This window comes from Sphingomonas sp. M1-B02, from assembly GCF_026167525.1.
Classification (GTDB): Bacteria; Pseudomonadota; Alphaproteobacteria; order Sphingomonadales; family Sphingomonadaceae; genus Sphingomonas.
The window spans coordinates 2,916,338-3,028,565 of record NZ_CP110679.1 but is presented as its reverse complement, the minus strand read 5'-3'; the positions used below and the strand labels follow the sequence as shown (position 1 = coordinate 3,028,565).

The following is a 112,228-nucleotide window of genomic DNA, read 5'->3' as shown; positions in this document are numbered from 1 at the left end:
CGCCGTCATTGTCGCCGTCTCCGGCCATTTCGATAAGGATGTGGGGTTGGGCCATATGCGTCTGAAAATATGGGCTCGCCGCCGGTGAGGCAAGGCCGCGCGACATGCCCCCGCTACGAAAGCCGCCGCAAGACGCGAAAGGGCGGCCACCCAGATAGGTAGCCGCCCTTCTTACGCGGTACTGGAAGCCTGAAATCAGGCTACGGTCTTCACCTTCTCGGCGGCAAGCGCCAGGCGGTTGGACAGCGGCTGCGCGGCGTCGCCGGCGAGCTTGAGCATCGCTTCGGTGTTCTTCGACGCTTCGGCGACATAGGAGTCGAACGAGGTGCGGACGAAGTCGCTCTGCAGCTTGAAGAAATCGGTCGGCGACTTGACGGTCGCGAGCGTCTTCATGACGGCAGTGGCGTTCTCGAACGACTTGCGGCCATATTCGGCGGCTTCCTGGCCCATCGTCTCGAAGCCCTTGGCTGCGATGCGGCTCGATTCGACGACGGCTTCAAGGTTGCCCTTGGCAAAGTCGTTGGCTTCTTCGACCATCTTGGTCGATTTCTCGACGGCCAGCTTGGTGCGGTCGTTGAAATCGGTGAAGACGGCCTGGGCCTTGGCGGTGCTGTTTTCGATCGTGGCTTGCATGGTGATGGTTTCCTTGATGAGGGTTTCCCGCGCCGCTTCCCCCGCGGCTGCGGTTGCATCGACGGTTTCCGCGACGGCGGCCTGGGCCTGCTCTGCCACGGGTTCGAGGATCTTGGTTTCGACCGCCTCGACGGCTTTTTCTGCTTCCTGCGAAACCGCCGCGACCGGGACCGGCTCGGGCTTCGCGACCGGAGCGACGGGCTCGGGAGCGATCACCGGCGCGGGCTTCTCAGCCTTGGCGGGAGCAGCCTTCACCGCGGGCGCAGCCGGCGTCTTGGCGCGCACCACGGGCTTCGGAGCGGCGGGCTTAGCCGTCGTCTTCGGTCCCTTGCTGGCCATATCCATCGTCCCTTGGCTGATTGCTGCACTGCAGTATCTACGGGACCGTTGCACGCATTGCAAGAGGAAAATGTTGCACTGCACCAAAATGGGTTTACGCTAGGGAAACCTGGCCTTCAGCGGGTCCGAACATAGCTTCCGGGGGCGTCCTCGAGCGGCTTGAGCTTGCCCTTTCCGGGAACACGTGCAGCTTTTGCACGCACCTTCCCGGGATCCACCGCCTCGATCCACTTCGCCCAATCGGGCCACCAGCTGCCCTTGGTTTCAGTGGCGCCGGCGACGAAATCGTCGAGCGTTTCCACCTGCGCATCGTTGGTCCAATATTGATATTTGCCGGCAGCCGGCGGGTTCACCACCCCGGCGATGTGCCCCGATCCGGCGAGCACGAATTTGAGCGGGCCCTGGAAATAGTGGGTGAGCTTCCACACGCTGGGCGCCGGTGCGATGTGATCCTCACGCCCGGCCTGGACGTAGACGGGGGTCTTCACGGTGGTCAGGTCGATCGGGGTCTCGCCGATCTTCAGCGTGCCGGCGACGAGCTTGTTGTCGCGATAGAGATCGGTCAGGTAGCTCAGATGCCAGGCCGACGGCAGATTGGTGACGTCCGAATTCCAGTGGAGCAGGTCGAACGGCGCATAATCCTGCCCCATCAGATAATTGTTGGTGACATAGTTCCAGATCAGGTCGCGCCCGCGCAGCAGGTTGAAGGTCGTCGCCATATAGCGCCCGTCGAGGAATCCCTCGGTCCCCAGGCTCTTGATCATCGCGAGCTGGTCGTCGTTGACGAACACCGAAAGCTCGCCGGCTTCCGAGAAATCGACCTGCGCGGTGAAGAAGGTCGCGCTCCTGACCTTCTCCGCCTCGCCGCGCGCAGCAAGCACCGCCAGCGTCGCCGCCAGCGTCGTGCCCGCCACGCAATAGCCGATCGTGTGGACTCCCTCGACGCCGAGCAGATCGCGCACCGTGTCGATCGCGTCGATCTGCCCGCGCTCGACATAATCGTCCCACATCACGTCCTTCATCGACGCGTCGGCGGACTTCCACGAGACGACGAACACGGTCAGCCCCTGCGCCACCGCCCAGGCGATGAAGCTTTTCTCGGGGGTGAGATCGAGGATGTAGAAGCGATTGATCCAGGGCGGGAAGATCAGCAGCGGGGTCGCGTAGACGTCTTCGGTCGCCGGCGAATATTGGATCAGCTCGTAGAGCGGGGTGCGCTTGACGACCTTGCCCGGAGTCATCGCCAGATTGCGGCCGAGCTCGAACGCGCCCTCGGCGGTCTGCGTCATCTGCCCCTTCTGGAGGTCGCTCATCATATGCTGGAGCCCCTTGAGCAGGCTCTCGCCTTTGGTCTCCACCATCCGCTCGATCACCTGGGGGTTGGTCGCGGGGAAATTGCTGGGGCTCAGCGCGTCGATGAAGCCCTTGGTCGCGAAGCGAATCTGCTCCTTCTGCTTCTCGTCGACGCCTTCGATCGCGTCGACGCCCTTCAACATATTGTCCGCGATGACGAAATAGCTCTGGCGCAGGAAATCGAACAGCGGCTCCTCGCGCCATTGCGGCGCCTTGAAGCGCTTGTCGCGCGCCTGCTCGGGCGTCTCCTCGAAGGGCTGGGCGTGCACCGGATCGAGGAAGCGCTGCCACAATTGCATCGTATCGGCCCAGAAGCCCGCGGTCGCGCGCACCGCCACGGTGGGATCGAGCAAGGCGCTGAACGCAGGCGTGGCCGGGGTCGCCTTCACGGCGTCGAGCCCGTTCTCCAGCATCATCTGCTGCGCGCGTCCCAGCACCCAGGTCCAGTGCTGCAGCTCCTCCAGGCTGGGAAGCGATTGATTGCTCTCTTTGGTTTCGGCCATCGCCGTCTCTCCAGTTAATGCGCTTTCTGCGCGCTTCTGCAGTCCCTGGGTTTCGCGCGCGGGACGACAAGGCTAGGACAACGCCTGGAGGTCCGACCATGTCCGAAGAGTTCTACCGCATCAAGCGCCTGCCCCCTTATGTCATCGCCGAAGTGAACGCGATGCGGGCCGCGGCGCGCGCGGGCGGCGAGGACATCATCGACCTGGGGATGGGCAACCCCGATCTGCCGCCCCCGGCGCATGTGATCGACAAGCTGTGCGAAGTCGCGCGCAAGCCCGACGCCCACGGCTATTCGCAGTCGAAGGGCATTCCCGGGCTCCGCAAGGCACAGGCAAATTATTACGGCCGCCGCTTCGGGGTGGACATCGATCCCGAGACCGAAGTCGTCGTGACGATGGGATCGAAGGAGGGGCTGGCCAGCCTCGCCACCGCGATCACCGCGCCCGGCGACGTCGTGCTCGCGCCGAACCCGAGCTACCCGATCCACACCTTCGGCTTCATCATCGCAGGCGCGACGATCCGGGCGGTGCCGACGACCCCCGACGAGGCCTATTTCGAGAGCCTCGAGCGGGCGATGAACTTCACCGTGCCGCGGCCTTCGATCCTGGTGGTCAATTATCCGTCGAATCCGACCGCGGAGGCGGTGGACCTCGCTTTCTACGAGCGGCTGGTTGCCTGGGCGAAGGAGAATCAGGTCTGGATCATCTCCGACCTGGCTTATTCGGAGCTTTACTTTGATGGGAAGCCGACGCCCTCGATCCTGCAGGTGAAGGGCGCCAAGGACGTAGCGGTCGAGTTTACGTCGCTATCGAAAACCTATTCGATGGCGGGCTGGCGGATCGGCTTCGCAGTAGGCAACCGTAAGCTGATCGGCGCGATGACGCGGGTGAAATCCTATCTCGACTATGGCGCCTTCACGCCCGTCCAGGCCGCCGCCTGCGCCGCGCTCAACGGGCCGCAGGACATCGTCGAGAAGAACCGCATGCTCTATCACAAGCGCCGCGACGTGATGGTCGAGAGCTTCGCCCGCGCCGGCTGGGACATTCCCAGCCCTGCCGCGAGCATGTTTGCCTGGGCGCCCCTGCCGCCGGCGCTGGCGCATCTGGGTTCGCTCGAGTTCTCGAAGCAACTGCTCAGCCACGCCAAGGTCGCGGTGGCGCCGGGCGTCGGGTACGGCGAGAATGGCGAGGGTTTCGTCCGGATCGCGATGGTCGAAAACGAGCAGCGCCTGCGCCAGGCGGCGCGCAACGTGCGGAAATATCTGCAGTCGATGGGGGTCAATACGCCGAGCGTGAAGGCGGGCTGAGACGCGACCCTATGGACCGTCAATCCACCTAGAATCGCCATCCCGCCTTTTACCCGTCATCCCCGCGAAGGCGGGGATCCAGGGTGACTCTGCCCGTCCAGTCCTGCTTGGCTCTGGATCCCCGCCTTCGCGGGGATGACGACAGTGGGTGCGGCCCCCGCGGGGGCTTGGGCCGGCGCTTCAGGCCAGTTCGCGGTCCAGCAATTCGCGCACGTCGAGCCCGAGCAGCGCGATATGTTCGCGCACCCGCGGCCAATGTCCGGTCAGGAAGCGTTCGCGCTCGGCCACACGTAGCCGCTCGACCGCGCCCGGAAGCACGAACATGCCGACGCCGCGGCGGACCTCGACATAATCGTCGTCCTGGAAGCTCTGATAGGCCTTCGCCACGGTCAGCGGATTGGCGCCATGCTCCGCCGCAAGCGCGCGCACCGACGGAAGCTGGTCCCCTGCCTTATACTCCCCGCGCAGGATCGCCGCGGAGATCGTGGCGCGAAGCTTGAGGTATACGGGTGAGTCGTCATGCTCTAAAGCTGTCATGCTGCCTTAATACACCAATTATGCGCGGGGTCCAGTGGCGGGGTCCCAAATCCTTGCGATCTCGGACAATTGCCCACGCGGCCGTTCCTCCAGATCGCGCCCCGGCGTGCCGATGAAGACGAAGCCGGCGATCCGCTGCGGCGCCGCGCCGAACAGATCGCGCACCTTGTCCGAATAGGCCGCCCAGCCGGTCAGCCACGAGCCGACGAAGCGCATCGCATGCGCGGCGTGGAGCAAATTCATGCACGCCGCGCCCGCCGAAAGCTCCTGTTCCCACAGCGGGATCTTGTGCCCGACGATCGGCGCCGAGAGCACCACGACCAGCGCAGGCGCCTGCAGCACGAACTGCTCGACCGACTCCAGGTCGCGCGATGTCGCGTCGGGCCGCTCCTCGGCGAAGATCTGCTGCATGCGCTCCGACAGCGCCACACGCGCCGCCTCGGGCACGGTCACGAAGCGCCACGGGGCCAGCTTACCATGATCGGGCGTCCGCGCGGCGATCGCCACCATCGCGCGCAGTTGCTCGGGGCTCGGACCCGGTGCGATCATGTCGCGCGGCTTGCCCGAGCGGCGGGTCTGGAGCAGCGAGAGCGGAGTCGAGCGGTCGTTGAAGGCCATGCCCGACCGCCTAGCAACTGGGTGCCGCGGCAACAACCGGGCTTCACAGCCGCCGTTTCGCCGCTAGTCTGTGCCGCCATATCCCCTTTTGGGGAAAGGCAAATTTCAAAGGGACCTGAGCACGCATGGCGACAGCTGCGGCCAGCGGGGGCGTACCCGCGACGGCAAAGACTTTTCTGGGGCACCCGCGCGGGCTCTACATGCTGTTTTTCGCCGAGATGTGGGAGCGTTTCTCTTATTACGGCATGCGCGCCATCCTGATCTTCTACCTGACCAAGCACTTCCTGTTCGACACTGATCCGGCCTACGCAGTCTACGGCGCCTACACCTCGATGGTGTATATCACCCCGGTGATCGGCGGCTATCTCGCCGATCGCTACCTGGGTGCCAGGAAGGCGGTGCTGGCGGGCGGCGTCTTCATCGCGATCGGCCATCTGCTGATCGCTTTGGTCGAAGGGCCGCAGGGGCAACAGGGCTTCTATCTCAACGGCTTCTATCTGGGCCTCGCCTTCATCATCGTCGGCACCGGATTCCTCAAGGCCAATATCTCGGTGCTGGTGGGCCAGCTTTACCCGCGCGAGGATGTCCGCCGCGACGGCGCCTTCTCGATCTTCTACATGGGCATTAATCTCGGCGCCTTCACCGGGCCGATCCTGGTCGGCTATCTCGGCGAGCGCGTCGGCTGGGGCTATGGCTTCGGCGCGGCGGGGATCGGCATGCTGCTCGGGCTCGTCGTCTTCGTGCTGTTCCGCAAGGAGCTCTACCATGCCGGCGCGCCGACCGATCCCGCCTTGCTGGCAACGCGCACCCCGATCGGCGTCTCGCGTGAATGGCTGATCTATCTGGGCGCCGTCGCCGCGGTCGGCGTGTCTTTCCTGTTGCTGCGCGATCGCGACATCGTCGGCGGCTTGCTCAGCATCTTCTGGCTGCTTGTTGTCGGCTTCATCCTCTATCGCGCGGTGTTCACCCTGCCGAAGCGCGAACGCGACCGGATCTTCGCGGCACTCTATCTGATCGCGCTCTGCCCGCTCTTCTGGGCCTTGTTCGAGCAGGCCGGTTCGTCGCTCAACGTCTTCACCGACGAGCGAGTCGATCGCCATCTGTTCGGCTGGGAAATGCCGGCCTCCTGGTTCCAGTCGGTCAACAGCTTCTGGATCATCACCCTCGCCCCGGTGTTCGCGGTGCTATGGACCTGGCTCGGCAAGCGCGGGCTTGAGCCGAGCGCCCCGCTCAAATTCGCGTTCGGCTTCATCCAGATCGGGCTGGGCTTCCTGATCCTCGTCGCCGGCGCGGGCACCGACGGCGCGATGACCCCGATGATCTTCGTGATCCTGCTCTATCTGCTCCACTCGATGGCCGAGCTCTGCTTCTCGCCGGTCGGCCTCTCCAGCATGACCCGGCTGTCGGTCGGCTCGATGGTCGGGCTGATGATGGGCACCTGGTTCCTGTCGACCGCGGCGGGCAATTTCCTCGCTGCCAAGATCGCCCAGGCGACCGGCGGCGAAGGCGCAGGTCCCGATCGCGTGCTCGAAGTCTATTGGTCGATCGGCTGGTACATCATCATCATCGGCGTGATCGCGATTCCGGTCAGCTGGCTGATCAAGAAGCTCATGCATCTCGATACGCTGGGCGAGGACGGCGCTGGCCACGGCCTGGCGGGCGAATCGCAACTTGCCGAGCCGGCCGCGGCGGGGACCCGTCCCGACGGCGAGGCGCGCTGAAGATGTCGTCAGTACGATCGTAGAATTTCGCTCCGATCCCACAGGCTGGAGGCTGGCACCGCGAGAATAGCTGCGTTAGCATCAGTGCGGGGGGAAGAGGATGATGGACTGGGGCTCGGTTCCGGACTGGATAGTTGCAATCACCGCGGTCGTCGGCGTGGTTGCCGGATTGTGGCAATTGAATCTGATCCGCCGCGAAGAACATCGCAGCGCCCAGTTCGAGCGCGGCAAGCTGTTGCTTGAAATAGATCGTGAATTTGAATCTTCCGAGGTCTCCCAGTCGCGTCAGAAGATGGGCGCTTTACGCAACCGGTTTGAAAGCGAAGTGGAGAAACGGGAGCCGCCGGTGACCAAGGAGGAGAAAGACCGTATCGTCGCGGAGAAAATCTCCAAATATGCCGACGAAGTGTGGACAAGATCCCGGACCTATGACGGCGATCCGTCGGCAGACAAGGATTCTGCATCTGACGAATACAAGCTGCTGATGCGGGTAGCGTTGTGGTGTGAGACTGTCGGTCACCTGTGCGAGCGCAATCTGCTGCCCGAGGATGACGTACTCGATCTTTACGACCAACTCGTGATCAATGTCATCGGCAATTTGCAAGCTCATATCGCGCTGCGTGCGGAACGCGGAGCCAATAGCCGCTATTTGGAAAACGCGCTTGCGCTTTGCTCAAAGGCTACCGGCTACAAGGCCATGCGCGAAGAGAAGCTGCCACGTCGACCGGCCCGTTCGCTGGTCGATTGGAAGCGCTAATCGATTTCCTTGTTACGCAACGCGTCCTCCATGCCCCCCCGGCGGTCGGTCGCCAGAGGTAAGTATGCATTTAACGGTCGTCAACCCGGGACCGGTCCCCCCTTTACAGCATCCCGGTTAACAGGGACCAAAGCCACGCCGCCTTTGCATTCCCGATCGGCGCGTGCACCGGCGCACCGCTTGGGCGGGGGCGTAACACGGTGATCGATGACGGAAAGCGATCGAGGCCTGCTGCGATGCAGCAATCTCCGCCATGTCCAGGCGAAATCCAGGAAGGTGAGGCTCAAACGATCCGGTTCGCCACCAGATCGTCTACCACCGCCGGATCCGCGAGCGTGCTCGTATCTCCGAGCGAAGAGACATCCCCTTCGGCGATCTTGCGCAAAATGCGGCGCATGATCTTGCCCGAGCGCGTCTTGGGCAGGCCGGGTGCGAACTGGATCGCGTCGGGCGCGGCGATCGGGCCGATTTCCTTGCGTACCCAGTCGCGCAGTTCGGAGCGCAATTCCTCGCTCGGCTCGCAGCCCGAATTCAGCGTGACATAGGCATAGATGCCCTGCCCCTTGATCTCGTGCGGCATGCCGACGACCGCGGCCTCCGCCACCCGACGATGCAGCACCAGCGCGCTCTCGACCTCGGCGGTGCCCATCCGGTGGCCCGACACGTTGATGACGTCGTCCACCCGCCCGGTGATCCAGTAATAGCCGTCCTCGTCGCGGCGGCAGCCGTCGCCCGTGAAATATTTGCCCGGATAGGTGGTGAAATAGGTCTGGAAGAAGCGCGCATGATCGCCCCACACGGTGCGCATCTGCCCCGGCCAGCTGCGCGCGATCACCAGATTGCCCTCGGTCGCGCCGTGCAGCACCTGCCCCTCCGCATCGACCAGCTGGGGATCGACGCCCGGCAGCGCCAGCGTCGCCGATCCGGGCTTGAGCGCCGTCGCGCCCGGCAGCGGCGAGATCATCTGCCCGCCGGTCTCGGTCTGCCACCAGGTATCGACGATCGGGCAGCGCCCCTCGCCGACCACGTCATGATACCAGCGCCATGCCTCGGGATTGATCGGTTCCCCGACGGTGCCGAGCAGCTTGAGCGAGGCGCGCGACGTTGCCTGGACGAAGCCGTCCCCCTCGCGCATCAACGCGCGCAGCGCGGTGGGGGCGGTGTAGAGAATCTCGACCTTGTGGCGGTCCACCACCTGCCAGATGCGCGACGCGTCGGGCCAGTTGGGCACGCCTTCGAACATCAGGGTCGTGCCGCCGTTCGCCAGCGGGCCATAGACGATATAGCTGTGCCCGGTGACCCAGCCGATATCGGCGGCGCACCAATAGATTTGGCCAGGGCGATAATCGAACACCAGCTCGTGGGTGTAGCTCGCCCAGAGCAGATAGCCCGCCGAGCTGTGCAGCACCCCCTTGGGCTTGCCGGTCGATCCCGACGTGTAGAGGATGAAGAGCGGATCTTCGGCGTCCATCGGCTCGGACGGGCAGTCGACTGACACCAGGGCCGCCGCCTCATGATACCAGACGTCGCGGCCCGGCTGCATGCTAACCTCACCGCCGGTCGCGCGGACGACGATGACCTTTTCCAGCGCGCTTGCATGCGCCGCCGCGGCATCGACATTGGCCTTGAGCGGGATCTTCTTGCCGCCGCGCCGGCCCTCGTCGGCGGTGATCACCACCGCGCTGTCGCAATCGGTGATCCGCCCGGCCAATGCTTCGGGGGAGAAGCCGCCGAACACCACCGAATGCACCGCGCCGATCCGCGCGCAGGCGAGCAGGGCGAACGCCGCCTCGGGGATCATCGGCATATAGAGGGTCACGCGGTCACCCTTGCGGACGCCCTGCGCCTTCAGCACGTTGGCGAAGCGGCAGACTTCCTGGTGCAGCTCGCGATAGGTGTAGCGCCGCGGCGCCTCGGATGGCTCGTCGGGCTCCCAGAGAATCGCGACCGCGTCGCCGCGCTTTGCCAGATGCCGGTCGACACAATTTGCCGCGACGTTCAGCTTGCCGTCGGCGAACCAGCGGATGTGGAAATCATCCTCGTCGAACGACCAGTCGCCCGCAAGTTCGGGCCGCTTGATCCAGTCGAGCCGCCTCGCCGTCTCGAGCCAGAAGCTGCCCGGATCGGCGATGCTGCGGCCATGGAGCTTCTCATATCCGGCGGCGTCGACGCGTGCACGACGCGCCCAGTCTTCGGGGACGGGATACAGGCTGTCGCTCATTACGGGGTCCGCTCCACGATCTGCATTTGGTCCTCCTTGTGGCGAAGCGGCATCGCTGCGCAAGTCGCAGATCTTGTTGCGGCAGCGCTCCAAAGCGCGGTTTTCCGCCACTTGCGACAAACTGCGACAATATTTCGGTAGAATATCGCAGGCCCGCCAGCCATCTAGCGGCGATGGTTCAACGCCGCCTTGCCTTGACGATCGCCTTTGCGCTGCCGCTCGCGGCCTGCGCGACCGGCCCCGATTATCGCCCCCGCACCGCCCCCGAACTCGGCGTTCCCGATGCCTATTCGGTGCCGGTCGACCAGCAGTCGCGCGAGGATCTGCAGCGCTGGTGGGGCAAGTTCGACGATCCGACGCTGGGCTCGCTGGTCGAGCGCGCCCGCACTTCGAATCTCGACATCGCGCTGGCCGTGACGCGGCTGCGCCAGGCGCGCGAATCGCTGGTACAGCAGCGCGCCTCCTTGTTCCCGACGCTTGGCGCATCGGGCGGGGCTTCGCGCAGCGAATCGCTTCGCGGCGGCACGACCACGACGACCCTTCCCGACGGCACCGTCACATCCTTCTCGCAGGGCGGCGGCACGAGCTTCTCGCTCGGGGCCGACGCCAGCTATCAGGTCGACCTGTTCGGCGGCGTGCGCCGCGGGGTCGAATCGGCGCGCGCAAGCTATGAGGCGGCGGGATTCGACTATGCGACCGTGCTGATCTCGATCCAGGCCGAGACCGCGCGCAACTATGTCCTCGCCCGCGCCGCGCAGGCGCAGCTCGCCAACGCCCGCAACTCGCTCGCGCTGCAGGAGGACAATCTCCAGATCGCGCAGTGGCGGGTCCAGGCGGGGCTGGTCTCGACGATCGACCAGGAGCAGGCACGTGCGCAGCGCGCCCAGACCGCGGCGACGATCCCCAGCCTGGAGGCGAACTATAACAGTTTCGTCTCGCGGATCGGCGTGCTTACCGGCCAGGCGCCCGGCGCGCTCAAGGCGGAGCTGGAGGCGGCGCGCCCCATTCCCCGCGGCCCGGCCGAGGTCGCCGCCGGCATTCCCGCCGAGGCGCTGCGCCAACGTCCCGACATCCGCGCCGCCGAGCGCAATCTCGCCGCCGCCACCGCGCAGATCGGCGTCGCCCAGGCGCAGCTCTATCCCTCCCTCGCGATCGGCGGCAGCATCGACGGCGGGAGCAGCGCGATCACCTCGATCTTCGACGTGATCACCGGGCGCCTGTTCGCCAATATCGCCCAGACGATCTTCGACGCCGGCCGCGGGCGAAGCCAGGTACGCGCGACCCAGGCCGCGGCCGACGGCGCCTTTCTTTCGTACAAGCAGACCGTGCTGACCTCGCTCGAGGATATCGAGAATGCCGCGGTCGCACTCCAGTCGGCGCAGCGCCGCGAAGTCGAGTTCCGCATCGCCGAGGAGGCCGCGAGCAACCAGGCGCTGCTGGCGCGGCTCCAATATCGCTCGGGGTTGAGCGACTTCACCACACTCAACCAGGCCGAAAGCCAACTGCTTTCGGCACGCAACGGGCTGGTCACCGCCCAATCCGATCAGGCGACGGCTCTCATCGCACTCTATCTCGCACTGGGCGGCGGATGGGACAGCACCACCACCCCCCAGGCACCCGAACAGGCACGCACCGATGGCAACTGACACCAAGCAGCTCGACGAATTCCTCGGCACGCCGGCGGTGCCCTGGTGGCGGCGCTATCTCAAATGGATCGCGATCGCGGTCGGCATGCTGCTGCTCCTCTTGCTCGTCTGGCGGATCTTCGGCGGCTCGGACGAAGTCAATTATGCGACCGCCCCGGTCGAGCGCGGCAACCTCACGGTCACCGTGTCGGCGACCGGTAAGCTCGCGCCGAACAATCAGGTCACGGTCGGCTCCGAATTGTCGGGCCTGGTCACCAGCGTGACCGCCGACGTCAACGATCGCGTCACCAAGGGCCAGGCGATCGCATTGATCGACACCGAACGGCTCGACGACGCGATCGCCCAGAGCGTCGCCACGCTCAACGCCAACATCGCCCAGGTTTCGCAGGCGGCGGCGACCGTGAGCGAATCGCAGGCGCAACTCCAACGGCTGGAGGAAGTCAGCCGGCTCTCGGGCGGGCGGGTTCCCGCCAAGGTCGAGCTTGACCAGGCCCGCGCCGCGGTCCAGCGCGCCGTCGCCACCCGCCGCGCCGCCGAGGCGAATGTCGCCGCAGCCCGCGCCTCGCTGTCATCGAACCAGACCCAGCGCTCGCGCGCCGTCATCCGCTCGCCGGTCAACGGCGTCGTCCTCGCCCGCCAGATCGAGCCGGGGCAGACGGTCGCCGCGTCCTTCACGGCGCCCGTCCTGTTCGTCATCGCCGAGGACCTCTCGACGATGGAGCTGCAGGTCTCGATCGACGAGGCCGATGTCGGTTCGGTCCAGCAGGGCCAGACCGCGAGCTTCACGGTAGACGCCTTCCCGGGCAAGACCTTCCCGGCGACGATCACGCGAGTCGATCTCGGTTCCAATCTGACCGCAAGCGAGGCGGCGTCGACCACCAGCACCACCACCGCCGCGCAGGTCGTCTCCTATGCCGCGACGCTCAGCGTCTCGAACCCCGATCTCCAGCTGCGACCCGGCATGACCGCGACGGCGGAGATCGTCACCAAGGCGCGTCCCAACGTGTTGCTCGCGCCGAATGCGGCGCTGCGCTTCACGCCCACCGCCGCGCCCGCTGCCGGCGGTTCGGGGGGCGGGATCACCGGTGCGCTGGTGCCAAGCCGTCCGCGGCGCGGCAACGCCGCCGAGAAGACCGCTACCGTCACGCGCGGCGCGACCCAGACCGTCTATATCCAGGGCGCCGACGGCAAGCCCCAGGCGGTCCAGGTCACCACCGGCGACACCAACGGCACCGTCACCGAAATCACCAGCGGCGGTCTCAAGCCCGGCGATGTGGTCATCACCGGCCAGCTCTCCTCGAGCGGCGCGCAGCGCAAGGGCTCGGGCCAGCGGCGCCAGGGCGGCGGATCGGGCGGCGGCGCGCAGGGCGGAGGCCAGCGTGCCCAGTGACGCCCCGCTCATCCAGCTGCGCGGCGTCACCAAAGTCTATGGCGAAGGCGCGACCCAGTTCCAGGCGCTGAAGGGCATCGACCTCGACATCGAAGCCGGCGATTTCGTCGCGGTGATGGGCCCGTCGGGCTCGGGCAAGTCGACGACGATGAACATCCTCGGCTGCCTCGACGTGCCGAGTGCGGGCCAGTTCCTGTTCGAGGGCTTCCATGTCGAGCAACTGGGCCGCGATCAGCGCGCGCTGATGCGCCGCAAATATCTCGGCTTCGTCTTCCAGGGCTTTAACCTGCTCGCGCGCACCTCGGCGCTCGAGAATGTGGAGTTGCCCCTGGTCTATCGCGGCGACGAGAAGAAGGTCCGGCGCGAGACGGCGATGGCCGCTCTCGAAAAGGTCGGTCTCGACCGATGGTGGGACCATACCCCCGCCGAGCTGTCCGGCGGCCAGCAGCAGCGCGTCGCCATCGCCCGCGCGATCGTCACCAGCCCCGCCGTCCTGCTTGCCGACGAGCCGACCGGCAATCTCGATTCCGAGCGTTCGGTCGAGATTATGGAGCTGCTGACCGATCTCAATCAGAATAGCGGCATCACGGTGCTGATGGTGACGCACGAGCCCGACATGGCCGCCTTCGCGCGGACCTTGGTGCATTTCAAGGACGGGCTGATCGAGCGCATCGAGAAGAATGCGAAGGTCCACGCCTGATGTTCGGCACCACCCTTACCCTCGCGATCCGATCGATCCTGCGCCACAAGCTCCGCTCGATCCTCACCGCGCTCGGCATCATCATCGGCGTCGCCGCGGTCGTGACGATGGTCACGCTCGGCAAGGCGACCACCGCCGCGGTCCAGCAGCAGATCTCGTCGCTCGGCACCAACATCCTCCAGATCCGCCCCGGCCAGGGCTTCGGCCGCGGCGGCGGCGGGCCGCGTCCACCCGATTTCGAGGAAGAGGACGTCCAGGCGATCCGCAGCCAGGTCGCCGGCATCCTCGCCGTCGCGCCCCAGGCGAGCACCACTGCGACCGCAGTCTATGAAGGCTCGAACTGGTCGACCACGATTAACGGCACCACCGCCGATTTCTTCAAGGTCCAGCCCTGGCCGCTGGTCGAGGGCCGCATCTGGAACAATGCCGAGGAGCAGGCCGGCAAGGGCGTCTGCATCATCGGCAACACGATCCGCACCAACCTGTTCCGCGGCGGCAGCGCCGTCGGCGAGCGGCTGCGGCTCAACGGCGTCTCGTGCGACATCATCGGCGTGCTCTCGGCGCGCGGCCAGGCCGGGTTCGGCGGCGATCAGGACGATGTCGTGATCATGCCGATCAAGCAGGTCCAGCGCCGCTTCACCGGCAACCGCGACATCAGGCTGATGCTGGTCGGCACCGATCCCGATTACGAGACCGCGCAGGTCCAGGCCGGGATCAGCGATCTTTTGCGCGAGCGCCGCGCGATCACCGGGGGCAAGCAGGACGATTTCAACATCTTCGACACGGCGCAAATCAGCGCGACGCTGACCGGCACGACGACCCTGCTAACCCAGATCGTCGCGGCGGTGGCGGGAATCAGCCTGATCGTCGGCGGGATCGGCATCATGAACATCATGCTGGTATCGGTCACCGAACGAACGCGCGAGATCGGCATCCGGCTGGCGATCGGCGCGGTTGCCAGCGAAGTGCTGATGCAGTTCCTGGTCGAAGCGGTGGTATTGTCGATGCTCGGCGGGGTGATCGGGCTGGTGCTGGCGCAGCTGGCGGTGGGGCTGATGTCCTATCTCGGCAGCCTTCCCTTCCTGTTCGACGTGCAGATCAACGTCATCGCCTTTGCGATTTCGGCGATCATCGGCGTCGTCTTCGGCTATTTCCCGGCCAGGCGCGCGGCAAGCCTCAACCCGATCGACGCGCTCCGGCACGAGTGATTCACTTCCCGTCGGTCGGCAGTCCATAGAGCGCGCGCAGTTCCTCGAGATCCTCGCGCGTGTCGATATCCACCAGCTCGGCGGGGGTCGTCACGACATGGTGGCCGCGCTTGATCAGTTCGCGGCCGCCCTCGTCGCCGCGCAGCGCAAGCAACGCATCGAACTGGTCGCGACCAAACAAGGCGGGCGGCAGCGGCCGCACACCGTCGCTCGAGGCGACGATCGTGGCGGGGCCATCGGCGGCATCGAGCAGGCGATGGATATGCGTCGCGGTCACCCGCGGCATATCGGCCAGCGCGACCAGCACCGCCTCTGCCCCCGCCTCGCGTGCAGCCAATATTCCTTGCGACAGCGAACGAGCCTGGCCGAGCGCTGGATCGGGGTTCATCGCCACCCGATAGCCGCGCGCGGCAAAATCGAGGCTGGTGCCCGAGACGACCGCAATCCGGGTCATGAACGGCACATTCTCGAGCGCCGTCACGACATGATAAGCGAGCGGCTTGTCGAGAAAGGGTTCGGCCAGCTTGTCGGCGTCGGTGAAACGATGCGACCGGCCCGCGGCCAGCAAAATCAGGGCAACCTGCTCAGGCTTCAACATGAAAACTCCGTACCATCGCCGCAGCGATCGAAAGTGCGATTTCGGAGGGCCCGATCGCGCGGATGTCGATTCCCGCAGGCCCCTCGATCCGCGCCAGATCGTGCGGCGAAACGCCCGCCGCCGCCAACCGCGCGAGCCGCGCGGCCTGGCTCTTGCGAGAGCCCAGCGCCGCGACGTAGCGCGTCGGATGCGCGAGCGCCGCGATCAGCGCGTCGTCGTCGATCTTGGGATCGTGGCTCAGCGTTACCACCGCCGTGGCGCGATCGGGCTTGAGAGCGGTGACCGCCTCGTCGGGCCAGCGATCGTCGAGCATCACGCCGGGGAAGCGTTCCTCGGTGAGGAAGCGCCCGCGCGGATCGATCACGAAGGTGCGGATGCCGAGTTCGCGCGCGAGCCCGGCCAGCGACTGCGCGATCTGCACCGCGCCGACGATCAGCAGCCGGCGCGGCGGATCGTAGCGATTGACGAAATCCCCCACGGAACCGGGCGCGCTACGTCCGCTGGCGAGGTCGGTCGCCACGTCGAAGCCCGTGCCGTCAACCTGCGCCGCGCCGATCGCATCGAACAATCCGGGGTCAAAGCCATCGGGGGAGACCGGCTGGACCAGCACCGCAATCTCGCCCCCGCACGGCAGTCCGACTTCCCACGCCGCAGCGTCCGCCACGCCATAGGACTTCACCACCGGCGGTGCCCCCGCGATCACTTCCGCCGCAGTCGCCAAGATGTCGGTTTCGACGCAGCCGCCCGAGACCGACCCCTCGAAGCGCCCGTCGGCATGGACCAGCATATGGCTGCCGCGGGGCCGCGGCGCCGAGCCCCAGGTCGAGACCACCGTGGCGAGCGCCATCGGGCTACCCCTCCACGCCCGCGCCGCCGCCATCACCGAATCGTTTTCCGCCACGCTTCGCCTCGTTACCGTCACATCCGCTGCCTAACGCGTAGCCAATGGAAAGTTTCGTGGCGAGATCGATACTGTTGGCCGCACTACTGCTGGCGCAGGGGTGCGCGGCGGTGCAGGATCGCGGGGTGACCGCCCAGCCGATCCTCATCGCCCATCGCGGCGCCAGCGGCGAGCGCCCCGAACATACGTTGCTCGCCTATGAGCTTGCGATCGAACAGGGCGCGGACTTTATCGAGCCCGATCTGGTTCCGACCAAAGACGGTGCGCTGGTCGCGCGGCACGAGAATGAGATTTCCGGCACGACCGACGTCGCCGCGCATCCCGAATTTGCGGATCGCAAGACGAGCAAGACGATCGACGGCATCGCCACGACCGGCTGGTTCACCGAGGATTTCACCCTAGCCGAGCTGAAGACCCTGCGCGCCAAGGAGCGGCTGCCGCAGTTCCGCCCGGGCAACATGCGCTATGACGGCCAGGCAGAGATTCCGACGTTGGAGGAGATCATCGCGCTCGCCAAGCGCGCGTCGCAGGAAACCGGCCGCACGATCGGCATCTATCCCGAGACCAAGCATCCCACCTATTTCGCCACGATCGGCCTGCCGCTTGAAGCGCGCCTCGTCGCCGCGCTCAAGACTGCGGGCTGGGACCGCGCCGACGCGCCGGTCTTTATCCAGTCGTTCGAAGTCGCCAATCTGAAGCAGCTCCACTCCATGACGCGCGTACCGCTCATCCAATTGCTCAGCGCGAGCGGCGGCCCGGCCGACGGCGCGACGCCGACCTATGCCGCCATGGCAACGCCCGAAGGACTGAAGGCGATCGCCACCTACGCAGCGGGCATCGGCCCCGAACGGGCGATGATCCTGCCCGCATCGGGCAGTGCAACCCCGCTCGTGGCCGATGCGCATGCCGCCGGGCTGAAGGTCCACCCCTGGACCTTCCGCGCCGAGAATTTCTTTCTGACCCCCGCCTTTCGCAGCGCCGGCAGCCTCGCCGATCATGGCCGGATCGCCGACGAGATCGGCTTCTTCCTCGCCCTCGGCGTCGACGGATTTTTCACCGATTTCCCCCATATCGGGGCGACCGCGCGCGCTTCGACTTCGGCCCGGCCCGCACCATGAAGAGGTTTCCCATGCGTAGATTGTTGATCCTCGCCGCCGCAGGGCTGCCTCTGCTCTCGGGCGGCTGCATCGCCAAGACGATCGTCGATGTCGCCACCTTGCCGGTGCGGGCGACGGGGCAGGTCGTCGACTGGTCGACCACCAGCCAGGAAGAATCGGACCGCAATTACGGCCGCAAGATGCGCGAGCGGGAAGCGCGCGAGGGCAAGGAGCGCAAGAAGCGCGACAAGGAATGCCGCAAGAACCCCCATAAATGCGAAGCCTATGACGGCTATCGCGCCGGCCCCGACGGCGACTGACCCGCCAGGACGCACGCTACCGCCCGCAGCACTTCGGGCTTCATCTGCACGAACAGATGGCTGCTGCTGACTTCAATCGCGCGCGCCTGCGGGCCGTCTTCCTCGCGGCAGATGAGGCCGTTGACCAGCCCGTCGCTTCGGCTCCAGATCGCCGTGGCCGGCACCGGCAACGGTCGGGCCGCTTCCTCCAGCCGCGCGACCACCGCCGGATCGCCTATCTTCTCGCCGGTCAGCCATTCGAACTGCCGCCAGACGTTGGTCGCGGTCGGCGGCCCGGCAAAGGGCGCGCTGACGGTAATGACTTCGCGCACCATCTCGGGATGCCGGTGCGCCGCCAGCCGCGCCATGATCCCGCCGAGGGAAACGCCGATCAGCGTCACCTTTTCGCCCGTCTCGGCATGAATCGCCGCCACGCGCGCGAACAGCCGCTCGGCCTCGACGCCGACCGTGCGTGCGCCGAAATTGCGCCCCAGCTCCCATCCGAACGCGCGATAGCCGAGCCGGATCAGCAATGCCCGCATCGCCAGGTTCGATCGGTCGCTGTTGAACAGCCCGGGCAGCAGCAGCACCGGTCGCCCGTCGCCGCGCGGCAACTTCTGGAGATCGCTCCAGCCCAGACCCAGCCGCGCCAGCGTCCAGAAGGCCCGTGGCCACTCGCGCGCCACTGCCAGCCTGGGCGGCGGCTCCGCGCGTCCCCGCGGGACTAATGCCATTGCAGCGCTCCAAACCGTGAGCGGATAAGTAGCCAGACTATCCGACGCCGAACAATCGGTCTCATTTGTTACGGGCCTGCGGCATGCTATGCTCTCGGACATGGCAGAAGATACGCATGTGCTGGATCGCCCGCCCGAGGGCGCGTCGGCCGACTGGACGATACCGCAGAATTGGGACGCCTACACGCCCGAGGAGCATGCCACCTGGGACCGGCTGTTCGCGCGGCAGGCGAAGCTCCTGCCCGGGCGCGCGTCGGAGGCCTATCTCAAGGGGCTCGACGCGCTGCGCCTGTCCGACGGCGGCATCCCCCATTTCGAGGAATTGTCCGAGCGGCTGATGAAGCTGACCGGCTGGCAGGTGATCGCGGTCCCCGGGCTCGTCCCCGACGACGTCTTCTTCGATCATATGGCCAATCGCCGCTTCGTCGCGGGCAATTTCATCCGTCGCCCCGATCAGCTCGATTACATCCAGGAGCCCGACGTCTTCCACGACGTGTTCGGCCATGTGCCGATGCTCGCCGATCCGGTCTTCGCCGACTATCTCGAAGCCTATGGCCGCGGCGGCAATCGCGCGCTCGAACTGGGCGCTCTCAAGCAGTTCGGGCGGCTTTACTGGTACACCGTCGAATTCGGGCTGGTCGAGGAAGCGGGCAATCTGCGCATCTATGGCTCGGGCATCGTCTCCAGCTTCGCCGAAACGCGCTTCGCGCTGGAGGATCCGAGTCCGAACCGGATCCGCTTCGATCTCGAGCGGGTGATGCGCACCGAGTATCGGATCGACGATTTCCAGCAGAATTATTTCGTGATCCCCAGCTTCGACGAGTTGTTGCGGCTGACGCTGGAGACGGATTTCGCGCCGCTCTACGGCACGCTCCTCGCGCAGCCGGACGTGCCGGTTGGGACGATCTTGCCCGAGGATGTGATGATCACGCGCGGCACGCAGGAATATGCCGAGGCGAAGGTTTGACGGACCGTTAGATATCCAGCGCCCAACCGTCGCGGCCCTTGGGATCGGGCGGCGACGCGGGCACGAAGCGCTCGGCGCCTGCAGCGAGCCGCAGGATCGTCCAGTCGCCGCGCCGGTCCATCGTCTCCAGCGTGCAGCCGCATGCCGCAAAGGCCGTGACGACCTGTTCGCGCTGGGTCTCGAGCAAGCCGGCGAGCAGGATGGTGGCTTCGCGATCCGCGATCGCCGCGATCTCCGGCGCCATCGATACCAGCGGCCCGGCCAGGATATTGGCGATCAGCAGGTCATAGGGCGCGCGGGCGGTAATCCCGGCCTCGAGCGCACCGTCCGCGACGATCAGCGCGATGCCCTCGACCCCGTTCAGCGCGGCATTTTCGCGCGTGACTTCCACCGCCATCGCGTCGATGTCGGTCGCCATCACCGCTGCGTCCGGCCACAGATGGGCCGCGGCGAAGGCCAGCACGCCGGTGCCCGTGCCGATATCGATGATATTCGCAAAATCGCGCACGGCCATCCCGTCCAGCATCGCCAGGCAGCCCGAGGTCGTGGCATGATGCCCGGTGCCGAAGGCGCGGCCCGCGTCGATCAGGAAGGCGCGCTTCCCCGCCTCGGCCGCCACCGGATGCGCGCTGGTGTGCACCACGAAGCGCCCCTCCCGGATCGGCTCGAGCCCCTGCTGGCTCATCGTAACCCAATCCTCAGGGCTCAGCGGCTCGATCAGCGGCTCGATCGCGGCAGCGCTCGGCACCAGGGTTCGCAGCACCGCGATCATCGCCGCGTCGGGCTCGTCCTCGCTATAGGCGTCGAGCCGCCAATGCTCGACATCGTCCTCGACTTCCTCTGTCGTCATCAGCACCGCGTCGATCGCCAACTCGCTTGCGTCGATCGCCTCGGCCTCGGCGCGCGTGCAGGGGAAACTCGTCTTCCAGCTGTCGACCGCTTTCTCGTTGGTCGCGCCGCCGGACGCTGGCGCTGGCGGACGCTCAGCGGACATAGCTCGCCCCGTTGATGTCGAGCACTGCGCCCGTCATCGACGCCGGCGCCTCGAGCGCGCAGAAGCGCGCGAGCACCGCGACTTCCTCCGGATCGGCGACGCGCCCCAGCGGAATATCCGCGAGCAACTTGTCGCCGCCACGGCTCGCCAGATAATCCTCGGCCATGCCCGTCATCGTGAAACCGGGGCAGATCGCGAAGGCGAGGATGCCCTGGCTGGCATAGGCACGCGCGATCGTCTTGGTCATGGCCACCATCCCCGCCTTGGACGCGGCATAATGCCAGTGCGCGGGAGAATCGCCGCGATAGGCGGCGCGGCTCGCGACGTTGACGATCCGGCCCGGCCGTCCCTCGGCCTGCCAGTGGCGCACCGCCAGCCGGCACAACTCGGCCGAGGCGGTGAGGTTGATCCGCATGGTCCGCTCCCAGCCCGCGACCCAATCGTCATGATCGAGATCGAGGGGCGTCGCTTCGAACACCCCGGCATTGTTGACCAGCACGTCGATGCGCCCGTCGAGCGCGTCCAGCGCCTGCGTCCACAACGCTTGCGGTGCGGCCGGATCGGCGAAGTCGGAGGCGATCCCGCTGCGCGTGCCTTGCCCCACGAGCCGTAGGCCTTCGCCGGTTAGACTGGTCGCGATCGCGGCGCCGATGCCCCGGCTGCTGCCGGTGAGAAGAATGTTGGTCATCCCTCGCCCCTAGCCCGAACCCCGGAGAGGCGGAAGCGTCAGGCGGCGGCGGAGTGGGAGAAAGTCTCTGCGGCGTCGCGCAACTGGTGGAGCCGATCGTCGACTTCGGCGACATCGCGCTGGAGCGTGTCGATCTCGCTCGTCACGGTCTTGGTATCCTCGCGGATCGCACCGATCGTCGCCGACATCGAATCGGCCGCAAGCGCGGTCTCGTCCACCGCGGCGGTGATCGCGGTCACCGTCTGCGCCTGGATCTCCATTGCGCTGCGGATGCGCTGCGCCGATTCCTGAACCTCGTCCACCGTCGAGCGGATCGAGGCGTTGGTGTCGACCGTACTGCGCGTCGCCGACTGGATCGCGGCGATCTTGGCGGCGATATCGTCGGTCGCCCGCGCGGTCTGGTTGGCGAGGCTCTTCACTTCCTGCGCGACGACGGCGAAGCCACGCCCCGCGTCGCCGGCGCGCGCCGCCTCGATCGTCGCGTTGAGCGCGAGCAGGTTCGTCTGCCCGGCAATGTCGCGGATCAGCCCCAGGATCGATTCGATCGACTTGGCATGGTCGGACAGCGTCTCGGACATGCCGACCGCCGCGCCCGCCTGCCCCGAAGCACGCGTGGCGATGTCAGCGGCAGCCTCGACTTCGGTGCGGGCATCCTCGATCGCCCGGATCAGCCCCGCCGCGGTCTGCGCCGCCTCGCGCATCGCCACTGCGGACTGTTCGGCCGCCGCCGCGACTTCGCTGGCCTTGCCCAACATCCCCCGCGCCGAGCTCGATGCCCCCTGCGCCTGGACTCGGATGCGGTTCCCTGCCTCGGTCGCGCTGGTAATCGATTGCGAGATCGTCTCGCGGAACGCGTCCGACCGTTCCTTGCGCTTGGTCATGCCACGCTCGGCGCTCTTCGAGCCGATATGCCGGGCCATCAGGTCGGTCTCGACCAGCCCGATACGGTTGACCACGTCGCACAGGCACCGCAGCCGATCGGTGTCGCCAGGCATTTTCTCGGCCAATATTTCCATCACGACGCTCTGCGTCGCGGCAAAGCCCGAGATCAGAGCAGTCCCCGGCACGCGCATCCGGAACGCATAGTCGGCGTGGAAAACCGCCATCTGGATCCACTCGTCGCTGAACGGCTTTTCGTAGCGGATCTGGCTATAGCGCGCACTCATCCCCTGGACGGCGGCGATACGCTCCTCGTCGAAATTGGGGCGCAGCTTCTCCATCGCCGGCAGGCCCAGGAAGTGCGTCCAGAACGCGCCCGAAATGCGGGGATGCTCGGCGGCGAGCAGTTCGGCGATCTCAGAACAGTGGCGCGCAATCGCGCCGTCCCAGTCATAATGGGAAAGATCCCCGACGAGTGCGCGCGGATCGGCGGCGATGCGTGTCATTTCCTCCAAGGCATCTCTCCTACGCCGCGACTTTCGCAATGAAGTCGCTGGCACTGCCCTTCAAGTTATCAAGCTGGCTTTCCAGCGCGGTGAAGCCCTGGCCCACCCGATCGATTTCCGATGCCACCGCCTCGGTATCCTCGCGGATCGTGCCGATCGTCGCCGACATCGAATCGGCAGCGAGCGCGGTCTCGTCCACCGCGGCGGTGATCGCCGTCACCGTCTGCGCCTGGATCTCCATTGCGCTGCGGATGCGGTTCGCGCTTTCCTGGACCTCGCTGACGGTCGAGCGGATCGAGGCATTGGTCTCGACCGTGGATTTGGTCGCCGACTGGATCGCGGCGATCTTGGCGGCGATATCGTCGGTCGCCCGCGCGGTCTGGTTGGCAAGGCTCTTCACTTCCTGCGCGACGACGGCGAAGCCACGCCCCGCGTCGCCGGCGCGCGCCGCCTCGATCGTCGCGTTGAGCGCGAGGAGGTTCGTCTGCCCGGCAATGTCGCGGATCAGCCCCAGGATCGATTCGATCGACTTGGCGTGGTCGGACAGCGTCTCGGACATGCCGACCGCCGCGCCCGCCTGCCCCGAAGCACGCGTGGCGATGTCCGCCGCGGCCTCGACTTCGGTGCGGGCATCCTCGATCGCCCGGATCAGCCCCGCCGCGGTCTGCGCCGCCTCGCGCATCGCCACTGCGGACTGTTCGGCCGCCGCCGCGACTTCGCTCGCCTTGCCCAACATCCCCCGCGCCGAAGCTGAGGTGCGGACTGCCTGGACGCGCAGCTGGTCGCCTTCGCGCGACGCCCGCTCGACGGTGGCCCCGATCGAATCGCGGAAATCGGTCGCGAGCCGGTCGCGCGCAGTCTGCGAGCTATGCTCGCGATACATGTTGTAGATTTCGACCGTGATGTCGCTCTCGAGCGCCGACAGCCGCATCAGCGTGTCGATCTGGCCGGGAAGGCGCGAACCGTCGGCGCCCATGCGCCGCATCAGCACTTCGAGCGCAACCCGATCGCTCGCGCTGATCATCGACAGGAGCGCCATCGGCGGCACGTCGCGCGCATAAGCGGCGGCGACCGAGCGCTCGATCGATTCGATCCAGGCACTGCCTGCAGTGTCGAGAAAGCGATTGCGCAGGAAGACCACGCCCAGCGCGATCATCTTGCCGGTATCCTCCGGTTCGCCCCGCTCTTCGGCGAAACAGCGCTGCCATTGCTGCCAATAGGCTTCGGAGACCGCATCGATCTCGGGCTCGAGCGCTTCCCACACTTCGCGTCCAGAGCGGATCAGCGATCCTTCGAAATCGAAGATGCGCAGCCGCGCGCGCACGTCGATCCGCGCGCTCATCTGGCCGGTAGGCTGATCGTTGCTCGATACCACAGTCACGCTTGTCCCCTTGAGCGGCAGGATAGGGAGCAGGCCGCTCGTGCCGGCAGCTATGCGCGCAACTGGTTAAGGCGGGGTTAGCCAAGGGTCGCGCGGGTGTTCCGGCTTGCATCCACCGGACGCCGGACTAAGGAGACGGCTCGACCCGAAAGGAACGTCCTTGGCCAACCCCCGCAACGAAGCGCGACCCTTGTCGCCCCATCTGTCGATCTGGAAATGGGGGCCGCATATGCTTGTCTCGATCGTCCATCGCGCGACGGGCAGCGGGATGGCCACGGTCGGCATGTTCCTGTTCGTCTGGTGGCTCGCGGCACTGGCTGCCGGCCCCTCGGCTTATGCCGGCTTCGTCGACCTGTTCACGCTGGAATCGGGCGCGCTCAACATCGCCGGCTACATCCTCGGCATCGGCCTGAGCCTGTCCTTCTTCCAGCATATGGCATCGGGCGTGCGCCACTTCTTCATGGACGCCGGCGCCAATTTCGAGCTGGGCGCCAACAAGCGCAGCGCGCTGGCGACCTTCGTCTTTTCGGTCCTCGCCACCGCGGCCTTCTGGGTCGTCCTGCTGGAGAAGAGCAATGGGTAATGGCACCGAAATCGGCCGAGTACGCGGGCTGGGCTCCGCCAAGGAAGGCGCCGAAGGCTGGTGGCACCACAAGCTCAGCGCCGGATCGAACCTGATCCTGGTCCTGTGGCTGATCCTCTCGATCGCTTTGCTTCCGGCCTATGACCATGAGACGGTGACGCTGTGGCTTGCCCAGCCCTGGGCGGCGGTGCCGATGATCCTGCTGGTGGTCAGCGTCTGCTATCATTTCCATCACGGCCTGACCGTGGTGATCGAGGATTATCAGCATGATCACACGCGCTTCGTGCTGCTGATCCTGCTCAAATATTTCACCATCTCGGTCGCCACACTCGCGATCTTCTCGATCCTCAAGGTCGCCTTCACCACGGGAACCATCGCCTGATGCCCGCCGCCTACAAGATCATCGATCACACCTATGACGCCGTGGTCGTCGGCGCCGGCGGCGCCGGCCTGCGCGCGACGATGGGTATCGCCGAGAGCGGCCTCAAGACCGCCTGCATCACCAAGGTGTTCCCGACCCGCAGCCACACCGTCGCGGCGCAGGGCGGCATCGCCGCGAGTCTCGGCAATATGGGCGCGGACCATTGGACCTGGCACATGTACGACACCGTCAAGGGGTCGGACTGGTTGGGCGATCAGGACGCGATCGAATATCTGACGCGCGAGGCCCCCGCCGCGGTCTATGAGCTCGAACATGCCGGCATGCCGTTCAGCCGCACCGAAGAGGGCAAGATCTACCAGCGCCCGTTCGGCGGCATGATGCAGAATATGGGCGAAGGCCCGCCCGCGCAGCGCACCTGCGCCGCCGCCGACCGCACCGGCCATGCGATGCTCCACACGCTCTATCAGCAGAGCCTGAAATATGACGCGGACTTCTTCGTCGAATATTTCGCGCTCGATCTGATCATGGAAGACGGCCCCAACGGGCCCGAATGCCGCGGCGTCATCGCCTTGTGCATGGACGATGGCAGCATCCACCGCTTCCGCAGCCACACCACCGTGCTGGCGACCGGCGGCTATGGCCGCGTCTACCAGTCCGCCACCTCGGCGCACACCTGCACCGGTGACGGTAACGCGATGGTGCTGCGCGCCGGCCTCCCGCTGCAGGACATGGAGTTCGTCCAGTTCCACCCGACCGGCATCTACGGCGCCGGCGTGCTGATCACCGAGGGCGCGCGCGGCGAAGGCGGCTACCTGACCAACTCCGAGGGCGAGCGCTTCATGGAGCGCTATGCGCCCAGCGCGAAGGACCTCGCCAGCCGCGACGTGGTGTCACGCTCGATGGCGATGGAAATCCGCGAGGGCCGCGGCGTCGGCAAGGAGAAGGATCATATCTTCCTCCACCTCAACCATATCGATCCCAAGATCCTCCACGAGCGCCTGCCCGGCATCACCGAGACCGGCAAGGTCTTCGCGGGCGTCGACCTGACCCGCCAGCCGCTGCCGGTGGTGCCGACCGTCCATTATAATATGGGCGGCATCCCGACCAATTATCATGGCGAAGTCGTCACCCTCGGCGCCGACGGCCCCGACACGGTCGTCCCCGGCCTGTTCGCGGTCGGCGAGGCGGCCTGCGTCTCGGTCCATGGCGCGAACCGCCTGGGCTCGAACTCGCTGATCGACCTGGTCGTGTTCGGCCGCGCCACCGGCCTGCGCATCAAGGAAATCCTGAAGCCCGGCACCCCGCACAAGCCGCTGCCCGCCAATTCCGAAGCGATGGCGCTCGGCCGGCTCGACCATTTCCGCAACGCCGCCGGCAGCACCGGCACCGCGACGATCCGCCGCGAGATGCAGAAGACCATGCAGCGCCACTGCGCGGTGTTCCGCACCGACGAGCTGATGCGCGAAGGCATCGCGCTGATGGACGGCGTCTATGCCTCGATGCAGGACGTATCGGTCAGCGATCGCTCGCTGATCTGGAACACCGATCTGATCGAGACGCTCGAGCTCGACAATCTGCTGAGCCAGGCGCAGGTGACGATCCGCTCGGCGGTGAACCGCAAGGAAAGCCGCGGCGCGCACATGCACGAGGATTTCCCCGATCGCCACGACGACGAGTGGATGAAGCATACCGTCACCTGGTTCGACGGCTGGGGCGGCAAGGATGGCGCGAGCCGCATCGATTACCGCCCGGTCCACGACTACACGCTCACCGACGACATCGACTATATCAAGCCGAAGAAGCGGGTATATTGATCCGCATCGCCGGGGCTTCGGCCCCGGCAACGTCCGGCTGGCTCAGCCCGCGGCTTCCAGCCGGTCCGCCAGCCACATCTTGATCAGCGCCTGGCGCGTGACGCCGCGCTTCTTGGCATGCTCGTCCAGGTTGCGGATCATCCAGTCCGGAAAATCGACGTTCACGCGACGGACCTCCAGACCAGGGCGGCGAGCCGAGCTCAGATCGAAATATTGCAAGACCTCCTCGCCGTCATCGAAGCGGCGGTCCAGTTCCTCGGAGCTGATCTTCTCAATTTCCATAAAGCGCCATCTCTTCCTTGCGTGCCCGCCGCACCGAGATGATGGGCACTCTGTCGCCTCGATGCGTCACGATTGCCGTCCAGCCAACATCCTGGATCATTCCGATCACCAGCCAACGCGTTTCCTCGCCCGGTCGCTCGGACTTCGGCGTCTGCCGCCGATCGTCGAGCCAAAGCGCGCGGGCAGCCTCGAAGTCGATCCCATGCTTGGCCAGATTGGCCGCGCTCTTCGCCGGATCGAATTCGAACATGCGCGCAATATAGGGTAGTTTAGATATAAAATATACGCTTCACGCTTATGCATGTGTGGCCCATCATCCGAGACGCTTGACTCCCACTCGGGCGAAGCGAGACTGCCCCAACCAGAGGCCGGGGTTTCGTATTCGATGCGTATCGCTTTTTTCGCTGCCCTCGCCGCGGCGATGCTCGCCGCTCCCAGTGCCACCGCCCAGATCCGCCATACCAAGGAATGGCCGCAGATCCTCTCCGGCGCGAACCCGTCCGACATCGCCGAATCGCTCGCCACGGGCCCGCAGCTCGAACGCGGGCGCTCGGCCAAATGGCTACTCGCCGATCGCCGCAAGCTGCTCCGCATGCTCGAGGCGCTCCAGCCGCAGCGCAAGAATCTGGTCGACGCCTATGTCGTGTCGATCGCGCTCGACAGCGATCCGGTGTTCGGCCGCGAGGCGCGCGAGGCAGGCAAGGTCCTGTCGCGCCGCTACGACGCCGCGGGTCGGACCCTGGTGCTGGCCAGCACCACCGGCAACGCCCCCGGCGACCTGGCCAGCGGCAGCATCGAATCGCTGACCCTCGCGCTCGCCCGCGTCGCCGAGCTGATGGACAAGGAGCGCGACGTGCTCATCCTGTTCAGCACCAGCCACGGCGCCAAGGTCGGGCTCGCTTATCACGACGGCGACGAAGGCTATGGCCTCCTCGGCCCGGTGCGGCTCGCCGCGATCCTCGACGAGCTTGGCATCAAGAACCGGATGTTGCTGCTCTCCGCCTGCTATTCGGGCATCTTCGTGCCGCTGCTCGCCAACGAGACGACCGCGCTCATCACCGCCGCTTCGTCCGAGCGGACCTCGTTCGGCTGCCAGGCGGAGAATGACTGGACCTTCTTCGGCGACGCGCTGGTCAACCATGCGCTGCGCAAGCCCCAGCCGCTCGATACCGCGATCGTCGAGGCGCGCGACACGATCGGCCGGTGGGAATCGACCCACAACCTGCAGCCTTCCGATCCGCAGGTGGCGATCGGCGACGGCGTGGCGGCGTGGCTCGCGCCGCTCGAAGCGCGCATGCCGAAGGGCGCCACTGCGCCCGTCGGCGCGCCGGCGACGGATGCCCTCAAGCCCTGACCCCGGCGACGGCAGTGGAACCACAGTCCGGAAAGGAAGTTGGCAGGCCATGACCGAACCAACCCAGACCGCCACACCGCAGGACGATAGCGCCGAAAGCCGCGCCCAGCGCTACCCGTTGCTCAGCGAGCCCCATGTCGTGCTCCACGGCACCGTCGATCACAGCATGTACGCCAATTTCCGCACCCAGCTCGCCGCCGCGCCCGAAACCGGCCCGATCGTCGTCGCCATCTCCACGCTGGGCGGCGATCCCGAAGTCGCGCGGCTGATGGGCGAAGAGCTCCGCCTGCTGCGGGAATATACCAGCCGCGAAACGCTCTTCCTCGGCAAGGTGGCGGTCTATTCGGCAGGCGCCACCTTCATGGCGAGCTTCCCGGTCGACAAGCGCTTCCTGACCCGCGGCACTCGGATCATGGTGCATGAGCGGATCCTCACTAAGACGATCAACCTCTCGGGCCCGCTCAAGTCGGTGATCGCCGGGCTCCAGGCCAATCTCCATGAGATCGAGCATTCGATACGGATCGAGGAAGAGGGCTTCCGCGCCTTGGTCAGGGGCTCGAAAATCCCCTTCGAAGACGTCCAGCAGCGCGCGCCCGCAAACTGGTATATCGAGGCGGACGAAGCCCGCGACCTCGGCCTCGTCCTCGACGTGATCTGAGCGGGCGGCGACAAAGGCCGCGCTTTGGCGTGCCTGCGGGGTTGCGCTGCGATTGCGAAAGGCATAGCTCGCCCCTCACTATCTGTGCCGCGCAAGGACTCTACCCGAATGGCCGACTTTCTCCTGCCCAAGAACAGCAAGATCAGCAAAGGCAAGGAGCACAAGGCTGATCCGAGCGCGGTCCGGGTCAAGAAGTTCAAAATCTATCGCTACGATCCCGATAGCGGCGAGAATCCGCGCTACGACCAGTTCGAGGTCGATCTCGACGAATGCGGTCCGATGGTTCTCGACGCGCTCATCAAGATCAAGGCCGAGGACGATTCCTCGCTCACCTTCCGCCGCTCGTGCCGCGAGGGCATCTGCGGCTCCTGCTCGATGAACATGGACGGTCGCAACGGCCTGGCCTGCACCACCGCGATCGAGGATATCAAGGGCGAGATTCGCATCACGCCGCTGCCGCACATGGATGTGATCAAGGACCTCGTCCCCGATTTCACCCATTTCTATGCGCAGTACAGCTCGATCAAGCCCTGGCTGCAGACGGTGACTCCGCCCCCCTCGGGCAAGGAAAGGCTGCAGACTCCGGAGGATCGCGAGAAGCTCGACGGCCTCTACGAGTGCATCCTGTGCGCCTGCTGCTCGACCGCCTGCCCGAGCTATTGGTGGAACAGCGACAAGTTCCTGGGCCCCGCGATCCTGCTTCAGGCCTATCGGTGGCTGGCGGACAGCCGCGACGAAAATACCGGCGAGCGGCTCGACGAGCTCGAGGATCCGTTCCGCCTCTATCGCTGCCACACGATCATGAACTGCGCGAACGTCTGCCCCAAGGGGCTGAACCCCGCCAAGGCGATCGCCGAGGTCAAGAAGATGGAAGCCGAGCGCACGCTTTGAGCGCATTCGCCGACGCGCATTTCCGCTACGACGACGATCCGGACCTGCCGGGCTGGAAGCGCTGGGAGATGCTCGAGGAAGGGCGGTTCAACGCCTTCATCGGCGCGCTGTCGGTCAGGCAAGAGGGCAAGGTCGCGCGCGTCCGCACGACCTTCGGCCGTCAGCACTCCAATCTGCGCGATCATATCCACGGCGGCGCGCTGACCGGCTTCATCGATATGGCGCTGTTCGCCGCCGGGCGCGGCTTCGGCGTGCTCAGCGGCCCGGCCTCGACGCTCGACCTGTCGGTCCAGTTCATCAGCGGCGGCGCGATCGATGTGCCGACCGAGGCGCATGTCGAGCTGCTGCGCGAGACCGGGCGCCTGCTCTTTCTGCGCGGCACGGTGGTGCAGGAGGACGTGATGGTCGCCAGCTTCCTCGGCACGGTGCGGAAACCGTCGATCAAGTGAGCCACGTCCTCACCCGCTACCGCGAGCTCATCGCCGCCGGCGAATTGCGCCCCGACCCCGAACAGGCCGCCGCCGCCGAACGGCTCGATCAGCTCGCCGAGCAACTCGAAGCCGTCCCCAAGAAAGGCAGCATCCTCTGGCGCGCGCTCGGCCGCCGGCCCGAGCCGCCGCGCGGCGTCTATCTGTGGGGCGGAGTCGGCCGCGGCAAATCGATGCTGATGGACTTGCTGTTCGAGCATGTCGCGATCCGCCGCAAGCGCCGCGTCCATTTCCACGAATTCATGATGGAGGTGCATCAGCGCCTCAACGTCGAGCGCCAGAAGGAGACCGAGGACCCGATCGTCGCGGTCGCCGAGGCGCTGGTCGAGGATGTCCGGCTGCTCGCGTTCGACGAGATGGTGATCAACAACCCCGCCGATGCGATGATCCTCTCGCGGCTGTTCACCGAGATGATGACGCACGGGCTCACCGTCGTCGCCACCTCGAACCGCCCGCCGCGCGACCTCTACAAGGATGGGCTCAACCGCGCGCTGTTCTTGCCCTTCATCGACCTGATCGAAGCCCGGCTCGACGTGCGCCCCCTCAACGGGCCGGTCGACTATCGGCTCGATCGGCTCGGCAGCATGCAGACCTGGCTCGTCCCCAACGGCCCCGAAGCCACCGCCGAGCTTTCCGCCGCCTTCTTCCGCCTCACCGACTATCCGGTCGAAGATCGCGCGCGTGTCCCCGCCTGCGACCTTGCCGTGCCCGGCGGCAGATCGATCCACGTCCCCAAATGCGTGAAGGGTGTCGCGGTCTTCTCGTTCAAGCGGCTGTGCGGCGAGGCGCGCGGCGCCGCGGACTATCTCGCGATCGCGCGGCGCTTCCACACGATCATCCTCGTCGGCATCCCCCGCCTGGGCCCCGACAACCGCAACGAAGCGGCGCGCTTCGTCACGCTGATCGACGCGCTCTACGAGAATCGCGTCAAGCTGCTCGCCGCCGCGGATGCCACGCCCGATGAACTATATGTCACGGGCGACGGCGCTTTCGAATTCGAGCGCACCGCATCGCGCCTCCACGAAATGGCGTCCGACGAATATCTGGCCGAGGGCCATGGCGAGCGATGACAGGGCGCACAACCCTTATTGCACTTGCGAAACAGTCGCAAAGATAATCCTGCCCGCCACGGAATCCCGGGTTGCGGCTCAGGGCGTATCGTCCTAAGCCGCCGACGCTTTTGAGGCGCGCGCTCGCTGCGCCCGCCTTGCCTGGACAGCAAGGAGATTCCATGGCTCGCAAGAAGATCGCGCTCATCGGCGCCGGCAATATCGGCGGCACGCTCGCCCATCTCGCAGCACTCAAGGGCCTCGGCGACATCGTCCTGTTCGACGTGGTCGAGGGCGTTCCCCAGGGCAAGGCGCTCGATCTCTCGCAGTGCGGCCCGGTCGAAGGCTTCGACGCGAAGATCACCGGTTCGAACGATTATGCCGACATCGCCGGCGCCGACGTCATCATCGTCACCGCCGGGGTCGCCCGCAAGCCGGGCATGAGCCGCGACGATCTGCTCGGCATCAATCTGAAGGTGATGAAGGCGGTCGGCGAAGGCATCGCCGCCAACGCGCCGGACGCTTTCGTGATCTGCATCACCAACCCGCTCGACGCGATGGTCTGGGCGCTGCGCGAATTTTCGGGGCTCCCCCACACCAAGGTCGTCGGCATGGCCGGCGTGCTGGACAGCTCGCGCTTCAGCCATTTCCTCGCCGAGGAATTCAAGGTTTCGGTCAAGGACGTCACCAGCTTCGTGCTCGGCGGCCATGGCGACACGATGGTCCCGGTGATCGAATATTCGACCGTCAGCGGCATCCCCGTCCCCGACCTCATCGAAATGGGCTTCTCGACTCAGGAGCGCATCGACGCAATCGTCCAGCGCACCCGCTCGGGCGGCGGCGAGATCGTCGGCCTGCTCAAGACCGGCTCGGCCTTCTACGCCCCCGCCACCAGCGGCATCGCGATGGCAGAGGCCTATCTCTACGACCAGAAGCGCGTCCTTCCCGCCGCGGCGCATCTCACCGGCCAGTATGGCGTGGATGACTTGTATGTCGGCGTGCCCGTGATCATCGGCGCCGGCGGCGTCGAGAAGATCGTCGAGATCAAGCTCGACGACGAAGCCAAGGCCAACCTTTCGGTCTCGGTCGACGCGGTCAAGGAACTGCTGGTGGCGTGCAAGGCGATCGATAGCTCGCTGAATTGATCGAAGAGGAATTGAACCACCCCGGCGAAGGCCGGGGCCCAGTTGCGGAGCATCTGCGATGGAAGACAAGGGCTATGTCTACATCATGGCGAGCGAGCGGAACGGAACGCTATATCTCGGCTCGGCATTCGATCTGGCAAAACGAGTCTGGGAACATCGCGAAGGCGTCGTCGAAGGGTTCACTAGGAAATACGGTTGCAAGTTGCTGGTCTGGTACGAACCGCACGGCAGCTTGGAATCGGCGCGGCAGCGCGAGCGGCAGATGAAGGAATGGAAGCGGGTCTGGAAGATCAGGGAAATCGAAGGCCTGAATCCCGAGTGGAATGATTTGTACGACGCGATCGCGCACCCCTGAGTGCATCGCAACTGGGCCCCGGCCTTCGCCGGGGTGGGATAAGGAAACGGTCAAGCCAATGAGCATCCTCGTCGACAAGAATACCAAGGTCATCACCCAGGGCATGACCGGCAAGACGGGGGAATTCCACACCCTCGCCGCGCTCGAATATGGCTCGCAGATGGTCGGCGGCGTCACCCCCGGCAAGGGCGGGACCGAGCATATCGGCCTGCCGGTGTTCGACACCGTCGAGGAAGCCGTGGCCCGCACCGGCGCGACTGCCAGCGTGATCTACGTCCCGCCCCCCTTCGCGGCGGATTCGATCCTCGAGGCGATCGACGCCGAAGTGCCGCTGATCGTCTGCATCACGGAGGGCATTCCGGTGCTCGACATGGTCAAGGTCAAGCGCGCGCTGTCGGGCAGCAAATCGCGGCTGATCGGCCCCAATTGTCCCGGCGTGCTCACCCCCGGCGAGTGCAAGATCGGCATCATGCCCGGCAGCATCTTCTCCAAGGGTTCGGTCGGCGTCGTCTCGCGCTCGGGCACGCTCACTTATGAGGCGGTGTTCCAGACCACGAATGCCGGCCTCGGCCAGACCACCGCGGTCGGCATCGGCGGCGATCCGGTCAACGGCACCAATTTCATCGACGTGCTCGAACTGTTCCTCGCCGACGACGCCACCCAGTCGATCATCATGATCGGTGAGATCGGCGGCGACGCCGAGGAGCAGGCGGCGCAGTTCCTGATGGACGAAGCCAAGCGCGGCCGCTCGAAGCCGATGGCGGGCTTCATCGCCGGCCGCACCGCGCCTCCGGGCCGTCGCATGGGCCATGCCGGGGCGATCGTATCGGGCGGCAAGGGCGATGCCGAGAGCAAGATCGCGGCGATGGAAGCCGCCGGGATCAAGGTCGCGGCCAGCCCCTCCGAGCTCGGCTCGACGCTGGTCGAACGCCTCAAGGGCTGATTTGCAACGATTGCGCTCTATATTGGGGTATATGTGAGCGCTACCATGAACGGAACTGACCATGGGCTATGAGGGCCTCGACTTCGACGACATCGCCGGCGGCGTGAGCCCCGCCTTCGTCGAAACGCTGTACCGCCGCTTCAAGGCGGACCCCGACAGCATCGAACCCGGCTGGCGCCAGTGGTTCGAGGGGCTGGAAAATGGCGCGCAGGGCCCGAGCTGGGCCAATCCGCGCTGGCCGCTGACCGAGACCGATGCGCTCACCGCGGCGCTCGATCCTACCCAGATGGAGCCCGCCGCCAAGCCCGCCAAGGCGGCTCCCGCCGCCGCCCCGGCCCCTGCCCCCGCGCCTTCGCAGGATGCGATCGCCAAGGCGGCCGGCGATTCGATCCGCGCGATGCTGCTGATCCGCACCTATCGGGTGCGCGGCCACCTTGCCGCCAATCTCGATCCGCTGGGGCTCGCCCGCCAGCATCTGCCCGAGGATCTCAAGACCGAATATCACGGCTTCACCGACGATCAGATCGATACGCCGATCTATCTTGGCGGCGTGCTCGGCCTGCAATGGGCTACCGTGCGCGAGATCGTCGACATATTGCGCGCCAATTATTGCGGGCCGGTCGGCCTCGAATATATGCACATCGCCGATGTCGAGGAGCGCCGCTTCCTCCAGGAGCGGATGGAAGGCAAGGACAAGGCGATCACCTTCACGCCCGACGGCAAGAAGGCGATCCTCTCCAAGGTGATCCAGGCCGAGCAGTGGGAGAAGTTCCTCGGCCGCAAATATGTCGGCACCAAGCGCTTCGGCCTCGACGGCGGCGAAGCGATGATTCCGGCGATGGAATCGATCATCAAATATGGCGGCGCGATGGGCGTGCGCGAGATCGTCTACGGCATGGCGCATCGCGGCCGGCTCAACATGCTCGCCAACGTGATGTCGAAGCCGTTCCGGGTGATCTTCCACGAATTCGGCGGCGGCTCGGCCAACCCCGAGGATGTCGGCGGTTCGGGCGACGTCAAATATCATCTCGGCACCAGCACCGATCGCGAGTTCGACGGCGTCAGCGTCCATATGTCGCTGGTCGCGAACCCCTCGCATCTCGAAGCCGTCGACCCGGTCGTCCTGGGCAAGGTCCGCGCGCTGCAGACGGTGCGCGCCGATCTTGGCGAGCATGATCAGGTCCTGCCCGTCCTGATCCACGGCGACGCCGCGATGGCGGGCCAGGGCATCGTCTGGGAGTGCCTCGGCTTCTCGGGCATCCGCGGCTATAATACCGGCGGCTGCATCCATTTCGTCATCAACAACCAGATCGGCTTCACGACGAGCCCGCAATTCGCGCGTTCCTCGCCTTATCCGAGCGACGTGGCGAAGGGCGTGATGGCGCCGATCCTCCACGTCAACGGCGACGATCCCGAAGCGGTCACCTTCGCCTGCAAGATCGCGATCGAATATCGCCAGAAGTTCAAGCGCGACGTCGTCATCGACATGTGGTGCTATCGCCGCTTCGGCCATAACGAAGGCGACGAGCCGAGCTTCACCCAGCCGCTGATGTACGCGAAGATCAAGCAGCATCCGCCGGTGAGCGAAGTCTATGCCAAGCGGCTCGCGGCCGAAGGCGTGGTCGATCAGGGCTTCATCGACCAGCAGGTCCACCAGTTCACGACCCTGCTCGAAGGCGAGTTCGAGGCGGGCAAATCCTATCTGCCCAACCGCGCCGATTGGTTCGCGGGCCGCTGGTCGGGCCTCGGCGCGCCCGTCGATGCCGAAAATGCGCGGCGCAGCGTCGATACCGGCATCGAGAAGAAATTGTTCGACAGCCTCGGCCGCACGCTGACCGAGGTTCCCGAGGGCGTCGAGATCCACAAGACGCTCGGCCGCGTGCTCGAGGCGAAGCGCGAGATGTTCCGATCGGGCGCCAATTTCGATTGGGCCACCGGCGAGGCGCTGGCGTTCGGCTCGCTGCTTTCCGAAGGCTTCGGGGTTCGTCTCTCGGGCCAGGATTCGGGTCGTGGCACCTTCAGCCAGCGCCATGCGGTCTGGGTCGATCAGAAGACCGAGTCCAAATATGTGCCGCTGCAGACGATCCCGCACGGCAATTTCGAAGTGCTCGATTCGCCGCTCTCCGAATATGGCGTGCTCGGCTTCGAATATGGCTATGCCTCGGCCGATCCGCGCACCCTGGTGCTGTGGGAGGCGCAGTTCGGCGATTTCGCCAACGGTGCGCAGATCATGATCGATCAGTTCATCGCCAGCGGCGAAGCCAAATGGCTGCGCGCCAACGGCCTCGTGATGCTGCTGCCGCACGGCTATGAAGGCCAGGGCCCCGAGCATAGTTCGGCGCGCCCCGAGCGCTTCCTCCAGCTCTGCGCGCAGGACAATATGCAGGTGGTCAACATCACGACCCCGGCCAATTATTTCCACCTGCTGCGCCGCCAGATGCACCGCAATTTCCGCAAGCCGCTGGTGCAGATGACCCCCAAGTCGCTCCTGCGCCACAAGCTGGCGGTCTCGAGCGCCGAGGAATTCCAGGGCAATACGCATTTCATGCGCATCCTCTCGGACCCCTCGGCGCCGGCAGACGCCGACGTGAAGCGCGTCGTGCTCTGCTCGGGCAAGGTCGCCTATGATCTGATCGAGGCGCGCGATGCCGCGGGCGATCGCAACACCGCGATCATCCGCATCGAGCAGCTCTATCCCTTCCCCGGCGAGCCGCTCACCGCGCGTCTCAAGCGCATGCCCAAACTCGAGGAAGTGGTCTGGGCGCAGGAAGAACCGAAGAATAACGGCTATTGGAGCTTCGTCGAACCGTTCGTCGAATGCGCGATGGTCGATGCCGGCATCGCCCCGAAGCGTCCGCGCTATGCCGGCCGCGCCGCCGCCGCTTCGCCCGCCACCGGGCTGATGAAGCGCCACCAGATGGAACAGGCCGCGCTCGTCGCCGACGCGCTCGGCCATAGTGTCCGCGAAGAAATCCGCCGTACCCGGAAGGCCTGACATGACCGAAGTAAAAGTACCCGTATTGGGCGAATCGATCACCGAAGCGACGCTGGGCGAGTGGCTCAAGAATCCCGGTGACCCGGTGCAGGCCGACGAGCCCATTGCCAGCCTCGAGACCGACAAGGTCTCGGTCGAGGTTCCCTCGCCGGTCGCCGGCGTGATGGGCGATCAGTTGGTCAAGGTCGGCGACACCGTCCAGGTCGGCGGCGTGATCGCGAACATCGGCGAGGGCGGTGCCGCCGCCGCCGCGCCTGCTGCGTCGCCGGCTCCGGCGCCAGAAGCGGCACCCGCCGTCGCCCCCGAAGCCGCTCCCGTCGAAAAGCGCGACGCAGACGCCGCCGCCGCGCTTTCGCCGTCGGTCCGCCGCGCCGTGCTCGAACATGGCGTCGATCCTTCCACGGTGCAGGGCACCGGCCGCGACGGCCGCCTGACCAAGGACGATGTCGTCGCCGCCGCAAGCAGCAAGCCGGCGGCCGCTGCGCCCGCGCCCACCGCTACGCCTGCCCCCGCTCCGGCCGCCGCCCCCGGCGAGCGCCGCGAAGAGCGCGTCCGCATGACCCGCCTGCGCCAGACCGTCGCCAAGCGGCTCAAGGAAGCGCAGAACACCGCCGCGATCCTCACCACCTTCAACGATGTCGACATGACCGAAGTCATGGCTGCGCGCGCGAAGTATAAGGACCTGTTCGAGAAGAAGCATGGCGTCCGGCTCGGCTTCATGGGCTTCTTCGTGAAGGCCGCGGTCCAGGCGCTGCGCGACATCCCGTCGGTCAACGCCTCGATCGAGGGCGAGGAGATCGTCTATCGCGACTATGCCGACATCTCGGTCGCGGTCAGCGCGCCCCAGGGCCTCGTCGTCCCCGTGATCCGCGATGCGCAGGACCTGTCGGTCGCCGGCATCGAAAAGACGATCGGCGACTTCGGCAAGCGCGCCAAGGACGGCACGCTCAAGATGGAAGAGATGAAGGGCGGCACCTTTACCATCTCCAACGGCGGCGTGTTCGGTTCGCTGATGTCGACTCCGATCATCAACCCGCCGCAGAGCGCGGTCCTGGGCCTCCACCGCATTGAGGACCGCGCCGTGGTCCGCGACGGCCAGATCGTCATCCGCCCGATGATGTATCTCGCGCTCAGCTACGACCACCGCCTGATCGACGGCCGCGAAGCCGTGACGTTCCTGGTGGCGCTGAAAAATGCTATCGAGGACCCGACGAGGCTGCTGATCGACCTGTGAGGGGCGGAAGATGGACTGGCGCGAGCATATCGAGGTCAACCCCGACATCATGGGCGGAAAGCCCGTGATCAAGGGCACCCGTATCACCGTCGAGATCATTCTCGATTGGCTCGCCGCCGGCTGGTCCGAAGCCGAATTGTTCGAGAACTATCCGCGTCTGACACCCGACAATCTCAAAGCCGTGTTCGCAATGTCGCGCGAAATTGTCGGGCGGCAGCATTATGATCTGGTGCCGCGGGCTGCCTGAGAGTGCGTTTTCTGATCGACGAGAATGTGCCCTTGCTGGTGGCAACGGCACTCAGGTCGCTTGGCCATTACTGTTTCGTCGTAGCGGAGTCCAGTCCGAGCGCGCTCGAGCCGGACATCATGGCGCAAGCGCGCCGCGAGGACCGGGTGCTGGTGACGTTCGATAGCGACTTCAGCCGCCAGATCTTCGGAGCGCTAAGTCCGCCGCCCTTGGGCGTCGTTTATATGCGCAGTCGTCCGGAACATGCCCGGATCGTCGCTGAATCTTTCCTCGATCTGTTCCGCGAGGGGCTGATCGATCCTATGTCGCACTTTATCACTATCGAAACGGGAGGCATCGTCCGCTCGATGCCGCTGGAGCACCAACAACATGGCTGACTATGATTTCGACGTCCTGATCATCGGCTCCGGCCCCGGCGGCTATGTCGCCGCGATCCGCGCCGCGCAGCTCGGGCTGCGCACCGCATGCGTCGAAAGCCGCGAGACGCTGGGCGGGACCTGCCTCAATGTCGGCTGCATCCCCTCCAAGACGCTACTCAACGCCTCGGAGAAATTCCACGAGGCGGCCTCGGGCTCGCTCGCCAAGCATGGCGTCAAGCTCGGCTCGGTCGAGCTCGATCTGCCGGCGATGATGGCCGACAAGGCCAAGGCCGTCAGCGGCCTCACCGGCGGCATCGAATTCCTGTTCAAGAAGAACAAGATCGAGTGGATCAAGGGCCTCGGCAGCTTCGTCGATGCCCATACCGTGCAGGTTGGTGAGCGCACCGTAACCGCCAAGGACATCGTCATCGCCACCGGCTCGTCGGTAACCCCGCTCCCCGGCGTAGAGATCGACCAGAAAGTGGTCGTCGACTCCACCGGCGCGATCGCACTGGAGAAGGTCCCCGCCCATATGGTCGTGATCGGCGGCGGCGTGATCGGCCTCGAGCTGGGCTCGGTCTGGATGCGGCTGGGCGCCAAGGTCACCGTCGTCGAATATCTCGATCAATTGCTCCCCGGCATGGACGGCGAAGTCCGTAAGGAAGCCGCCAAGATCTTCAAGAAGCAGGGCATGGAGCTCAAGCTCAGCACCAAGGTCACCGGGGTTACGGTCAACGGCGACAAGGCGACCGTCACCGTCGAGCCCGCCGCCGGCGGCGCCGGCGAGACGATCGAAGCCGATGCCGTGCTCGTTTCGATCGGGCGCCGTCCCAATACCGAAGGCCTCGGCCTCGACAAGATCGGCCTCGCCACCAACCAGCGCGGCCAGATCGAGACCGACCACAGCTTCCGCACCGCGGTCGCCGGCGTCTGGGCGATCGGCGACGTCATCCCCGGCCCGATGCTCGCGCACAAGGCCGAGGATGAAGGCATTGCCGTCGCCGAGAATATCGCCGGCCTCACCGGCATCGTGAACCACGATGTCATCCCGAGCGTGGTCTACACCCACCCCGAAATCGCCGGCGTCGGCCTGACCGAGGAGCAGGCGCGCGAGAAGGGCGAGGTGAAGGTCGGCAAATTTCCGATGGCGGGCAACAGCCGCGCCAAGGCGATCGACGACACCACCGGCTGGGTGAAGGTCATCGCCGACGCCAAGACCGATCGCGTGCTCGGCGCTTGGATCATCACCGCGCCTGCCGGCACGATGATCGCCCAGGTCGCCCAGGCGATGGAATTCGGCGCGACGTCCGAAGACATCGCCTACACCTGCCATGCGCATCCCACGCACAGCGAAGCGATCAAGGAAGCGGCGATGGCCGTGCTGGGTAAGCCGATCCACGTCTGAGCTACGTTGGTCACCCCCGCGAAAGCGGGGGCCCGTCTCCTTCGGCCGCGCATCTCACGGCAGCTTCAGCACAAATCTTGTGAGGGAGATGGGTCCCCGCTTTCGCGGGGATGACGGTTTCAAGCGGCGCGCCGTCCCAGCCGCGCCAGCGCCACGGTCAGCGCAGTCGATACGGCTCCCGCCAGCCACAACGCATCCCAACCCCAGCGCAACTGGCTCGCGGCGCCGAACACCACCCCCGCGGCAAAGCCCAGCCACAAGGCCAGATACGGCACCCAATCCCAGCGATCGGCATCGCCCATCAGCGCGTTGCCCAGTTTCTGCCCCATCCGCACCAGCGATCCGGTCATATAGGTCAGCCCGATCGAGACTTCGCCGTCGCGGTTGAACACGCCATTCTCGACACCCATCGCCGATGCCAGAAGCAGCAACACGATCGGTCCGGGCGCCACCGCCGCAACGATCGCGGCGAGGAACAGCAGCAGCGTCACCACCGTCATCACGGCCGCGGGATAGCGCCGGCCCGCCATGCGCGCGACGACACTCGCCAGGATCACTCCGCTGACGAAGCTAAGGATCAGCGCGCCCGCGGTCATCGCCACGCCGCCATTGCCCGTGCCGAGCCCGACGCCGAGCCGGGTGGTATTGCCGCTCATGAACGAAGCGAAGAAGCCGCCCAGGCTGGTGAAGGCCAGCGCGTCGACAAAGCCCGCCAGCCCGGCGAGGCAGACGGCGATCACGATCATCGGCGGTTCGGTGCGGTGCATGCGCCCCTAATGCCGCAGGCCAGCCGCGCTCGCCACCCCATGTTTGACCTGACCGCCTGGACGAGGGAGAGAGGGCAATGCCCATCCCCGCCACAGCCCAGATCGGCACCTTCCTGCCCTGGCTCGATCTCTTCGGCATCGCCGTGTTCGCGGCGACCGGCGCGCTTTCCGCCACTCGACGCTCGCAGACCTTCGTCACCGCCGCTTTCTTCGCGCTGATCACCGGGGTGGGCGGCGGCACGGTTCGCGATCTGCTGATCGGAGCGCCGGTCTTCTGGGTCCAGGGTTCGGCGGTAGGGGCGATCTGCCTCTTCGTCGCCGCTGCTATCTGGCTCACGCCCCAGCGCTGGTGGAGCGACGCGACCTTCGCCTGGCTCGACGCGCTCGGCCTCGCCGCTTATGCCGCGTTCGGCGCGGCCAAGGCGATGAACTTTGGCATCCCGCCCGTGCCCGCCGCGATCATGGGCGTGGTCACTGCCTGTGTCGGGGGAATCATCCGCGACGTGCTCGCCAACGAGCCGTCGATCCTGATGCGCCCAGAGCTCTATGTCACCGCAGCCGCGCTCGCATCGTCGGTCTATGTCGGGCTGAGCCTCGCGGGACTCGCGCCGCTACCCGCGGGGCTGCTCGCCGCCAGCGCCGGCTTCGGGTTGCGCGCCGCGGCGATCGTCTGGAAGCTGGGGCTGCCCGCCTATCGCGGGGGGCGCTGAAGCCTCAGTCGAGCAGCCATTCTATCGCCTGGGCCCGGTTCTCGAAGATGCCGATATCTTCGCGCGCCTCGCGCAGGCGCTGGACCTGCAGCCGGGTCAGCGCCGAAGGCGTGACGAACGCCACCTTGCGCGCCCACATCGTACGCACCGTCGGGTTGGTGAAGGTTCGCTGCAGCGCCTCCACGGTCGCCGCTGGCGCCACCTGGATCTCGCTCACGTCATAGAGTGTGACATGCTTGCCGACATCGTCGCCCAGCGTGCGGATCGCGGCGCGGACCTCTTCGCCCGTCCATGCCACGTCCTCGGGTGACAGGAAGCCCGTGAGTCGGACGTCGACCAGCTTCCTCGCCCTGTCCACATTGATGGTCTGCAATGCTCACGCTCCACGGCCGCTTGCCGGAAGGTAAAACGCCCGGCGCGAAAGGAGTTCCCGCACGCTAGACGCGCACGACTCCTACATCGCTGAACTTCCGCGGTTCGACCGGCGGCACCCGCGGCTCGTTGAGCTGGCATTGCCAGATGCCGACGTCGATCCACTGGCCATGCTTGTAGCCGACTTCGCGGTAGACCCCCGCCCGGCGGAAGCCGACCGATTCGTGCACGCGGATCGACGCCTCGTTGGGAAGCGCGATCCGGCCGACCGCATGGACGAAGCCCTGCTCGCGCAACGTGTCGATCAACGCCTCGTACAGCAGCCGCCCCATGCCCGAACGCTGCGCGACATCGGCCATGTAGATCGTCGTCTCGACCACATAGCGATAGGCCGGCCGCTCGCGGAACTGGGTGGCATAGGCATAGCCGATCACCCCGCCGCCGCCCTCGGCGCTATGCTCGCCATTGGTGGCGACAAGCCAGGGATAGAGCCCTTCGCTCGCCGCCATGCGCGAACGCATCATCCGCGTGTCGGGCGGCTCGATCTCGAACGACGCGGTGCCGCTCAGCACGTGCGGCGCATAGATCGCCGCGATCGCCGCCGCGTCTGCGGCGGCAGCGCCCCGGATCGCGATCACAGCCCCAGCCTCGCGAGCAGCAGGTCGAACAGGCTCTGGTCCCCGGTCCGCGCCACCGCCGGCCCCAGACCCATGCATTCGAGGCAGCGCGCCTGCACCGATCCACCGCTGGCGAGCCGCCGCGCATCACCCAGCGCCTGCGCCACCAGCGCCCGCTGCTCCATCGCGATGCGGCCATAGAGATCGGCGCCCGCGGGCTGATCGGCCCACTCCTCCTCGTCGTCGCCACCGGCAAAGCCGTTGAGGAAGCTCACCCAGGCGCCGGGTTCCTTTTCCAGATAGAGCGGATGCACCTTCGCCGGATCGAGCTTCGCCCGCCGCGCCGCCTCGTCGATCGCCGCCTGCAGCCCGCCGAAGCGATCGACCAGCTTGAGCTGGTGCGCCACGCCGCCGATCCAGACCCGGCCCTGGCCGATCTCGTCCACCCGCTGGGGAGTCAGCTTGCGCGATGTCGCCACCAGATTGACGAAACGCATATAGCCGCTCTCGATCGCCGATTGCAGGATGCGGTCGGTCACCGGGTTGATCCCGCCCAAAACGTCGGGCTGGCCCGAGAGCGGCGTTGTCTGCACCCCGTCGGTGGTGACGCCGATCTTGGCCAGGCTGTTCTCGAACGAAGGCAGCACGCCGAAAATGCCGATCGATCCCGTGATCGTGTTGGGCTCGGCGAAGATCGTGTCGCCCGCGGTCGCCACCCAATAGCCGCCACTCGCGGCCAGGCTGCCCATCGAGACGACCACCGGCAGGCCCTGTGCCTTTGCCTGCAGCACCGCCTGGCGGATCTGCTCGGACGCCATCGCCGATCCGCCCGGCGAATCGATCCGTACCACCAGCGCCTTGAGCTTGTTCCGGGCGAGGCCCTTCAGCAGCAACCCGCTCACCGTATCGCCGGCCGCCGATCCCGCCCCGGCCTTGCCGTCGACGATCTCGCCCGCGACGGTGATCACCCCGATCTCATCGCCGCCGGTCGGCAACGGGTGCGCCGCGATCCAGTCGGCCAGCTTGATCGCCTTGAACGTGCCAGCCGGCCTGCCGCCCGGCGCGCCGGCAATCTCGGCGACTCGCTTGCCGAACGCGAGCCGATCGCCGACCTTGTCGACCAGCCCGTAGCGAAGGTTCGACGCCGCGATATCGCCCTGTGCCGCTGCGATCACTTCGTCGGGCTTGGTCAGATAATCGGCGATCCGCGCCTTGGGCCGTGCCTTCGCGACGGCCTGGCGCCATTGCTCGAAGATCGCGCCATACAGCGCTTGGCTCGCCTCGCGCGCCTCGGGCGACATGTCCGCGCGCATATAGGGCTCGACCGCCGACTTGAACTTGCCGACCTTGTAGATGTGCGCATTGACGCCGAGCTTGTCGAGCAAGCCCTTATAATAGATTTGCGTGCCACCCGGCCCGGCGAACAGCGTGCCGCCCTGTGGATTGACCCAGACTTCGCTGGCATTGGCGGCGAGCGCATAACTGTCGTCGGTATAGCCGGTGGCATAAGCCAGCACGGGCTTGCCACTTGCCCGCACCCGGCCGACGGCCTCCGCCACTTCGCTGATCGCGGCGGGATAGCCCCCCATGAAGCGATCGAGATCGAGCACCACCGCCTTCACCCGCGCATCGCTCCGCGCCGTGTCGAGCGAGCGCACCACGTCGCGCAGCCGATGCTGACGCAGCGCGCGGCTGCCGCTCAGCTCGGCGAACGGATCGGCATCCTCGGGCTGCTCCGCCAGCGTGCCGTCCAGCGCCACCACCAGCGCGCCGTCATGCACTGCCGCGGCGTTGGGCTTGTAGGAAAGCACTGCAAACAAGGCCGCGAAGAACAGCAGCATGAAGACCAGGACCAGAAAATCCTTGATCCCGACGAGTAATTTCCAGGCGCCCCGAACCAGCTTCAACTGCCTGCTCCATCCAATTGCGCGCCCCTGCTACCGGATCGGCCCCGGCGAGTAAACGCTGTGCTAGGAAACCAATACAGTAGCGAAACATCTTTGCGCTTGCCCGTTGACGAATCTGCCCGGGCTGCGCATATCCGGGTCGTTAGCACTCGATCAGATTGAGTGCTAAGACCATTCAACCATAAGAGGATCCACCGCAATGAACTTTCGTCCGTTGCATGACCGCGTGCTCGTCCGCCGTGTCGAGGCCGAGGAAAAGACCGCAGGCGGGATCATCATCCCCGACACCGCCAAGGAAAAGCCGCAGGAAGGCGAAGTCGTCGCCATCGGCACCGGCACCCGCGCCGAGAACGGCACGATCACCCCGCTCGACGTAAAGGCCGGCGACAAGATCCTGTTCGGCAAGTGGTCGGGCACCGAGGTCAAGGTCGATGGTGAGGATCTGCTCATCATGAAGGAATCCGACATCCTTGGGATCGTTGGCTGAGCAATTTTCGACCCCGTGCGCGCAACTTATATGCGCGATTCGCGGGAAAAGTGAGAAGCTAAGGCGTAATCGCCTGCAATTGGAAAGGGTAGCCCAACATGGCAGCCAAAGACGTAAAGTTCAGCCGCGACGCGCGTGAGCGCATTCTGCGCGGCGTCGACATCCTCGCCGACGCGGTCAAGGTGACCCTGGGGCCCAAGGGCCGCAACGTCGTCATCGACAAGAGCTTCGGCGCTCCCCGCATCACCAAGGACGGCGTCACCGTCGCCAAGGAAATCGAGCTCAAGGACAAGTTCGAGAATATGGGTGCGCAGATGCTGCGCGAAGTGGCCTCGAAGACCAACGACGTCGCCGGCGACGGCACCACCACCGCGACCGTCCTGGCGCAGGCCATCGTTCGCGAGGGCATGAAGTCGGTCGCGGCCGGCATGAACCCGATGGACCTCAAGCGCGGCATCGATCTCGCCGTTATCAAGGTCGTCGAGGATCTCAAGGCACGTTCCAAGCCCGTCTCGGGCACCAAGGAAATCGCCCAGGTCGGCATCATCTCGGCAAACGGCGATACCGTCGTCGGTGAGAAGATCGCCGAAGCGATGGAGCGCGTCGGCAAGGAAGGCGTGATCACCGTCGAGGAAGCCAAGGGTCTCGATTTCGAGCTCGACGTCGTCGAAGGCATGCAGTTCGATCGCGGCTATCTCTCGCCTTACTTCATCACGAACCCCGAGAAGATGTCGGTCGAGCTCGCCGATCCGTACATCCTGATCCACGAGAAGAAGCTGTCGAACCTGCAGGCGATGCTTCCGATCCTGGAAACCGTCGTCCAGTCGGGCCGTCCGCTGCTGATCATCGCCGAGGACATCGAGGGTGAGGCTCTCGCCACGCTCGTCGTCAACAAGCTGCGCGGCGGCCTCAAGGTCGCAGCCGTCAAGGCGCCCGGCTTCGGCGATCGTCGCAAGGCGATGCTCGAAGACATCGCCGTCCTCACCAAGGGCGAAGTCGTCTCCGAGGATCTCGGCATCAAGCTCGAGAGCGTCACGCTCGCGATGCTCGGCACCGCCAAGCGCGTCACGATCGACAAGGACAACACCACCATCGTCGATGGCGCCGGTGAAGCCGATTCGATCAAGGGCCGCGTCGAGGCGATCCGTCAGCAGATCGAGAACACCACCAGCGACTATGACAAGGAGAAGCTCCAGGAGCGTCTTGCCAAGCTCGCCGGCGGCGTTGCCGTGATCAAGGTCGGCGGTTCGACCGAAGTCGAGGTCAAGGAGCGCAAGGATCGCGTCGACGACGCGCTTCATGCAACCCGCGCAGCAGTCGAAGAGGGCATCGTCCCCGGCGGCGGCACCGCGCTCCTCTACGCCACCAAGGCGCTCGAGGGCATGAAGGGTGCGAATGACGATCAGACCCGCGGCATCGATATCATCCGCAAGGCGCTCTACGCGCCGGTCCGCCAGATCGCGTCCAACGCCGGTCATGACGGTGCGGTGATCTCGGGCAAGCTGCTCGACGGTGCCGATCAGAACCAGGGCTTCAACGCCCAGACCGACGTCTACGAGAATCTCGTCGAAGCCGGCGTGATCGATCCGACCAAGGTCGTCCGCACCGCGCTGCAGGACGCAGCCTCGGTCTCGGGCCTGCTCATCACCACCGAAGCGGCGGTGAGCGAGCTTCCCGAAGACAAGCCGGCAATGCCCATGGGCGGCGGCGGCATGGGCGGCATGGGCGGTATGGATTTCTAAGTAGAAATCTCTTCGTCACAATGAGATGAAAGGGTCAGGAGGAAGCTCCTGGCCCTTTTTCGTGAAACGGGCTGGTGGCGCTGAAGGAGAGGATAGTCCCATGCCGATCAAGCGCGGAACTGGCGGAAACGACACACTGTACGGCGGCGGGCCCGATACCCTTATCGGTGGCCAGGGCGAAGACACCTATATTGTCTACACCAACGACGATCGCGTAGTGGAGGAGGAAGTCGGCGGCGGCGGGCTTGCGGACACGGTCTACACCTTCGGCTCGTACGATCTCGGCGCCCGCAATTCGGTCAACACGCTCTCCGCCGCGGTGCATGCGAGCACCGATCCGCTGGTGTTGATCGGCAACGAGCTCACCCAGACGATCATCGGCAATTACGGCAACAACACGATCCGCAGCAACGGCGGCCGCGACATACTGATCGGGCTCGCAGGCGACGACATCTATGTCTCGAAGGGCGGCGGCGATAATATCATCGAACAGACGGGCCACGGCAATGACATCGTCTATGCCGATGGGAATGCTACTATCGTACTTGCGGCTGGATCGGCAGTCGAAACGATCAGCGCACTCGAGCATGTTAGCACGTATGAGCAGAGCCTGATCGGCAACGAGCTCAACCAGCTCATCATCGGCAATATGGGCACCAACACGCTGATCGGCTTCGGGGGCGACGACACGCTGATCGGCCTGGGCGGCGCCGACACCTATCGCGTGATGAACGGCCGCGAGGTGGTGATCGAAGCGGGCGGTGGCGGGACCGACACCATCCTGACCGATGTCAGCTACGCCCTCGTCGCCGGCAACGCGATCGAGCTTCTTGTCAGCTTCAACGAAGGTAGCGCCGACCCGCTCAACCTGATGGGTAACGAGTTCAACCAGCGTATCAGCGGCACGTTCGGCAACAACATCCTGAACGGCGGCGGCGGCGGGGCCGACACGCTGGTCGGACTTACCGGCGATGACATCTACCGTGTTTACAGCGTGAATGACGTCGTGATCGAATATGGCGAAAGCGGCAACGACTCCATCTACACGAGCGCAAGCTACACGCTGGGCGCCGGCAATTCGATCGAGACGCTTTCGACCGCCGAGCACGGCGCGACCACCGCGATCAACCTCGCCGGCAACAACCTCGCCAACCGGCTGATCGGCAATTACGGCGACAACGTCCTCGACGGCGGCGCCGGCAACGATACGCTGACCGGGCTCGTCGGCGCGGACAGCTTCCGCTTCTCCTCGCCGCTCGGCGCCGGCGTCGATACGATCACCGATTTCGGGAACGGCGCCGATGTGATCGTGCTCGATTCGGCGATTTTCGCGGGCCTGGCCGGCGGGACGCTCGCGCCCGGCGCGATCGCCTATGGCGCTGCGGCGGCGGATGCCGACGATCGCATCGTATACAACGCCGCAAACGGCGCGCTGCTGTTCGACGCCGACGGCAATGGCGCGGGCGCCGCCGTCCAGTTCGCCCAGCTCTCGGCCGGGATTGCGCAGTCGGCGATCCAGGTTCGCGTCGAATCGGGCTACACCGCCACGGTGACGGGGGCACAGGGCGCGGAGGGCAATGCCGGCACCACGCCGCTCGCCTTCACCGTTACGCTCGATCGCGCCGCCAGCACCGACATACTGCTCAATTTCACCACACTGACCACCGGCACCGCCGCGAGCGACGACTTTGCCGCGGCCACCGGCACGGTTTCCATCGCCGCGGGCCAGCGAACCGGCACCTTCAACGTCGCGATGAACGGCGACGCATTCTACGAATTCGCCGAGACCGTGCAGGTCCAGGTCAGCGGTGCGCAGCTTCAGACGCCCGCTACGGGCACCGGTACCATCCTCAACGATGATGGCACGCTCTATCTCAACATCGGTGGGACCGTCCTGATCGGGAGCGCGACCGGCCCCGGCACGCCGCTCGAATCGACCTATCCGGGCGTGACGACGGTCTACTTTGCGCAACGAAGCTTCAGCGAACCCTATAACGGGGCACAGACGCTCGTCTTCGGCCCCAATAGCGGGTCGGCAAGCCAGCCGGAAGTCCGAGTGAATCCAAACGAGCCATACCTTGCCGGCGCGCTTGATTTCTCGCAGCTTGGCATCGGCGTGCGGATGGTATCCGGCTCGGATGTAGTGACGGCGGACGGGCATCTGCTCGCTCGATACGCACCCGCCACCGCATCCGGCGTTCCGTGGACGACAGTGACCGGTACGTCGTTCGATGACCATATCGACCGGAGGGGCGATTCGAACTACGCCGGTATCGTCGTTGGCTCTTTGGTGACGGTAAACGGCGGCGCCGGGAACGACACGATTCTCGGTGCGGGTGTAGCGCACGGGGGAGCAGGCAACGATCGATTGGTCGCCGGGCTTGGCAGCAGGCTGTATGGCGATGCCGGCGCGGACATCTTCGTGCTGCCCACCTTCGTGCGCACGCCCTTCACCAATCCGCGGATCACGCCCAACTTTGTCATGGACTTCGATCCCACGATCGACCGGATCGAGCTGGTGCTGAACCGGATTCCGACCGATCTCGCTCCCGGAGCGCTTGCGCCATCAGCATTTTCGGAGGGCGCTACGCCGGCTTCGTCGTCGACGCGGATCTATTATGATCCGGCCACCGGCAATCTCTCGTACAACGATCCTGTCAACGGTCCATTCGGGACGCCGGCGCTGTTTGCGACGCTGCCGACCGGGCTCCATTTGACCGCGGACAACTTCACTCTGGTCGCGGTCTGATGCGGTGCGGGGGAGCCATCCCGGCGCTCCCCGCCGTGTTAGCCCGCTAACACATTCCGCTTCCCTTTTCCGCCGGCGCGCGACACATTGGCGGCCCAAATCACGCGCTGACCGCCTGCCGGCGCCTCTTCGGGGGACCCTACAATGACCGAACTCTCCCGCCGCCAGGCGCTCGCTGCCGCCGCGCTCACCACGCTCGCCACGGCCATGCCCGCCTGGGCACAGGATCCCGCCGCTGCTGCCGGCGTGGCCGCCTGGGACCTCACCGAAATCTACCCCACCGATGCCGCCTGGGACGAGGCCCGCAAAGCTGCGCTCGCGGCGATCCCAGCACTAGCCAAATATAAGGGCCGCCTCGGCAGCAGCGCCGACACGCTCGCCGAAGCGCTGGTGCTCCAGTCCGATCTCGTGAAGACCGTCTCGCGCGTTTATGTCTATGTCGCGCTCAAGGGCGACGAGGATGTGCGCGTCGCCAACTATCAGGAAAAGCAGGCCCAGGCCTCGGACCTCTACACTGCCTTGAGCGAAGCGACCGCCTGGTTCGCGCCCGAGATCCTGACGATCGGCAAGGCCAAGATCGACGGCTATGTCGCCGCCAACAAGACGCTGAAAACCCGCTTCGACTTCTACCTCGTCGACACCGTCCGCCAGGCCGAGCACACCCTCTCGCCCGAGAGCGAGGCGATCCTTGCCAGCGCCGGCTCGCCGCTCAGCGGTCCCAGCGAGATCAGCGGGCAGCTGCGCTCGTCGGACATTCCCTGGCCGACGATCACCCTCTCCGACGGCAAGCAGGTCCGGCTCGACAGTCAGGGCTATACGCTCCACCGCGACGCCCCCAACCGCGCCGATCGCAAGGCGGTGTTCGACGCCTTCTGGACCGCGCACGGCAAGTTCCAGAACAGCTTCGGCGCGACCTACAATGCCAAGGTCAAGAGCGACATCTTCTACGCCAAGTCGCGCAAATATCCCACTTCGCTCGCCCGCGCGCTATCGGGCAACAACGTCCCCGAAGCAGTCTATCGCACGCTGGTGGCGGAGGCGAACAAGGGGCTGCCGGAGCTCCACCGCTATTTCGAGCTGCGACGGCGGATGCTCAAGCTGCCCGACATCGCCTATTACGACATCTATCCGCCGCTCGTGTCGCTGGACCGCACCTTCACGCTCGATCAGATGCGCACGCTGACGCTGGAGGCGGTGAAGCCGCTCGGCCCCGATTATCAGAGCCGCCTCGCCAAGGCCTCCGCAGCGAAGTGGATGGATCCGTGGCCGCGCCCGGGCAAGCGCCCCGGCGCCTATATGCAGCCCGGCGCCTACGACGTGCACCCCTATCTGCTGCTCAACCTGTCCGAGAAATATGACGGGCTCAGCACCTACGCCCATGAATGGGGCCATGCCCTCCACTCGCTGATCGCCAACGCGTCGCAGCCCTATGAGAAGGCCGATTACCCGATCTTCCTCGCCGAGATCGCCTCGACGATCAACGAGCAGCTCCTCGTCGCGCACATGCTCAAGCAGGCAAAATCGAAGGAGGAGAAGCTCTTCTACCTCGGCCAGCAGATGGAGAATTTCCGCGGCACCTTCTACCGCCAGACGATGTTCGCCGAGTTCGAGCTCAAGGCGCACGACATGGCGGAGGCCGGCGAAGGCCTGTCGGGCAAGAAGTTCACCGACGTCTATTTCGACCTTCTCAGGCGCTATCACGGGCCGAAGATGGGCCTCGATCCGGCCTACGGGAACGAATGGGCCTTCATCCCGCATTTCTACAACAGCTTCTACGTCTACCAATATGCCACCTGCATCGCCGCCGCGACCTACTTCGCCCAGCAGATCCTGAAGGGCGGTGCCAGGGAGCGCGACAATTTCCTGTCGGTGATGCAGGCCGGGGGCTCCGACTATCCGGTCGAGATTCTCAAGCGCGCCGGGCTCGATATGACCACGCCAGCCCCCTATCAGGCGCTGGTCGCGACGATGAAGGATACGCTCGATCAGGCCGAGGCACTGCTGGCATGATCAGCCGGCTGGCCCCGCAAGCAGCGCGGCCAGCCAGCCATTCACCAGTGCGTCGATGACCAGATGGATGCGGTCGCTCTCCCCCCGGTTCGCGGCGCTGTGGGTCTCGGACAGGCGCAGATACCATGCCTCGCCAGGCGCCATCGCCACTGGCGTGCCGTCGAGGATGAATTCGACGCCCGGATTGCTGACGATCGGGACGCGGATCCGGGCCAGGCCGCATTCGGCCTCGAGATCGAAGTCGCTATGCGGCTTGATCGACGCGCCGGGTGCCAGCCGCATCAGCCGCACGCAGCGCAACGGGCATTCGAACGCAGCCACCGCCGCGGCGATGGCGGGAAGCTCGCTCAGCAACGGCGCATCCTCGAACTCGGTCGCAGCCGGGTCCGGCGCGATCATCAGGATCGGATGGATCGCCCCGCGCTTGGCCCGCAACGGCAGGGCACTCCACTCGCCCTCATAATGTTGCGGCACGAAATGCGGCGTCCATTCGCGCCCGGCCAGCCGTGCAAGATCCGCCCTGAGCGGCGCCGGGTCAAAGGCGATCGGCAGCCGCACGCGATCGGCGATGCGTACTTCAATTGGCTGTCTGACGCTTGCGATGCCGGGTCCCCCGCAGCGGTCGGGCGAGCCTATCGGATCACGGCGTCATTGCAAATGCAGCCGTCTGCATGAGCCTCGACGCGTTCCGTACCGCGGTAATGGCGGACCCCGATGCCCAGCATGCGCTCGCCGCCATCGTCGATCCCGCCTCGTTCGTCGAACAGGCCAGGCTATGGGCCACGGCGAACGGGATCGCCCTATCAAGCGCCGCACTGGAGGCCGCCACCCGGCCCGATCCGGCCGGGATCGACCGCTTCGCACCCGCGCCCGTCCAGTCGCACGAATGGCCCGGCGAGGGATGGCTTCCGGTGGCGGTCGTGCAGCATGGCGCGCCTGGCGTGGACTGGCAGCATTTCGCGGGCGAACCACTTACCCAATCCTTCTTCGAGGATTCGCGGCGCCGCATCGCCGCCCGGCCGTTCAACCGGATGTTCCGTTATCACACGCCTTGGCCGGATTTCCTCCGCGGCGCGCCCGCCGCGCCGCCTGCGCCGGACGGGCTGATCTTCCACATGTCGCGCTGCGGATCGACGCTCGTGGCGCAGATGCTCGCAGCCATCCCGGAGCATCGCGTCCTGTCCGAAGCCGCACCCATCGATACGATCCTGCAGCTCCCCGACATCGATTCCGGAACCCGCATTGCAGCGCTGCGCGCTATGGTCGCGGCCTATAGCCGCGGCGCACCGCGCTGTTTCATCAAGCTCGACAGCTGGCACAGCCGCGCACTGCCGCTGCTGCGCCGCGCCTTTCCCGCCACGCCTTGGCTGTTCCTATACCGCGAGCCCGTCGAGGTGATGGCTTCGCAGATGCGCCAGCGCGGCATGCAGACCGTGCCCGGCATGGTCCCTTTTCCGTTTCTCGGCCTGTCGCCCGACGATGCAGCCCTGCCGGCCGAGACGTTCATCGCCCGCGTGCTGGAGCGCAGCTGCCAGGCAGCGATCGATCATCGGCATCTCGGGGGCGGCCTGTTGGTCAATTATAGCCAGCTGCCCGACGCCCTGTTCGCCGACATTCTCCCGCATTTCGCCATGGTCCCGACAGCGCCCGAGAGGAAGGCAATGCAAGCCGCGTCCCGCCGCGACGCAAAGGCTGCGCATGAGGCGTTCAGCCCCGATGGGGAAACGAAGAAGCGCGAAGCTTCGCCCGAGGTCCGCGATGCGGCAGCCCGCTATCTCGCGCCCGTACATGATCGCCTGGAGGCGCTCCGCACGATCAGCGGTTGAGCGCCTCGACCACTTTCTTGACGTCCTGGCTTCGCCCGCGCGGCATCACCAAGATATCGTCGCCCGAGGCGACGACGATCAGATCGCGTACCCCGACCAGCGCCACGCGCTTGCCGGCATCGGCGCGCACCAGGCAATGGCTCGTGTCGAGCAGAGTGACGTCGCCGCGCGCGACATTGCCGTCGTCATCGCGGTCGCTGATCAGGTGCAACGCATCCCAGCTGCCGACATCGTTCCAGCCCATCGATACCGGCACCACGGCAACACGCGGCGCCTTCTCCATCACGGCATAGTCGATCGAGTCCGATGGGCAGGCAGCGAAGGCGTCCGCGTCGGGCCAGATCCGGGTGCCTTCGCGCCGCGCCAGCTCCATCGCACGCTGTGCCGCGACCAGCATGTCGGGCGCATAGACGCTGAGCGCGCCCAGATACATGTCGGCGCGGAACAGGAAGATGCCGCCGTTCCAGGCATGATCGCCCGATTCGAGCATCGCCGCCGCCTTGTCGCGCGGGGGCTTCTCGACGAATCGCTCGACGCGGTGGATCCCCGCGGCCAGGCTTTCGCCCACCTTGATCCAGCCATAGCCGGTCTCGGGGGCATCCGGCGCGATGCCGAAGGTGATCAGCCAGCCCTCCTCGACCAGCGGCATCGCCGCGTGGATCGCGGCATGGAATGCCTCGACATCGGCGATGACATGGTCGGAGGGCATCACCAGCAGCGGCTCGCTGCCGCCACCGGCCGCGATCGCCGCTACCGCGATCGCCGGCGCGGTGTTGCGCCCGATCGGCTCGAGGATCAGCGCTTGTGCCGATGCGCCCACCGTCGCGAGTTGCTCGTCGACCAGATCGGCGTGAAAGGCGTTGGCGACCACGATCGGGCTGGCGAAGCGCTCGCCGGCCGCGCGACGCGCGGTGAGCTGGAGCATCGTCTCATCGGCGGTCAGCGCCAGCAGCTGTTTGGGCATTTCCGGACGCGACATCGGCCACAAGCGCGTACCCGACCCTCCCGACAGGATAACGGGAATGATCGGCTTCGTTGTCGGCATGAAGAATCGCTCCCTGTTCGCTCGAATATAGGTGTTCGCCCCGCGCATTAAACGGTGCGCAGCCGGAACGGTTTCGGCTCCTTCCGCCAAATTTTCGAACGGCTCGAAGGCGTGTCGGGTTTGTTTACACTTCTCTTCTAAGTCTCCACCGTCATGATACGCCTGTTCAAGCATTATGTGCCCAACGCGGTGCTGCTTCTCGGTCTGCTGGACGTCGTCCTGTTGCTGGTCGCGGGCGAGCTCGGCTGGCTGTTTCGCGCGCATCAGCTCGATATGGGGCCCTCGCCGATGGTATCGCGGCTTCCGCAGCTGGTAAGCTACGCGATCTTCATCCACGTCGCGATGATCTCGGTCGGGGTGTACGGGGCGGATTCGCTGCAATCGCTACGCTATGCGACGGCGCGGCTGATCGTGGCGATTTCGCTCGGCGTGATCGGCCTCAGCGTGCTCTATTTCATGATCCCCGAAATCAGTTTCTGGCGATCGAACCTGCTCTACGCGATGACCGCGTCGATCCTCCTGCTGATCTTCCTGCGCATCCTGCTCGGCAAGACGCTGGGCAGCCAGGCGTTCAAGCGGCGGATCGTCGTGCTGGGCGCGGGCCCGCGCGCGGCGCGGCTCAAGCTGCTTGCCAAGACGCCGGGCGCCGGTTTCGCGGTCGTCGGCTATGTCTCGATGAGCGAGGCCAACCGCGTGATCCCCGAAGCGATCGCGCGCGACGCGATCTACAATCTTGCCGACCATGTCGTATTGCTCAACGCCAGCGAAGTGGTGCTGGCGCTCGAGGAACGGCGCAACGCGCTGCCACTCAAGGACCTGCTGCGGGTCAAGACGACCGGCGTGCATGTCAACGAAATCTCGACCTTTCTCGAGCGCGAGACCGGCCGCGTCGATCTCGACAGCGTCAATCCCAGCTGGCTGATCTTCTCCGACGGCTTCTCGTCCGGCCGGATGGTCTCCAGCGCGTTCAAGCGGCTGTTCGACATCAGCGCCAGCCTGCTGCTTCTCGTCCTGATGCTGCCGGTGATCCTGGTCACCGCGGTCTTGATCCGGCTCGAGAGCAAGGGCCCGGCTTTCTATCGCCAGCGACGCGTCGGCCTGTTCGGGCAGGGGTTCGACGTCATCAAGCTGCGCTCTATGCGCCAGGATGCGGAAATCGGCGGCAAGGCGGTCTGGGCGGAGAAAGACGATCCGCGCATCACCCGCGTCGGCCGGATCATCCGCAAGACCCGGATCGACGAACTGCCGCAATGCTGGAGCGTGCTCAAGGGCGAGATGAGTTTCGTCGGCCCGCGTCCCGAGCGGCCGCAGTTCGTCGAGGACCTCGAGCAAAAGCTGCCTTATTATGCCGAGCGCCACATGGTGAAGCCCGGCATCACCGGCTGGGCGCAGATCAACTATCCCTATGGCGCCTCGATCGAGGATTCGCGCCAGAAGCTCGAATATGACCTGTTCTACGCGAAGAATTATTCGCCCTTCCTCGATATATTGATCCTGCTGCAGACGATCCGCGTCGTGCTGTTCCCCGAAGGCGCGCGTTGATGACTGCGCTGATCCTGTGGAGTCATGCGCTCGCGGCCTTGCTGTTCGGGGCGCTGGCGCTGTGGGCGTGGCGGTCGACCGAGAGCAGCCTGCCGCGTCGCCCGCTCGTCAGTGCGCTGGGAATGACTGCGCTCTGGGCGCTGGCGGTCGCGGGGATCGGGGCGGGCGAGATCGTCACCCACATCGCCGAGACGCTGCGCAATCTCGCCTGGCTCGGCTTCATGATCGTGCTGCATCGGCGCGACGGCAATGTCCGGCCGCCTTTGGCGCTGGGCACCGTCTATGGCGTCGTCGCGCTCGTCGCGATCGCATCGCTCACCGCCCACTTTATCGGCAGCACCGGCACCCCCGATGTGGCCGTGCAGGTCGGCAATGCCCTGCCCTTGCTGCGCATGCTGGTCGCCGTCGCGGCGCTCGTGCTCGTCCAGGCGCTCTATTCGGCGCTCAACCCGGCAGCCGGCGGTTCGCTGCGCTGGATCGTGGTCGCGCTCGCCGGGCTTTGGCTCACCGATTTCCTCCTCTTCGGCACCGCCTATCTGACTGCGCAATGGCGGCTAGAGCCGCTGGTGTTGCGCGGCCTCGCGATGATCGTCGTCGGCTCGGCGTTCGGCATCGCGCTGCAGCGCAAGGAGGAATGGAACGTCCGGGTGTCGCGCACGGTGACCTATCAGTCGCTGTCGCTCGTCGCGATCGGAGCCTATTTCGCTTTCCTGGCGCTTGCCACCAGCGCGATCGCAACCGTTGGCGGGAGCAACGCCCGCATTCTGCAGACCGCCTTCGTGCTCGGCTCGACCGCAGCCATCCTCACTCTGGTCTCCAACAGCTGGCTGCGCGGGTGGATCAAGGTCAAGCTCGCCAAGCACTTCTTCCGCCACCGCTACGATTATCGCGCCGAATGGATGCGTTTCACCGAGACGCTGGGCGCGCCCGAGGGCGCCGCGCCGCTCGAGCAGCGCATCGTGCGGGCGATGGCCGATCTGATGGTATCGCCGGCGGGCGTCCTCCTGGTGCCCGACGGCGCCGGACTGTGCCCGAGTGCGCAGTGGAACTGGGATCCCGGCACACTGCCCGTCGCCGCCGATCCAGCCCTGTCCACGCATCTGGCCGCGACCGGGCGGATCATCGATCTCGACATGGTCCGCCGCGACGAGCCGTACAGTCCCGATACACACGCCATCCCGCAATGGATGCTCGACGCGCCCGAGGCATGGCTGCTCGTGCCGCTGCCGCATCTCGGCAAATTGGCCGGCGCGATCCTGCTCGCACGGCCGCCGGCCAGCCGCCCGCTCGACTGGGAGGATTTCGATCTGCTCAAGGTCGCAGGGCGGCAGGTAGCCTCCTATCTCTGCGAGGCGCGGGCGCAGGAGGCCCTGGCCGATGCGCAGCGGTTCGACGAATTCAACCGCCGGTTCGCGTTCATTCTGCATGATATCAAAAACCTGGTCAGCCAGCTCACGCTGACCGCGCGCAATGCCGAGCGGCATGCCGACAAGCCCGAATTCCGGGCCGATATGGTCGCGACGCTCCACGATTCGGCCGAGCGGATGAATGGACTGCTCGCCCGCCTCTCCCAGCATCATCGCAGCCGCACAGAGGCGCCGCACGCGGTGGAACTGGTGCCGCTGGTCGAGCGGATCGCCGCCGCGCGCCGCACCCAGCATCCGGTGACGAGCAGCGGCGCGCGCAACGCCATCGCGCTCGCCGATCCCGCCGCGCTCGAGCAATTGCTCGGCCACCTCGTCCAGAATGCGATCGAAGCCAGCCCGCCGAACGAGCCGGTGACGATCGCCATCAGCCCGATCGGGGCCGACATCGCGATCGACGTCATCGATCAGGGCTGCGGCATGTCGCCCGGCTTCGTGCGCGACAAATTGTTCAAGCCCTTCGTCTCGTCGAAGCCCGGCGGCTTCGGCATCGGCGCGTTCGAGGCGCGCCAGCTTGCCGATGCGATGCAGGGCCGAATCGAAGTCGTCTCGCGCGAAGGCCAGGGCACCCGCTTCCGCCTGATCCTGAAGAGCGCGCACGCCGTGGGCACCGCGGTGGAGCGCGCGGCATGAACGACATGAGCAGACTGAGCCCAAAGCTCCTGATCGTCGAGGACGATCCCGGCCTCCAGCGCCAGTTGCGCTGGGCCTATGAAGGCTATGCCATCAGCTGCGCCGCCAATCGCGAGGAAGCCATCGCGCTGATCCGCGCCGAGGAGCCGCCGGTGGTGACGCTCGATCTGGGGCTGCCGCCCGATCCGGACGGCACCAGCGAAGGCTTCGCCACGCTCGAGGAAATCCTGCGGCTGCGCCCGGACACCAAGGTGATTGTCGCATCGGGCCATGGCGCGCGCGAATCGATGCTCAAGGCGATCGCCGCGGGCGCCTGGGACTTCTACCAGAAGCCGATCGACATCGATGCGCTGGGGCTGATCGTCGCACGCGCCTTCCACGTCCATGCGCTGGAGACCGAGAATCGCCGGCTGGCCGAACGCGCCGAGGCGGGCGCGGTGCTGGGCCGGATGATCACCGGATCGCCCGAAATGCTCAAGGTCACCCGCACGATCGAGCGGGTGGCCGGCGCCGACGTATCGGTGATGCTGCTCGGCGCGAGCGGCACCGGCAAGGAATTGCTCGCGCGCGGCCTGCACGATGCCAGCCGCCGCAAGGGCAATTTCATCGCGATCAACTGCGCCGCGATCCCCGAGACCCTGCTCGAAAGCGAATTGTTCGGCCACGAAAAGGGCGCCTTCACCGGCGCGGTGAAGACCACCGAGGGCAAGATCGAGCAGGCGCATGGTGGCACCCTGTTCCTCGACGAGATCGGCGATGTGCCGCTCCCGCTGCAGGTCAAGCTGCTGCGCTTCCTGCAGGAGCGGGTGATCGAGCGGGTCGGCGGGCGCAAGGCGATCCCGGTCGACACCCGCATCGTCTGCGCAACGCACCAGAATGTCGACGCGATGGTCGCCGCGGGAAGCTTCCGCGAGGACCTTTATTACCGGCTCGCCGAGATCGTCATCCGCATCCCCTCGCTGGCCGAGCGGCCGGGCGATGCGGGGTTGCTCGCGCGGCACTTCCTCAAGAAGTTCGCGGCGACGATGCACGGCAGCGCCCGCAACTTCGCGCCCGACGCGCTCGCCGCGATCGACGCCTGGGGCTGGCCCGGCAATGTCCGCGAGCTCGAGAATCGCGTGAAGCGCGCCGCCTTGATGGCCGACGGCAAGAGCGTCACCGCCGCCGATCTCGACCTGGAGGCCACCACCGACGCGATGCCGATCAACCTCAAGGCAGCGCGCGAGATGGCCGATCGCAAGACGATCCGCCACGCGCTCGCGCGCGCCGAAGGTAATATCTCCGGCACCGCGCGCCTGCTCGGGATCAGCCGTCCTACCCTCTATGATCTGATGAAGGCCTATGACCTCCAGCCGTAGCACCCCCCGCCCACGCGTCTTTCGCAAGGTCCTGGTGATCGCGCTTTGCGTGCTTGCCTTTGCGGTCGCCCTGATCGCCTGGTTCACCCTCTCTCCGGTGCGCCAGGATCCCGAGAGCGCGCGCCAGGCGACCCAGCGCAGCCTCGCCTTGCTCAAGGCCGACAATGCCACCGCCGCGCGGGACGAAGCGCTCGCCGCGGTGCGCAGCGATCCCGGCAGCCCCGAGCCGCATATCGCGCTGACGCTGGCGATGCTCGCGCTCGACGACGGTGTCGGCGCCGAGGCCGAGGTGCAGCGCGCGGTCGAGGCCGGCTACGACGCCAAGCTGGTCCCGCATCTGCGCGCGCACGCGCAGTTGCTGCAGGGCGAGGAAGAGAAAGCGCTCGCCGAGCTCGACAAGGCCGATCCGCGCTTCCGCACCTATGCGCTGCGCATCCGCGCGCGCGCGCTCACCGGGCTCGGCAATCTGCCCGGGGCGCTCGCCGCGCTCAACGCGGCGATGCAGATCGCCCCGCAGGATTCCGAAGTCTGGACCGATATGGGGCGCTTCAAATATGCCGCCGGCGACCTGCTCGGCGCGATCGCCGCGTCCGAACAGGCGGTCAAGCTCGCGCCCGGCAATATCGACGCGCTGCAGCTGCGCGGCGAGCTGGTCCGCGGCCAATATGGCCTGGTCGCGTCGCTGCCCTGGTTCGAATCCGCGCTCAAACGCGATCCCGCGCGCCACGATATATTGATCGAATATGCCGCCACGCTGGGCGATGTCGGCCGCACCGTCGATGCGCTCGCGGTCACCCGCCGCGCGCTGGAGGTACGCCCCGGCAGTCCCGAGGCGCTCTATCTCCAGGCGGTGATCGCCGCCCGCGCCGGCAAATTCGATCTCGCCCGCAGCCTGATGGAGAAGACACGGGGCGGCGTCGCGTCGCTGCCGGGCGCGATGCTGCTGGGCAGCACGCTCGACATCCAGGCCGGCGACTATCAGCAGGCGATCGAGAAATTGCGGACCCTCGTCAACAACCAGCCGATGAACATCACTGCGCGCAAGCTGCTCGCGGTGGCGCTGCTCCGCACCGATTCGGCGCGCAACGCGATCGACATGCTGCGCCCGGTGGTCGCCCGCAACGATGCCGACAGCTATGCGCTCACTTTGGTCGCACGCGGTTTCGAGCGGATCGGTGATCGCGCCAATGCCGCGCGTTTCCTGGATCGTGCGGCTTACCCCGCGATCGGCGAGCCCGGTGCGTTCAGCGCCGACGATTCGGTGGCGGTACTCGCCGGCGACGCCGCGCTGCGCCCCGGCGACCCGGGCGCGACGGTGCCGCTGATCCGCGCGCTGATCGATCAGGGAAATCTGCCCGGCGCGCTCGCCAAGGCGCAGGAGATCGCCGCCGGCAATCGGGGCGCGCCCGCCGCGCATATCCTGGTCGGCGACACGCTGATGCTGCTCGATCGCTACGGCGATGCTGCGACTGCCTATCGCACTGCGGCCGATCTCCGCTTCGACGAGCCGACGATGCTCCGCCTGGTCGAATCGCTCGAACGCGCCGGCCGCCGCGGCGACGCCGCCAATGTCCTGGCGCTGTTCCTCTCGCAAAACCCGGTCAACACCGCCGCACTCCGCCTCTCCGCGCACTGGCAGCTCGTCGCCGGCGACTATGACGCCGCGATCGACTCGCTCGAGACACTGCGCGCGCGGATCGGCGACGGCGACGCGGCGCTAAACACCGATCTCGCCGCGGCCTATACCGGCGCGGGTGAGACCGCGACCGCGATCGAGTTCGGCGAAGCGGCCTATGGCCTCGCCCCGGCCAACCCCGCGGTAGCCGACGCCTTCGGCTGGGCGCTCTATCGCAGCGGCGATCTGCCCGGCGCGCTGGAACTGCTGCAGAAAGCCGTCGTCCTCGCGCCACGCCACCCCGGCCTGCGCTGGCATCTGGCGCAGGTCTATGCCGACCTCAACCGCAAGGCCGAGGCGCGCACGCAGGCACAGGCGGCGCTGGCGGATCCGGGCTTTACCGAGCGGGCGGCGGCGACGGCGCTGGTGGCGGGGACTGGCTGATTTGGGGCAGCAGGTGGCGCTATGCGGACATTTACTTACCGGCCAATGGCGTAAAGCTGCCGCAACATCAAAGACACGTCCTTATCCCGGTCGGTGTCTTCGGCTAGCCCCATCCGATCCCGAACGACGCTTGTGAGATAGTCGCTGATCCGCTCGTCCGGTGCATCGGCCTCCAGCAATTCAAGCACTCGGGTCGCGTACATATCGTATTCGTCGGCAGCCTCTTTGATGCCTCTCACGCCAATCGGATCCCAAGCCCAGTGCAGGACGATTTGGACTGTTCGCAAGGCGGTGTCGTCACTCATCAAGCCATCCTACCCGCTGCATCAAACGTCCGAAAGTAGGCCGATGCTGAAACTCCTTCTCCCCTTGTGGGAGAAGGAAGGGGGCCGCTCGCGAAGCGAGTGGGAAGGATGAGGGGGACGTATGGTGAGACACACTCCCCCTCACCCTTCCGCCGATTTCATCGGCTCCCTCCCTCTCCCACAAGGGGAGAGGGAAGAGGGCGAATCGCCTGAATCCTCCCCACACGCCTCCAAAAATATCTATACCCCCCCCATGACCGACCCCCTCGCCCGCATCGCCGACGCGCTCGATCGCCTCGCGCCGCCGCCAGCATCGCCCGCCGATCTGCGCGCGCATCCCGCTTATGTGTGGCGGGGCAACAGCCTGGCCGCCGCTCGCGCCTTTGCGCCGCTGCCGCTCGCGATGCTCCACGGGGTCGACGCCCAGCGCGACGCGTTGGTCGCCAATCTCGATCGGCTGGCGCACGGCCATGCAGCGCAGGACGTGTTGCTGTGGGGCGCGCGCGGCACCGGCAAGTCGGCGCTGGTGAAGAGTTCGGTCGCCGCGGTGCAGGCACGCGGCGGCGATCTTGCCTTGGTCGAGGCGGTAACGCAGCATCTCGAGACTCTGCCCCAATTGTTCGCCGCGCTGGCGAAGGTCGATCGTCCGTTCGCGATCTTCCTCGACGATCTCGGCTTCGACGCCGCCGGCGACGCCCGTGCGCTGCGCTCGCTACTCGAAGGCGGGGCCGAGGCGCGGCCAGCCAATGCCCGGCTGATCGTGACCTCGAACCGCCGCCACCTCGTACCCCGCGACATTGCCGAACAGGCCAGCGCCATCAATCCGCGCGATTCGGTCGACGACTCGCTGGCGCTTGCCGATCGCTTCGGGCTCAGCCTGGGCTTCCACGCGATCGACCAGGATATCTATGTCGAGATCGTTCGTGGCTATGCCGACGCGCACGGTTTGGCCTTCGATCCCGCCGAAGCGATCAACTGGGCAACCCGGCGCGGCAGCCGCTCGGGGCGGGTGGCCTGGCAATATGTCGTGGACCTTGCGGGGCGCGCGGGTAAGTCTTTGTAAGAAAACGTGTTGATCGAAGTTAGTCGTCTAAAGCCTTCGCTTGACAGGCGTTCAGTAACGCGCGCCTCATTCGATGGTAATGGGGCGAATTGGGGAACTTGATCTGCCCGAACGGCTGGCGCCCTATGCGCCGGCCTGGGTGACGCAGATACTGCTGGCATTCCTCGTCACGGGGGGCGCAGCGATCATCCGTGTCGGCATCGATATCATCGCGCCGACCGCCGCGCCGTTCGCGCTCACCTTTCCCGCAGTGTTGATCGCCACATTGTTCGGACGCTGGCCGGCCGGGATCATGACCGCATCGCTCTGCATCCTCTATTTCTGGTACTTCGCGCTGACCCCGATGGGCGGCTTTCGACTCGGCACGTCGAAGGACGGCGCGGCGATCGCGGTGGCGCTGGGCTGTGCGCTGACCATCGTCCTGATTGCCGAGCTGTTCCGCCGCGCGGTGCGCCAGGCGGCGGCCGAGCGCGACGTGGAAATTGCCGAGCGCGACCTGTTTCTCGAGGAATTCGACCATCGGGTGAAGAATAATTTCACGCTGGTCGCGTCGCTGCTCGAAATGCAGCGGCGCCGCGCGGGCAATGGCGAGACCGCCGATGCGCTGGCCGGCGCGCTCGCCCGGGTCGAGAGCATCGCGCGCGCGCATCGCCATCTCTATCGCGGGGCGGCGGCGCCGGGCACGGTCGACATGGCGGCTTATCTCCACGAATTGTGCACGGCGCTTTCGGAGGCGCTGTTCCTGCGCGGGGCGATCACGCTGGAGTGCGAGTCCGAGCCGGCGGCGCTCCCGCGCGACCGGGCGGTCTCGGTGGGGCTCATCATCAACGAGCTGGTGACCAACGCCGCGAAGCACGCCTTCGCGGGGCGCGATCATGGGGCTATTCACGTCCGCCTCGAGGCCCATGCGCCGGGATGGCGGCTGACGGTGCGCGACGACGGCTGCGGCACGCCGGCACCCGCGCAGACCAAGGGTCGCGAGGGCGGATTGGGACGGCGCCTGATCGACGGCTTCGCTCGCCAGGCCCGCGGCAAGGTCACCACCAAGAGCGGCCCCGGCGGCACCACCGTGGTCGTCGATCTCGAAGCTTAGCCCAGCGCCTCGACCTGTTCCGCCAGCTCGAGCCAGCGCAATTCGGCGGCATCCTTCTCGGCGCGCAACGCGGTGATCCCGTCGCTCAGGCTCGCAAACTTCGCGGGATCGCGCGTGTAGAGCGCCGGATCGGCCAGCGTCGCCTCGTCGCGGACGATCTGGGCGTCGATCTCCTCGATCCGCTTGGGCAGCAGATCATAGTCGCGCTGATCCTTGTAGCTGAGCTTGGCCGCCTTGGGCTTGGGCGCGGCCACGGCAGCGGGCGCGGGCTTGGCCTTGCGCGCCGCGGACCGGGGCTGGCGCTGGCGCTCCCAATCGGCATAGCCGCCCGCGACGACATCGACCTTTCCCGAACCGTCGAGCCCCAGCGTAACCGTGACCGTCCGATCGAGAAAGTCGCGATCGTGGCTGACGATCAGCACGGTGCCTTCATAATCGGCGATGACTTCCTGGAGCAGATCGAGCGTCTCGAGATCCAGATCGTTGGTCGGCTCGTCGAGCACCAGCAGGTTCGACGGCCGGGCGAATTCGCGCGCGAGCAGCAGCCGCGAACGCTCGCCGCCGGAAAGCGTACCGATCTTGGCGTCGGCGAGGCCCGGCTCGAACAGGAACTCCTTGAGATAGCCGTGGATATGCTTCTTGGCGCCGAGCACGTCGATCCACTCGCCGCCCTGGGTCAGCACGTCGCGGACGGTCTTGGCAGGGTCCATCAGGCTGCGCTGCTGGTCGATGAAGATCTTGTCGAGCGTCTTGGCGAGGCGGATGCCGCCCGCGTCGGGTTCCAACTCGCCGGTGAGCAGCTTGAGCAGGGTCGTCTTGCCCGCGCCGTTCGCGCCGACGATGCCGACGCGGTCGCCCTTGGTTACCCGCAGCGTGAGGTTGTCGATGATCGTGCGCGCAGTCTCTCCGGCCCCGAAGCGCTTGGTCACGCCCTTCACGTCGATCACGACCTTGGTCTGCGCGCCGTCGGATCCGATCGCGAGCTTGGCCGCACCCGCCGGGCCGAGCATCGACGCGCGTTCGGCGCGCATCTCGTGCAGCTTGGTCAGCCGGCCCTGGTTGCGCTTGCGCCGCCCGGTCACGCCGCGGAGCAGCCAATGCTCCTCCAGCTTGAGCTTGGCGTCGAGCTTCTGCGCGTTGCGCTCCTCCTCGGCATAGACGGTCTCCGTCCACGCCTCGAACCCGCCAAAGCCGATCTCGGCACGGCGGATCGCGCCGCGATCGAGCCACAAAGTCTGCTTGGTCAGCCGGGTGAGGAAGGTGCGGTCATGGCTGATCGCGACGAAGGCGCCGGTGTAGCGGCCCAGCCAGCTTTCGAGCCAGTCGATCGCGGCGATGTCGAGATGGTTGGTCGGCTCGTCCATCAGCAGCACGTCGGGATTCTGCGCCAGCGCGCGCGCGATCGCCGCGCGCCGCCGCTCGCCGCCCGAGGCGGTCGCCGCCTCGCGCTCGAGGTCGATGCCGAGCTGGCCCGCGATCGCCTCCACTTCGTGCCGCACGGGCGCATCGTCCCCCGCGAGCGCAAAATCGAGCAGGGTATCGAAACCGGTGACCTGCGGATCCTGTTCAAGCAGCACGACATGCGTGCCCGGCACGATCGTCCGGCGGCCTTCGTCCGAGTCGATCCGCCCGGCGATCAGCCGCAGCAGAGTCGACTTGCCGGCACCATTGCGCCCGATCAGCGCCAGCCGGTCGCGCGCGCCGATATAGAGATCGAGCCCGCGGAACAGCCAGCCGGAGCCCTGGACCAATCCGAGGCCCTCATATGCAAGTACAGGTGCAGCCATGCCGCGCACCTAGGCGGAGCGAGTGTTGCCTGCAAGTTACGCAGGCCTGACAAGCGCGTTCAGGGGCTATTCAATGCACCGCCCCTATGCGAGACCGATGAGAATGCTGGTGAAAACGGTTCTGTCTGCGTGCCTGGCAGCCACGACGCTTGCCGGCGGCGTCGCGGCGGAGCCTGCGCGCGACGGCCAGGACCATGGCCAGGACGCCGCCAGCCAGCGCCGCCAGCAGGGCCAGAATCTCCCCGTGCGCGAGATTGAGCGCCGGGTGGTCCCGCGCGTGCCGGGCTCGCAATATCTCGGATTCGATTTCGATCCCGCGACGGACATTTACACGCTCAAATTCCTGCGCAATGGATCGGTCATCTGGGTGGAGGTAGACGGTCGCACCGGCCGCATCGTCCGCCGGACCGGCGATTGAGCGCCGAAACGACGCAGGACGGGGACAGGAAATCATGCGACTTTTGATCGTCGAGGACGAGCCCAATCTGGGCCAGCAGCTGCGCAACGCGCTGGAAGGCGCGGGCTATGCCGTCGATCTGGCGGTCGATGGCGAGGAAGGCCATTTCCTGGGGAGCACCGAGGAATATGACGCGATCATCCTCGATCTCGGCCTGCCCGAGATTGACGGGCTGACCGTGCTCGATCGCTGGCGCAAGGAAGGCAAGACCACCCCGGTACTGGTGCTGACCGCGCGCGACAGCTGGTCCGACAAGGTTGCCGGGCTCGATGCGGGCGCCGACGATTATGTCGCCAAGCCGTTCCAGACCGAGGAGCTGATCGCCCGCCTGCGCGCGCTGATCCGCCGCGCGTCGGGCAATGCGTCCGCGGAGCTTATTGCGGGCGACATCCGCCTCGATACGCGCAGCGGCAAGGTCACCAAGGCCGGCGAGCCGGTGAAGCTCACCGCACAGGAATATAAGCTCCTGAGCTACCTGCTCCACCACAAGGGCAAGGTCGTCAGCCGCACCGAGTTGATCGAGCATATCTACGACCAGGATTTCGATCGCGATTCCAACACGATCGAAGTTTTCGTCACGCGCATTCGCAAGAAATTGGGCGCCGACGTCATCACCACGATCCGCGGGCTGGGCTACAGCCTCGAGGAACCCGCGGGAACCAGCTGAGCCCCGTCGAGGCCGATCGGAGACTGATTGCGTGGCCGATCCCGTGCCGCAACCCGAAATCCCACCGCTAGAGCCCCAGCCGCGCCGCTATGTGCGCGCCACGGGGTCGGTGAGCCGGCGGATGATCTTCATCGCGGCGGCATGGATCCTGATTCTGCTTGTCGGCGGCGGCTATGCGCTCGATCGCGTGCTGAGCACGGCGATCACCCGCAGTTTCGACGAGCAGCTGGATTATCTGCTGACCTCGATGATCGTCTCGGCCGAGTTGGGGCCGAATGGCGAAGTGGTGCTCAATCGAGAACTGGCCGACCAGCGCTTCCTCGAGCCCAATTCGGGCGCCTACTGGCAGATCAGCGGCAAGGGTTTCGAGCCCTTTCCGTCGCGCTCGCTTTGGGACCGAAAGCTGCGCGTCGACCAGGTCCATGACGACCGCGACTTGCACATCTACAATAGCGACGAGTTCGTCGACACGGGTCCGCGCACGCTGGAGCGCGATCCGAACGATCCGGGCAACCAGCGGCTGCGCATCGCGGAGCGCGATCTGCGGCTGCCCGGCTCGCCGATCCGCTGGAAATTCCAGGTGGCACAGAGCCGCGAGACGCTCGACGCGCAGATCGACGCGCTCCGCCGCACGCTGGTGCGCAGCTTCGCACTGCTTGGGCTGGGGCTGATCATCATGGTCGGACTGCAGACCTGGTATGGCCTGTTGCCGCTGCGAAAGGTGCGCTCGGAGATCGCCCGGCTGCGCGCCGGCAAGTCGAAGCGGATCGAGGACCGGATGCCCGCCGAGATCGCGCCGATGGTCGAGGAACTCAACGCCCTGGTCGAGCATAACGACCGCCAGGCCGAGGAAGCGCGCCGCCACGCCGGCAATCTGGCCCACGCGCTCAAGACCCCGCTCACCGTGATCATGAACGCCGCCTCGGCCGGGTCCGACGATCTCGCCACGACGGTGGTGCGCGAGGCGCGGACGATGCGCCGCCAGGTCGATCATCATCTCGCCCGCGCCCGCGCCGTCGGCCGCCGCGGCAGCGCGCACAGCCGCGCGCCGGTCTGGCCCTCGATCGAGGCCGTCGAGCGCGCAGTCGCGCGGCTCTATCCGCATGTCCGGATCGACGTAGACGGCGAGAAGAATCTGATCGCGCATATCGAGCGGCAGGATCTCGACGAAATTCTCGGCAATCTGGTCGAGAATGCCGCAAAATATGGCGGCGGCAGCGTGTTCATCACGGTGGGTGCGCAGGCCGGCTTCGTCGAGATACTGGTCGAGGATGACGGCCGCGGCATCCCCGAAGCCGACCGTATCCGCATCTTCGACCGCGGCGTGCGGCTCGATACCGGCAAGCCCGGCACCGGGCTCGGCCTGGCGATCGTCCGCGACGTTGCGGAGATTTACGACGGCACGGTGAGCCTCGAGGAGAGCGAGGATCTTGGGGGCTTGATGGTGCGGCTAAGGCTGCCGGCGGCGAACTAATATTGTGCAATCTCCGCAATCGATTATCTTACTGGTAGGAGATCGTGATGGACATCTCGTTGGACCCGCATTGGCAAGATTTCGTCGATACGCTGGTGCAGGCCGGTCGCTACGAAACGAGCGGCGACGTCGTCAACGCTGGCCTACGCCTTGTTGAGGAACGGGAGGCGAAGCTGGCGGGGCTGCGGGATACGATCAACGCATCGATCGAGCGGGATGAGTGGCGTACCGACGAGGAGGTCGGCGCACGGGTGCGGGCAACGATCGATCGCTGGAAGCAGGCGAACGGCGGATAATGCGGCGGCTGCGTTATGCCGCAAGCGCCGAAGACGATCTTGATTCCATAGCCTCGCACATCCTTGAACGAACCTCTGACGCCGAAGCAGCGATTGCGTTCGACGAGAAGCTGCGGGATCGATGCCGTACGTTGGCGGGCATTCCGGGAACGCTAGGAACTGCACGACCTGAGCTTCGGCAGGACCTTCGCAGCACCCCTTTCGGAAACTACGTGATCTTCTTTCGCTACAACGGCGATGCGATCGAAATCATTAGCGTTCTGGTTGGCGCGCGCGACCTTGATGCGCGTTTTGGCGGCCGCAACTAAAGCCCCCGCATCGCCTCCGCCGCGATCGTCAGGCTCTTCTTGCGCGCATCATGATCGAACATCGCGCTGGTGAGCATCAGCTCGTCCGCCCCCGTCCGCTCGATGAACGCCGCGAGCTGGCGCGATACCGTCTCCGGGCTGCCGATCGCCGAGGCCGACAACACCTGCCCCAGCATTGCCTCGCCCTGCGCGCCGAGGCGTTCGCGATAGCCGCGGACGGGCGGCGGCAGCTTGATGCCGCGCCCGGTGCGGATCGCGACGAAGGCCTGCTGCTGCGAGGTGGCGAGATACTCCGCTTCCTCGTCGCTGTCGGCGGCGAAGACATTGAAGCCGAGCATCAGATGCGGCTTGTCGAGCACCGCCGAGGGCCGAAAGCCGCGGCGATAGGTGTCGGCCGCCTCGTCCATCAGCCCGGGCGCGAAGTGCGAGGCGAAGGCGTAAGGCAGCCCCAGCATCGCCGCGAGCTGCGCGCCGAACAGGCTGGAGCCGAGGATCCACAGCTTGACGTGGGCACCGGCGCCCGGCGTTGCGACGATGCCGGTCTTGCCGTCATCCGCGAAATAGCTTTGCAGCTCGAGCACGTCCTGCGGGAAGGCGTTGGAATCGCTCTCCAGGCTACGGCGGATCGCATGCGCGACGCGCTGGTCCGAACCCGGCGCGCGGCCCAGCCCCAGGTCGATCCGACCGGGGAAGAGCGCATCGAGCGTGCCGAACTGCTCGGCGACCTGGAGAGGCGAATGGTTGGGCAGCATGATCCCGCCCGCGCCGACCCGGATCGTCGAGGTCGCAGCGCCGACATGCGCGATCACCACCGCAGTGGCGGCGCTGGCGATCCCCTCCATGCCGTGATGCTCGGCCACCCAGTAGCGCGAGAAGCCGAATTGCTCGGCGTGGCGCGCGAGATCGGCGGCGTTGGCGAGTGCCTGGGAGACAGTGCCGCCTTGGACGACGGGGACGAGATCGAGCAGTGCATATGCGGTCATGGACTATCAGATGGTGGCCCCGCGCCGCCCTTGCCACCCCCGATGACGCAGCTTAACGCCGCCGCATGAAAGCCGAGCTATCGCATATCGACAACTGGATCTTCGATCTCGACAACACCCTGTATCCGGCCAGCGGCGACCTGTGGACGCAGATCGACGCGAAGATCGGCGCCTATGTCCAGACGCTGCTCGATTGCGGCCCGGAGGAAGCGCATCGCATCCAGAAGGGCTATTTCCACAGCCACGGCACGACGCTGCACGGCCTGATGTCGGAGCATGACGTGGATCCGCATCACTATCTCGATGCGGTCCACGACGTCGATCTGAGCGGGATCGAGGCCAATCTCGCGCTTGCCGAGGCGCTGGTCCGGCTGCCCGGCCGCAAGCTCGTCTTCACCAACGCCAACGCGCCTTATGCCGTGAAGGTGCTCGAACGGCTGGGGCTCCACGACCTGTTCGAGGCCGTCCACGACATCCACTCGACCGAATATCGCCCCAAGCCCGATCCCCTCGCTTATGCCGGCCTGTGCACGGCGTTCGACATCGATCCGACGGCGAGCCTGTTCGTCGAGGATATGGCGCGCAACCTCAAGCCCGCCAAGGCGATCGGAATGACCACCGTCTGGATCGACAACGGCTCCGAACAGAGCGACGATAACGATCGCAGCTTCATCGATTATAGCATCACCGACCTGGGAGCCTGGCTCCACGATATCCTGGAGAACCGCGCGTGACTCTCGAATCGACCATCGACGCCGCCTGGGAAGCCCGTGCCGAGCTCAACCTCGCCACCCAGGGCGAAGTCCGCGAGGCGGTCACGCAAGCGCTAAACCTGCTCGACAGCGGCCAGGCCCGCGTTGCCGAGCCGGTGGGCGAAGGCTGGCAAGTCAATCAGTGGCTCAAGAAGGCCGTGCTCCTGTCCTTCCGCCTCAACGACAATGCCGTCATGCCCAGTCCAGCGGGAGGTGCCGGCTTTGACAAGGTCCCGCTCAAGACCGCCGGCTGGGACGACGCCCGCTTCCGCGCCGCCGGCTTCCGCCAGGTCCCCGGCAGCATCGTCCGCCACGGCGCCTTCATCTCGAAGGGCGTCGTGCTGATGCCCAGCTTCGTCAATATCGGCGCTTTTGTCGGCGAAGGATCGATGGTCGATGGCTGGGCGACGGTCGGCAGCTGCGCGCAGATCGGGCGCAACGTCCATCTCTCGGGCGGCGTCGGCATCGGCGGCGTGCTCGAGCCGCTCCAGGCGGATCCGGTGATCATCGGCGACGGCGCCTTCATCGGCGCCCGCGCCGAAGTGGCCGAGGGCGTGCGCGTCGGCGAAGGCGCGGTGCTTTCGATGGGGGTCTATCTGGGCGCATCGACCAAGATCGTCGATCGCGCGAGCGGCGAAGTGCATCGTGGCGTCGTCCCGCCTTATTCGGTGGTGGTGCCGGGCACGCTGCCCGGCAAGAATGGCGGCCCGGGCCTCTACTGCGCGGTGATCGTCAAGACCGTCGATGCGCAGACGCGCAGCAAGACCGGGATCAACGAACTGCTGCGGGATTGAGCCGCCGGGCTGGTAAAATAGGATTTCCTCTGAGATCATGGCCCTGCTCTTTCTCAACCTGAAGATTCGACGACGCACCGGCGCGCGCACCGGCCGCAACGAAGTAACAACGGCGCGCAACGGAATTTCACGAAACACGCGAAAAGTGCGAAGCTAAGCCATGACCGAGCCCATGACCTACGGCCGCTATCTCGGGCTCGACCAGCTCCTGAGCGCCCAGCACCCGATCTCGGATCGCGACGACGAACTGCTCTTCATCGTCATCCACCAGACCAAGGAGCTCTGGCTCAAGCAGACGATCGCCGAGGTGCGCCACGCGATCGCGCTGGTCCGGGCCGACAAGCCGGTCGAAGCCTATAAGTCGCTCGCCCGGGTCAGCCGGATCCAGGCGGTGATGACGCTCAGCTGGGACGTCCTCGCGACGATGACGCCCAGCGACTATACCCGCTTCCGCGAAGTGCTCGGCACCAGCTCGGGCTTCCAGTCGGACCAGTTCCGCGCGGTCGAGACGATGCTGGGCGTCCGCGGCGGCGGCGTCCCCGGACCGCTCACCGATGCCGCGGGCAAGGAGCCGAGCCTGTGGGACGAAGCCAATGCCGCGCTCGCCCGCGCAGGCTTCGCCGTTCCGCAAGAAGCGCTCCAACGCGACTGGGCCCAGCCCTATGTGCCCAGCAAAGCGGTCGAGGACGCCTGGGCCAACGTCTATCGCGACACGAGCGGCCAGTGGGAGCTCTACCAGCTCGCCGAGAAACTGGTCGATATCGACGATGCGCTCGCCACCTGGCGGCACAAGCATGTCCTCACCGTCAGCCGCGTCATCGGCATGAAGCGCGGAACCGGCGGCACCGCGGGCGTGCCCTATCTCGAATCCACGTTGGTCAAGCGCGCCTTTCCAGAATTGTGGTCGCTGCGGACGCAATTATGAGCTGGAAGCACCTCTTCCAGCGCGCCTTCGCGGCGGCGCCCGAGCGGCTCCATTTCGCCGCGCACAGCCACCATCTCTGGCCCGACGCCTCCTTTGTCGGCCAGCTTGCCGCCTGGCAGGATGCGGTGCGCCTCGCCGATCGCAAATGGGATCGGGTGCTGAGCGAGATCTGGCCCGCCGCGCAACGCTATGTCGCCGCCGAGCTCAGCCTGCCCGATCCGGCGACGATCGTCTTCGCGCCCAACACGCATGATCTGCTGCTGCGGATCGTGTCCGCGCTTCCCCGCCGACCGCTGAAAATCCTGGCGAGCGACGGCGAATTCCACAGCTTCCGCCGCCAGAGCCTGCGCTGGGAAGAAGCGGGCAGCGTCACGGTCGATCGCGTGCCGATGGAGCAGCTGCTTGAGGCCGCGCAACGGGGCGGGCACGACCTGATCTTCGCCAGCCATGTCCAGTTCGGCACCGGGCTTGTGTTCGAGGGGCTCGAAGCTTTGGCCGCTCTCGCTAGCCCCGAGGGCCCGTGGGTGGTGATCGACGGCTATCACGGCTTCATGAGCGTCGAGACCGATATGTCGGCCATCGCCGACCGGACCTTCTATCTCGCCGGCGGCTACAAATATGCGATGGCGGGCGAAGGCGCCGCCTTCCTCCACGCCCCGCCCGGCTATGGCGCGCGGCCCGAAATCACCGGCTGGTATGCCGAGTTCGACGACCTCTCGCTGCCGCCCGGCATCGTCGGTTACGCCCCGGACGCGCAGCGCTTCATGGGCTCGACCTTCGATCCCTCGGGCATTTACCGCTTCGTCGCGGTCCGCGACATGCTGCGCCACGAAGGCCTGACGACCGCGGCGATCTCCGCGCATGTCGACGGGCTCCGCGCGAAGCTGCTGGCCGAGCTGCCGATCGAGGCCGCGCTGGTCAATCCCGGCTCCCCTGCCCGCTTCGTGGCGCTGCGCAGCCCGAAGGCGGCGGCGTGGCAGGCAATGCTGGCCGAAGAGGAGATCATCACCGACGTGCGCGGCGACGTGCTGCGGATCGGCTTCGGCCTCTATCAGGACGCGCCCGACGTCGATCGCCTGATCGAGGCGCTCGGTTATTGCGCGCGGCGGGGATGAGCATGGGCGCAGGACCGGTCCATAGCTTCGGCGACTTCCGGCTCGACGAGCGCGAGAAGCAGCTCTGGCGCGGCGACGAGCGCGTGGCGGTCAACCCACGCTATTTCGACGCGCTCGTGCTGCTCGTGCGCAATGCCGGCGGGCTGGTCGACAAGGATCGCTTCTTCGACGAGGTGTGGCGCGGCATGACTGTGGGCGACGAGGCGCTGACCCAGTGCATCAAGAGCCTGCGCAAGGCGCTCGGCGACCTGCACAGCGACCCGCTCTATATCGAGACCGTCCCCAAGCGCGGCTATCGCTTCATCGCCGAGGTAAGCCCGCGCGCGCCGGCGCCGGTTACGACGACCCCGCCCCGGCAACTGGCCACCCCCTTGCAGCTGGCCACCGCGGGCACGCTGGGCGGCGCCTTCGCCGGCGCGGTCGGCGGGGTGATCTATGGCCTCGCAGCAGTGGGTAGCGACGGCAGCGCGCTTTCGATCCTGTTCGTGCTGATCGTGCTAACCCTGATCGTCGGGCTGCTCGGCGGGCTGGGGGTGAGCTTCGGCATGGCCGCGGCAAGCCTCGTCGCGCGGCGCGACTGGCTGTTCAGCCTGCTCGGCGCAGGCGTGGGCGGGCTGGTGGTCGGCGGCGCGTTCAACATGCTGGGGAATGACAGCCTGCACCTGCTGTTCGGCCGCGCGCCGAGCCAGATCACCGGCGGGCTGGAGGGCGCGATCCTGGGGGTAGCGCTTGCCGCAGGCGCGCGGCTGGGCGGCGGGCTCGACGCGCCGGGCTGGCGCGCGGCGATCGGCGCGGGCGTCGGCTGCGGCGCCGGCGGCGTGCTCGCCTGCCTGGGCGGTGGCCGGCTGATGGGCGGCAGCCTCAGCGCGGTGGCCGCCTTGTTCGATCAATCGCGGCTGCGGCTCGACTCGATCGGGCGCATGCTGGGGGAGGCCAGCTTCGGCCCGGTCGCCCAGACGATCACCGCGGGCACCGAGGGCTTCCTGTTCGGGCTGTGCGTCGTCGGCGCGATCCTATTCTGGCGCAGGCACCGGCGCGACGCCTAGCCGCGGAATGTCGATCGCCGGGCAGCGATCCATCACCACCTTGAGCCCCGCCGCCTCGGCGCGCGCGGCGGCTTCTTCGTTGATCACCCCGATCTGCAGCCACACCGATTTGGCGCCCGCGGCGATCGCGGCATCCACCGCATCGCCTGCCGCCCCAGAGCGGCGGAAGATATCGACCATGTCGATCGGCTCGCCGATTTGGGCAAGCTCGCGAAACACGAACTCGCCATGGACATGCTCGCCGGTGATCTGCGGGTTGACCGGGATGACCCGGTAGCCGTGCCGCTGCAGCGCGGCCATCACGCCATAGCTCGGCCGGTCAGGGCGATCCGATGCGCCCACCAGTGCGATCGTGCGGGTCTCCTCGAGCAGCGCCTTGATATCTTCGTCGCATGTCAGCGGCATCGCTTCAGCCTCCGTGCGCGACGAGCCATTGATCCAGCCGCGCCGCCAGAGCGGCGAACGTTTCCGCCGCCGGGCCGTTCCCCGCCGCGGGGGGCTCGCCCGCGTCCGACGCTTCGCGGATCGCCATCTGCAGCGGGATGCGTCCCAGGAAGGGGATGTCCATCTTCGCGCCTTCGGCCTCTGCCCCGCCGCTGCCGAAGGGATGCGAGATTTCGCCGCAATGCGGGCAGGCGTAGCCCGACATATTCTCGATCAGCCCGATCACCGGCACATCGACCTTGCCGAACAGGTCGATTGCGCGCGCCGCGTCGATCAACGCCAGATCCTGCGGCGTCGAGACGATGATCGCGCCGGCGGGCTTGTGCTTCTGGACCATCGTCAGCTGGAGATCGCCGGTGCCCGGAGGCAGATCGAGGATCAGTATCTCCGCCTCGCCCCAATCGCCGTCGATCAGCTGGCCGAGCGCCTGCCCCGCCATCGATCCGCGCCAGGCGATCGCCTGCCCCTCGGCGACCAGCCCGCCCATTGAGAGCAAGGGCACGCCGAACCTGGTCTCGACCGGGATCAGCGTCTTCTCGCGCGCCTGCGGGCGGATGCCCTCGACCGCCATCAGCTTGGTCTGCGAGGGGCCATAGATGTCGGCGTCGACCAGCCCTACTTTCCGCCCGCGGCGCGCCAGGGCGATGGCGAGATTGGCGGCAACGGTCGACTTGCCGACCCCGCCCTTGCCGCTGGCGATGGCGATCAGCCGGCGCCCGCGCCGCTCGCTGGTGAGCAGCACGCGCACCTCGGAGACGCCGGGCACCAGCGAAGCGGCGGCGCGGACATCGCCTTCGATCTCGTCGCGCGCGGCCTGGCCGAGTCCGGTTACGTCGAGCAGGATGCTGGCACGATTCCCCTCGGCCCGGGCGGTGGCGCGACCGGCGGCGATAGGAGCGAGCGCGGCCTTTAGTTGTTCGGCATCGATCATTGTCGGCGCACATAGGGACACAATCGGCGCGTGCCACTGTAAATCCGCAGACTCGCGCTTATAAAGGACCCTATGGCAAAGCTGATTGGCTGGCGTTCACTCGCCGGCATCTTCAAGAATGAACCCCCGAAAAGCCCCTGGGGCAATGGCGGCGGAAGCGGTGGCGGCTCCGGCGGCGGCGATGGCGGGGGCAGCGGCCCGCGCAATCCCTGGTCCTTCCCGCCCGATGGCCGGCGGCCCCGCCCCGGCGCGGCGACCACGCTCGACGAATTGTTGAAACGCGCCCGCAGCGGCGGCGGCGGCGGGGGAATCCCCGGCTTGCCGGCGGGCAACCGGCTGTGGCTGATCCTTGTCGGGGCGCTGCTTCTGGTCTGGATCCTCTTCACCAGCATTCATCCGATCGGCCCACGCGAGCGCGGCGTCGTGACCACGCTCGGCAGCTATGCCGGAACGCTCGAGCCCGGCTTCCGGATGACGCTCCCCGCCCCGTTCCAGTCGGTCCAGAAAGTCGACGTCGCGAACATCCGCACCGAGAATTTCCCGGTGAGCGGCGAGAATCTGATGCTGACCGGCGACCAGAATATCGTCGATCTCGCTTATTCGGTGCGCTGGGACATCCGCAGCGCACCCGATTATGTCTTCCAGATCGCACGCCCGACCGACACCGTGCGCGCAACGGCCGAGAGCGCGATGCGCGCCGTCGTCGCCACCACGTCGCTCAACGAAGCGATCGGCAACGGTCGCGCGCGGATGGAGGGCCAGGTCCAGGCGTCGATGCAGGAAATCCTCGACCAATATAATTCAGGCATCCGCATCCAGGGCGTCGCGATCCAGAAGGCCGCTGCACCCCAGGCCGTCGACGAGGACTTCAAGCAGGTCACCGCTGCGCAACAGGAGGCGCAGGCCAACAAGAACAACGCCAACGCCTATGCCCAGCAGGTGCTGGCCGCCGCGCAGGGCGAGGCCGCCGAGTTCGACAAGATCTACGAGCAGTATCGCCTCGCCCCCGAGGTCACCCGCCGCCGTCTCTATTATGAGACCATGGAGGCCGTGCTCGCGCGGACCGACAAGACCATCGTCGAGGCGCCTGGCGTCACGCCCTATCTGCCGATCCCGGGATTGCAGCGCCGTGCCGAACCGGCACCGGCTGCTGCGCCCAGCCCGGCGCCGACGGCTCCCGCCCAGCCCCGTACGCAGGGAGGAGCCACGCAATGATCCGCGAACAGCTCCGCAACCCGATCGTCCTCGCGGTCCTCGCCGTCTTCCTGCTGTTCGTCTTGCTCAGCACGGTCGCGATCGTGCCCGAGACCAAGCAGGCCGTGATCCTGCGGCTCGAAAAGCCCTATGCGACGGTCAACGCCTATCAGACCGGCGAGCAATATGGCCGCACGCAGGCGGGCCCGATCCTGCGCATTCCCTTCGTCGATCGGATCGTCTGGGTCGACAAGCGCGTGCTCGACATCGACCTGCCCAACCAGCCGGTCCTCTCGACCGACCAGCTTCGGCTCGAGATCGACGCCTATGCCCGCTTCCGGGTCGTCGATCCGCTGCGGATGGTCGTGACCGTCGGCTCCGAAGAGCGCGTCCGCGATCAGCTCCAGCCCCTGTTCGGCTCGTCGCTGCGCAACGAACTGGGCCGCCGTCCCTCGGCGATCCTGCTGAGCCCGGAACGCGGCCAGGTGATGGAGAATATCCAGGCCGCGCTGCAGAAGCTCGCCAGCCAATATGGCGTCGAGATCGTTGACGTGCGGATCAAACAGACCGAGCTGCCAACCGGCTCACCGCTGACCAGCGCACTCGACCGGATGGCCACCGCGCGCCGCCAGGAAGCCGCGACGATCCGCGCCCAGGGGCTGAAGGAAGCGCAGATCATCCGCGCGACTGCGTCCGCGCAGGCCGCGCAAGTCTATGCCCAGGCGTTCAACAAGGATCCGGCTTTCTACGATTTCTATCGGGCCATGCAGTCCTATCGGACGACCTTCCTCGCCCAGGGCGAAGGAAAGGGTCAGACCTCGATCATCCTTTCCCCCGAAAACAGCTATTTGCGCGAATTCATGGGGCAACGATGACGCTTTCACTTCGTTCATATTCAATTGCGGTTCAGCAAGCCGGCGCAATTACCCTGTTCGATCGCTACTTCATCCTTTGAGAGGATTCGCACCCGTGCGTTACGTTTACGCTCTTACCACTGCCATTGCCCTTGGCGGCGCTGCCACCGCCATGACCCTCAACATGCCCGCCGGCGCGCAGACCGCGCAGAACGAGCCGGGCGCCATCCAGGCAAGCGTGCCGCGCCCCGGCGCGCCGATGAGCTTCGCCGACATGGTCTCGAAGCTGCAGCCCGCAGTGGTCAACATCTCGACCACCCAGCGCGTCCAGGTGAATGCCAATCCGCTCGCGGGCACGCCGTTCGAGATGTTCGGGCAGCAGCAGGGCGGACGCCCTTCCACCCAGCGGGCCGAATCGCTCGGCTCGGGCTTCATCATCTCGGCCGACGGCTATGTCGTGACCAACAATCACGTCATTTCGGCCGGGCAGCGCGGCGCAGTGGTCGAATCGATCACCGTGACCCTCGCCGATCGCAAGGAATATAAGGCCAAGCTGATCGGCCGCGACGTGCCGTCCGATCTGGCGGTGCTCAAGATCGAGGGGACCAACCTGCCCTTCGTGCGCTTCGGCGATTCGCGGCAGACTCGCGTCGGCGACTGGGTCGTGGCGATCGGCAATCCGTTCGGGCTCGGCGGCTCGGTGACCGCGGGCATCGTCTCGGCGACGCATCGCGTGACCGGCCAAGGCGGCGCCTATGACCGCTTCCTCCAGACCGACGCCTCGATCAATCGCGGCAATTCGGGCGGCCCGATGTTCGATCTGGCCGGCAACGTGATCGGCATCAATTCGCAGATCCTGTCGCCCACCGGCGGCAATGTCGGCATCGGCTTTGCGATTCCCGCCGAGCAGGCCAAGCCCGTCATCGATACGCTGATGACCGGCAAGGCGCTGCAGCGCGGCTATCTGGGCGTCGGCCCCCAGCCAATAACCGAGGATATCGCCGAGGCGCTCGGCGTGCCCAAGGGCCGCGGCGAGTTGATCCGCAGCGTCGAGCCGGGCGAACCTGCTGCCAAGGCGGGCATCCGTCAGGGTGACGTCATCGTCGCGCTGGGCGGCAAGGAAGTCACGCCCGACCAGACGCTGTCATATCTCTCGGCCAATCTGGCACCGGGCGCGCGCGTGCCTGTAGAGCTGATCCGCGACGGCAAGCGCCAGACGGTGACGATCGTGATGGGCACCCGCCCGCCCGAGGAGCAGCTCGCCCAGTTCGATCCCGAGGATGACGCGACCGGCCCCGGCCCGAGCGGGAGCCAGGGCCCCGGTGCGGCTTCGCTCGGCGTCGCGGTCACCCCCCTCACCGCGCAGATTGCCCGCAGCATCGGCGTCGATCCGACCACGAAGGGCGTGGTCGTGCTCCAGGTCGATCCGGGCAGCGACGCAGCCGGAAAGGGCCTGCGCCGCGGCGACGTGATCGCATCGATCAATCGCACGCCGGTCACGACCCCGGCGGATCTTGGCCGTATGGTCGCAGAGGCGAAGGCCGCCGGACGCAGCCAGGTGCTGCTCTATGTCCAGCGTCGTGCCGGCGGCGTGTTCGTGCCGGTCGAAATCGGCGACTGACTTGGCTTCCAAGGGCTGACCAATGCCCGTTTCTCCTTTATCGCAAGCTTCCAGCAGGGAGCGCGCGATGACGGGAGAGACGGGCATTTTCATTGGCGCGGGAGCCGCGGGCACGCTGCCGCAGGAACTCATCCTGCGCCGCGCCAACCGCCACGGGCTGATCGCCGGCGCCACCGGCACCGGCAAGACCGTGACGCTGCAGGGCCTGGCAGAAGGCTTCTCCGCCGCGGGCGTTCCAGTCTTTCTCTCGGACGTGAAAGGCGATCTCGGCGGGATCGGCATGGCCGGATCGCCGACGTCCAAGACGCATGCGATCTTCGCCGCGCGGGCACAGGAGATTGGGGATTCCGGCTGGCACTATGGCGAATCGCCGGTCCAGCTGTGGGACCTGTTCGGCGAGCAGGGCCATCCGATCCGTGCGACGATCTCCGAGATGGGCCCGCTGCTGCTCGCGCGGCTGATGGGGCTCAACGAGACGCAGGAAGGCGTGCTAACCATCGCCTTCCACGTCGCCGACAAAGAAGGGCTTCTCCTTCTCGACCTCGACGATCTCCAGGCGATGCTCGCGCATTGCGCCGAGCGGGCAGGCGAGCTCTCCACCCAATTCGGCAACATCACCAAGGCCAGCGTCGGCACGATCCAGCGCCAACTGCTCCAGCTGCGCACCCAGGGCGGCAACCATTTCTTCGGCGAGCCCGCGCTCGACATCGCCGAGTTCATCCGCGTGGACGAGAATGGCCGCGGCGTGGTCAACATCCTCGCCGCCGACAAGTTGATGGCAAGCCCACGCCTCTACGCCAGCTTTCTGCTGTGGATGCTGTCGGAACTGTTCGAGACGCTGCCCGAAGTCGGCGACCCCGAGAAACCGGTGCTCGTCTTCTTCTTCGACGAGGCGCATCTGCTGTTCGACGATGCGCCCAAGGCGCTGCTCGACAAGATCGAGCAGGTCGTCCGGCTGATCCGATCGAAAGGCGTCGGCGTCTATTTCGTCACGCAAAACCCGATCGACATTCCCGAGGATGTCGCCGGCCAGCTCGGCAACCGCGTCCAGCACGCGCTGCGCGCCTTCACCCCCAAGGACCAGAAAGCCGTCCGCTCCGCCGCCGAGACCTTCCGCCCCAATCCGGACGTCGATGTCGCCGAGGCGATTACCGAGCTCAAGGTTGGTGAGGCCTTGGTCTCGCTGCTCCAGCCCGACGGCTCCCCTTCCCCCGTCCAGCGCACGCTGATCCGCGCCCCCCGCTCGCGCGTCGGCCCGCTCGCCGCGGAGGAACGCGCGCTGCTGATCGAGACCGACGCGATCGGCGCCAAATATGACGTGCTGATCGACCGCCACTCGGCCGACGAAATGCTCGCCGCCAAGGCCGACGAGGCGCTGGCCGCCGCCGCCGAAGCCGAAGCCCAGGACGATTATGCCCGCGACGCCGCCGCGCACGCCAAGGAGCGCGCGCGCATCGCCAAGGAAGCCGAACGCACCCGCTTGGCCACCGAACGGGCACAGGCAACCTCGCCCTGGGGCAAGATGGCGGAGTCTGCGGGGCGTGCCGCGGCCACCTCGGTCGGCCGGCAGGTCGCCAACGAGATCGGCCGCGAGATGTTCGGCGGGCGCGGGCGGCGGTCTAGCAGCCTGGGGGCGAAGCTGGTGCGGGGGGTGCTGGGGGGGTTGTTCAGGGGGTGAGTACGGTCAGGCGTAGCCGCGGATAATCACAGCGACAATAGTTTAAGTTGCCGCAAATCGAGGGCCACTGGCATGACAGATCATGGGTGTTTCCACCTCTCCCGCGAAGAAGTCATTCGACAGGAAATTGAAACTGCGATCGACTTGTTCTGGAGCGGCGGTTCGCTTGTGACAGCGAATCTGATAGCTTGGGCCGCAATCGATCTTTGTAATGATATTGCGTCACACCGGGGAGATAAGACGCTTAGTCAAATTATCAATGATACAAAGGATACCGTTCAAAAGAGGTCCTGGTTTGGACAGTTAAAAAAAGGTTACAATCAGTCAAAGCATGGAGATAAAGATCCAACTGATCATGTTTTTCTGTCCACAGAAGTTGTTAGGCTAGCGATTTTCCAGGCGGCCGAGGATTATCGCATGTGCTTCGATAAACTTCATACGCCGATGATGTTCTTCCAATCTTGGATGTATGCAAGCGACCCTGCCATCGTGAAGCCAGAACGGGCAGATCTTGTGACGGGAGCCATCACCCTCTTTGGTAAGGAACCCGGAATGGATCGCGCCCGCGGCGTATGGGCAGCGTACAAAAGCAATCGCATCGAATTCGATCGACTGATGCAGCAGCGGCTCAACCGATTATCCGATGGTAGCCGCGCCTCGTGACAGCAATTCTCAGTAATGCCATACCTATCTCAAGGGCTGGCCGCTCCCACCAACTCAAAATTCGCTACCAATGTAGGATTTCCGGTGCCACGCTCCCCTGATGGGGAAGTGCCTGATCCGATCCGCTGAAACGCGTCCTACGCGGCCAGGCCCCGGCCCCAATTTGCCCAAGCCCCGCAACTACACCCCCTCCTAACCCCCGGAGCCCCCACCTGATGGCCACCGCAGCCGGCCGCACGCCGCTCGAACTCACGCTCCGTGGCATCATCCTCGGCGGACTGATCACCGTCCTGTTCACCGCGGCCAACGTGTACGCAGGCCTCAAGGTCGGGCTCACCTTCGCGACGTCGATCCCGGCGGCGGTGGTGTCGATGGCGATCCTGCGCTTCTTCCGCAATTCGAACATCCTCGAGAATAACATCGTCCAGACGATCGCCTCGGCCGCGGGGACGCTGGCGGCGATCGTGTTCGTGCTGCCCGGGCTCATCATGATCGGTTGGTGGAGCGGCTTTCCTTATTGGACGACCGTCGCGGTCTGCGTCTCGGGCGGGGTGCTGGGGGTGATGTTCTCGGTGCCGCTGCGCCGCGCGCTCGTCACCGGCTCGACCCTGCCCTATCCGGAGGGCGTCGCCGCCGCCGAAGTGCTCAAGGTCGGCAGCAATTCGGCCGCGGGGGATGTCGAGAATGCGCGCGGGCTGCGCGTCATCATCGTCGGCGCATTGATCTCGGCGGGCTATGGCCTGCTCGCGTCGATGAAGCTGGTCGCGGGCGAGGCGGCAAAGAATTTTCAGGTCGGCGCCAGCGCCACCGGCGTCTCGACCAGTTACTCGATGCTGCTGATCGGCGTCGGCCATCTCGTCGGGCTGTCGGTCGGCGCGGCGATGTTCCTCGGCATGCTGATCGCCTGGGGGGTGCTGGTGCCCTGGTTCACCGCGGGCGATCCGTTCGTCGACACGGTCGATGCCGTGGTCGGCGGGGCGTTTCGCGGCGAAGTGCGCTTCGTCGGCGCGGGGGCAATCGGCGTCGCCGCGCTCTGGTCGCTACTGCGGATCATCGGGCCGATCGTCACCGGGCTACGCTCGGCAATGGCGTCGTCGAAGGCGCGCGCGTCGGGATCGGTGCTCGATTTGACCGAGCGCGATCTGCCGATCGGCATCGTCGCCGGCGTCGCGCTGCTGGTAATGATCCCGATCGCCTGGCTGCTGTGGAGCTTCTCCGCCGGCGGTCCGGTGCACGACTATCCGCTCGCGGTGATCGGCGGGACGCTGGCCTATATCTTCGTCGTCGGCATCCTGATCGCGGCGATCTGCGGCTATATGGCCGGGCTGATCGGCGCGTCCAATTCACCGGTCTCGGGCGTGGGCATCCTCGCAGTGCTCGGCGCATCGCTGCTGCTGGTCGCGATCTTCGGCAACAGCGCGGACCCTGTGCAGACCAACGCGCTGATCGCCTATGCGCTTTTCACCACCGCGATCATCTTCTCGATCGCGACGATCTCGAACGACAATCTCCAGGACCTCAAGACCGGGCAGTTGGTCGGCGCGACGCCGTGGAAGCAGCAGGTCGCGCTGATCATGGGGGTCTGCTTCGGCAGCCTGGTGATCCCGCTGGTGCTCGACTTGCTCAAGAACACGCTCGGCTTCGTCGGCATGCCGGGCGCCGGCCCCAACGCCCTCTCCGCCCCGCAGGCGGCGTTGATCTCGTCGATCGCCAAGGGCGTGCTCGGCGGTGATCTCAACTGGAACCTCATCGCGCTCGGCGCGGGCATCGGCGCGGTCGTGATCGCCATCGACGAAGCGCTGCTGCGCGCGGGCAAGATGCGGCTGCCGCCGCTGGCGGTGGGCATGGGCATCTATCTGCCGATGGCGCTGACCCTGCTCATCCCGCTCGGCGCGCTGATCGGCCATTTCTACGAACGTTGGGCCAAACGGACCAGAAGCCCCGATTTCGCCCAGCGGATGGGCGTGCTCGCCGCGACCGGGCTGATCGTGGGCGAGAGCCTGTTCGGGGTGACCTTCGCCGGCATCCTCGCCTGGGCAAACCGCAACTCGCCGATTCCGCCCAACGACGCGCCGCTGGCGCTGGTCGGCGAGGGCTTCGAGGGCATCGCGCTGTGGATCGCGCCCTTGCTGTTCTTCGGGATGGTGGCGTTGCTCTACAAGCTGACCCGCGCGATGGTCCGCTCGGCACCGGCGCCGGTGACGGACGAGCCCGAGATCGAGAGCCCCGCCAACTTCCGTTGACGCCCAATGTCGTCATCCCGGCGAAGGCCGGGATCCAGGGCCAAGCAGGGCCGTCGGACAGAGTGATCCTGGATCCCGGCCTTCGCCGGGATGACGGTTGTAAGGTGGTCAGTCGGCCTCTCGCCTGTTGCGCCGGAACGCCCGTCCTCAGGCCATCCGCGCCAGCAGCGTGCTGATCGGCACGAAGGCAAAGGCCACCGAACTGTCGGCCACGCCGTAGGGGATGAACAGCGAATCGCCATGGCGGATCGCGCCGCAGGTATAGACGACGTTGGGAACATAGCCCTCGCGGTCCTGGTCCGCGGCCATCAGCAGCGCCTCCGAGGTGCGGCCGAGCACCTTCGACGGATCGTCCTTGTCGAGCAGCGCCGCGCCGATCGAATATTTGCGCATCGCGCCGACGCCGTGGGTGAGCACCAGCCAGCCCTCGTCGAGTTCGATCGGAGGGCCGCAATTGCCCATCTGCACGAGCTCCCAGGGGAAGGTCGGCTTGAGGAGGACCTCGCCGCCCTCCCAATGGGTGATGTCGTCGGACGCGTGAAGGAAGATATTCTCGCCATCCTGCCGGCCGAGCATCATGTAGCGCCCGCCGACTTTGCGCGGAAACAGCGCCATGCCCTTGTTGCGCGCCGCGCTGCCGGTCATCGGCACTAGATCGAAGCTGCGCCAGTCGCGGGTGCGCAGCAGCTCGGACTGGATCACCGATCCGTTATAGGCGGTATAGGTGCCGATCCATTCCTCGCTGCCATCGTCGTGGCGGAAATGGCAGATGCGCAGATCCTCGAGGCCGTTGGACTGTGCCTTGGTGATCGGGAAGATGACGGTACCCGACAGCGTCGAGTCGCGGTGGCGATAGACCGTCACCGGCCCCTCGGGCATATGCTCCTCGTCCGCCTCGCGCGCATCGGCGGCGGTGGCGAAGGGCGGCTCGGGGGCAAGCGTCAGCTCGTTGCGATCGGTGATGATGCCTTCGCGGAACGACACCGACGATATATGCCCCTCGCCCACTGCGCGAAGCGACATCAGCATGCGCAGCGATCCCGGCGGCATGCCCGATTGGTCGTAATGCGGAACCGCGCTCGGGTTCATCAGCGCGGCGGCGGCATAGCTATATTCGTGGCAGAAATAGGCCCCCAGCAATTGGCGCTTCTCGTCGCCAATCTCGCTGCCGTCGAGCTTGAGCATCGCCTCGATCTCGTCGTAGCGAGTCATGAAGACGCGGCGCGTCTGCCAGTGCCGCGCCTCGAAATCCTTCAGCACGATCTCGAGCTGCGCGCGCGCCGCGCCGGGCGACATGGCCAGCACCTCGGCGACGATCCGCTCGGTACGGCTCGGCGCCTGTCCGTTCGACGCCCAGGCGATATGGAACGGGCGAACCACCACGCGCGACGGATCGGCACGAAGCCGCAGCGAGTGGATGAACAAGTCCTGCATTCGCCCCCAAACCCTCTCTTCGCGCAGCGCGAAGGACTACGCGACAGCAGCTCGGCGGTTTGTTGACACTTTTTCGACGGGCTTTGAAAGAGCGGAAATCGCACAATTGGCGAGTTGGAGTGCCAGAATCGACTCCGCGCCCTGATTCCGGTTGAGCCCGCTGGGCATCAGGCCGTCGAAACAGCCGCCATCCTGCGCCGTCGCCAGCGGCAGATCGAGGTCGTTCGCGCCCAGATACCAGCGATATGCTTTCAGCGCTTCCTCGGTCCAGCGATCGTCGCCGGTCGCCTCGTACGCGGCGACGCAAGCATCGACCGTCGCCTGCGCTTCCAGCGGCTGCTGATCGAACTGGAGCGGCTCTGCATAAGGCCGACCGAAGCTCTCGCTGCCGACCGCGCGGAAGCGGCCCTCGGGCGAGGTCTGGCGGCCGACGATCCAGTCGAGCGTCGACAGGCCGACCTCGATAAAGTCGGCGCGGCCCAGCGCCTTGCCCGCGCGCAGCAGCGCCTCGGGCAAGCGGGCATTGTCATAGGCCAGGACGATCTCGAACCACTGCCATTCGGGGCGGCGGGCGGCATCGAGCAAGGCGATCAGCTCCTCGCCGAAGCGGGTGAGGATCGTCCGCGACAATTCGTGGCCCGGATGCGCCTCGATCATCGCCGCGGCACCGAGCATCGCGAAGGCATGCGCGCGCGGGCTGCCCAGTTCGAGCGCGATGGAAGCGGTGGTATCGAACATCATCGACGCCCAGTCGCGGTGCTTCTGCGCGCGGGCATCGCGCGCGGTGACGCCCAGCGCCCAGATCGCGCGGCCATTCGAATCCTCGGAGCCGACATCCTCGCACCAGGTGCGATCGAAGTTCATGAAGTTGCGGAAGCGCCGCGCGTCGGCATTCCAGGCATATTGGACGAACGAGGCGTAGACGCTCGTCCACTTGTCGCGAACGACCTCGTCGACATCATCCATCTTCGACATCAGGATCAGCGCACGGGCATTGTCGTCGATGCAATAGCCGTGGCGGCGATCGGGCACCGAATAGATCGAATGCTGGAGCATGCCGGTGGCATCGCTCATCCGCTCGACCGCGGCGAGATCGGGCTTGAGCGGAGTCAGCTGGATATTCGCCTTGGAAAATCGACGCGGCTTGGCAGCCACCATCGTCTGCAGTTCGGACATTGCGTTCTCCACCAGCCGCGGCCAGGTCATGGTGCGGCCACGGGCATAGGCACGCCGGGAAAGGGCAAGGCGCGCCGCCTTGTCGGAAAGAAGCCGCTCGATCTCGCGCGCGAACGCCGCGACGTCGCCGAAATCGACGATCACGCCATGGTCGTCGGCCAGGATTTCGGTCGCATGGACATAAGGCGTGGAAATAACTGCCTTGCCGACGCCCACGGCGTAAGACAGCGTGCCGGAGGTGATCTGGGCGGGATTGGTGTAGGGGGTCGCGTAGATGTCGGCACCCTGCAGGTAGTCGATCAGCTCGTCATACTCGACGAAGGCATCGACGAAACGGACATGGTCGGCCACGCCCTTTTCGGCCGCCAGCGCCTTCAGGCGATCGCGATAAAGTTCGCCCTCGTGCGCGACGAGATTGGGATGCGTCGCGCCGAGCACGACATAAAGCGCTTCCGGGTGTGCGGCGACGACGCTCGGCATAGCCGAGATAATCGTCTCGATCCCCTTGTTCGGCGCGAGCAGGCCGAAAGTCAGCACGACGTCACGCCCTTCCCAGCCGAACGCCGTCTTGAAGTCGTCCGGATCGGCGAAGGCGCGATCAGGCACGCCGTGCGGGATCATCGCAACCTTGCGGCTATCGGCGCCATGGACGCGCTTGAGGATGTCGCGGCCGCGCTCGGCCATTACGATCACGCGCGCCGAGCGGCGCAGCAATGCGTCCATCACCCGGCGCTCGTCGGCGCTGGGCTTTTCGAGCACGGTGTGGAGCGTGGTGATAACCGGGATCGACAGCCGATCGAGCAGCGCGATCAGGAATTCGCCGGCCGGGCCGCCATAGATGCCATATTCATGCTGGACCCACATCGCCTGCGCGCCGCTCGCCTCGATCGCACGCGCCGCGTCGACATAGGCCGAGCGATCGTCCTGCGGGATCGCGCGGGTGACTTCGGCGGGATAGGCGTAGCGGCCGGGATGATCGTCCATGGCGTAGACGTCGACCTGGACGGCCGGATAGCGCTGCTTGAGCGCGCTGTACGTGTCGGTGGTATAGGTTGCGATGCCGCACTTGCGGGGCAGGAAATTGCCGAGCAGCGCGATGTGCGTGATATCCGGATTGATCGTCGCCTGTGCCATCCCGGTTCCTTCGCTACCGCAAACAAAAAGAGTCACGTATCGACTCGATCCTGTCTCCCAACTCTCACAATTCAATATGGTTGCTTCTTTGCTGCAATGCAACATGCACAGTTGCGATGAAGCGTGCCGTAAATCTGAGGTTCAGCCTCGGCCGCGGTAGCCGGGCACGTCCTGCGTGGGAATCCAGACGCCCGCGGGGGGCTCGCCGGACTGCCAGAAGACGTCGATCGGGATACCGCCGCGCGGATACCAATAGCCACCGATTCGCAGCCATTCGGGCTTCATCTCATCGAACAGCCGCGCGCCGATGCCGACGGTGCAATCCTCGTGGAAGGCGCCATGGTTGCGGAACGCGCCGAGGAAAAGCTTGAGCGACTTGGATTCGACGATCGTCGCGCCCGGCACATAATCGATCACCAGATGCGCGAAATCGGGCTGACCGGTGATCGGACAGAGCGAGGTGAATTCGGGCACCGCGAAGCGCACCAGATAGCGCGTGCCGGGGCGCGGATTGGCGACATAATCGAGCTCCGCCGCGTCTGGCGAAGTGGGCAGCGTCGATTGCTGGCCGAGATGCTTGGCTTCCATCCCCGCCATGTAGGATGCGCGCGGGCTCGACGCCACTCCCCGCCCCTCCTAAAGCCATGACCATGGAAAGCCTTGTCACGACCGAATGGCTGGCCGACGCGCTCGCCGCGCCCGACCTGCTGCTGCTCGACGCCAGCTATACGTCGACGCTGCCGGGAAGCCCGACGCGCGATCCGCGCGCCGAATATGAGGCCGCGCATATCCCGGGCGCGCGCTTTCTCGATCTCGATACGCTGGTCGATACGGCCAGCCCGCTGCCCTCGATGCTGCCGACCCGGGACGCCTTTGCGGCGCGGATGCGCGAGCTGGGGGTAACGGCGGACACCCGCATCGTGCTGTACGACGGTGGGCCGCACCACACGTCGTGCCGGGCCTGGTGGGTGCTGCGCATGTTCGGCGTGGACGCCAGCCTGCTCGACGGCGGCATCGACAAATGGCGCGCCGAGCAACGCGCGATGCAATCGGGCTTCACCCCTGTCTCGGTGAGCGACTTCACCCCCGGCCCTGCGCGCGGCCAGGTGCGCACGTTGGCGGAGATGCGGGCCAATCTGGAGAGCGGCGCCGAACAGGTCGCCGACGCCCGCTCGGCGGCGCGCTTCACCGGCGACGAGCCCGATCCTCGGCCAAGCTGCGGATCGGGGCATATCCCGGGCGCCCGCAACATCCCCTACGGCCTGTTCTTCGAAGCCGACGGCACGTGGAAGCAGCCGGACGAGATCGCCCGCATCTTCGCCGACGCCGGGATCGATCCGGCCAAGCCTCTGGCGGCGACCTGCGGATCGGGGATCACCGCCGCGGTGATCGTCTTCGCGGCGCACCTGCTCGGCCACGACGCCGCGCTCTACGACGGCAGCTGGTCCGAATGGGGCGCGGACCCGAGCGCACCGAAAGCAATGGGACCGGCATGAGCGACAAGAAGGACGCGACCAAGGTCGTCGAGGCCGGCCGCCGCCCCGAATGGACCCAGGGCATCGTCAGCCCGCCGGTATGGCGCGCCTCGACAGTGCTCTACGATAGCGTGGCGGATCTGCGCGCAGGCGGCGGCGCCGACACCCATCACCGCTTGTTCTACGGCCGGCGCGGCACGCCGACGCAATGGTCGCTGGCAGATGCGCTGACCGAGCTCGAGCCCGGCGCGGAGGCGACCCTGCTCTATCCGTCGGGGGTCGCCGCGGTGGCTTCGGCGTTGCTCGCGGTGCTTTCGCCGGGCGACGAACTGCTGATTCCCGACAGCGCCTATGATCCGACCCGCAATCTCGCGAACGGGATGCTCAAGCGGCTCGGCATCCACACGACCTTCTACGATCCGTTGATCGGCGCGGGCATCGCCGCGCTCTGCACCGAACGCACTCGCGCGATCTTCATGGAGAGCCCAGGCAGCCTGACCTTCGAAGTGCAGGACGTGCCGGCGATCGTCGCGGTAGCGAAGGAACGCGGCATCACCACGATGCTCGACAACACCTGGGCAACCCCGCTGCTGCTGCCGGTGATCGGGATGGGCGTGGATTATTCGATCCTAGCCTGCACCAAATATGTCGTTGGCCACTCCGACGTGATGCTCGGCTCGGTCACCGCGGCGCAGGGTCACTATGACCGGCTGCGCAATGCCACCTACCAGCTCGGCCAGACCGCGAGCCCCGACGATGCCTGGCTGGGATCGCGCGGGCTGCGGACGATGGCGGTTCGGCTGCGCCAGCATGGCGAGGCGGCGCTCCGGATCGCGATGTGGCTCAAGACCCGGCCGGAAGTGGCGCGCGTGCTTCACCCGGCACTCCCGGATTGCCCTGGGCACGCGCTGTTCCTGCGCGACTTCAAGGGCGCGTCCGGACTCTTCTCCTTCGTGCTGAACGGCGGCACGGACGCGGCACGGTCGGCGCTGATCGACGGGCTCGCGCATTTCGGGATCGGCTATAGCTGGGGCGGCTTCGAAAGCTTGGCGATCCCGGTCGATCCCGCGCATTACCGCACTGCGACCAAATGGCGGGCCGAGGGGCCGCTGGTCCGGCTGCAGATCGGGCTCGAGGATCCCGACGATCTGATCGCCGATCTCGATGCCGGCCTGGCGCGGTTCGCCACGGTGCGCGGCTGATGGAGCCGCTTCGCATCTGGCTGGCGGGGCGTGATCTGCCCACCCCACCCGAGCTGACGGAGGCGGCCATCGCCGGCGGGCTGGTGATCGCCGCGCTGGCAATCGGCTGGCTGGCTGGGCGTCACCTGGGCAGTCGCATCTCCGACCTGTGGGAGGAGAAGTTCAACGGCGGCCCCCAGGGCCTCGGCCCGCGGATGCGGCTGATCCTGCAGCATGGCATTGCCGCGATCCTGCTCGCGATCATCGCCGCCGCATGGCCCTGGCCGCCGCTCGCGGCGCTGGGGATCGGCGTGGCCGAGGGCGCGGCGGTGGCAATGCTCGCCGTGTCGGTGCTGCGCGGGCTCAGCATTCCGCGCTGGGCCGCATGGAGCCTCGCGGCAATCGCCTTCACGGCGATCCTCTCCAGCTCGATCGGCGGGTTCGCGGTAGTCGAGACGATCCTCGACCGGGTCGGCTTCCAGGTCGGCAAGCGGCGGCTGACGCTGCTGTCGGCGATCACCTTCGGGATCACCGTGCTGCTTCTGTTCGCGGCGGTGCGGCTGGCGAACCGCTTGCTGTCGCACACGATTGCGACGGCGCGCGGGTTCGACGCGACCCAGCGGCTGCTGTTCCAGAAGCTCGCCAGCATCGCGGTGATCCTGCTGGCCTTCTTCATCGGCGTCGATCTGCTCCAGGTCGATCTCACCGCCTTTGCGGTCTTCTCGGGCGCGTTCGGGCTGGCGGTGGGCTTCGGCATGCAGAAGACGATCGGCAATCTGATCGCCGGGATCATCCTGCTGATGGATCGGTCGATCAAGCCTGGCGACGTGATCGTGGTGGGCGACAGTTTCGGCTGGGTGAACAAGATCGGCGTGCGCGCGGTCTCGGTCATCACCCGCGACGGCAAGGAGCATCTGATTCCCAACGAGAATCTGATGACGCAGGAAGTGGAGAACTGGTCCTACACCGATCGCAACGTCCGGGTCCGCATCCCGGTGCGCGTGGCCTATGGCTGCGATCTGGCGAAGGCGCAGGCGCTGATGGCACAGGCCGCTGCCGATAGTCCCCGCGTGCTCGACAATCCCAAGCCCAACGTCTGGCTGATGGCGTTCGGCGAGAATGGGGTCGAGCATGAGATCCTCGCCTGGATCAGCGATCCCGAGAGCGGCGTCGGAAACGTCCGCAGCGACGTGCTCAACCGGCTGTGGCTGCTGTTCCAGGAGGCCGGGATTGAAATCCCCTATCCAGTGCGCGACTTGCGCGTCCGCGAATGGCCGCCGGCGAAGGATGGCTAGATAGCGCCGCTGTCACCGCGGCCACGGCTTCCTATATCATGGATCATGGAGGGCCATATGGACCGAATGATCCCGTCGAATATCGTCGAACAATGGATGACGCACCTACGCCTGCAGCGCACCCGCGCGCGCGACATGATCTGGCTGATCGAGAAAGGCGCGACCTTTCACGACGGCCGCGAGGGTCAGCCGACTACCGACGCGACCGCGCGCTGGCTGTGCGAACAGCAGAAAGTGATCGAGGAAGTCGATCGGCTGGTGGCGCTGTACGATGCGCTGAACGCGGAATCGGCGCTATAACCCCCGCTGCCATTGTCGTGGCGCGGGGCAGCCCTACCTAGCGCAGGTGCCCGCTTCGCCCGTCACCGCCCGCATCGCCCACGGCGTCGCCTCGATACCGGCGGCCGCATGGGACGCCTGTGCAGGAACTGCCAACCCTTTCGTCAGCCACGCCTTTCTGTCGGCGCTGGAAGAGTCCGGATCGGTGGACGCCCGGAGCGGATGGCAGCCGCTGCCGATCGTGATCGACGGCGCCGACGGAACGCCTGCGGCCATCGCTCCGGCCTATGCCAAGAGCCACAGCCAAGGCGAATATGTGTTCGACCATGGCTGGGCCGATGCCTGGGAGCGCGCCGGCGGGGAATATTATCCCAAGCTCCAAGTGGCGGTGCCGTTCACCCCGGTGCCCGGGCCCCGGCTGCTGCTGCGCGATCCCGAAATGGCGCCCGCGCTGATCGCCGCGATCGAGGCGGTGACCGACCAGAACGGCCTGTCCTCGGCGCATGTCACCTTCCTCGAAGAGAATCAGCGCGCGGCCTTCGAAGCGGCGGGCTGGGTGATGCGCAGCGGCACCCAGTTTCACTGGCAGAATGACGGCTATGCGAGCTTCGACGATTTTCTAGCCGCGCTTTCAAGCCGGAAGCGCAAGGCGATTCGCAAGGAGCGCGCCGCGGCGCTGCAAGGGCTGACGGTGCGCCATTTGACCGGCGCGGAAATCGACGAAACCCATTGGGACGCCTTCTGGCATTTCTACCAGGACACCGGATCGCGCAAATGGGGCCGGCCTTATCTGACCCGGAGCTTCTTCTCGATGCTGGGCGCGGCGATGGGCGATCGGCTGCTGCTGATGCTCGCCGAGCACGATGGGGTGCCGATCGCGGGCGCGCTCAATCTTATCGGCGCCGACGCGCTTTTCGGCCGCTATTGGGGTTGCAGTCAAGACGTGCCCTTCCTCCATTTCGAGCTTTGCTATTATCAGGCGATCGAGGCGGCCATCGCGCGCGGACTGGCGCGGGTCGAGGCCGGGGCGCAGGGCGAGCATAAATTGGCGCGAGGCTATGCGCCGGTCACCACCTGGTCGGCGCATTATATCCCCGATCCGGGCTTCCGCCGCGCGGTGGCGGAATTCGTCGAACGCGAGCAGGCGGCGGTGGCGCAGGAACAGGAATATCTGGGCGAACTGATGCCGTTTAGACGCGGCGGCTAGTTGCCGTTCGCCGCCTGCGTCGCGTTCGACGCGGGCTGGCGACCGTCGTTGAGGATGATCTCGCGCTCCCAGCGCGGCGCCGGCAGCTCGCCGCGGCGGACGATCGGCGCCGGAACCCGATGGTCGACGCGAAAGAGGCCGCTGGTACCGTCACGCCAGATCGGGATCAGCCCCTGCTCGAAGCGTTTGGGATAGGCCGGCGGGCGGATCATCCAGACATAGTCGAAGGCGTCGCGTGGGAACCGGGCAAGCGCCCAGGGCACCGGCCGCCACCATTCGCGCGGACATTGGACATGGGTGACGATCTGCGACGGATCGTGCGCGAAGCGCTTCGCGGCGCGATATCTGACCGTGAGCAATTGCGCGCCGGGCATCGACCATTGATCGTTGGTGTAAGCCAGCCTGCGCTCCAGCGCGAGCGCCGGGACATGCTGGAGGCGTGTCATCGTCCATTCGTTGTAGCAGGTCTCGCCCACGAAGCTGACCAGCCGCGCCCCCGCCGGAAGATGCGCGAGCGCCTTCAGCTCGCGATCATAGGCCTTGTCGTAGAGGAAGAAGCTGTAGGTCGTCGCCCCTATCCGCGCGGTGAAAAATGCCATGCCCAGCAGTGCCACCAGCCCCGCCCCCCGGATCGACAACCCCGGCTTGGGCCGGATCGCCAGGATTCCGATCGCCAGCAGGAAAGGCACCAGCCGCATGTCCGCATAAGCCGATCCGAACACGATCCGCGGCAGGAAGATGAACACCGCGAGCAGGAACAGCCCGGACAGCCCCAGATTGCGCGAATATTGGATGTTCGGGTCGCGCACCGCCTTGAACAGAAGGAAGAACAGTATGCCGACGCTGGCGATGTCGAAAAGCTGCCACCGGTCGCGAAAGACCTGGGTCACCCAAAGCGTCTTGGCGCGCCAGTTGAACCAGTCTCCGGTCTGTCCGGAAACATGCCCGCTGCGCCATGCCAGCATCAGCAGCAGGGGCGGCGCGAGAACCAGGCACTGCACCCCGGCATGGAACCAGGGCAGCACCCAGGCGGCAACGAAATCCTCGCCGCGGCGCTCGTCATGCTGGCGAATCAGCTCCGCCGAGAATGCCAGCACGCCGAGCACGCCCCAGCCGAAGGTGTGGGTGATCCAGATGAGGATCGACAGCGGCAGGAACACCATCGAGCGGAAGGCGAATTCCCGGAGCCGCGCCAGCCGCAACCACCAGCCGAAGGCAAGCAGCGCCATGCCCATCGACAACGCGAAATTGACGAAGCCGAAATGGAAGGGGAACGCATAAGCCAGCGGCAGCGCGAACAGGGCCGTGGCGGGAATCCGGCCATGCACTTCGCGGGCGATCATCAGCATGCCCGCGACGGTGATCGCCGGAATGGTGATGACGATCAGCTTGACCGCCAGTTCGAGCCCGAAAATCCTGTGCAGGGGAATGATGAGCAGGTCGACGCCCAGATTGCCCATCAGGCTCCAGTTGAAATTATACCATTCGCGCAGATGCGGATATTGCGCGTAGTCGAGCTGGACGCGGTATCGCCCCATATGGCCGGGCAGATCGACCAGCGGCGGGATCTCGGGCCAGAGCAACGGCACGATCGCAAGGAAAGTGGCCAGCGCCACGAACCATCGTGTCTGCCACCAATGCAGCGCTTCGCCCCTGTCCATCGCCCCGCTTTAGGGTCGGGATTGGGCGCCCGCAATGGGCCGCGCGCTGGGTCGAACTGTCTCTTACGGCGACTGACGAAGCCGGTCGATCCGATACAGCATGTCGGTCTCGTTGCGCCACACCGGCGTCATCCCGGCAACCAGCGCAGGATCGAATGCCGGCGGATCGATCAGCCACACATAATCGAACCGGTCGCGCGGGAGGCTCGCCAGTGCCGCGGCGATCGTGGAGAAAGCCGGCTGGATCGCGCACGGCGCGGCCAGCACCATCTGTGAAGGATCGGAATCATAGCCGGGAATCCCCGTCGCGACGATCTCCAACGGCGTGCTGCCGCCAAGCCGCCATTGATCGTTCGAGAAGGCGGCGCGCCGGGCGATCGCTAACCCCGGCAGATGGCCGGTGCGGCGATGCGCCCAGGGCTGCCCGCAGTAATCGCCGACGAAGCTGACCAGGCGGGCGCCCCGCGGTACATGATCGAGCGCGTCGAGATGCGCTTCCCAGGCGCGGCCGGTGATCGCCAGGCTCGCAGTGTTGCCGGCGATCCGCACGCCGAAAAAGGCGAGGCAGAGCATCGCGAGCGCGGCCTTTTCGCGCGCGCCCGTCGTCGCGCCGACGCGCAGGCTCAACAACCCGAGCATCACGACATAGGGCGCAAGGCGCATATCGGCGAAAGCCGAGTCGAACAGCATGAACGGCAGCAGCACGAAGGCTAGCAGCAGCAGCAGCCAGGCGAAGGTCACGGCACGGGCATGCTCGGTTCGCTCGCTGCGTATCGCGCGATAAAGCAGGATCGCGAGCAATGCCGCCGAGGCCATGTCGAACCCCGCCCAGCGGTCACGGAAGACCATCGTGAGCCAGCCGAGCTTGAAGCGGAGATCGAAGAAGCGCTGGGTGACGCTCTGTCCTTCGTTCGAGCGCCAGACGATCAGGAAGACGAAGGGAAGCGCGAGCGGCGCGCAGCCGAACCCCGCGTGGAAAATCGCAGCGGGCCAGGCGCGCCCCTGCCCGCGCATCCGCGCCAGCTCGGCGCCATAGGCCATCAGGCAGAGCGCGCCCCAGCCGACCACATGCGCAATCCACACCAGCGCCGCGAGCGGCACGAACAGCGCAGCGCGCACCCCCGGACGGCCCAGACGCCCGAGCCGCAGCCACAACGCAAAGGCGTTGAGGGCCAGCCCCATCGCCAGGCAGTGGTTCACGAAGCCGAAGTGGAGCGCGTAATTATAGGCAAGCGGCAGCGCGAGGAACGCCCAGGGCTGGACGCGGCCATGCACCTCCCGCGAGATCCACAGAATGCCGCTCGCGGTAAGCGCAATGGTTACCAGCATCGCCGCCTTGACCGCAGGCTCGAGCCCGATCAGCCGACCGAGCGACGCGACGATCAGGTCCACCCCCAGATTGCCGACGAAGCGCCATTCGAAGCGATACCATTGCCCGAGCACATCGGCATCGGTGCCGAGCATGACCCGATAGCGGCCGACATGGCCGGCAAGATCGGTAAATGGGGCCACCGTCGGCCACAGCAGCGGAACCAGCGTCAGCAGCACCGCCGCGGCGGCGAACCAGCGTGTCTCCCACCAAATGCGGGCGGGGTTCACTGCCCGGCCTTCGGAACGATGGCGAACAGCGCTGGAGTTTGGCCCGGCGGGGAGAGGCGCCGCAGCCAGGCGGGGGGGCGCCCGGTGCGCAACGCGTCGCTCAGCCGCGCCGGGCGTGCCGTCTGCCCGCCGAGCTCGGCAAAATCGCCCGGGCAAATGGCGACATAGCGAACCTGGAATTGGCGGGCGATCGCCGGTGCGTTCTCCTGCGGACCGAGGAAGAAGCGATACATCGCATCGTTGCCGGCGGAGTTGCGGTGATACGGTGCTGCGATCACGCGATGCGGCGTCGCTGCGAGCGCGAAAGCGCCGAGGTCGATCGGCGCCATCAGCGTGCCGGGCGGCAACGCGGCGAAGCGGGCGAGTGCGGCAGGCCCGGTGCAGTCGGCGGCAGGCGCGTCGCCTGCGGTGCGCGGAGCGAGCGCGGCACCGGCGATCGGATAGATTAGCCCCGCCGAGACCAGCCATGCCGGAACGAACATCCGGGCGCCCTTGGCGCGGGCGGCGGCGATCAGCGCGGCGAGTGCGGGCGCGGCAAGCAGCGCGCCGGCATAGGCGCCGCGGAGCTGGAGCAAGGTCAACACGAGCGCGCCAAGCTGGAGCGCGAGCAGGATGAGCCAGCGCGGATCGTCGGCACGGCGCCAGGCCCACAGCCCCGCAGCAATCCCGACGAGCATCAGTCCGGCATAGCCGATCGCATGGGCGAGCGGCGCACCGAACAGCGGCTGCGCCTCGGCGACATTGGCGAGCCACAGTTCGGCGAGCAGCGGATCCAACTCGCCATAAGGCCGCGTGCAGCCCGGCGACAGCGCCAGCGCCCCGAACAGCGCGACCGGTGCAGCGAAGAGCGTCGCGGCCACGCGCACCCGTCGCGAAGGCGAAGCGAAGCCGAGAATCGCGAGCGAAAGTGGCGCGAGTGCGGCGAACTGAGCGGCGCGCCACAGCGCGCCCGTAAAGCCGTCACAGCCGGGCCACGCCCAGCCGCTGGTGCGCAGCGCGGCCGCGGCGGCGGCAAGCGCAAGGACCAGCGCCACGGCAAAACCGGCAAGCCGCATCTGTCCCTCGCGGCCGTCGAACACCCAGCGCAGGACGATCGCGGCCCCGCTTATGCCGAGCAACGGCGCGGTTTCGATACCGATCGCGAGCGATGCGGCGATCGCCAGTCCGGCGGCGGCACCGCTGGCGAGGCTCCCCTGCCCCACCGCCGCGCGCGCGACGACCAGCAACAGCACCATCTGCAAGCCGTGATGGTCGATCCGACCGGGCATGAACAAGCTCGTCGCGGGATAAGCGAGCGCCGCCACCAGTGCCGCAAGCGGCCCCGAAACGCCGAGCGCGCGCGCACTCCCGGCGACCAGCGCGAGTGCGACGGCGAAGAGCAGCGCCGGCCAGACGATCACTGCGGCCAGTTCGGCGGCATGTGCCCCAAGCGGCGGCGCGAGCAGCCAGATCAGTGCAGCCGGGACCAGATCGGGCAACCGCGACCAGTGCATCTGCAGCCCTGGCGGAGCACCCAGCCGGTGCTGGGCGAGGTCGCCGAAGGCCTGCCCGTCGATCCAGTCGCGGATCTGCTGGAGCCGAACCATGTCGTCGGTATCGGGCAGGCGCAACGTCGAGAGATTCGTCCAGTCCTGCACGGCCCAGGCAAGCGTCAGAAGCCCCGCGAGGAGCAGCGCGACGCCGAGGTCGCGCAGTTGCCGGTCGAGCACCGTTTCGGGCATCCGACCGGCCTAATCGCACGCGGTTAACGCGCCGTTAGCGGTCGCGCCGCCCCAGCAGCCGCAGCCGCAGCGCGTTGAGCTTGATGAAGCCCGCCGCATCGCGCTGGTCATAGGCGCCCTGATCGTCCTCGAAAGTCACGACCTTCTCCGAATAAAGCGAATACGGCGATTTGCGCCCGGTCACGATCACGCTGCCCTTGTAGAGCTTCAACCGGACGGTGCCGGTCACCTTCTCCTGGCTATGGTCGATCGCCGCCTGGAGCATCTCGCGCTCGGGCGCGAACCAGAAGCCGTTATAGATGAGTTCGGCATAGCGCGGCATCAGCTCGTCCTTGAGGTGCGCCGCCCCGCGATCCAGCGTGACCTGCTCGATTCCGCGATGGGCAAGCGAATAGATCGTCCCGCCCGGCGTCTCATACATGCCGCGCGACTTCATGCCCACGAAGCGGTTCTCGACCAGGTCGAGCCGGCCGATGCCATGTTTGCGGCCCAGCTCGTTGAGCGCCGCCAGCAGCGTCGCTGGCGACATCGCCTCGCCGTTCAGCGCCACGCCGTCGCCGCGCTCGAAATCGATCGTGATCGTCTCGGGCGTGTCGGGCGCATCCTCCGGGTTCACCGTGCGCGAATAGACATAATCGGGCACTTCCTGCCACGGATCTTCGAGCACCTTGCCCTCGGACGAGGTGTGGAGAAGGTTCGCGTCGGTCGAGAAGGGCGCCTCGCCGCGCTTGTCGCGCGCGATCGGGATCTGGTGGGTCTCGGCGAATTCGATCAGTCGCTCGCGGCTGGTGAGGTCCCATTCGCGCCATGGCGCGATCACCTTGATGTCGGGCGCCAGCGCATAATAGCCAAGCTCGAAGCGGACCTGGTCGTTGCCCTTGCCGGTCGCGCCATGGCTCACCGCATCGGCGCTGACCATCCGCGCGATCTCGATCTGGCGCTTGGCGATCAGCGGCCGCGCGATCGAGGTGCCGAGCAGGTACAGCCCCTCATACATCGCATTGGCGCGCATCATCGGGAAGACGAAGTCGCGGACGAATTCCTCGCGCAGATCGTCGATGAAGATATGTTCGGGGCGGACGCCGGCCATCTCGGCCTTGCGGCGAACCGGCTCCAGTTCCTCGCCCTGCCCCAGGTCCGCAGTGAATGTGACGACCTCGCACTTATAGGTCTGCTGGAGCCATTTCAGGATCACGCTGGTGTCGAGTCCGCCCGAATAAGCGAGGACGACTCGGTTGATGCCGGCGTCGCCGGCGGGGCGATTGATCTGATCGGACATGAGGCGACTCCGGCATGCAGGGAACCGGCGCGCTCTAAGGGCGGCGGGGTCTGCGCGCAACCGTGACAGCATTTGTAAGTCCAACCGCCGCCGTACGCCCGCTAGCGTCTCTCCGCAGACTATGGGGGAGAGGGCGATGCGACTGTGGAAGCTTTGGTTGGGTTTCGCCGCGCTGGGCGCAGCCGGCGGTGTCGTCGCGACGCAAGGCAAGGGGTCGATGCCCGACGGCAGCCGCCTCCATTATGAGCGGCAAAACTGCCACGGCGCTTATGATCTGCTGAATGCCGATGTCGATGCCGGCAGAGCGCTTTCGGACGCCGATCAGGTCTGGGCGCGGGCGCATGAGGATGCTGCGCTGGCTGGAAAGCCTTGCCCTGCCCCGCCCGCCGCCTTGGCCAAGCGAGCGACCAACCGGACGGTCGTGACCCCGCACGGCGTGAAGATCCTCGTCAATTTCAAGAAGCAGAATGACGGCGCCGCCTGGTTCGAATCGGCGTATGGCGTTCTCACCGGCGCAGTGAAGCTCCCCGGCGTGACGCCCGCGGACGGCTTCGCGACTCTCCGCAAGGCAGTCGAACTGGAGGACCCCCCCGCGCAATTGTTCATGGGATCGCTCTACATCACCGGCGTCGCGACCGGGAAGGAGGACTATGCCGCCGCGCTTCCCTTCATCGAGAAGGCCGCTGCTGCCGGCCATGTCGACGCGCTGGCCATGGCGGGCAACTTCTACAAAAGCGGGGTCGGCACCAAAGCGGATCCGCGCAAGGCCTTCGCTTATTATGGGAAGGCCGCCGAGCGCGGGCATGTCTTTGCGACCTTCATGGCCGCCCATATGGCCAATGACGGCGAAGGAACGAAGAAGGATCACAAGCTCGCCTATCGGCTGGCGCGCAATCTGGCCGACCAAGGCGAAGTCGCGGGCGCAGTGCTCGCGGCCAGCGCGCTGCTCCAGCAGCGAAACGTCGGGAAGCACGAAGACGAGGTGCTCTACTGGATGGATGTCGCGCTGCGCGACGGCGATGCCAAGATCAAGGCAGAGATCGGCAAGTTCCGTCCGCAGGTGGTCGCCGCCTATAAAAGACTGAACGCCCCGCCCGAATATCGCCCCCGCGTGTGGAAGGCCTGCCCGATGAAGACAGTCTGCCGCGTTTCGCATTATACCGGCATCCAGCAGTGCACGACCAACAAGGATTATTGGAACGACTGCGACGGTTGAAGGAGGCGGGATGGCCGAGACCAAGACCAAGCCGACCGGGCTGAGCCCGGCCACGTTCATCGATGCGGTGGAGGATCCGGTGCGGCGCGAGGACGCCAAGGCGGTCTGCGCGATGATGGAGCGGATCTCGGGCGAGCAGGCCGCAATGTGGGGACCCTCGATCATCGGCTTCGGCAGCTATCACTATCGATATGAAAGCGGCCACGAAGGCGACATGGCGCGGATCAGCTTCAGCCCGCGCAAGGCCGAACTGGTGCTCTACATCACCGGCGGCTTCCCGCGGCACGCCGAGCTGATGGCTCGGCTCGGCAAGCACCGGACCGGCAAATCCTGCCTCTACATCAAGCGGCTGAGCGACGTGGACCGCGATATCCTCGAGGAGCTGATCCGGGAATCACTCGCCTGGATGGACGCGACCTACCCGCGCTGATCAACCGAAATGCCGCTGCACTTGGCCCTCCGGCATCCGCAGCGCCTGCTCGGCCTCGGCCATATAGTCGCGCGTGATAGGGAGCGCCGTCCGCGAGCGCGAGAATTGCAGCTGGTAGTTGACCAGCCCGCCATTGACGAAGGCCACATAGGATCCGGCGAGATAGAAGGTCCACATCCGGAAGAAGCGCTCGTCGTAGAGCGCGACGATCTCGTCGTGCGCGGCGACGGTACGATCGTACCAGGCCTTGAGCGTATAGGCATAATGGAGCCGCAGCACCTCGATGTCGGTCGGGAACATGCGCAGCCCCTCATAACCGCGGGCAATCTCCGACAGTGCGGGGATATAGCCGCCCGGGAAGATATATTTGAGCGTGAACGCATCGGTCACCCCCGGCGCACCGGCGCGGCCGATCGTGTGGAGCAGCATCACCCCCTCCGGCGTGAGCAGTTCGCGGCATTTGCGGAAGAAGGTGCGAAATTGCGGCGTGCCGACATGCTCGAACATGCCGACCGAGACGATTCGGTCGAACTGGCCCTGCACCGCGCGATAGTCGATCAGCTCGAAGCGCACCTTGTCGCTGACCCCCAGCACTTCGGCGCGCTCCCGTGCGACCTTCAGCTGCTCCTCGGACAGCGTGACCCCGAGCACCTCGGCGCCGGTCTTCTCGTGCAAATAGAGCGCCATCCCGCCCCAGCCGCAGCCGATATCGAGCACCTTCATCCCCGGCTCGATCGCCAGCTTGGCGGCGATATGCGCTTTCTTGTCCGCCTGCGCCCGCTCGAGGCTGTTGGCCGGATCGGTGAAGTAGGCACAGCTATATTGGCGATCGGCGTCGAGGAAGAGATCGTAGAGCCGGCGCGAAAGATCGTAGTGATGCGCGACGTTGCGCTGGGAGCGGCGCGCCATATTGTATCGCCCGATGCGGTGCTTGACGGCGTTGGCGAGGCGGGCGAGCGGCTTGGGCTCGAGCGCGGCGGTCGCATCCTCCCATCGATTGTTGCTGGTCATCAGCATGAGCAGGTCGAGGATGTCGCCCTGCTCGATCGTGAGGCGGCCATCCATGAATGCCTCCGCCGCTCCCAGGCTGGGGTCGCGCATGATCGCCGAGGCAGCGCCAGGCGCCAGCCGCAGCGTGACCGGCTTGAGCGCGGCATCGGGTTCGCCGAAGTTGCGCCGGGTTCCGTCCGCATGGAGTACCGTGAGGTCGCCGCGCTTGACCGCGCGCGCGAAGAAGTGATCGATCAGCGCCATCCGTAGCCCCGTGTCAGAATTACGCGCTCAAACTGGCAATGAGGGAGCGATTCCGCAATGCAGCAAAGGTATAGGGGTTGGCTTATATGCCCGCATACCATTCATAGCCGTTCGAATCCTCCCAGAAGCCTCCCTTGCCGCCGCCGATGCCGGCCAGGCTATCCACCGCCTGGACCCGCATGACATATTTGGCATGCTTGTAGCCGAGCTGGCGCTCGACCCGGAGCCGCAGCGGGGCGCCGTGGCCAACCGAGAGGGTCGCATCGTTCATTGCCCAGGCGAGAATCGTCTGGGGGTGGAAGGCGTCGACCAGATCGATCGATTCATAATAAGGCGCGCCGCCGATCCTGTCGGCGCAGTGGAAGACGATGTAGCGCGCCGTATCGCGCAAGCCGGCAAGCTGCAGCACGGTCTCGAGCCGCGGCCCCTGCCACTTGCCGATGGCGCTCCAGCCCTCGACGCAATCGTGCCGGGTGATCTGCGCGCGCTGCGGCAGCGACTGGAGCTGGGCGAGGCTGAGGCTAAGCGGGCGGGCGACGAGGCCGTCGACCGCCAGCCGCCAGTCCGAAAAGCGGTTGTTGGCCAGCGCGGCATAGTCGGGCGTATTGGGATTGTTGGTACCGTTGACCCGAAAGCGCGGGCTCATCTGGTCGGCCCGGAACTCGCGGGCGAGCGCGGCGCGACCGGTGATCGAGCGCTGGAGGAAGCGATGCGCTTCGTCCGCCCCCATCAGCGCTGGACTGTTGGTCAGCGAGTCGCAGCCGGCAAGCAGCGTGGCCCCCGTGCCGACGAGCAAAGTCCGGCGCGTGATCATGAGTGATCCTCCTCGGGCGCACGCCACCAGCCGCTGAGCATCGAGCGCACCTCGTTGATCGGCCCGGCCAGGATGACCAGCGTCAGGTGGACCACGACGAACGCCGTCATCAGCGCCATCGCGATGAAATGCACCGATCGCGCCGACTGCCGTCCGCCGAACAGGTCGGCGATCCACGGCCACATTCCCGGCGCGAGTGCGAGTCCGCTCAGGATCAGCAGCGGCGTGAGGACGAAAATCACGGCGACATAGCTCAGCTTCTGGAAAATGTTGTACGCGCGCAGGTCGTGCGGATCGTGGAAGCGCAGCGCCCAATGCGCCTTGAGGTCGGTCCGCAAGGCAGCGGGGCGAAGGTCGCGAGCGCGGATCCGCAGGTCGCGCTGGATGTGGCGATCGACCAGTCCGACGATCATATAGGCGAGCAGCCCGAAGGCGAGGACCAGTGCGAAGAACAGGTGCCAATGTCGCGCGCCGGAGAGGCTGTAATAGCTGGGCAACGTCAGCCAGCCGGGGAAGCCCGGCAATTCGAGCCAGGCCGGATCGAAATTGGCGCCGTAATTGCCCCAATAGAGCCGAGGATGCGCGTTGAAGATCATCAGCCCGCTGGCGATCAGGACGATCACCGCCAGCGCGTTGAGCCAGTGCCAGATGCGCGTGAACAGCCGGTGGCGATAGACCGCACGGCGTTCGATGCGAGGCTTTTCCATCCAGCAATCATCCGTATGCGCGTACGAAGAAGACCAGCGTGGTAACCCCCGTGACGATCAGCGTCCATATCCGCACCAGGCGATGCGACAAGCGCTTGCCCAGCTTCGCCCCCAGCCAACCCCCGACGATCCCGCCGAGCAGCATCGGCACCGCGAAGCTCCAGCGCACCAGTCCCGCCGCGATGAAGACGAAGGCCGCGGCGAAATTGGCGACGGCGAGCAGCAGCGTGCGGATCGAGAAGAGCGAACGCGGGTCGGCGCCGGCGAGCAGGCCATAGGTCGCGGTGGTCATCAGCCCGACCCCGCCGCCGAAATAGCCGCCATAGATGCCCAGCAGGCTCTGCGCGACGAACAAGGTCCGGCGCCCGATCGTCACGCGCGCACGCAGCCAATCGGACGCGGCGCGGCCGAACGCCATCACCACGAAGCCGAGCAGCAACAGCCAGGGGATGATGAAATCGAACGCGCGGCTGGGGGTCAGGACGAGGAGCACGCTGCCGACCAGCCCGCCCGCAAAGGTGACCGCGGCGAGCGTGCGGGGGCTGACCCCGCCCACCGGCGCCAGTTCGTCGCGAAACGCCCAGGCGCTGGCGGCCGCGCCCGGCAGCAGAGCGACGTTGGAGGTGGCGTTGGCCACGTTCGACGGAACGCCGAGCGCGATCAGCGCCGGCAGCGTCGCGAAGGTCCCCCCGCCGGCAAGCGCATTCATCGCGCCGCCCATCAGCCCTGCGGTGGCGGCCAAAGCAAGGGAAGAAATGTCGAGAACGAGCCTAGCCCAAAGCCGCGAGTTTCTCTTCCGCCTGGCGATCCAGCTCTGCCCTGCTCTTTTTCTCCGACGCGGTCTTCAGCTGCCCGCAGGCCGCATCGATGTCGCGCCCGCGCGGGGTCCGCACCGGCGCCGAGATGCCCGATTCGAAGATGATCGACGAGAAGGACTTGATCCGCTCAGGCGTCGAACATTCATAAGGCGCGCCCGGCCAGGGATTGAAGGGAATGAGGTTCACCTTCGCCGGCAGGTCGTAATGCTTCAGCAGGCGGACGAGCTCGCGCGCGTCGGCGTCGCTGTCATTCTTGTCCTTCAGCATCACATATTCGAAGGTGATCCGCCGGGCATTGTTGGCGCCTGGATAATCGGCACAGGCCTGGAGCAGTTCCTCGATCCCGTATTTCCGGTTGATCGGGACGATCTCGTCGCGGACTTCCTTGGTGACCGCATGAAGCGAGACCGCTAGGTTCACCCCGATCTCCTCGCCCGCGCGCGCCATCATCGGCACCACGCCCGAAGTGCTGAGCGTGATACGCCGCTTCGAGAGCGCGAGCCCGTCCCCGTCCATCACCAGCTTCAATGCATCGCGGACATTGTCGAAATTATAGAGCGGCTCGCCCATCCCCATCATCACGATGTTGGTCAGCATCCGCCCCTCGGGCTGGCTCGGCCATTCGCCCAGGCCATCGCGCGCGAGCATCACCTGGCCGACGATCTCGGCAGGATTGAGGTTGCGCACCAGCCGCATTGTCCCGGTGTGGCAGAAGCGGCAGTTGAGCGTGCAGCCTACCTGCGACGAGACGCAGAGCGTCCCGCGGTCCGCATCGGGGATGAAGACCATTTCATAATCCTGGCCGTCGTCCGATCGCAGCAGCCATTTGCGCGTGCCGTCGGTCGAGACCTGCGCCTCGACCACCTGCGGGCGCGAGATCACGAAACGCTGCGCCAGCCAGGGCTGCATCGTCTTCGAAATGTCGGTCATCAGCGAAAAATCGGTGACGCCGCGATTATACATCCAGTGGAAGATCTGCTTGGCGCGCAGCTTTGCCTGCTTGGGCTCGAGCTGCGACGTCTCCAGCGCCATGCGAAGATCGAGGCGGGACAGGCCCAGCAAATCGATGCGGCCATCCGCGCGCGGTACAAGGGCCCGCGGTACGGGCACGGGATCGATGTGCCCGGGGATAGGCATTAAAGCGGCCGACTCTGTCTGCATGGGCGGCCATATAGGCGAAATTGCGCGCAAATTCCACTCCCTACCCTGCAAAAGCCACGCCACGCCGTGCTTTGGCTTGGGATCGAGCGCCGGCTGCCCAGCTTGAATGCAAGGGGGCACCATCATTTGGAGCAAGATATGTTGTTCAAGACCATGTTTCTGACGACCGCAATGCTCGTCACGCCGGCGGCACTCGCGCAGGATGCGCAGCCCGCAACGGCACCCGCCACGCAGCAGGCACCGACCGCCACCACGACCCCGGCGCCCGCTGCCACACCGACGGCTAGCGCCACTGCATCGGCGGTCACCGACACCGAAGTGAACCAGTTCGCGGCAGCCGCTCTCGCCGCGGCCAAGGTCCGGGAGGATACGACGATCCCCGAGGCCGACAAGAATGCCAGGCTCGTCGCCACCGTGACCGGATCGGGGCTTAGCGCCGAGCGATTCAATGCGATTTCGCAGGCGATGCAGGCCGATCCCGCGCTCAATCAGCGTATCCAGGCCGCCGCAGCGAAGCAGCAGCCGGCAGCACCCGCCCAATGAGCATCCGGGGGCGGCAGTGAGTGCCGCCCCCATGCCCTATCCTTGGCATCCCGTCCACGCGACGAACTGCCGATGAGACGATCAGCGCCCCGCGCAGCCGACCGCGGCCGCGTCGATCGCGGTCGCCGCGCCCCGGAGCCCATAGCTGTCGGCGAACGGCGCGCCGTTCGCGCCGACCGTCTCGACGCTCATACTCCGACCGTCGCGAATTGCGGCGACGACCGCGCCGTCTGTTCGCGGATCGGGTGCCCAGGCGTCGGCTGGTCCGGCACGAAGCTCGAAGCGGCGCTCGCCGATCGAGAGCGTGACGCGCGCATTGGCTGCGCGGGGTCGGCTCAAGCGGATGTGGAGCTGATTGCGCACGCCGTCGCGCGGCCAGGTCGCGATGCTTGCAAAGGCGCCACGGCCGGCGCGATCGGCCGGCTGAGCGATCGCGAAGCAGCGTAGCGGCGAGGCGTCGCGAAACGCACCCCATCCCTCGAACGTACCGAGCGACTCGCGCGGCAGTAGCGCGAGCAGCAGTGCGAATGCCATCATGCAGGCGCCGAGTGACGACCGGTGCCGGTATGGACCGTCGTTTCCAAACCTTGCTCGATCATCACTATCGATCCCTGCGGTAGGTCGGCCGCTACGGGGGCATTGAATTGCGGCATCACATCCTTGTTGGTCATCACCCCGCGCAGGATGCGGCTCGACATGCCGTGCATGATTACCAGCCGGTCGCCCGGATCCTGATCGGTATCCGCGAGCCAGGCCGAAACCCGCTTCGCGATCGCATCATACCATTCGCCCCCTTCCGGCGGGCGCGAGTAGAGTCCATGCTCATGGTCCAGGAAGCCACCCACTTCCTTTTCCAGATCGGCATAATAGCGGCCGCTCCACGCCCCCATTCCGATCTCCACGAGCCGATCGTCGGTTTTCACTTGGTGCCAGTCGAGCTCGAGATGCTCGCAGATCACTGCCAGCGTCTGCAGCGCCCGCCCCGCACTTGACGACCATAATGTCAGCGCCGGCTTGGGCCCGAGCAGATCGCGCAGCGCCGCGCCCATAGCATCGGCCTGGGCAAAGCCCGCGCGAGTCAGCGGGGTATGCGGATGATCGCCCTGCATCCGGTGTGCAACGTTGAACACGGTTTCGCCATGACGAGCGATGAAGTCGCGGCCCTTGCGGTGGTTCGGCATGATGATCCTCTCAGCGTTTCACGGGGCTCAACGCAAGGGCAAGCCGCAAGTTTGTTTCCCTCTGCAATCACGGCGCCTGAACACCGCTTGGCAACGACCGGCGGATTTCAAGGAGCCGAGCGCGGATTCTGTCTGGAAATTCGACGAGCCGAGCCTGCCGCTCTAACGGCGCTGTGGCCAGAAAAGCACGGTTTTCCGCGTTTATCTGAGGTTCATGCAATTCCGACTCCGGCACCCTAGTTATCAGCCGGCCCGATGTGTTGGGCCTGTTACCAAGGAGTTTATGATGCGTAAGACCCTTCTCGCAGCCTCGGCACTTGCCGCTGCAACGCTTTTCTCGGCCCCCGCTTTCGCGCAGGATTCGGCCCCCGGCGGCTTCCGCGTCGGTGTGATCGGCGGCCTCGACATCGTCCGTCCGGGCGACAGCGAGGATTCGCGCGTTCGCGGCGACGACCAGAGCATCGAGGGTGCCCTATACGGCATCGAGGCCGGCTATGACATTCCGCTCGGCGGCGCAATCCTGGGCATCGAGGGTGAGTTCAGCGGTTCGACCGCCAAGGTCACGACCGACAGCAGCGACCCCAATTTCTTCGGCTATGGCCGCGTCAAGGCGGGCCGTGACCTCTATGTCGGCGCGCGGCTCGGCTTCGAGGCGGCATCGGGCACGCTGGTCTATGCCAAGGGCGGCTACACCAATGCCCGGCTCGATGTGACCGCCGACAACGGCACTTCGACCCGCGACGAGAACTTTCAGCTCGACGGCTGGCGTTTGGGCGCGGGCGTCGAGAAGTCGATCGGCACCAACACCTATGCCAAGCTCGAATATCGCTACTCGAACTACACCAATGCCGATTTCCAGTTCGCGAACGGCGCGGTGACCGACACGTTCGATATCGATACCGATCGGCACCAGATCGTCGCAGGCGTCGGCTTCCGCTTCTGAGCGTCACGCTGCGTCGGCTGCACGCCGGACCATTTAGGTGTGCATGAAAGGGTCGGGGCGCTTGCCCCGGCCCTTTTTGGCGTTAGAGTTTATGAACGAAGCAGTAGCCAGCGTCGGATTCGTGCGCGGCACCGGGGGTTTTGAGATGAAGGCGACGATCGAACGCGCAACTCTGTTGAGGGGCCTCAGCCACGTCCAGTCGGTGGTCGAGCGGCGCAACACGATCCCCATCCTCTCCAACGTGCTGATCGAGGCGCAGGCCGGCGGCACGATGCGGCTGATGGCGACCGATCTCGATCTCCAGATCGACGAGACGATCCCCGCCGCAGTCGACCAGCCCGGCGCGATCACCGTCTCGGCGCATACCTTGTTCGATATCGTGCGGAAGCTGCCCGAGGGGTCGCAGGTCGAGCTCAGCGCCGCCGAGGGACGGATCACGGTCAATGCCGGCCGCGCCAAGTTCACGCTGGCGACGCTGCCGCGCGACGATTTCCCGATGATCGCCGAGGGCGAGCTGCCGACGACGTTCGAGCTGCCAGCGGAAACGCTGAAGCAGATCATCGACAAGACCAGGTTCGCGATCTCGACCGAAGAAACGCGTTACTATCTCAATGGCATCTTCCTCCACGTGACGGATGAAGCCGTGCCGCTGATGCGCGCCGCCGCCACCGACGGCCACCGGCTCGCGCGCGTCACCGTCGCCCGCCCCGACGGCGCCGAGGCGATGCCCGACGTGATCATCCCGCGCAAATGCGTGGCCGAACTCCGGAAGCTGCTCGACGAGGTCGACGGTTCGGTCGGCGTGACGCTCTCCACGTCGAAGATCCGCTTCGATCTGGGCCAGGCGATCCTCACTTCGAAGCTGATCGACGGCACCTTCCCCGATTACAGCCGCGTCATCCCGACCGCGAACGACAAGATCCTCAAGATCGATCCCAAGAGCTTCATGGAGGGGGTCGATCGCGTCTCGACGATCGCCACCGAGAAGACGCGCGCGGTCAAGATGGGGCTAGATCGCGACAAGATCATCCTCTCGGTCACCAGCCCAGAAAACGGCACCGCTGCCGAGGAGGTGCCCGGCGACTATGCCGCGCTACCGTTCGAGATCGGCTTCAACAGCCGCTATCTGATGGACATCCTCGCGCAGATCGAAGGCGATCTGGTCGAAGTCCATCTCGCCGACGCGGCCGCGCCGACGCTGATCCGCGAGAATGATCAGTCGCCGGCGCTCTATGTGCTGATGCCGATGCGGGTCTGAGCCGGCGGCTACTCCGCCTTAATCGTGCTCACCTCGGCCTGCGCGCGGTCGCGCACCGCTTTCACGCGCGCCTCGCTCTGCCGCTCGAGGATCCGTGCTTCTTCACGTAGCGCCTCGGCGCGGGTCTTGAGCCGTTCGGCATCGAAGCTGTTCGCCGCCTCGGCCTGCGCCGCGGCCGTATCGGCCTCGCCCCGCATCGCGGCGATCTGATTCCCGAAGCCCGACTCGATCTCGCGCGCCTCCGCTTCCGCCATATCCTCGATATTGTCGATTCGCGCCTCTTCGGGCGTCGCGGGGCCGCAAGCCGAAAGTAGCAAGGCGGCCAAGACCAAAGTGGCGCTCCAAAGTTTCATCGAGTCGATCTCCTGTCGGGCGCGTAACGGTTCGGAAGGGACTTCGTTGCGACGAAGCGAATTGAACAAGTGCACCAGCGCTGCTATTTACATCAGTGTAAGTTAAAACTGCAGGCAACACCATGGCTACCCAGGCATCCCAGGCGATCAACCCAGGCATCCCGCTCAAGCGCGAATGGGGCACTGCGCTCTCCGCGCTGCGCCGGTTGCTCGCGAACGGCGACGATACCGAGCAGGTTTTCCGGATCATGCGCGCGCTCAACGGCGACGTCACCCAGCGCAATTACCGCAAGCTGCTGACGATGCCCGGCGGCGGACGCCTCGCCTATCAGCGCATCGAGCTTGCCGAACGGCTCTCGGACCGCGCGTGGATCGACAGCTTCCCCGAAGGAACGGTGGGCGCCGCCTACCGTGCCTTTCTCGACGCCACCGGCTATTCGGCGAAGGGCCTGGCCGAGGTCAGCGTCAACGCGATCGGCGATGCCGGGCTCGAGATGGAGCATCCCTATGCCTGGATGGGCCGGCGCGAGCGCGACATCCATGATCTGTGGCACATCACCACCGGCTACAAGGCCGACGAGCATCTGGGCGAAGCGTGCCTCGTCGCTTTCTCCTATGCACAGACCGGCGGTCTCGGCTGGGCGATGATCGCGGTCGGTGCGGCGCTCAAGAGCATCCGGATCACCGGCAAGCTCGATTTCGCCAAGGCGGTGATCGAAGGCTATCGCTGCGGCAAGCGCGCCGTCTGGCTGCACGGCGAGGATTATGAGACGCTGCTGGCCGAGCCGATCGACGCCGCGCGCCGCCGGCTGAACATCACCCCGCCGGTGCAGTATCGGGTCGCGCAGGCCAGCCTCGCCGCGGCGGGACTGACCGGGATCTAGTGACTCGACGCGATTGGTTCGGCTTCACTTCGCCTGGGGTTGCCCTGGGGCAGGAGTCGGAGCCGGGATCGCCCCCCGCGCCGCCTTCGCCCGCTCGCGCTCGGCGACCATGCGCGTCTTCAGGGCCACCTTGTCGAGCGTCGGCTCCGGCAGCGCGAGGTCCGCTGCCGACAAGGGGGTCCTCTCGATTTTCTCCAGCTTGAGCGCGTCGCCGAAGCGCAGCACCGTGCCCTTGCCCAGCATCTCGGCGACGCTCTTCTCCAAATTGCCCTGCCCGCCCTGGACCTGCTCCATGCTGGCCGCGCCCATCCGGGTCTGCATCGCCAGCGCCTTGCCGATATTGGCATAAGCCGGGTCGCTGCTGATCACCGCCTCCACTTCGTCGGGGCTCGTCGCCCCTTTCGGCTGCGCCTTCCACAGGTCCCCGCTGATTCCGGCGACGGTTTCGGTGCCGCCCTTGGTCAGCGCATATTCGGGCTGGGCCCCGAGCCCGATCGGCTTCATCCCGCCCTCGCGCATCATCTCGCCCATAACTGCGATGAAATCGCCGACCCGGGCGGTGAACGGCCCTTGGCTGTCGCGCAGGACCAGATATTCGGCGCCGCCTCGCGTCACCAGAACCTGCTCCCCCGAATCGATCCGGGCGTCGCCATTGGCCGCCGCCTTGACCGTTAGCGTACCGGCGCCGCCGCCCAGCGAATAGCGCGCGGTCAGATCCTCGGGCGCGTTCGAACAGCCGGCGAGAAGCAAGGCCGCCGCGGCGGCAAGGCAGATACGGATCATGGAAACTCCTTCACCCCTTCATCGGCGAAGCGCTGTGCGGCGGCAAGTGGCTGCGCTAGGGACAGGCCAATGGCCGTCACGCGTCTCGTCCTGACCGATTTCCGCAACCATGGCGACGCCGTGTTGACGCCCGGCCGCGGCTTCGTGGTGCTGACGGGCGAGAATGGCGCCGGCAAGACCAACATCCTGGAAGCCGTGTCGCTGCTCGCGCCGGGGCGCGGCCTGCGCCGTGCACCGCTGAGCGAGATGGCGCGCCAGGGCGGCAGCGGCGGGTTCGGGGTCGCCGCCGCGCTTGATGATGTCGAGATCGGCACCGGCGTGCAGCCCGATGCGCCCGAAC

General features: G+C 66.2%; 109 protein-coding genes (2 of these 109 cut by a window edge). 67 read left to right on the top strand and 42 right to left on the bottom strand.

Going from position 1 to position 112,228, the window contains the following annotated elements; translation table 11 throughout:
- The 3 genes from clpS to OKW87_RS14540 form a co-directional block, all read right to left on the bottom strand.
- Positions 1-28 carry the beginning of an ATP-dependent Clp protease adapter ClpS gene (clpS, locus tag OKW87_RS14550; protein WP_265544141.1) on the bottom strand. Its footprint begins 323 nt before the window's first position, so the window shows 28 of its 351 coding nt (coding positions 1-28); it begins with the start codon at positions 26-28; its stop codon lies off the left edge, out of view.
- 167 nt (positions 29-195) lie between these two features.
- Positions 196-1,056 carry a phasin family protein gene (locus OKW87_RS14545; protein WP_265544139.1) on the bottom strand — a complete coding sequence of 287 codons (861 nt, stop codon included), beginning with the start codon at positions 1,054-1,056 and terminating at the stop codon, positions 196-198.
- 32 nt (positions 1,057-1,088) lie between these two features.
- Positions 1,089-2,828, bottom strand: coding sequence for a PHA/PHB synthase family protein (locus OKW87_RS14540; RefSeq protein WP_265540597.1), 1,740 nt, complete (start codon positions 2,826-2,828; stop codon positions 1,089-1,091).
- Between the two features lie 98 nt (positions 2,829-2,926).
- Here OKW87_RS14540 and OKW87_RS14535 point away from each other — a divergent pair, with 98 nt between their 5' ends.
- On the top strand, positions 2,927-4,135 hold the full coding sequence (locus OKW87_RS14535) for an LL-diaminopimelate aminotransferase (protein WP_265540595.1): 1,209 nt from the start codon (positions 2,927-2,929) through the stop codon (positions 4,133-4,135).
- Between the two features lie 180 nt (positions 4,136-4,315).
- Here OKW87_RS14535 and OKW87_RS14530 read toward each other — a convergent pair whose 3' ends face one another.
- Both OKW87_RS14530 and OKW87_RS14525 read right to left on the bottom strand, forming a co-directional pair.
- Positions 4,316-4,672 carry a GntR family transcriptional regulator gene (locus OKW87_RS14530; RefSeq protein WP_265540594.1) on the bottom strand — a complete coding sequence of 119 codons (357 nt, stop codon included), beginning with the start codon at positions 4,670-4,672 and terminating at the stop codon, positions 4,316-4,318.
- Positions 4,673-4,690: 18 nt separating this feature from the next.
- The gene (locus OKW87_RS14525) at positions 4,691-5,290 is read right to left on the bottom strand and encodes a nitroreductase family protein (RefSeq protein ID WP_265540593.1); all 600 of its coding nucleotides are present in this window, start codon (positions 5,288-5,290) and stop codon (positions 4,691-4,693) included.
- Between the two features lie 125 nt (positions 5,291-5,415).
- Here OKW87_RS14525 and OKW87_RS14520 point away from each other — a divergent pair, with 125 nt between their 5' ends.
- Together OKW87_RS14520 and OKW87_RS14515 are read left to right on the top strand one after the other, a co-directional pair.
- Positions 5,416-7,011 carry a peptide MFS transporter gene (locus OKW87_RS14520; RefSeq protein WP_265540592.1) on the top strand — a complete coding sequence of 532 codons (1,596 nt, stop codon included), beginning with the start codon at positions 5,416-5,418 and terminating at the stop codon, positions 7,009-7,011.
- Between the two features lie 103 nt (positions 7,012-7,114).
- Complete coding sequence (locus OKW87_RS14515) at positions 7,115-7,768, top strand: hypothetical protein (protein ID WP_265540590.1); 654 nt, start codon at positions 7,115-7,117, stop codon at positions 7,766-7,768.
- A gap of 283 nt (positions 7,769-8,051) precedes the next feature.
- On the opposite strand, the gene acs is transcribed toward OKW87_RS14515, so the two are convergent.
- Positions 8,052-9,989 (bottom strand): acetate--CoA ligase, encoded by a 1,938-nt coding sequence (gene acs / locus OKW87_RS14510; RefSeq protein WP_265540588.1) that lies wholly within the window; start codon positions 9,987-9,989, stop codon positions 8,052-8,054.
- Positions 9,990-10,162: 173 nt separating this feature from the next.
- Here acs and OKW87_RS14505 point away from each other — a divergent pair, with 173 nt between their 5' ends.
- The 4 genes from OKW87_RS14505 to OKW87_RS14490 are packed head-to-tail and all read left to right on the top strand — an operon-like array spanning position 10,163 to position 14,933.
- Positions 10,163-11,635: an efflux transporter outer membrane subunit gene (locus tag OKW87_RS14505; RefSeq protein ID WP_265540586.1), complete on the top strand. Its 1,473-nt coding sequence runs from the start codon at positions 10,163-10,165 to the stop codon at positions 11,633-11,635.
- Positions 11,625-13,025: an efflux RND transporter periplasmic adaptor subunit gene (locus OKW87_RS14500; RefSeq protein ID WP_265540584.1), complete on the top strand. Its 1,401-nt coding sequence runs from the start codon at positions 11,625-11,627 to the stop codon at positions 13,023-13,025. The genes OKW87_RS14505 and OKW87_RS14500 overlap by 11 nt, the downstream gene beginning before the upstream one ends.
- Positions 13,015-13,725: an ABC transporter ATP-binding protein gene (locus OKW87_RS14495; RefSeq protein ID WP_265540582.1), complete on the top strand. Its 711-nt coding sequence runs from the start codon at positions 13,015-13,017 to the stop codon at positions 13,723-13,725. Before OKW87_RS14500 ends, OKW87_RS14495 begins: the two co-directional genes overlap by 11 nt.
- Positions 13,725-14,933 (top strand): ABC transporter permease, encoded by a 1,209-nt coding sequence (locus OKW87_RS14490; RefSeq protein ID WP_265540580.1) that lies wholly within the window; start codon positions 13,725-13,727, stop codon positions 14,931-14,933. Before OKW87_RS14495 ends, OKW87_RS14490 begins: the two co-directional genes overlap by 1 nt.
- Position 14,934: 1 nt before the next feature.
- Here OKW87_RS14490 and OKW87_RS14485 read toward each other — a convergent pair whose 3' ends face one another.
- Together OKW87_RS14485 and OKW87_RS14480 are read right to left on the bottom strand one after the other, a co-directional pair.
- On the bottom strand, positions 14,935-15,531 hold the full coding sequence (locus tag OKW87_RS14485; RefSeq protein ID WP_265540578.1) for a nucleotidyltransferase family protein: 597 nt from the start codon (positions 15,529-15,531) through the stop codon (positions 14,935-14,937).
- Complete coding sequence (locus tag OKW87_RS14480; RefSeq protein WP_265540576.1) at positions 15,518-16,432, bottom strand: XdhC family protein; 915 nt, start codon at positions 16,430-16,432, stop codon at positions 15,518-15,520. The genes OKW87_RS14485 and OKW87_RS14480 overlap by 14 nt, the downstream gene beginning before the upstream one ends.
- A 68-nt stretch (positions 16,433-16,500) precedes the next feature.
- On the opposite strand from OKW87_RS14480, the gene OKW87_RS14475 reads away from it, so the two are divergent.
- Positions 16,501-17,550, top strand: a complete 1,050-nt coding sequence (locus OKW87_RS14475) for a glycerophosphodiester phosphodiesterase (RefSeq protein ID WP_443025108.1) — start codon at positions 16,501-16,503, stop codon at positions 17,548-17,550.
- Positions 17,551-17,561: 11 nt separating this feature from the next.
- Complete coding sequence (locus OKW87_RS14470; protein ID WP_265540572.1) at positions 17,562-17,849, top strand: hypothetical protein; 288 nt, start codon at positions 17,562-17,564, stop codon at positions 17,847-17,849.
- Here the strand turns inward: OKW87_RS14470 and OKW87_RS14465 are convergent.
- On the bottom strand, positions 17,822-18,562 hold the full coding sequence (locus OKW87_RS14465) for an esterase/lipase family protein (protein WP_265540571.1): 741 nt from the start codon (positions 18,560-18,562) through the stop codon (positions 17,822-17,824). The two genes, OKW87_RS14470 and OKW87_RS14465, sit on opposite strands and share 28 nt — an antisense overlap.
- A 100-nt stretch (positions 18,563-18,662) precedes the next feature.
- Here OKW87_RS14465 and phhA point away from each other — a divergent pair, with 100 nt between their 5' ends.
- Positions 18,663-19,529, top strand: a complete 867-nt coding sequence (phhA, locus tag OKW87_RS14460; RefSeq protein WP_265540569.1) for a phenylalanine 4-monooxygenase — start codon at positions 18,663-18,665, stop codon at positions 19,527-19,529.
- 7 nt (positions 19,530-19,536) lie between these two features.
- On the opposite strand, the gene OKW87_RS14455 is transcribed toward phhA, so the two are convergent.
- The 4 genes from OKW87_RS14455 to OKW87_RS14440 are packed head-to-tail and all read right to left on the bottom strand — an operon-like array spanning position 19,537 to position 23,938.
- Positions 19,537-20,523: a 50S ribosomal protein L11 methyltransferase gene (locus OKW87_RS14455; RefSeq protein ID WP_265540567.1), complete on the bottom strand. Its 987-nt coding sequence runs from the start codon at positions 20,521-20,523 to the stop codon at positions 19,537-19,539.
- A complete protein-coding gene (locus OKW87_RS14450) occupies positions 20,513-21,211 on the bottom strand; it encodes an SDR family NAD(P)-dependent oxidoreductase (protein WP_265540565.1) in 699 nt (232 codons plus the stop codon). The genes OKW87_RS14455 and OKW87_RS14450 overlap by 11 nt, the downstream gene beginning before the upstream one ends.
- A 38-nt stretch (positions 21,212-21,249) precedes the next feature.
- Positions 21,250-22,596 (bottom strand): methyl-accepting chemotaxis protein, encoded by a 1,347-nt coding sequence (locus tag OKW87_RS14445; protein WP_265544137.1) that lies wholly within the window; start codon positions 22,594-22,596, stop codon positions 21,250-21,252.
- 19 nt (positions 22,597-22,615) lie between these two features.
- Positions 22,616-23,938, bottom strand: a complete 1,323-nt coding sequence (locus OKW87_RS14440) for a methyl-accepting chemotaxis protein (protein ID WP_265544136.1) — start codon at positions 23,936-23,938, stop codon at positions 22,616-22,618.
- Positions 23,939-24,137: 199 nt separating this feature from the next.
- Between OKW87_RS14440 and sdhC the strand changes: the two genes are divergently transcribed.
- The 3 genes from sdhC to sdhA are packed head-to-tail and all read left to right on the top strand — an operon-like array spanning position 24,138 to position 26,756.
- On the top strand, positions 24,138-24,560 hold the full coding sequence (gene sdhC, locus OKW87_RS14435; RefSeq protein WP_265540563.1) for a succinate dehydrogenase, cytochrome b556 subunit: 423 nt from the start codon (positions 24,138-24,140) through the stop codon (positions 24,558-24,560).
- Positions 24,553-24,942 carry a succinate dehydrogenase, hydrophobic membrane anchor protein gene (sdhD, locus tag OKW87_RS14430; RefSeq protein WP_265540562.1) on the top strand — a complete coding sequence of 130 codons (390 nt, stop codon included), beginning with the start codon at positions 24,553-24,555 and terminating at the stop codon, positions 24,940-24,942. The genes sdhC and sdhD overlap by 8 nt, the downstream gene beginning before the upstream one ends.
- On the top strand, positions 24,942-26,756 hold the full coding sequence (sdhA, locus tag OKW87_RS14425; protein WP_265540560.1) for a succinate dehydrogenase flavoprotein subunit: 1,815 nt from the start codon (positions 24,942-24,944) through the stop codon (positions 26,754-26,756). Before sdhD ends, sdhA begins: the two co-directional genes overlap by 1 nt.
- A 42-nt stretch (positions 26,757-26,798) precedes the next feature.
- Here sdhA and brnA read toward each other — a convergent pair whose 3' ends face one another.
- Together brnA and OKW87_RS14415 are read right to left on the bottom strand one after the other, a co-directional pair.
- Positions 26,799-27,038, bottom strand: a complete 240-nt coding sequence (brnA, locus tag OKW87_RS14420) for a type II toxin-antitoxin system BrnA family antitoxin (RefSeq protein WP_265540558.1) — start codon at positions 27,036-27,038, stop codon at positions 26,799-26,801.
- A complete protein-coding gene (locus OKW87_RS14415) occupies positions 27,028-27,288 on the bottom strand; it encodes a BrnT family toxin (protein WP_265540557.1) in 261 nt (86 codons plus the stop codon). The genes brnA and OKW87_RS14415 overlap by 11 nt, the downstream gene beginning before the upstream one ends.
- A gap of 135 nt (positions 27,289-27,423) precedes the next feature.
- On the opposite strand from OKW87_RS14415, the gene OKW87_RS14410 reads away from it, so the two are divergent.
- The 13 genes from OKW87_RS14410 to lpdA all read left to right on the top strand — a co-directional run bounded on the left by OKW87_RS14410 (position 27,424) and on the right by lpdA (position 40,161).
- On the top strand, positions 27,424-28,392 hold the full coding sequence (locus OKW87_RS14410) for a C13 family peptidase (protein ID WP_265540556.1): 969 nt from the start codon (positions 27,424-27,426) through the stop codon (positions 28,390-28,392).
- 49 nt (positions 28,393-28,441) lie between these two features.
- Positions 28,442-29,050 carry a ClpP family protease gene (locus tag OKW87_RS14405; protein WP_265540555.1) on the top strand — a complete coding sequence of 203 codons (609 nt, stop codon included), beginning with the start codon at positions 28,442-28,444 and terminating at the stop codon, positions 29,048-29,050.
- Between the two features lie 108 nt (positions 29,051-29,158).
- The gene (locus OKW87_RS14400) at positions 29,159-29,941 is read left to right on the top strand and encodes a succinate dehydrogenase iron-sulfur subunit (RefSeq protein WP_265540554.1); all 783 of its coding nucleotides are present in this window, start codon (positions 29,159-29,161) and stop codon (positions 29,939-29,941) included.
- Positions 29,938-30,390 (top strand): PaaI family thioesterase, encoded by a 453-nt coding sequence (locus OKW87_RS14395; protein WP_265540552.1) that lies wholly within the window; start codon positions 29,938-29,940, stop codon positions 30,388-30,390. Before OKW87_RS14400 ends, OKW87_RS14395 begins: the two co-directional genes overlap by 4 nt.
- Positions 30,387-31,499 carry a cell division protein ZapE gene (gene zapE / locus OKW87_RS14390; protein WP_265540550.1) on the top strand — a complete coding sequence of 371 codons (1,113 nt, stop codon included), beginning with the start codon at positions 30,387-30,389 and terminating at the stop codon, positions 31,497-31,499. The genes OKW87_RS14395 and zapE overlap by 4 nt, the downstream gene beginning before the upstream one ends.
- Before the next feature lie 161 nt (positions 31,500-31,660).
- A complete protein-coding gene (mdh, locus tag OKW87_RS14385) occupies positions 31,661-32,623 on the top strand; it encodes a malate dehydrogenase (RefSeq protein WP_265540549.1) in 963 nt (320 codons plus the stop codon).
- Positions 32,624-32,681: 58 nt separating this feature from the next.
- Positions 32,682-32,978 (top strand): GIY-YIG nuclease family protein, encoded by a 297-nt coding sequence (locus OKW87_RS14380; RefSeq protein WP_265540548.1) that lies wholly within the window; start codon positions 32,682-32,684, stop codon positions 32,976-32,978.
- A gap of 58 nt (positions 32,979-33,036) precedes the next feature.
- Positions 33,037-33,921, top strand: coding sequence for a succinate--CoA ligase subunit alpha (sucD, locus tag OKW87_RS14375; protein ID WP_265540547.1), 885 nt, complete (start codon positions 33,037-33,039; stop codon positions 33,919-33,921).
- Between the two features lie 61 nt (positions 33,922-33,982).
- On the top strand, positions 33,983-36,916 hold the full coding sequence (locus OKW87_RS14370) for a 2-oxoglutarate dehydrogenase E1 component (RefSeq protein ID WP_265540546.1): 2,934 nt from the start codon (positions 33,983-33,985) through the stop codon (positions 36,914-36,916).
- A gap of 1 nt (position 36,917) precedes the next feature.
- Positions 36,918-38,150: a 2-oxoglutarate dehydrogenase complex dihydrolipoyllysine-residue succinyltransferase gene (gene odhB, locus OKW87_RS14365; protein ID WP_265540544.1), complete on the top strand. Its 1,233-nt coding sequence runs from the start codon at positions 36,918-36,920 to the stop codon at positions 38,148-38,150.
- A 10-nt stretch (positions 38,151-38,160) separates the two neighbouring features.
- Complete coding sequence (locus tag OKW87_RS14360; protein ID WP_265540542.1) at positions 38,161-38,397, top strand: DUF433 domain-containing protein; 237 nt, start codon at positions 38,161-38,163, stop codon at positions 38,395-38,397.
- 2 nt (positions 38,398-38,399) lie between these two features.
- A complete protein-coding gene (locus tag OKW87_RS14355) occupies positions 38,400-38,774 on the top strand; it encodes a DUF5615 family PIN-like protein (protein ID WP_265540539.1) in 375 nt (124 codons plus the stop codon).
- Positions 38,767-40,161, top strand: coding sequence for a dihydrolipoyl dehydrogenase (gene lpdA, locus OKW87_RS14350; protein WP_265540537.1), 1,395 nt, complete (start codon positions 38,767-38,769; stop codon positions 40,159-40,161). Before OKW87_RS14355 ends, lpdA begins: the two co-directional genes overlap by 8 nt.
- Positions 40,162-40,280: 119 nt before the next feature.
- Here the strand turns inward: lpdA and OKW87_RS14345 are convergent, their stop codons facing one another.
- Entirely contained in the window at positions 40,281-40,928 is a 648-nt protein-coding gene (locus OKW87_RS14345) for a YoaK family protein (protein ID WP_265540535.1), read from the bottom strand.
- A 77-nt stretch (positions 40,929-41,005) separates the two neighbouring features.
- Between OKW87_RS14345 and OKW87_RS14340 the strand changes: the two genes are divergently transcribed.
- A complete protein-coding gene (locus OKW87_RS14340) occupies positions 41,006-41,638 on the top strand; it encodes a trimeric intracellular cation channel family protein (protein ID WP_265540534.1) in 633 nt (210 codons plus the stop codon).
- 4 nt (positions 41,639-41,642) lie between these two features.
- Here the strand turns inward: OKW87_RS14340 and OKW87_RS14335 are convergent, their stop codons facing one another.
- The 3 genes from OKW87_RS14335 to sppA form a co-directional block, all read right to left on the bottom strand.
- A complete protein-coding gene (locus tag OKW87_RS14335) occupies positions 41,643-42,011 on the bottom strand; it encodes a hypothetical protein (RefSeq protein ID WP_265540531.1) in 369 nt (122 codons plus the stop codon).
- Positions 42,012-42,075: 64 nt separating this feature from the next.
- Entirely contained in the window at positions 42,076-42,648 is a 573-nt protein-coding gene (locus OKW87_RS14330; RefSeq protein ID WP_265540529.1) for a GNAT family N-acetyltransferase, read from the bottom strand.
- Positions 42,645-44,534 carry a signal peptide peptidase SppA gene (gene sppA, locus OKW87_RS14325; RefSeq protein WP_265540527.1) on the bottom strand — a complete coding sequence of 630 codons (1,890 nt, stop codon included), beginning with the start codon at positions 44,532-44,534 and terminating at the stop codon, positions 42,645-42,647. The genes OKW87_RS14330 and sppA overlap by 4 nt, the downstream gene beginning before the upstream one ends.
- A gap of 199 nt (positions 44,535-44,733) precedes the next feature.
- On the opposite strand from sppA, the gene groES reads away from it, so the two are divergent.
- The 4 genes from groES to pepF all read left to right on the top strand — a co-directional run bounded on the left by groES (position 44,734) and on the right by pepF (position 51,522).
- The gene (gene groES, locus OKW87_RS14320) at positions 44,734-45,021 is read left to right on the top strand and encodes a co-chaperone GroES (RefSeq protein ID WP_265540525.1); all 288 of its coding nucleotides are present in this window, start codon (positions 44,734-44,736) and stop codon (positions 45,019-45,021) included.
- A gap of 98 nt (positions 45,022-45,119) precedes the next feature.
- Positions 45,120-46,763, top strand: coding sequence for a chaperonin GroEL (gene groL / locus OKW87_RS14315; protein WP_265540523.1), 1,644 nt, complete (start codon positions 45,120-45,122; stop codon positions 46,761-46,763).
- A 100-nt stretch (positions 46,764-46,863) separates the two neighbouring features.
- Positions 46,864-49,512, top strand: coding sequence for a beta strand repeat-containing protein (locus tag OKW87_RS14310; RefSeq protein ID WP_265540521.1), 2,649 nt, complete (start codon positions 46,864-46,866; stop codon positions 49,510-49,512).
- A gap of 144 nt (positions 49,513-49,656) precedes the next feature.
- A complete protein-coding gene (gene pepF / locus OKW87_RS14305; protein WP_265540519.1) occupies positions 49,657-51,522 on the top strand; it encodes an oligoendopeptidase F in 1,866 nt (621 codons plus the stop codon).
- Here the strand turns inward: pepF and OKW87_RS14300 are convergent, their stop codons facing one another.
- Complete coding sequence (locus tag OKW87_RS14300) at positions 51,523-52,080, bottom strand: aspartyl/asparaginyl beta-hydroxylase domain-containing protein (RefSeq protein WP_265540517.1); 558 nt, start codon at positions 52,078-52,080, stop codon at positions 51,523-51,525.
- A 113-nt stretch (positions 52,081-52,193) separates the two neighbouring features.
- Here OKW87_RS14300 and OKW87_RS14295 point away from each other — a divergent pair, with 113 nt between their 5' ends.
- Positions 52,194-53,348, top strand: coding sequence for a hypothetical protein (locus OKW87_RS14295; RefSeq protein ID WP_265540515.1), 1,155 nt, complete (start codon positions 52,194-52,196; stop codon positions 53,346-53,348).
- Here OKW87_RS14295 and OKW87_RS14290 read toward each other — a convergent pair.
- Complete coding sequence (locus tag OKW87_RS14290; protein WP_265540513.1) at positions 53,338-54,393, bottom strand: mannose-1-phosphate guanylyltransferase/mannose-6-phosphate isomerase; 1,056 nt, start codon at positions 54,391-54,393, stop codon at positions 53,338-53,340. The two genes, OKW87_RS14295 and OKW87_RS14290, sit on opposite strands and share 11 nt — an antisense overlap.
- 153 nt (positions 54,394-54,546) lie before the next feature.
- On the opposite strand from OKW87_RS14290, the gene OKW87_RS14285 reads away from it, so the two are divergent.
- The 4 genes from OKW87_RS14285 to OKW87_RS14270 are packed head-to-tail and all read left to right on the top strand — an operon-like array spanning position 54,547 to position 61,409.
- On the top strand, positions 54,547-55,935 hold the full coding sequence (locus OKW87_RS14285) for a TIGR03013 family XrtA/PEP-CTERM system glycosyltransferase (RefSeq protein ID WP_265540511.1): 1,389 nt from the start codon (positions 54,547-54,549) through the stop codon (positions 55,933-55,935).
- Positions 55,935-57,992: an XrtA/PEP-CTERM system histidine kinase PrsK gene (gene prsK, locus OKW87_RS14280; protein ID WP_265540509.1), complete on the top strand. Its 2,058-nt coding sequence runs from the start codon at positions 55,935-55,937 to the stop codon at positions 57,990-57,992. Before OKW87_RS14285 ends, prsK begins: the two co-directional genes overlap by 1 nt.
- Positions 57,993-57,997: 5 nt before the next feature.
- The gene (gene prsR, locus OKW87_RS14275) at positions 57,998-59,350 is read left to right on the top strand and encodes a PEP-CTERM-box response regulator transcription factor (protein WP_265544135.1); all 1,353 of its coding nucleotides are present in this window, start codon (positions 57,998-58,000) and stop codon (positions 59,348-59,350) included.
- A complete protein-coding gene (locus tag OKW87_RS14270; RefSeq protein ID WP_265540508.1) occupies positions 59,334-61,409 on the top strand; it encodes a tetratricopeptide repeat protein in 2,076 nt (691 codons plus the stop codon). Before prsR ends, OKW87_RS14270 begins: the two co-directional genes overlap by 17 nt.
- A 35-nt stretch (positions 61,410-61,444) precedes the next feature.
- On the opposite strand, the gene OKW87_RS14265 is transcribed toward OKW87_RS14270, so the two are convergent.
- Positions 61,445-61,714, bottom strand: coding sequence for a hypothetical protein (locus OKW87_RS14265; RefSeq protein ID WP_265540506.1), 270 nt, complete (start codon positions 61,712-61,714; stop codon positions 61,445-61,447).
- Positions 61,715-61,967: 253 nt separating this feature from the next.
- On the opposite strand from OKW87_RS14265, the gene OKW87_RS14260 reads away from it, so the two are divergent.
- Together OKW87_RS14260 and OKW87_RS14255 are read left to right on the top strand one after the other, a co-directional pair.
- Positions 61,968-62,777 (top strand): ATP-binding protein, encoded by an 810-nt coding sequence (locus tag OKW87_RS14260; protein ID WP_265540504.1) that lies wholly within the window; start codon positions 61,968-61,970, stop codon positions 62,775-62,777.
- A 79-nt stretch (positions 62,778-62,856) separates the two neighbouring features.
- Entirely contained in the window at positions 62,857-63,870 is a 1,014-nt protein-coding gene (locus OKW87_RS14255) for a sensor histidine kinase (RefSeq protein WP_265540502.1), read from the top strand.
- On the opposite strand, the gene OKW87_RS14250 is transcribed toward OKW87_RS14255, so the two are convergent.
- Positions 63,867-65,657 (bottom strand): ABC-F family ATP-binding cassette domain-containing protein, encoded by a 1,791-nt coding sequence (locus OKW87_RS14250; protein ID WP_265540500.1) that lies wholly within the window; start codon positions 65,655-65,657, stop codon positions 63,867-63,869. The two genes, OKW87_RS14255 and OKW87_RS14250, sit on opposite strands and share 4 nt — an antisense overlap.
- Before the next feature lie 103 nt (positions 65,658-65,760).
- Between OKW87_RS14250 and OKW87_RS14245 the strand changes: the two genes are divergently transcribed.
- From OKW87_RS14245 to OKW87_RS14225, 5 genes are all read left to right on the top strand, one after another.
- Complete coding sequence (locus tag OKW87_RS14245; protein WP_265540498.1) at positions 65,761-66,075, top strand: hypothetical protein; 315 nt, start codon at positions 65,761-65,763, stop codon at positions 66,073-66,075.
- A 34-nt stretch (positions 66,076-66,109) separates the two neighbouring features.
- Positions 66,110-66,781 (top strand): response regulator transcription factor, encoded by a 672-nt coding sequence (locus tag OKW87_RS14240; RefSeq protein WP_265540496.1) that lies wholly within the window; start codon positions 66,110-66,112, stop codon positions 66,779-66,781.
- Positions 66,782-66,902: 121 nt separating this feature from the next.
- Positions 66,903-68,255: a sensor histidine kinase gene (locus OKW87_RS14235; protein ID WP_265544134.1), complete on the top strand. Its 1,353-nt coding sequence runs from the start codon at positions 66,903-66,905 to the stop codon at positions 68,253-68,255.
- Between the two features lie 47 nt (positions 68,256-68,302).
- Positions 68,303-68,551, top strand: a complete 249-nt coding sequence (locus OKW87_RS14230; protein WP_265540495.1) for a type II toxin-antitoxin system ParD family antitoxin — start codon at positions 68,303-68,305, stop codon at positions 68,549-68,551.
- Positions 68,551-68,859 carry a type II toxin-antitoxin system RelE/ParE family toxin gene (locus OKW87_RS14225; protein ID WP_265540492.1) on the top strand — a complete coding sequence of 103 codons (309 nt, stop codon included), beginning with the start codon at positions 68,551-68,553 and terminating at the stop codon, positions 68,857-68,859. Before OKW87_RS14230 ends, OKW87_RS14225 begins: the two co-directional genes overlap by 1 nt.
- On the opposite strand, the gene OKW87_RS14220 is transcribed toward OKW87_RS14225, so the two are convergent.
- Positions 68,856-69,842 (bottom strand): LLM class flavin-dependent oxidoreductase, encoded by a 987-nt coding sequence (locus OKW87_RS14220; protein WP_265540491.1) that lies wholly within the window; start codon positions 69,840-69,842, stop codon positions 68,856-68,858. The genes OKW87_RS14225 and OKW87_RS14220 overlap by 4 nt on opposite strands.
- A gap of 65 nt (positions 69,843-69,907) precedes the next feature.
- Here OKW87_RS14220 and OKW87_RS14215 point away from each other — a divergent pair, with 65 nt between their 5' ends.
- The 5 genes from OKW87_RS14215 (at position 69,908) to OKW87_RS14195 (ending at position 74,474) form a co-directional block, all read left to right on the top strand.
- A complete protein-coding gene (locus OKW87_RS14215; protein ID WP_265540490.1) occupies positions 69,908-70,576 on the top strand; it encodes a pyrimidine 5'-nucleotidase in 669 nt (222 codons plus the stop codon).
- Complete coding sequence (gene dapD, locus OKW87_RS14210) at positions 70,573-71,388, top strand: 2,3,4,5-tetrahydropyridine-2,6-dicarboxylate N-succinyltransferase (protein WP_265540488.1); 816 nt, start codon at positions 70,573-70,575, stop codon at positions 71,386-71,388. Before OKW87_RS14215 ends, dapD begins: the two co-directional genes overlap by 4 nt.
- Positions 71,389-71,548: 160 nt before the next feature.
- Positions 71,549-72,313: a tryptophan 2,3-dioxygenase gene (locus tag OKW87_RS14205; protein ID WP_265540486.1), complete on the top strand. Its 765-nt coding sequence runs from the start codon at positions 71,549-71,551 to the stop codon at positions 72,311-72,313.
- On the top strand, positions 72,310-73,428 hold the full coding sequence (locus OKW87_RS14200) for a class V aminotransferase (RefSeq protein WP_265540484.1): 1,119 nt from the start codon (positions 72,310-72,312) through the stop codon (positions 73,426-73,428). The genes OKW87_RS14205 and OKW87_RS14200 overlap by 4 nt, the downstream gene beginning before the upstream one ends.
- On the top strand, positions 73,425-74,474 hold the full coding sequence (locus OKW87_RS14195) for a winged helix-turn-helix domain-containing protein (protein ID WP_265540482.1): 1,050 nt from the start codon (positions 73,425-73,427) through the stop codon (positions 74,472-74,474). Before OKW87_RS14200 ends, OKW87_RS14195 begins: the two co-directional genes overlap by 4 nt.
- Here OKW87_RS14195 and OKW87_RS14190 read toward each other — a convergent pair.
- Positions 74,442-74,879 (bottom strand): CoA-binding protein, encoded by a 438-nt coding sequence (locus tag OKW87_RS14190; RefSeq protein ID WP_265540480.1) that lies wholly within the window; start codon positions 74,877-74,879, stop codon positions 74,442-74,444. The two genes, OKW87_RS14195 and OKW87_RS14190, sit on opposite strands and share 33 nt — an antisense overlap.
- A gap of 4 nt (positions 74,880-74,883) precedes the next feature.
- Positions 74,884-75,849, bottom strand: coding sequence for a P-loop NTPase (locus OKW87_RS14185; protein WP_265540478.1), 966 nt, complete (start codon positions 75,847-75,849; stop codon positions 74,884-74,886).
- Between the two features lie 72 nt (positions 75,850-75,921).
- Here OKW87_RS14185 and hflK point away from each other — a divergent pair, with 72 nt between their 5' ends.
- The 6 genes from hflK (at position 75,922) to OKW87_RS14155 (ending at position 84,102) form a co-directional block, all read left to right on the top strand.
- Positions 75,922-77,064, top strand: coding sequence for a protease modulator HflK (hflK, locus tag OKW87_RS14180; RefSeq protein ID WP_265540476.1), 1,143 nt, complete (start codon positions 75,922-75,924; stop codon positions 77,062-77,064).
- Complete coding sequence (gene hflC, locus OKW87_RS14175; RefSeq protein WP_265540474.1) at positions 77,061-77,918, top strand: protease modulator HflC; 858 nt, start codon at positions 77,061-77,063, stop codon at positions 77,916-77,918. The genes hflK and hflC overlap by 4 nt, the downstream gene beginning before the upstream one ends.
- Before the next feature lie 94 nt (positions 77,919-78,012).
- Complete coding sequence (locus OKW87_RS14170) at positions 78,013-79,518, top strand: Do family serine endopeptidase (protein WP_265540472.1); 1,506 nt, start codon at positions 78,013-78,015, stop codon at positions 79,516-79,518.
- Positions 79,519-79,585: 67 nt separating this feature from the next.
- Positions 79,586-81,196 (top strand): helicase HerA-like domain-containing protein, encoded by a 1,611-nt coding sequence (locus tag OKW87_RS14165; RefSeq protein ID WP_265540470.1) that lies wholly within the window; start codon positions 79,586-79,588, stop codon positions 81,194-81,196.
- Positions 81,197-81,268: 72 nt separating this feature from the next.
- Positions 81,269-81,859: a hypothetical protein gene (locus OKW87_RS14160; RefSeq protein WP_265540468.1), complete on the top strand. Its 591-nt coding sequence runs from the start codon at positions 81,269-81,271 to the stop codon at positions 81,857-81,859.
- 215 nt (positions 81,860-82,074) lie between these two features.
- On the top strand, positions 82,075-84,102 hold the full coding sequence (locus tag OKW87_RS14155) for an OPT family oligopeptide transporter (RefSeq protein WP_265540466.1): 2,028 nt from the start codon (positions 82,075-82,077) through the stop codon (positions 84,100-84,102).
- 147 nt (positions 84,103-84,249) lie between these two features.
- Here OKW87_RS14155 and OKW87_RS14150 read toward each other — a convergent pair whose 3' ends face one another.
- The 3 genes from OKW87_RS14150 to queF all read right to left on the bottom strand — a co-directional run bounded on the left by OKW87_RS14150 (position 84,250) and on the right by queF (position 88,443).
- On the bottom strand, positions 84,250-85,536 hold the full coding sequence (locus OKW87_RS14150; protein WP_265540464.1) for a glycoside hydrolase family 130 protein: 1,287 nt from the start codon (positions 85,534-85,536) through the stop codon (positions 84,250-84,252).
- A gap of 36 nt (positions 85,537-85,572) precedes the next feature.
- Positions 85,573-87,846: a glycosyltransferase family 4 protein gene (locus OKW87_RS14145; RefSeq protein WP_265540462.1), complete on the bottom strand. Its 2,274-nt coding sequence runs from the start codon at positions 87,844-87,846 to the stop codon at positions 85,573-85,575.
- 141 nt (positions 87,847-87,987) lie between these two features.
- On the bottom strand, positions 87,988-88,443 hold the full coding sequence (gene queF / locus OKW87_RS14140) for a preQ(1) synthase (protein WP_265544133.1): 456 nt from the start codon (positions 88,441-88,443) through the stop codon (positions 87,988-87,990).
- 53 nt (positions 88,444-88,496) lie between these two features.
- Here queF and sseA point away from each other — a divergent pair, with 53 nt between their 5' ends.
- From sseA to OKW87_RS14115, 5 genes are read left to right on the top strand one after another with little or no spacing between them, the layout of a single operon-like run.
- Positions 88,497-89,342, top strand: a complete 846-nt coding sequence (sseA, locus tag OKW87_RS14135; protein WP_265540460.1) for a 3-mercaptopyruvate sulfurtransferase — start codon at positions 88,497-88,499, stop codon at positions 89,340-89,342.
- Positions 89,339-90,523 (top strand): cystathionine beta-lyase, encoded by a 1,185-nt coding sequence (gene metC / locus OKW87_RS14130; protein WP_265540458.1) that lies wholly within the window; start codon positions 89,339-89,341, stop codon positions 90,521-90,523. The genes sseA and metC overlap by 4 nt, the downstream gene beginning before the upstream one ends.
- Entirely contained in the window at positions 90,523-91,797 is a 1,275-nt protein-coding gene (locus OKW87_RS14125; protein WP_265540456.1) for a mechanosensitive ion channel family protein, read from the top strand. Before metC ends, OKW87_RS14125 begins: the two co-directional genes overlap by 1 nt.
- Before the next feature lie 57 nt (positions 91,798-91,854).
- Positions 91,855-92,097 carry a hypothetical protein gene (locus OKW87_RS14120; protein WP_265540454.1) on the top strand — a complete coding sequence of 81 codons (243 nt, stop codon included), beginning with the start codon at positions 91,855-91,857 and terminating at the stop codon, positions 92,095-92,097.
- 46 nt (positions 92,098-92,143) lie between these two features.
- Positions 92,144-93,283 carry a GNAT family N-acetyltransferase gene (locus OKW87_RS14115; protein WP_265540452.1) on the top strand — a complete coding sequence of 380 codons (1,140 nt, stop codon included), beginning with the start codon at positions 92,144-92,146 and terminating at the stop codon, positions 93,281-93,283.
- Here OKW87_RS14115 and OKW87_RS14110 read toward each other — a convergent pair.
- The 4 genes from OKW87_RS14110 to OKW87_RS14095 form a co-directional block, all read right to left on the bottom strand.
- Positions 93,280-94,944 (bottom strand): hypothetical protein, encoded by a 1,665-nt coding sequence (locus OKW87_RS14110; RefSeq protein WP_265540450.1) that lies wholly within the window; start codon positions 94,942-94,944, stop codon positions 93,280-93,282. The two genes, OKW87_RS14115 and OKW87_RS14110, sit on opposite strands and share 4 nt — an antisense overlap.
- A 63-nt stretch (positions 94,945-95,007) precedes the next feature.
- Positions 95,008-96,543, bottom strand: coding sequence for a hypothetical protein (locus OKW87_RS14105; RefSeq protein ID WP_265540448.1), 1,536 nt, complete (start codon positions 96,541-96,543; stop codon positions 95,008-95,010).
- Positions 96,540-98,264 carry a hypothetical protein gene (locus OKW87_RS14100; RefSeq protein WP_265540446.1) on the bottom strand — a complete coding sequence of 575 codons (1,725 nt, stop codon included), beginning with the start codon at positions 98,262-98,264 and terminating at the stop codon, positions 96,540-96,542. Before OKW87_RS14100 ends, OKW87_RS14105 begins: the two co-directional genes overlap by 4 nt.
- 34 nt (positions 98,265-98,298) lie before the next feature.
- Positions 98,299-99,543, bottom strand: a complete 1,245-nt coding sequence (locus OKW87_RS14095) for an argininosuccinate synthase (protein ID WP_265540444.1) — start codon at positions 99,541-99,543, stop codon at positions 98,299-98,301.
- Positions 99,544-99,679: 136 nt separating this feature from the next.
- Between OKW87_RS14095 and OKW87_RS14090 the strand changes: the two genes are divergently transcribed.
- Both OKW87_RS14090 and OKW87_RS14085 read left to right on the top strand, forming a co-directional pair.
- Positions 99,680-100,759 carry a tetratricopeptide repeat protein gene (locus tag OKW87_RS14090; protein ID WP_265540442.1) on the top strand — a complete coding sequence of 360 codons (1,080 nt, stop codon included), beginning with the start codon at positions 99,680-99,682 and terminating at the stop codon, positions 100,757-100,759.
- Positions 100,760-100,769: 10 nt separating this feature from the next.
- Positions 100,770-101,189 carry a DUF1801 domain-containing protein gene (locus OKW87_RS14085; RefSeq protein ID WP_265540441.1) on the top strand — a complete coding sequence of 140 codons (420 nt, stop codon included), beginning with the start codon at positions 100,770-100,772 and terminating at the stop codon, positions 101,187-101,189.
- Here OKW87_RS14085 and OKW87_RS14080 read toward each other — a convergent pair whose 3' ends face one another.
- The 5 genes from OKW87_RS14080 to rlmN all read right to left on the bottom strand — a co-directional run bounded on the left by OKW87_RS14080 (position 101,190) and on the right by rlmN (position 105,919).
- Positions 101,190-102,443, bottom strand: coding sequence for an SAM-dependent methyltransferase (locus OKW87_RS14080; protein ID WP_265540439.1), 1,254 nt, complete (start codon positions 102,441-102,443; stop codon positions 101,190-101,192).
- Between the two features lie 82 nt (positions 102,444-102,525).
- The gene (locus OKW87_RS14075; protein ID WP_265540437.1) at positions 102,526-103,257 is read right to left on the bottom strand and encodes a molybdopterin-dependent oxidoreductase; all 732 of its coding nucleotides are present in this window, start codon (positions 103,255-103,257) and stop codon (positions 102,526-102,528) included.
- Positions 103,254-103,964, bottom strand: a complete 711-nt coding sequence (locus OKW87_RS14070) for a cytochrome b/b6 domain-containing protein (protein ID WP_265540435.1) — start codon at positions 103,962-103,964, stop codon at positions 103,254-103,256. Before OKW87_RS14070 ends, OKW87_RS14075 begins: the two co-directional genes overlap by 4 nt.
- A gap of 7 nt (positions 103,965-103,971) precedes the next feature.
- The gene (locus OKW87_RS14065; RefSeq protein WP_265540433.1) at positions 103,972-104,706 is read right to left on the bottom strand and encodes a sulfite exporter TauE/SafE family protein; all 735 of its coding nucleotides are present in this window, start codon (positions 104,704-104,706) and stop codon (positions 103,972-103,974) included.
- 28 nt (positions 104,707-104,734) lie between these two features.
- A complete protein-coding gene (gene rlmN, locus OKW87_RS14060) occupies positions 104,735-105,919 on the bottom strand; it encodes a 23S rRNA (adenine(2503)-C(2))-methyltransferase RlmN (RefSeq protein ID WP_265540431.1) in 1,185 nt (394 codons plus the stop codon).
- 162 nt (positions 105,920-106,081) lie between these two features.
- Between rlmN and OKW87_RS14055 the strand changes: the two genes are divergently transcribed.
- The gene (locus OKW87_RS14055; protein WP_265540429.1) at positions 106,082-106,486 is read left to right on the top strand and encodes a DUF4168 domain-containing protein; all 405 of its coding nucleotides are present in this window, start codon (positions 106,082-106,084) and stop codon (positions 106,484-106,486) included.
- 81 nt (positions 106,487-106,567) lie between these two features.
- Here OKW87_RS14055 and OKW87_RS14050 read toward each other — a convergent pair whose 3' ends face one another.
- Together OKW87_RS14050 and OKW87_RS14045 are read right to left on the bottom strand one after the other, a co-directional pair.
- Positions 106,568-107,023, bottom strand: a complete 456-nt coding sequence (locus tag OKW87_RS14050; RefSeq protein ID WP_265540428.1) for a hypothetical protein — start codon at positions 107,021-107,023, stop codon at positions 106,568-106,570.
- A complete protein-coding gene (locus OKW87_RS14045) occupies positions 107,020-107,667 on the bottom strand; it encodes a histidine phosphatase family protein (RefSeq protein WP_265540426.1) in 648 nt (215 codons plus the stop codon). Before OKW87_RS14045 ends, OKW87_RS14050 begins: the two co-directional genes overlap by 4 nt.
- Here OKW87_RS14045 and OKW87_RS14040 point away from each other — a divergent pair.
- The 3 genes from OKW87_RS14040 (at position 107,666) to dnaN (ending at position 109,868) form a co-directional block, all read left to right on the top strand.
- Entirely contained in the window at positions 107,666-107,833 is a 168-nt protein-coding gene (locus OKW87_RS14040; protein WP_265540423.1) for a hypothetical protein, read from the top strand. The genes OKW87_RS14045 and OKW87_RS14040 overlap by 2 nt on opposite strands.
- 120 nt (positions 107,834-107,953) lie before the next feature.
- Positions 107,954-108,610 (top strand): outer membrane protein, encoded by a 657-nt coding sequence (locus OKW87_RS14035; RefSeq protein WP_265540421.1) that lies wholly within the window; start codon positions 107,954-107,956, stop codon positions 108,608-108,610.
- 145 nt (positions 108,611-108,755) lie between these two features.
- The gene (gene dnaN, locus OKW87_RS14030) at positions 108,756-109,868 is read left to right on the top strand and encodes a DNA polymerase III subunit beta (protein ID WP_265544132.1); all 1,113 of its coding nucleotides are present in this window, start codon (positions 108,756-108,758) and stop codon (positions 109,866-109,868) included.
- A gap of 8 nt (positions 109,869-109,876) precedes the next feature.
- Here dnaN and OKW87_RS14025 read toward each other — a convergent pair whose 3' ends face one another.
- Complete coding sequence (locus OKW87_RS14025; RefSeq protein ID WP_265540420.1) at positions 109,877-110,221, bottom strand: hypothetical protein; 345 nt, start codon at positions 110,219-110,221, stop codon at positions 109,877-109,879.
- Between the two features lie 122 nt (positions 110,222-110,343).
- Between OKW87_RS14025 and OKW87_RS14020 the strand changes: the two genes are divergently transcribed.
- The gene (locus OKW87_RS14020) at positions 110,344-111,105 is read left to right on the top strand and encodes a Coq4 family protein (RefSeq protein WP_265540418.1); all 762 of its coding nucleotides are present in this window, start codon (positions 110,344-110,346) and stop codon (positions 111,103-111,105) included.
- A 24-nt stretch (positions 111,106-111,129) separates the two neighbouring features.
- Here the strand turns inward: OKW87_RS14020 and OKW87_RS14015 are convergent, their stop codons facing one another.
- Positions 111,130-111,888, bottom strand: coding sequence for a hypothetical protein (locus tag OKW87_RS14015; protein ID WP_265540416.1), 759 nt, complete (start codon positions 111,886-111,888; stop codon positions 111,130-111,132).
- Positions 111,889-111,957: 69 nt separating this feature from the next.
- Between OKW87_RS14015 and recF the strand changes: the two genes are divergently transcribed.
- A protein-coding gene (gene recF / locus OKW87_RS14010; protein WP_265540413.1) for a DNA replication/repair protein RecF crosses the window boundary here: on the top strand, positions 111,958-112,228 show its 5' end (the start). Its footprint extends 797 nt past the window's final position; 271 of the gene's 1,068 nt are visible here — the first part of the coding sequence; it begins with the start codon at positions 111,958-111,960; its stop codon lies beyond the right edge, outside the window.

What these genes read in the sequence shown, in the direction of transcription:
- OKW87_RS14540 (WP_265540597.1), bottom strand. Translation starts at nt 2,828, where the DNA reads ATGGCCGAAACCAAAGAGAGCAATCAATCGCTTCCCAGCCTGGAGGAG.
- OKW87_RS14535 (WP_265540595.1), top strand. Translation starts at nt 2,927, where the DNA reads ATGTCCGAAGAGTTCTACCGCATCAAGCGCCTGCCCCCTTATGTCATC.
- OKW87_RS14530 (WP_265540594.1), bottom strand. Translation starts at nt 4,672, where the DNA reads ATGACAGCTTTAGAGCATGACGACTCACCCGTATACCTCAAGCTTCGC.
- OKW87_RS14525 (WP_265540593.1), bottom strand. Translation starts at nt 5,290, where the DNA reads ATGGCCTTCAACGACCGCTCGACTCCGCTCTCGCTGCTCCAGACCCGC.
- OKW87_RS14520 (WP_265540592.1), top strand. Translation starts at nt 5,416, where the DNA reads ATGGCGACAGCTGCGGCCAGCGGGGGCGTACCCGCGACGGCAAAGACT.
- OKW87_RS14515 (WP_265540590.1), top strand. Translation starts at nt 7,115, where the DNA reads ATGGACTGGGGCTCGGTTCCGGACTGGATAGTTGCAATCACCGCGGTC.
- acs (WP_265540588.1), bottom strand. Translation starts at nt 9,989, where the DNA reads ATGAGCGACAGCCTGTATCCCGTCCCCGAAGACTGGGCGCGTCGTGCA.
- OKW87_RS14505 (WP_265540586.1), top strand. Translation starts at nt 10,163, where the DNA reads ATGGTTCAACGCCGCCTTGCCTTGACGATCGCCTTTGCGCTGCCGCTC.
- OKW87_RS14500 (WP_265540584.1), top strand. Translation starts at nt 11,625, where the DNA reads ATGGCAACTGACACCAAGCAGCTCGACGAATTCCTCGGCACGCCGGCG.
- OKW87_RS14490 (WP_265540580.1), top strand. Translation starts at nt 13,725, where the DNA reads ATGTTCGGCACCACCCTTACCCTCGCGATCCGATCGATCCTGCGCCAC.
- OKW87_RS14485 (WP_265540578.1), bottom strand. Translation starts at nt 15,531, where the DNA reads ATGTTGAAGCCTGAGCAGGTTGCCCTGATTTTGCTGGCCGCGGGCCGG.
- OKW87_RS14470 (WP_265540572.1), top strand. Translation starts at nt 17,562, where the DNA reads ATGCGTAGATTGTTGATCCTCGCCGCCGCAGGGCTGCCTCTGCTCTCG.
- OKW87_RS14465 (WP_265540571.1), bottom strand. Translation starts at nt 18,562, where the DNA reads ATGGCATTAGTCCCGCGGGGACGCGCGGAGCCGCCGCCCAGGCTGGCA.
- phhA (WP_265540569.1), top strand. Translation starts at nt 18,663, where the DNA reads ATGGCAGAAGATACGCATGTGCTGGATCGCCCGCCCGAGGGCGCGTCG.
- OKW87_RS14455 (WP_265540567.1), bottom strand. Translation starts at nt 20,523, where the DNA reads ATGTCCGCTGAGCGTCCGCCAGCGCCAGCGTCCGGCGGCGCGACCAAC.
- OKW87_RS14450 (WP_265540565.1), bottom strand. Translation starts at nt 21,211, where the DNA reads ATGACCAACATTCTTCTCACCGGCAGCAGCCGGGGCATCGGCGCCGCG.
- OKW87_RS14445 (WP_265544137.1), bottom strand. Translation starts at nt 22,596, where the DNA reads ATGACACGCATCGCCGCCGATCCGCGCGCACTCGTCGGGGATCTTTCC.
- OKW87_RS14440 (WP_265544136.1), bottom strand. Translation starts at nt 23,938, where the DNA reads ATGAGCGCGCGGATCGACGTGCGCGCGCGGCTGCGCATCTTCGATTTC.
- sdhD (WP_265540562.1), top strand. Translation starts at nt 24,553, where the DNA reads ATGGGTAATGGCACCGAAATCGGCCGAGTACGCGGGCTGGGCTCCGCC.
- sdhA (WP_265540560.1), top strand. Translation starts at nt 24,942, where the DNA reads ATGCCCGCCGCCTACAAGATCATCGATCACACCTATGACGCCGTGGTC.
- brnA (WP_265540558.1), bottom strand. Translation starts at nt 27,038, where the DNA reads ATGGAAATTGAGAAGATCAGCTCCGAGGAACTGGACCGCCGCTTCGAT.
- OKW87_RS14415 (WP_265540557.1), bottom strand. Translation starts at nt 27,288, where the DNA reads ATGTTCGAATTCGATCCGGCGAAGAGCGCGGCCAATCTGGCCAAGCAT.
- OKW87_RS14410 (WP_265540556.1), top strand. Translation starts at nt 27,424, where the DNA reads ATGCGTATCGCTTTTTTCGCTGCCCTCGCCGCGGCGATGCTCGCCGCT.
- OKW87_RS14405 (WP_265540555.1), top strand. Translation starts at nt 28,442, where the DNA reads ATGACCGAACCAACCCAGACCGCCACACCGCAGGACGATAGCGCCGAA.
- OKW87_RS14400 (WP_265540554.1), top strand. Translation starts at nt 29,159, where the DNA reads ATGGCCGACTTTCTCCTGCCCAAGAACAGCAAGATCAGCAAAGGCAAG.
- mdh (WP_265540549.1), top strand. Translation starts at nt 31,661, where the DNA reads ATGGCTCGCAAGAAGATCGCGCTCATCGGCGCCGGCAATATCGGCGGC.
- OKW87_RS14380 (WP_265540548.1), top strand. Translation starts at nt 32,682, where the DNA reads ATGGAAGACAAGGGCTATGTCTACATCATGGCGAGCGAGCGGAACGGA.
- sucD (WP_265540547.1), top strand. Translation starts at nt 33,037, where the DNA reads ATGAGCATCCTCGTCGACAAGAATACCAAGGTCATCACCCAGGGCATG.
- OKW87_RS14370 (WP_265540546.1), top strand. Translation starts at nt 33,983, where the DNA reads ATGGGCTATGAGGGCCTCGACTTCGACGACATCGCCGGCGGCGTGAGC.
- odhB (WP_265540544.1), top strand. Translation starts at nt 36,918, where the DNA reads ATGACCGAAGTAAAAGTACCCGTATTGGGCGAATCGATCACCGAAGCG.
- OKW87_RS14360 (WP_265540542.1), top strand. Translation starts at nt 38,161, where the DNA reads ATGGACTGGCGCGAGCATATCGAGGTCAACCCCGACATCATGGGCGGA.
- lpdA (WP_265540537.1), top strand. Translation starts at nt 38,767, where the DNA reads ATGGCTGACTATGATTTCGACGTCCTGATCATCGGCTCCGGCCCCGGC.
- OKW87_RS14345 (WP_265540535.1), bottom strand. Translation starts at nt 40,928, where the DNA reads ATGCACCGCACCGAACCGCCGATGATCGTGATCGCCGTCTGCCTCGCC.
- OKW87_RS14340 (WP_265540534.1), top strand. Translation starts at nt 41,006, where the DNA reads ATGCCCATCCCCGCCACAGCCCAGATCGGCACCTTCCTGCCCTGGCTC.
- groES (WP_265540525.1), top strand. Translation starts at nt 44,734, where the DNA reads ATGAACTTTCGTCCGTTGCATGACCGCGTGCTCGTCCGCCGTGTCGAG.
- groL (WP_265540523.1), top strand. Translation starts at nt 45,120, where the DNA reads ATGGCAGCCAAAGACGTAAAGTTCAGCCGCGACGCGCGTGAGCGCATT.
- OKW87_RS14310 (WP_265540521.1), top strand. Translation starts at nt 46,864, where the DNA reads ATGCCGATCAAGCGCGGAACTGGCGGAAACGACACACTGTACGGCGGC.
- pepF (WP_265540519.1), top strand. Translation starts at nt 49,657, where the DNA reads ATGACCGAACTCTCCCGCCGCCAGGCGCTCGCTGCCGCCGCGCTCACC.
- OKW87_RS14295 (WP_265540515.1), top strand. Translation starts at nt 52,194, where the DNA reads ATGAGCCTCGACGCGTTCCGTACCGCGGTAATGGCGGACCCCGATGCC.
- OKW87_RS14290 (WP_265540513.1), bottom strand. Translation starts at nt 54,393, where the DNA reads ATGCCGACAACGAAGCCGATCATTCCCGTTATCCTGTCGGGAGGGTCG.
- OKW87_RS14285 (WP_265540511.1), top strand. Translation starts at nt 54,547, where the DNA reads ATGATACGCCTGTTCAAGCATTATGTGCCCAACGCGGTGCTGCTTCTC.
- prsK (WP_265540509.1), top strand. Translation starts at nt 55,935, where the DNA reads ATGACTGCGCTGATCCTGTGGAGTCATGCGCTCGCGGCCTTGCTGTTC.
- prsR (WP_265544135.1), top strand. Translation starts at nt 57,998, where the DNA reads ATGAGCAGACTGAGCCCAAAGCTCCTGATCGTCGAGGACGATCCCGGC.
- OKW87_RS14270 (WP_265540508.1), top strand. Translation starts at nt 59,334, where the DNA reads ATGACCTCCAGCCGTAGCACCCCCCGCCCACGCGTCTTTCGCAAGGTC.
- OKW87_RS14265 (WP_265540506.1), bottom strand. Translation starts at nt 61,714, where the DNA reads ATGAGTGACGACACCGCCTTGCGAACAGTCCAAATCGTCCTGCACTGG.
- OKW87_RS14260 (WP_265540504.1), top strand. Translation starts at nt 61,968, where the DNA reads ATGACCGACCCCCTCGCCCGCATCGCCGACGCGCTCGATCGCCTCGCG.
- OKW87_RS14255 (WP_265540502.1), top strand. Translation starts at nt 62,857, where the DNA reads ATGGGGCGAATTGGGGAACTTGATCTGCCCGAACGGCTGGCGCCCTAT.
- OKW87_RS14250 (WP_265540500.1), bottom strand. Translation starts at nt 65,657, where the DNA reads ATGGCTGCACCTGTACTTGCATATGAGGGCCTCGGATTGGTCCAGGGC.
- OKW87_RS14245 (WP_265540498.1), top strand. Translation starts at nt 65,761, where the DNA reads ATGCTGGTGAAAACGGTTCTGTCTGCGTGCCTGGCAGCCACGACGCTT.
- OKW87_RS14240 (WP_265540496.1), top strand. Translation starts at nt 66,110, where the DNA reads ATGCGACTTTTGATCGTCGAGGACGAGCCCAATCTGGGCCAGCAGCTG.
- OKW87_RS14235 (WP_265544134.1), top strand. Translation starts at nt 66,903, where the DNA reads ATGATCTTCATCGCGGCGGCATGGATCCTGATTCTGCTTGTCGGCGGC.
- OKW87_RS14230 (WP_265540495.1), top strand. Translation starts at nt 68,303, where the DNA reads ATGGACATCTCGTTGGACCCGCATTGGCAAGATTTCGTCGATACGCTG.
- OKW87_RS14225 (WP_265540492.1), top strand. Translation starts at nt 68,551, where the DNA reads ATGCGGCGGCTGCGTTATGCCGCAAGCGCCGAAGACGATCTTGATTCC.
- OKW87_RS14220 (WP_265540491.1), bottom strand. Translation starts at nt 69,842, where the DNA reads ATGACCGCATATGCACTGCTCGATCTCGTCCCCGTCGTCCAAGGCGGC.
- OKW87_RS14215 (WP_265540490.1), top strand. Translation starts at nt 69,908, where the DNA reads ATGAAAGCCGAGCTATCGCATATCGACAACTGGATCTTCGATCTCGAC.
- OKW87_RS14205 (WP_265540486.1), top strand. Translation starts at nt 71,549, where the DNA reads ATGACCGAGCCCATGACCTACGGCCGCTATCTCGGGCTCGACCAGCTC.
- OKW87_RS14200 (WP_265540484.1), top strand. Translation starts at nt 72,310, where the DNA reads ATGAGCTGGAAGCACCTCTTCCAGCGCGCCTTCGCGGCGGCGCCCGAG.
- OKW87_RS14195 (WP_265540482.1), top strand. Translation starts at nt 73,425, where the DNA reads ATGAGCATGGGCGCAGGACCGGTCCATAGCTTCGGCGACTTCCGGCTC.
- OKW87_RS14190 (WP_265540480.1), bottom strand. Translation starts at nt 74,879, where the DNA reads ATGCCGCTGACATGCGACGAAGATATCAAGGCGCTGCTCGAGGAGACC.
- OKW87_RS14185 (WP_265540478.1), bottom strand. Translation starts at nt 75,849, where the DNA reads ATGATCGATGCCGAACAACTAAAGGCCGCGCTCGCTCCTATCGCCGCC.
- hflK (WP_265540476.1), top strand. Translation starts at nt 75,922, where the DNA reads ATGGCAAAGCTGATTGGCTGGCGTTCACTCGCCGGCATCTTCAAGAAT.
- hflC (WP_265540474.1), top strand. Translation starts at nt 77,061, where the DNA reads ATGATCCGCGAACAGCTCCGCAACCCGATCGTCCTCGCGGTCCTCGCC.
- OKW87_RS14165 (WP_265540470.1), top strand. Translation starts at nt 79,586, where the DNA reads ATGACGGGAGAGACGGGCATTTTCATTGGCGCGGGAGCCGCGGGCACG.
- OKW87_RS14160 (WP_265540468.1), top strand. Translation starts at nt 81,269, where the DNA reads ATGACAGATCATGGGTGTTTCCACCTCTCCCGCGAAGAAGTCATTCGA.
- OKW87_RS14155 (WP_265540466.1), top strand. Translation starts at nt 82,075, where the DNA reads ATGGCCACCGCAGCCGGCCGCACGCCGCTCGAACTCACGCTCCGTGGC.
- OKW87_RS14150 (WP_265540464.1), bottom strand. Translation starts at nt 85,536, where the DNA reads ATGCAGGACTTGTTCATCCACTCGCTGCGGCTTCGTGCCGATCCGTCG.
- OKW87_RS14145 (WP_265540462.1), bottom strand. Translation starts at nt 87,846, where the DNA reads ATGGCACAGGCGACGATCAATCCGGATATCACGCACATCGCGCTGCTC.
- queF (WP_265544133.1), bottom strand. Translation starts at nt 88,443, where the DNA reads ATGGCGGGGATGGAAGCCAAGCATCTCGGCCAGCAATCGACGCTGCCC.
- sseA (WP_265540460.1), top strand. Translation starts at nt 88,497, where the DNA reads ATGGAAAGCCTTGTCACGACCGAATGGCTGGCCGACGCGCTCGCCGCG.
- metC (WP_265540458.1), top strand. Translation starts at nt 89,339, where the DNA reads ATGAGCGACAAGAAGGACGCGACCAAGGTCGTCGAGGCCGGCCGCCGC.
- OKW87_RS14125 (WP_265540456.1), top strand. Translation starts at nt 90,523, where the DNA reads ATGGAGCCGCTTCGCATCTGGCTGGCGGGGCGTGATCTGCCCACCCCA.
- OKW87_RS14120 (WP_265540454.1), top strand. Translation starts at nt 91,855, where the DNA reads ATGGACCGAATGATCCCGTCGAATATCGTCGAACAATGGATGACGCAC.
- OKW87_RS14110 (WP_265540450.1), bottom strand. Translation starts at nt 94,944, where the DNA reads ATGGACAGGGGCGAAGCGCTGCATTGGTGGCAGACACGATGGTTCGTG.
- OKW87_RS14100 (WP_265540446.1), bottom strand. Translation starts at nt 98,264, where the DNA reads ATGCCCGAAACGGTGCTCGACCGGCAACTGCGCGACCTCGGCGTCGCG.
- OKW87_RS14095 (WP_265540444.1), bottom strand. Translation starts at nt 99,543, where the DNA reads ATGTCCGATCAGATCAATCGCCCCGCCGGCGACGCCGGCATCAACCGA.
- OKW87_RS14090 (WP_265540442.1), top strand. Translation starts at nt 99,680, where the DNA reads ATGCGACTGTGGAAGCTTTGGTTGGGTTTCGCCGCGCTGGGCGCAGCC.
- OKW87_RS14085 (WP_265540441.1), top strand. Translation starts at nt 100,770, where the DNA reads ATGGCCGAGACCAAGACCAAGCCGACCGGGCTGAGCCCGGCCACGTTC.
- OKW87_RS14080 (WP_265540439.1), bottom strand. Translation starts at nt 102,443, where the DNA reads ATGGCGCTGATCGATCACTTCTTCGCGCGCGCGGTCAAGCGCGGCGAC.
- OKW87_RS14075 (WP_265540437.1), bottom strand. Translation starts at nt 103,257, where the DNA reads ATGATCACGCGCCGGACTTTGCTCGTCGGCACGGGGGCCACGCTGCTT.
- OKW87_RS14070 (WP_265540435.1), bottom strand. Translation starts at nt 103,964, where the DNA reads ATGGAAAAGCCTCGCATCGAACGCCGTGCGGTCTATCGCCACCGGCTG.
- rlmN (WP_265540431.1), bottom strand. Translation starts at nt 105,919, where the DNA reads ATGCCTATCCCCGGGCACATCGATCCCGTGCCCGTACCGCGGGCCCTT.
- OKW87_RS14055 (WP_265540429.1), top strand. Translation starts at nt 106,082, where the DNA reads ATGTTGTTCAAGACCATGTTTCTGACGACCGCAATGCTCGTCACGCCG.
- OKW87_RS14050 (WP_265540428.1), bottom strand. Translation starts at nt 107,023, where the DNA reads ATGATGGCATTCGCACTGCTGCTCGCGCTACTGCCGCGCGAGTCGCTC.
- OKW87_RS14040 (WP_265540423.1), top strand. Translation starts at nt 107,666, where the DNA reads ATGATGATCCTCTCAGCGTTTCACGGGGCTCAACGCAAGGGCAAGCCG.
- OKW87_RS14045 (WP_265540426.1), bottom strand. Translation starts at nt 107,667, where the DNA reads ATGCCGAACCACCGCAAGGGCCGCGACTTCATCGCTCGTCATGGCGAA.
- OKW87_RS14035 (WP_265540421.1), top strand. Translation starts at nt 107,954, where the DNA reads ATGCGTAAGACCCTTCTCGCAGCCTCGGCACTTGCCGCTGCAACGCTT.
- dnaN (WP_265544132.1), top strand. Translation starts at nt 108,756, where the DNA reads ATGAAGGCGACGATCGAACGCGCAACTCTGTTGAGGGGCCTCAGCCAC.
- OKW87_RS14025 (WP_265540420.1), bottom strand. Translation starts at nt 110,221, where the DNA reads ATGAAACTTTGGAGCGCCACTTTGGTCTTGGCCGCCTTGCTACTTTCG.
- OKW87_RS14020 (WP_265540418.1), top strand. Translation starts at nt 110,344, where the DNA reads ATGGCTACCCAGGCATCCCAGGCGATCAACCCAGGCATCCCGCTCAAG.
- OKW87_RS14015 (WP_265540416.1), bottom strand. Translation starts at nt 111,888, where the DNA reads ATGATCCGTATCTGCCTTGCCGCCGCGGCGGCCTTGCTTCTCGCCGGC.